The organism is Mycobacterium sp. IDUB_39, from assembly GCF_055419205.1.
In genome coordinates, this window is the sequence record NZ_JBVAXF010000007.1 from 173,015 (window position 1) to 286,458 (window position 113,444).

Below are 113,444 nucleotides of genomic sequence, written 5' to 3' on the forward strand. Positions count from 1 at the left end.
TGCAGGAGGCGTACGCCACGTGTGTCCCGCTGCTGGTGATCACCAGTCAGGTGCCACGCTCCGGGCTCGGGTTGCGCCGCGGCATGCTTCATCAACTCGATGACCAGCAGCGCAGCGCCGTCAACGTCACCAAGAGCACCGCCGTGGTTCGACGGGCCGCCGACATCCCGAGCCTGATCGCCGACGCGTGGGCAACCGCACAGTCCGCACCGGCAGGGCCGACCTGGGTGGAGATCCCGCAGGACGTGCTCCTCGAGTCGACCGACGGGGCGAGCGGAGCGACGGGGATTGGGTACGTGCCGCCGGTGACATCGGTCGCCGCCGCTCCCAGTGACCGGGCGCCGCGCGTCGAGGTGATCGAGGCCGCGGCCCGACTACTCGACGGGGCACACCAGCCCGTCATCCTGGCCGGCGGCGGGGTCCGCAGATCGGCGGGTGGTCCCGAGGCTCTGGTGCCGCTCGCGGAAAGACTTGACGCACCGGTGGTCTCGACCGTCGGCGGTAAGGGCGCCATCGCGTTCGATCACCCGCTGTCGGCCGCGTCGTGGATCGAGGACCGCCACACCACCGACCTGTTGGAGAACGCCGACGTGCTACTGGCGGTCGGCACGGCGATGGGCGAGGTGACCAGCAACTACTTCACGTTCGCCCCGAAGGGCAGGCTGATCCACATCGACGCCGAGGCCCGCGTTCTGCAGGCGAACCATCCGGCGCTCGCCGTCCATGCCGACGCGGCACTGGCACTGCGCGCCATCGCCGAACGCGTGTCACCGCGCGACCCGTCCCACGGCAGGCAGGTCGCCGCCGGATTGCGCGAGGCGGTCGAGAACAGGCTCGCCGGCCAGGACGTCGCCGCCGAGATGACGTTGATGCGCGACCTGCGCGCCGCGGTCCCGTCGACCGCACACACATTCTGGGACATGACCATTGCCGGCTACTGGGCGTGGTCGGCCTGGGATCCCGTCGACGGCGAGTTCCACTCGGCACAGGGCTCCGGCGGACTCGGCTTCGCCTTCCCCGCAGCTGTGGCAGCGGCGATCGGATCGGGACGGCGGACGTTCGCGGTGTCCGGCGACGGTGGTGCTATGTACTCCATCGCGGAACTGGCCACCGCGCGGCAACACGACGCGGACGTCACGTGGCTGATCGTCGACGACGGCGGCTACGGAATCCTTCGCGAGTACATGACCGACGCATTCGGTCAGGCCACCGCCACCGAACTCACCCGACCGGACTTCGTCTCGCTGGCAGCCAGTTTCGGCGTCCCCGCGTATCCCGCATCACTTGCCGACGTCGGCCGTGTCGTGGCGGAGACCTTCACCACGACCGGCCCGGCAGTGGTGGTCCTGCCAGCCCTGCTGAGAATGTTCGACCCCACCCATCTCTAGGAGCTCTCAGCGCTCCCATCCCCCGTCCCCAAACCCTAAGGCGATACCAGTGACTCAACCGCTCACAACATCTGCTGGCCTCCTCAGTGGACCAGACATTGCACAACGGGTCGGGCGTGACATCGGACTCATCCCAGTCGGCGCAATTGAGCAGCACGGACCCCATATGGGTTTGGACACCGACACCTTCCTCGCCATCAAATTCTCGGAGGCCTTGGCCGATCAGGTCGGAGGCGTCGTCCTGCCCGGATTCAACTACGGCTACCGCTCGCAGCCGGCCAGTGGTGGCGGCGAACTGTTTCCCGGGACGGTGAGCCTGCGGGGAGCCACTCTCAGCGCCATCGTCTCCGACATCGTCTACGGATGGGCGCGCCACGGGTTGTCACGCATCGCGCTGATCAACGGGCACTACGAGAACACGCTGTTCATCGTCGAGGGAGTCAACCTCGCCCTGGAACGCGGTGCGCAGGCCAAGGTGGTTGTCCTGAACTGGTGGGAGCAGATCAGCGCACACCAACTGGATGAGATCTTCGACGGCATGTTTCCCGGATGGGAGGCCGAGCACGCCGGCGTGGTCGAGACGTCACTCGTGTGGCATCTCGACGCCGAACGAGTCCGGCCGCAGTTGATCTCGCCGCACACCGCCACGGTGTCGGCACCTCCGTACACCGTCCTTCCAGAACCGGCAGGGATGGTGGATCCGTCGGGGGTGCTGCGGACGGCCTCGGGAAGTTCCGCCGAGCTGGGCCGGGCGATGTTCGACGTTGCCGTGGCCGAGATGTCCGCTGCCCTCCACAAGGAGTTCGGGGGCAACGACTTCGGGGGCAACGACGATGTCTGATCGCCGGGTCGCTCTCGTCACCGGGAGCGCAGGAGGGATCGGCGCCGCGACGACGAGGGAACTTCGCCGCCAGGGCTGGCTCGTGGCCGGCCTGGATCGCTCCCCATCGCCCGATGTCGATCTCGACGTGCGCGTCGACGTCATGGACCTCGACGGTATGCGCGGAGCGTTCGCCAAGGTGTGTGACGAGCTGGGACCGGTCGTCGGCTTGGTCAGCGCCGCCGGGTACGTCGAGGAGATCCCGCTGGCCGAGATCAGCAGCGTCGCATTGACTTCGATGCTGCGTACCCACCTGCGCGCATTCGGTTGGTGGTGCAGGCTGGCGGCTCCTCTGATGCGTGTGCGCGGCGGTGGCCAGATTGTGTCGATCTCGTCCGAGCTGGCTCTCGCCGGCGGCGACGACGCGTTGCACTACGTGGCCGCAAAGGGTGCACTGCTTGGCCTCACGCGTGCGCTGGCAGTGGAGTTCGCTCCGGATGGCATCGGCGTTAACAGCGTCGCGCCGGGACCAACGGATACCGCCATGATCGCGGCAGGCACGGTATGGCGCACCGAGGCCTATCTGTCGACCCTGCCATCGCGCGGGTTGGTAGGACCCGTTGAGATCGCCCGCACCGTCGCATTTCTGTTGGGCGGTCACGCCGAGGTGTCTGGGCAGGTCATTTCGCCGAACGCAGGGAGTGTGCTGTGACCACGACCACCGAAGCCGAGTTGGCCCTTCTACCAGAGGATCTGGCCGCATCCGTCAGTGCCGCTCTCACGAACATGGGGCTGCGTTGCTCGTCACAGCCATTCGGCACCCCCGCACGCATCGCTCCGCGCGTTCTCATCGTCGGCGTGATGCCACCGGCCCAGGAGGCCAAGAGGTTTCTCGATACCGACCAGTCGACGTGGTGGGAGGTCGTCGAGAGGACTCTCGAGTCGGCATTTGAACGGCTCCAGCGCGTTCACGGGATGGTCGAGAACGGTGGTGGTCGGGTCGTGTTGGTCACCAATGATGCCGGGGTCTGCGGTGAGGCCGGTCGATCCATCGAGTCTGCACTCGGGGGCGCGGCGATCGCCATGACGAAATCGCTTGCGAGGGAGTTCAGTCCGAGAGGCGTATCTGTCAACGCGGTCGCCGTTCAGACGGATCTTCTCGCCGGCCCCAGCGTCGAGGGATATGGAACCAAGGTCGCCGAACTCGTCGCCTTCCTCGCCGATCTCGAACTTGAACATCTGACCGGTCAGATCGTTGCGTGCAACAACTCGACCGTCCGTGCGCGGATCTGAACGTCCCACCCCAACCGCTCTATCCGGCTCCATCAGCAATCGACCGAACCACCAAGGAGTACGACCGTGGACAATGCCACAGCACCACCGGAGGGACTGCGCGCGGGCGCCGTCACGCTTCCGGGAGCGATCATGCAGTCGATCACCACGATGTCGCCGGCAGTCAGCGTCATCTTCTCCGTGCCGTTCCTGGCTGTCACGTCGGGCTACCTCAGCCCGTTGGCTGTCTTCCTCGCCGCTGTGGTGTCCTACCTATTGGGCTACTCGCTGGCGCAGCTGACACGCCATCTTCGCTCTGCCGGGTCCTACGGGTCCTTCACACGGCAACTCATCGGGCCGCGCTCAGCATTCATGGTCAGTTGGGTATACCTACTGTTCTATCCCGTCGCCACGGCGATGCTGACCACCCTTCTCGGATCCACGATGCATCAGATTCTGTTGGCGAACTACGGGATTGACATCCCCTGGTGGCTACCGATGGTCGTGCTGATCGCAGTCGTGGCCCTGCTGGCGATTCGCGGGGTGGAGATGGCAGTGGGGGTCGTGGTGGTCCTCGGCCTCGCCGAGATCCTGATCATGTTGACGCTGTGTGTGTGGTGCCTCTTCGTACCCGGTGACGGCGGGACCAGCATTTCGTGGATATGGGGCGACAACAGCCCGGGGATGGGCGCCTTCTTCCTGGGATTCATCTTCAGCATCTACAACCTCACCGGGTGGGACAACGCGGCGACCCTGGGCGAGGAGACCTCGAACCCGTTGAAGAACGTGCCAAGAGCCGTACTCGGATCGATCGTCATCATGGGCATCTTCGTGGTCATCACCACATGGGGTGAGATCACCGGCTGGGGTACGAATCAGCTTTCCACGATGGCGGATTCGGATATTCCACCGATCTTCGTGCTGGCCGAACGGCACTGGGGCGCCGCCTGGATCCTCGCCCCCATAGCCATGATCACCGCCATCATCGGCGCATGCCTGGCATGTATGAACGCATCGATTCGCATCTTCTACGAGATGGGACGCACCGGAACTCTGCCCGCAATCCTCGGACGCCTCAACCGCAACCGAACCCCGGGCAACGCCGTCGTGCTGCAAACCGTCCTGAACGTCGTCGTCGGGTTCCTTCTCGTCGGAACGGTGGGTCTGTCAGAGGTGTTCCCGTTCACGGGCCTGATGTTCGTGTTCGCACTCAACTTCGTGTACGTGCTGGCCAACTTCGCGGTGTGGCGGTTGTACCGCACCCGGGCGCTGTCGGAGTTCAACATCGTCAAACACGGCGCCATCCCCATCATCGGCTCCGTGGCGCTCGTCGCGGTCTCCTACATGTCGCTCAATCCGATACCCGCGGCGCCATTGAACTGGGCACTCCCGGTCGTCATCGCCTGGTTCATCCTGGGCATCGCGATACTCGTCATTCGATCACTGCGCGGTGACACCGAATGGCTCACCCGCAGCGAGGAGTTCGAGAAGGTCCAAGCCTCAGAGTCGGCGGCACCTCCAGCCATGGAGCCGTCATGACGCGACGAGTGAAGGGCAGGGCGGGCAAGGTCGGGATCGATGGAGGGCTAGAGAAGTGCGAGTAGTGGTGACCGGCGGCGCCGGCAGACTGGGCCGGTACGTGTGCTCGGCTGTGATGCGCCGCCATGAGGTGGTCGTGGCCGACCGGCCGGCCACGATCGACGACGGGCGCATCGTCGTCGACGTGCTCGACCCCGAGTCGTTGCGAAGTGCATTCGAAGGCGCAGACGCCGTCATCCATTTGGCCGGCGTGGACTACGACTTCCACACGCGCGCCGAGGACACCATCCGGGTGAATGCGCTGGGCACGTGGAATGTCCTCGAAGCCAGCGCGGAAGCCGGCGTTCGTCGTGTGGTGATGTGTTCCAGCGTCGCGGCGATGGGCTTGCACGAGATGCGCGACAACTGGAAACCGCTGTTCCTGCCCATCTCCGAGCAGCATGCCGTCTCGCCCGTCGAGCCATACAGCGTGAGCAAAGCCGTCGCGGAGACCATGGCCCGCTCGTTCGTCGACGGCAATTCACTCGACGTCGTATGCCTTCGGCCGTGCACGGTCGTGACAGCCGACAACCTGGAGACGCTGCTCGATCCCGACAGCGAGATCTTTCTCGGTGAATACATCTGCGCCACGGACTGTGCTGAGGCCTTTCTCGCGGCGTTGGACGCCGCCGCGCCGGGGTTCGGTCCCTACCTCGTCGCTGCGGACGACACCCTGTCACCGAGGGACACGCTGGAGTTCCTGTCGGAGTCTCTCGGCGAGCTACCCGCCACCGTCGACGCCGAGCGTTACCGTGCCGACCCACGCGCGAGCGCATTCGACACGACGGCGATACGGCAGGCCCTGGACTGGGCGCCGCGCGTCACACGCGCGGAACTGCGCACCACCCTGATCGGAGGCGCCTGACACCGAGGTCGGGTCGGCGCTCGCGAGGACCCTAACGCCAGCCGTCGGCGTCCTTGGCCGCCTGCAACAGCGCTTCGCACAGCTCGCGCAGTTCGTCGCCCTGCGCTCCCTCTTGTACCGCGGTCGCGACGTCCTCGGCGGCGCACCGCACCTGGAACACACGATCGGACAGCTGCGAGGCCTCGTCAGCCGTGAGCACCACGGCGTCAGGCGGTAGCGACGTGCCCTTCACCAGGGCGCGCTGTTCGTAGGCCCGCTGACGGCACGACTGCCTGCAGTACTGCCTGCGGCGGCCGATCCCGGCGTCGGCGACCTCCCGGCCGCACCACCGGCAGGGCTGCAGGCGATTGCGCCTGCCAGTGCCCGTCCCGACGCCCATCCCCGTGCCCACTGTCACGGGACATGACTCTAAACCGAGTTCGGCGAGTATCCCGGTATCATGGACAGTTGGGTCGGGAACTTCGCGCCACTACGTCGCGTTGACTCTTCCGGACGAAAAACGTATGACGAGAGGTGTTGACGATGGCTGATCGTGTATTGAGGGGCAGCCGCCTTGGAGCCGTGAGCTACGAGACGGACCGCAACCACGACTTGGCGCCCCGTCAGGTCGCCCGCTACCGCACCGACAATGGTGAGGAGTTCGAGGTCCCCTTCGCCGACGATGCCGAGATCCCCGGCACCTGGCCGTGCAAGAACGGCTTGGAAGGCACCCTCATCGATGGTGACGTGCCCGAGCAGAAGAAGGTCAAGCCGCCGCGTACGCACTGGGACATGCTGCTCGAGCGTCGTTCGTTGGAGGAACTCGACGAACTGCTCAAGGAGCGCATGGACATCATCAAGACGCGCCGGCGCGGCAGCGGCAGCTGACCCACGCCCTGCTCGGCGTCGTGCGCTAGCGCACGACGCCGCGGGCGCGATCGAAGCGCCCGCGAATACCCCACTGGGCGATCCTGAAGATCGCCTCGCGGATGTTGGACCCACTCATCTTGGACACCCCGAGTTCACGTTCGGTGAACGTGATCGGCACTTCGACGACCATGAAACCGGCGCTGATGGTGCGCCAGGTCAGATCGACCTGGAAGCAGTAGCCCTTGGAGTCGACGGCTGCCAGATCGATCTTCTCGAGAACCTCGCGACGGTACGCGCGGTAACCCGCCGTGATGTCGTGAACGTCGACGCCCAGCAGGATCCTCGAGTAGCCGTTGGCCGTGCGCGACAGCAGCATCCGGCGCCGGGGCCAGTTCCTGACGGTGCCGCCGGGAACGTAGCGCGAACCGATCGCGAGGTCCGCGCCCTCATCAACGGCATCGAGCAGCCGGTACAGCTCCTCGGGAGCGTGTGACCCGTCGGCGTCCATCTCGACCAGGACGGAGTAGCCGCGGCCAAGGCCCCAGCCGAAGCCCGCGACGTAGGCGGCACCTAGGCCGCCCTTGCCCGCCCGGTGCATGACATGGACACGATCCGGATCGGCCAGGGCCAGTTCGTTGGCCAGCTCACCTGTTCCGTCTGGGCTTCCGTCATCGACGATGAGGACGTGCACGTCGGGGCGTGCCGCGTGTACCCGACCCAGGATCAACGGCAGATTCTCGCGCTCGTTGTAGGTCGGAATGATGACCAGCGTGCGCTGACTCGGGCGTTCGCCACCCATCGTCATGACACTCCTTCGCCGTTGCCCTTGGCTGCGGTCGCCGGTTGGCGACGACGCACGAAACCTCCATTGTGCAGCATCCCAGCGAGGACAGCCCCAACACCGAGACTGACCAGCAGGGCCTGCACCAAAGGCGCCCAGCGCGTGGCGGGCGTGATGTTTGATTTCAGCCGGATCTGGGCGTCCAGATAGGACGGCTCGAAGAACGCGGTCCGCGCCAGTTCACGACCGTCCGGCGCAATTATTGCGCTGATTCCGGTGGTGCCGGCGACCACGACGTAGCGGTCGTGCTCGACGGCCCGCAGACGCGCGAAGGCCAACTGCTGTGAACTCATCGCCTCGTTGAACGTCGCGTTGTTGGCCGGAACCGCCAGGAACTGCGCCCCCGCGAGTACCGACTGGCGGGCCGCTCGGTCGAAAATGACCTCCCAGCACGTGGTGACGCCGATCGGGATGCCCGCCGCGTGCACTACGCCGTCGCCGTCACCGGGAACGAAGTAGCCCGCCCGGTCGGCGAAGGAGGACAGCTTGGAGAAGAAGCTGCGCCACGGCAGGTACTCGCCGAACGGCTGCACGATCTTCTTGTCGTGCCGCTCGCCGGGTCCGTCGACGCCGTCCCAGACGATGGCCGTGTTGAGCGCCGCAGGATCACTCCGGCTGTATCCGGGAGCCGCGATCACGGCGCCGACCAGGATTGGGGCACGGATGGCCTCGGCGGCCATCGAGATCTGCTCGGCGGCGTCCTTGTTGGCCAGGGGGTCGATGTCCGAGGAGTTCTCCGGCCAGATCACCACGGCGGGGGCGGGCGCACGGCCTGCGCGGACGTCATCAGCCAGGCGCATGGTCTCTTTGACGTGGTTGTCCAGCACCGCGCGCCGTTGGGCGTTGAACTCCAGACCCAGCCGGGGCACGTTGCCCTGGATCGCGGCCACCGTGACGGGTTGCTCGTCACCGGCGCCGACACCGGACTGACGGACATGCGGCCCGGACAGCGCGACGACCAACAGCACCGCCACGATGCACACACCCGGCACGACGACGGCGGGCGTTCCTGCCGAGGTGTCGGTCCGTTGCCACCACTGCACGCACTCCATCACGATCGCCGCGAGAGCGAAGCCGGTCAGCACCGTCACGAAGGACACCAGCGGCGCACCGCCGAAGTGCGCGACGACCAGCAGCGGGCTGTCTGTCTGACTGAACCCGACTGCACCCCAGGGGAATCCACCGAAGGGCACGACAGACTTCAGCCACTCCGCCAGCATCCAGACCCCGGCGAACCAGAGGGGCCAGCCCGGTAGTCGCCGCACGATCACCGCGAGCAGCCCGAACACTGCGGCGAAGAGCGCCTGCAATACCGCGAGCATCACCCACGGCATTGCGCCGACCAGTCCGCTGATCCACGGCAGCAGGGGTAGATAGAAGGCCAGCCCGAACACGAAGCCGTATCCGAGGCCCCCGGCCCTGGTGGTCTCCGGCCGGGTCAGCACCCAGGCCAGCAGTGCCATGGCGAGCAACGCCAGATACCACCACCCGAACGGCGGGAAGGCCAGGCACAGGAGCAGGCCCGCCGCGATCGACAGGGTCAGGCGCACCAACCGTGGCTGCAGCGCGATCCACACCCGCCTCGATACGCGGGATGCCAGCGCGGCGACTCGAGACCCCTGATCGTCGGCCTTGTCGGGTTCGGCTGTGCCGGGTTCGGCTGTGCCGGGCTCGGTCTCGACCGGCTCCGCCTTGGGATGGTCACCCATGAAGGACTCGGCCCCGATGCACTGTCCGCAGGCACCGCGGCAATGGGTCGGACGGGTCGAGCCTTGGCAACGCAGGCACCCGTGAACCCGGCTCGGTTGACCAGCGCTGCACCGTGTCGGTGGGGGCCGCGACCTCGAGACGCTCGGGTCCGCCGGAGATCTCCCACACCGCGTATGAGGCCGGCGCCCCGGGCACCAGGGTGCCGGTGACACCGTCCCGCACCCCCGCCGCCCGCCAGGCTCCCCTGGTCGCCGCCGAGAACGCGGCACGGGCCGAGATGGCACTGCCCTTGGTCCGGTGATGTATCGCCGCACGCACCGTCCCCCAGGGCTCGATGCTGGTCACGGGCGCATCCGAGCCGAAGGCGAGTGGCACGCCCTTGGCCGCAAGCAGCGCGAGTGGATTGAGCCCGGCGGCGCGACCCGCACCGAGACGCTGCGCGTACATACCGTCCCGACCGCCCCAGAGTGCGTCGAAGTTGGGCTGCATGCTGGCGATGACACCGCATGCGCCGAGCCGGGCCGCCTGATCGGCGTCGACCATCTCGAGATGCTCGAGCCGGTGCCCGCACCGGGCGACCGCGGGCGCGCCGAACTGGGCGACGACACGATCCATGGCGTCCACCACCGTCGCGACGGCGGCGTCGCCGATGACGTGGAACCCGGCGGGCACCCCGGCCGCGGTGCACGCCGCGAGGTGCGCCTCGACAGCCTCGGGAGTGAGATAGGCGTTCCCGCACGAATCGGACGCATCCTCGTACGGCGATCTCAGCCATGCGGTGTGTGAGCCCAGTGCGCCGTCGATGAAGAGGTCACCGGCCAGACCGGCCGCCCCGGTGGTCGCGATCAGCTCCCGGGCTGCGTCGGCGGTGGTGACGGCCTCACCCCAATAGCCGACAACGTCGACGCCATGATCGAGCGCGCGTACCGCGAGCCAGTCGTCGAGCCCACCGATCTCGGGCCCCGCACATTCGTGCACGGCGACAATGCCGGACCGCGCGGCCAGGTCCAGAGCGGATAGGCGGGCGGTGCGCAGTTGATCCGGAGTCAGCAGCGAGCGGGCGAGCGCGCGGACCCGATGGTGCGCCGCGGCGGTCAGCGGCTCCTGGGCCGCCCAGCCCGGCTCCGCATCGAGGCCGGCAGTCAACCGGCGCAGCGCCGTGGACGCCACAGCGGAGTGCACGTCGACGCGTGCCAGGTATGCGGGCCGGTCACCGAGTAACGCGTCGAGATCGGCCGTGGTCGGCGGAACCGGCCGAGGCCATGCCGTCTCATCCCAGCCGTGCCCCCAGATGGGCCCGTCGGGATGGCGCCCCGCGTGTTCGGCGACCATGCGCAGCAGGTGGTCGAGTGATGTGGCACCACGTAGGTCGAGACCGTCGACGGACAAGCCGGTGGCGGTCACGTGCACGTGGCTGTCGACGAACGCCGGTGCCACGAAGGCGCCATCGAGGTCGATCACCTCGGCGTCGGGAAACTGCGCGCGGCCGACGGTGTCCGATCCCAGCCATCGCACCACGGCGTCCGGTCCGTCACTGACCGCCATGGCAGTCGCGTCTGGCATGGCCGGGCTGTGGATCCGGCCATTGATCAGTAGCGTCGTCAAATCGGTCGAGGGGGCTGTGGCAAGGTGCTCTGCGCCGAATCCTGCTCCGAATCGGTGACGTCGATCACCTCACCGTCGATGTAGTCCCCGCGGGCGGGTGGGAAACCGGTCGGACCTGTCCTGAACCCGGTCTGGCCGGTGGTGGTGACGATGAGCGGCACGCGACCCAGACGACGCGCGGCCAGCGCGGCGACCGCCGGACGCGCCAGGACACGGGTCGGCGGCGCGAGCAAGAGAAGACCCAACGCCGAGGTGACCAGGCCGGGGATGACCGTCAGGACGGTGCCGATCGCGACGAGGGCGCCATCGGTGACCGCGCCCTGCGGGGACACCAGCCCCGACTGCAGCCGCTGGATCTGTCGCCTCAACTGGGAGCCGGCCAGCGCCAGACCGACGGCGAACGTCCCGACCAGCAGGAGGAACGTCCAGCCGAAGCCGATCGTGGAGGCAAGCCAGACGACCACCGCCAGTTCGACGAGGACGTACACCAGAAAGAGCCTCATAGCCATGTCCTGTTCAACGAATGCTCGGGCGGTCGGGTTCCTAACCGACTCAGCTCACCGGCTTCAGCTCGATCGTGACGTTCTTCTGCATGCCGCCGCGGAACTTCGAGAAGAAGTTGAACGTCTTACCGATAAGCCCGTAGCGCTTGCCGATGGCGTCGTAGGTGGCGCCATTGACCGATTTGTCCAGGACGGCCGCGGTGGCCTCCACCGCCTCACCCTTCGGTTTGCCGGCACGGTCGCACACGGCGATCGTCACCCGCGGGGTGTTGCGGATGCGCTTGACCTTCCACGACTGCTCCTGGGTGATCGCGACCAGCCCGTCGCCCGACGGCACGGCCCAGATGGCCGTCGGCTTGGGCCTGCCGTCCTTGGTGAACGTGGTCAGCAGGATGTACTCGGCCTTGGCGACGTCGGCAAAAGTGACGGTCATGGTGCCCAATCTATCTCCCCGGGTCGCTTCGCTCCTGCCCGCCGAACCATCTCCCCGGGTCGCTTCGCTCAGATGTCGCCGAACGGTGCGGCATAGCGAATGACGCCCGAGGGAATCTCGCTTCCGTCGAGGGCGAGCACCATGAGTGCGTCGTCGGGAACCTCGTCGCGCATCCTGACGCCATGGGTGGACGCCCGGGTGAACCCGAATCTCGGGTAGTAATCGGGGTGGCCAAGGACGGTCACGAAGCACTCATCCTGCTGCCTGGCCGCGTCGAGGACCGCGCGGATGGCAGCAGATCCTGCCCCGGCTCGTTGATATTCGGGAGGCACCGCGCACGGCCCCAGACACAGCGCCGCAGTGTCACCGATATGGCAACGCGTGAGCAGCGCATATCCAGCGGGATCACCGCCGTCGGTTGTGGCGATCATCGACAGTCCGTCGATCCAAGCGGGATCACCACGGAGTGTGTCGACGAGATCGGCTTCCTCCGCCGTCTCGAAGGCCGCGAGGTTGATCCGCCGAACGGACGCAATATCAGCGACGGTCTCCGGACGGGTGAGCCAGGCCTGACGCGTGCTCATCCCTCGAGCTCGCCCTCGGTCTCCAACAGCACCTGGCGTAGCCCGTCGAGGGTCGCCTGCTCCGGTTCGGCCCACATGCCCCGGCCCGCGGCCTCGAGCAACCGCTCGGCCATACCGTGCAGCGCCCACGGGTTGGACTCGTTCATGAACTTGCGGTTCTCATCGTCCAGCACGTACTCACCGGCCAGTCGTTCATACATCCAGTCGGCCATCACGCCGGCGGTGGCGTCGTAGCCGAACAGGTAGTCGACCGTGGCGGCCATCTCGAAAGCGCCCTTGTAGCCGTGTCTGCGCATGGCGGCCATCCACCGCGGATTGACCACCCTGGCCCGGAACACCCGGGTGGTCTCCTCCGACAGCGTGCGGGTGCGCACCGAGTCCGGTCGGGTGTTGTCCCCGATGTAGGCCGCCGGGTCGCGTCCGGTCAGTGCCCGGACCGTGGCCACCATGCCGCCGTGGTACTGGAAGTAGTCGTCGGAGTCGGCGATGTCGTGCTCGCGGGTGTCGGTGTTCTTGGCGGCGACGGCGATGCGTCGGTACGCCGTCTCCATGTCCTCCGATGCCGGGGCACCGTCGAGGCCGCGGCCGTAGGCGAAACCGCCCCACGCCGTGTACACCTGCGCCAGGTCGGCGTCGTCGCGCCAGTTCCTGCTGTCGATGAGCTGCAGCAGCCCGGCGCCGTAGGTACCGGGCTTCGATCCGAAGATCCGTGTCGTCGCGCGCCGCTGGTCGCCGTGCTCGGCCAGGTCGACCCGACTGTGGGCGCGCACGTAGTTGTCCTCGTCGGCCTCATCGAGTCCGGCGACGAGGCTGACCGCGTCGTCGAGCATCGTGACGACGTGCGGGAACGCGTCGCGGAAGAAGCCGGAGATCCGGACGGTCACGTCGATGCGCGGCCGGCCCAGCTCCCCGAGGTCGATCGGCTCGAGTGAGACAACGCGGCGGGACGCCTCGTCCCACACCGGCCGAACACCGAGCAGCGCAAGGACTTCGGCGATGTCATCACCGGAGGTGCGCATCGCGGAGGTCCCCCACACCGACAGCCCGACCGACCGGGGCCATTCACCGTGATCGCCGCGGTATCGCTCGAGCAGTGAATCTGCAAGCGCCACACCGGTTTCCCAGGCCAGCCGGGACGGCACCGCCTTGGGGTCCACCGAGTAGAAGTTCCGGCCGGTGGGCAGCACGTTCACCAGCCCGCGCAGCGGTGAGCCGGACGGCCCCGACTCGATGAATCCCCCGTTGAGCGCCAGCAGGATCTGATCGATCTCCCGCGACGTGCCCCGCAGCCGCGGCACCACCTCCGCCGCGGCGAAGCGCAGCACACCGGCGACGGCCGGATCGGTGGTGATTCCGTCGACCGCCGCTGCGTCCCAACCGCTTTCCTGCAGGGCCGACACCAGTTCGCGCGCCTTGCCCTCGGCCGCGTCGACCGATGCCCGATCGTCGTGGCCGTCCTCGGCGAGGCCCAGCGCCTCACGCAGGCCCGGCACATGCTGCTCACCACCGAACAGCTGGCGCGCGCGCAGGATGGCCAGCACCAGGTCCAGTTCGACGTCGTCGGTGGGTGCCTGCCCCAGGATGTGCAGGCCGTCCCGGATCTGGACGTCCTTGATCTCACACAGCCAGCCGTCGACGTGCAACAGCATGTCGTCGAACACGTCCTCGTCGGGCCGGTCCTCCAGCCCCAGATCGTGGTCCATCTTCGCGGCACGCATGAGCGTCCAGATCTGCTGACGGATCGCGGGCAGCTTGCCGGGATCCAGCGACGCGATGTTGGAGTGCTCGTCGAGCAGCTGCTCGAGACGTGCGATGTCGCCGTAGCTCTCGGCGCGCGCCATCGGCGGAATCAGATGGTCCACCAACACGGCGTGCGCACGGCGCTTGGCCTGGGTGCCCTCCCCCGGGTCGTTGACGAGGAACGGGTACACCAGCGGCAGGTCGCCCAGCGCCGCGTCCGTGCCGCAGCCCGCTGACATGCCCAGTGTCTTGCCCGGCAGCCACTCGAGGTTGCCGTGCTTGCCCAGGTGCACCATCACGTCGGCGCCGAACTCCGCTGAGATCCAGTGGTAGGCCGCCAGATAGTGGTGGCTCGGCGGCAGGTCGGGGTCATGGTAGATCGCCACTGGGTTCTCGCCGAAGCCGCGTGGCGGCTGGACCAGGATCACGATGTTGCCCGATTGCATTGCGGCGATGACGATCTCACCGTCGGGGTCGCGGCTGCGGTCGACGAACAGCTCACCCGGGGCCGGACCCCAGTGCTTGTTGACAGCGTCGGTGAAACCGGTCGGCAGGGTGGCGAACCACGCCCGGTAGTCGGCTGCCGACACCCTGATCGGGTTGCCCGTCAGCTGCTGGTCGGTGAGCCAGGCGGGATCCTGCCCGCCGCGTGCGATCAGTTCGTGCACCAGGGCGTCACCATCGCCGGCGTCGACACCCGGCACGTCTCCGATCTGGTATCCCGCTTCGCGCATGGCCCGCAACAGCGCAACAGCACTGGCCGGGGTGTCCAATCCGACGGCATTGCCGATCCGGGCGTGTTTGGTGGGGTAGGCCGAGAACACGATGGCGACCCGCTTGTCGGCGGGCGCGATGTGACGCAGCCGGGCGTGCCGCACGGCCAGCCCGGCCACCCGTGCGCAGCGTTCGGGGTCTGCGACGTAGGAGATCAGGCCCTCGTCGTCGATCTCCTTGAACGAGAACGGAACCGTGATGATCCGTCCGTCGAACTCGGGAACCGCCACCTGGGTGGCGACATCCAGCGGGCTCATTCCATCGTCGTTGTCATCCCACTGGGCCCGCGAGCTGGTCAGGCACAGACCCTGAAGGATCGGGATGCCGAGTGCGGCCAGATGCGCGACGTCCCAGTTGTCGTCGGATCCGCCTGCGCCGACGCTGGCAGGCGTGGCGCCTCCCGCGGCCAGCACGGTCGTCACCATCGCGTCGACGGTGCCGAGCAGTTCCAGCAGCGCGGGTTCGGCGGTACGCAGCGATGCGCAGTACACCGGTACCGGGCTACCACCGGCACCCTCGATGGCCTGGCACAGCGCCTCGACGTACTCGGTGTTACCCGCCAGGTGCTGCGCGCGGTAGTAGAGGACGGCGACGCGGGGCCCCGACACATCGACGCCGGTGGTGCGCTCCAGTACCCCCCATGTCGGCGTCGCCACCGGTGGCGCGAAGCCGAAACCGGTCATCAGCAGGGTGTCCGACAGGAAGGCATGCAGCTGGCGGAGGTTCTCCACGCCGCCCTGGGCAAAGTAGACGTGCGTCTGCAGGGCGACGCCCGCGGGCACCGTCGAGTGGCTCATCAGATCCGCGTCGGGCGTCTGCTCACCGCTGATCACGACAGTGGGCAGCCCCGCGGCGACGACCTGGTCGATACCGTCCTCCCAGGCGCGGTATCCGCCGAGGATGCGGATCACGACCGCGTCTGCGCCGTCCAGCAACTCGGCGAGTTCACCGTCGATCAGTCGCGACGGGTTGGCCCAGCGGTAGCCGGCGTCACCGGCCCGGGCCGCGATGAGGTCTGTGTCCGAGGTCGACAGCAGCAGGATGGTCGGAGCGCTAGGCGATTCAGGCACGCACCATTGTTACCCATGTCGCCCGGCGCCTGGGCAGTCACCGATCACGGTCGTCCACCTAACGCGCCGGGCGGGCAGGCCTCAGCGGTGGTCGTTACCCCAGCGGCTGTGCCACGTCTCCTGGTACGGCAGGCCGAATCCGATGACCATCAGTCCGAGCGCTGCTCCCAAAGCCATGAGTGCGAGCATTGCGATTCCTCTCTGTCACCCGTCCGCCGACTCCACTGTCGTGAATGCTGCTGGCAAACGGTGCTTCTCAGAACGTAATACCGCCGGTACCGCATTCCGCACTTTCGTGTGGCACGGAACACACACGTCGATTTGGTGACGCGGGTCACACCCCGACGATCGGTGGCCCGCGGTCACCGCGGACTATTGCTCGGCCCGGTTGAAACGGTGGTCAGGCCCGCCCCGTTTTGAGGCAATGGCTCCATGACCAACTCCCCCGTCATCGTCAAGCTGGGCGCCCACATCGGGGCCCGGGTCGACGGCGTGCGACTGGACGGTGACCTCGACCGTCACACCGTCACGGCGATCAACGATGCACTGCTGACCCACAAGGTCATCTTCTTCCGCGGCCAACACCACGTGGACGACGACACACAGCTGGCCGTCGCCAGGACCCTCGGCACGCCGACGCTCGCACACCCCACGGTGCTGTCGCGCGGCACCGACGTACTGCCCATCGACTCCCGGTATGACAAGGCCAACTCCTGGCACACCGACGTCACGTTCGTCGACCGCGTGCCCAAGGCCTCACTCCTGCGCGCCGTCACGCTTCCGGAGTACGGGGGCACCACAACGTGGGCGTCGACCGAGGCCGCCTATGACCAACTCCCCGAACCACTTCGGTTGCTGGTCGAGAACCTGCGCGCCATCCACACCAATGACTACGACTACGTGCGGGACGTCGATGAGCGCATCGACCAGAGTGCGGACACCATCCGCGCCTACCGCGACGAGTTCGTCTCCGACGTCTACGAGACGGAGCATCCGGTGGTGCGGGTACACCCGGAGACGGGCCGGCGCGTGCTGCTGCTGGGCCACTTCGTGAAACGCTTCGTCGGGCTCGGATCGGCGGAGTCCGCGACGCTGCTCGCCCTGCTGCAGGCCCGGGTGACACGGCTGGAGAACACGATCCGGTGGAACTGGCAGGCGGGCGACCTCGCCATCTGGGACAACCGCGCCACACAGCACTATGCGGTGTCGGACTACGACGACCAGTACCGCAGGCTGAGCCGGGTCACGCTGGCCGGTGACATCCCCGTCGACGTGCACGGTGCGCCAAGCCGCGTCATCGCCGGCGACGCATCACACTACTCCGAGGTCGTCACCCCTTCCGGATTCACCGCGAGGCTGGCCGCCGTACCGTAGACGTGTGGCCCGAGATCGCGACGATGACGCCTGCCCCGGCGCACTGCAGGTGCACCAGGCCGCAGATGGCGCGTTGGCACGGGTGCGGCTTCCCGGCGGGATGATCGACGCCGGGCAGTTGGCCGCGCTGGCCATCGCCGCGCAGCGCTTCGGCTCACCGGCAATGGAACTCACCTCGCGCGGCAACATCCAGATTCGCGCTGTCGGCGATCCACCGGCGCTCGCCGATGCCATCGCCGCCGCCGGGCTCCTCCCCTCGGCCAGCCATGAGCGGGTGCGCAATATCGTCGCCTCACCGCTGTCCGGTCGCCACGGCGGCGAAGCGGACGTCCGCCCCCTGGTGCTGGGTCTGGATGAGGCCATCCAGGGCGATCCCGGGCTCGCGCGACTGCCCGGACGGTTCATGTTCGCCCTCGACGACGGCCGCGGCGATGTGTCGGGTCTGGGTGCCGATGTCGGCGTGCACCTGCTGTCGCCCGATCACGCGGCACTGCTGGTCGCCGGTGTCGACACCGGCGTGCGCGTGCCGACAGCCGACGTCATCACCACGCTGACCGCCGTCGCCGCCAGATTCGTCGATGTGCGCGGAAGGTCCTGGCGCGCGAAGGAACTCGGCGATGTCGACGTTCTGCTGACGGGTCTGCCGAGAACCGCCGAGCCGGGCCGCACCTGGCCTCCCGTGATGGCTCCGCCGGTCGGGTGGATCACCCAACGCGATGGCAGGGTCGCACTCGGCGCCGCTGTGCCATTGGGCGTGCTGGAGGCCAGGGCCGCCGAGTTCCTGGCCGCTGTCGATGCGCCGCTGGTGATCACGCCGTGGCGGTCGGTGGTGGTGTGCGATGTCGACGAGGACGTCGCGGATGCCGCGCTGCGGGTCTTGGCGCCCCAGGGCCTGGTGTTCGACGCGGCCTCGCCGTGGCTGTCGGTCAGCGCCTGCACCGGCAGCCCGGGGTGCGATCACTCGGCCGCTGATGTCCGTCGCGACGCAGCGGACGCCGCGCTGCGGCCCGCCGACACCCACCGGCACTTCGTCGGCTGTGAACGCGCCTGCGGGGCGCCGCCCGTCGGTGAGGTACTGGTGGCGACCGGGGACGGCTACCTGCCACGCCACCCGTAGGGTGATCGCGTGCTGGACTACACCCGCGACGCGGCGGAGATCTACCGGCAGTCGTTCGCAACCATTCGCGCGGAGGCTGACCTGGCGCGCTTCCCCGACGATGTGTCACGCGTCGTGGTGCGCCTGATCCACACCTGCGGCCAGGTCGACGTCACCGAACACGTCGCGTTCACCGACGACGTGGTGACCCGGGCCCATGCCGCGCTGACCTCGGGCGCACCGGTGCTGTGCGACTCGTCGATGGTGGCCGCGGGTATCACCCGGTCACGGCTGCCCGCCGACAATGAGGTCGTCTCGCTGGTCGCCGATCCCCGCGCCGCCGATCTTGCCGCCCAGCTGGGCAGCACCCGTTCGGCTGCCGCGGTCGACCTGTGGGCCGATCGCCTCGGCGGCGCGATTGTGGCCATCGGCAACGCCCCGACTGCGCTGTTCCGGTTGCTCGAACTGCTCGATGAGGGTGCACCGACGCCCGCCGCGGTGCTGGGCGGACCCGTCGGTTTCGTCGGATCAGCCCAGTCCAAACAGGAGCTGATCGAGCGTCCACGCGGGATGTCCTACCTGGTGGTGACCGGCAGACGCGGCGGAAGTGCGATGGCCGCCGCCGCGGTCAACGCGATTGCGAGCGTCCACGAATGAGCCAAGTCGGAACCCTCTGGGGTGTGGGACTGGGCCCCGGCGACCCAGAACTCGTCACCGTCAAGGCCGCCCGTGTGATCGGTGAGGCCGACGTCGTGGCCTATCACAGCGCGCGCCACGGCCGCAGCATCGCGCGCCGCATCGCCGAGCCATACCTGCGCGACGGTCAGATCGAGGAGCACCTCGTCTACCCCGTGACCACCGAGACCACCGACCACCCCGGTGGCTACGCGGGGGCGATGGAGGACTTCTACCGCGTGTCGGCCGATCGCATCGCCGTCCACCTTGAGGCCGGCCGCAGTGTCGCGCTGCTGGCCGAGGGCGACCCGCTCTTCTACAGCTCCTACATGCACATGCACACCCGGCTCACGTCGCGATTCCAGGCGGTCATCGTGCCCGGGGTGACCTCGGTGAGCGCAGCATCGGCCGCGACCGGCACGCCGTTGGTGCAGGGCGATGAGGTGCTGACGATCCTGCCCGGCACCTTGCCACCCGATGAGCTGCGCAGGCGGCTGCGGGACACCGACGCCGCGGTGGTGCTCAAGCTCGGCCGGTCCTACCCTGCTGTGCGGGAGGCACTCTCGGCGACAGGCCGGATCGACGACGCGTTCTACGTGGAGCGGGCCAGCACCACCGAGCAGCGCGTGCTGCCTGCAGCCGACGCCGACGCCGACTCGGTGCCCTACTTCGCCCTGGCGATGCTGCCCGGTATGACGCCGCGACCGGCGCAGCCGCAGGGCAGTGTCGCGGTGATCGGGCTGGGCCCCGGCGACGCCGACTGGATCACACCACAGTCCCGTCGTGAACTGGCTGCCGCCACCGACCTGATCGGCTACGGGCCGTATCTGGACCGCATAGGCGCCCGTGCGGGTCAGACCCGGCACCCCAGCGATAACACCGACGAACCGGCCCGCGCCCGGCTCGCCTGCGAACTCGCCGAACAGGGCCGCGCGGTGGCCGTCATCTCCTCAGGTGATCCCGGTGTGTTCGCGATGGCCACCGCCGTGCTCGAGGAGGCCGAGGACTGGCCGGATGTCGACGTGCGGGTGATCCCCGCGATGACGGCCGCCCAAGCCGTCGCCAGCCGGGTCGGGGCACCACTCGGGCACGACTACGCCGTCATATCGCTGTCCGATCGGCTCAAGCCGTGGGACGTCATCGCCGCGCGGCTCACCGCCGCGGCCACCGCCGACCTGGTGCTGGCGATCTACAACCCTGCCTCCAAGACCAGGACATGGCAGGTCGGCGCCATGCGCGACCTGCTGCTCGAGCACCGCGACCCCGCAACTCCGGTGGTGATCGGCCGTGATGTGTCCGGTCCGAAGGAGCACGTCAAGGTCGTGGCGCTGGGCGATCTCGACCCTGCCGACGTCGACATGCGATGCCTGCTCATCATCGGCTCGTCGCAGACTCGGTGGCAGTCCAACGGATCCGGCGACCGCGTCTACACGCTCCGCCGATACCCCGGCTGAACACTGCTGACTCCTGTCGAAGATCGTTGACAGCTGTCAGTACTGCGATTAGCGTCACGCGGCATGACTTCTGGTCCCGGGATGGCCGTCTCGATTCCTCGTAGCCCGACGGACGTGACGCCGGAATGGTTGCAGACCGTGTTGCAGGCCGAGGTCAAGTCGGTCGATGTGACCCCGATCGGGACAGGGCAGACCGGCGCCACCTACCGCATCGCCGTCGGCTACGCCTCCGAGCAACCCGAATTGCCGGCCACCTTCGCGATCAAACTGTCATCCCAGGACGACGCAGTACGCGAACGGGTGGCGCTCGGCTACCGGTCAGAACACGCCTTCTACGCCGATGTGGCGGGCCTCGTCCGCATCCCGATTCCGCAGCACTTCTACTGCGACATCTCCGAGGACGGCGGCGATTTCGTTCTGTTGCTCGCCGACATGGCACCCGCCGTGCAGGGCGACCAGATCGGCGGATGCACGCCGGCCGAGGCGGCCCTGGGCGTCAAGGCGTTGGCCGGACTGCACGGACCCACCTGGTGCGACCCCAGGTGGCCAGACTTCCCCGGCCTGGCCATGTCTTTGACGACTGACGACGCCATCAAGGGTCTGGGTGACATCGCGGTGATGGCCACCCAGATCACGCTGGAACGGCTGGGCGCACGGATGAGCGCCGAGGATCGCGACACGACGACCGAGGCCATGTCGATGGTGGCGCAGTGGCTGCTTGCCGACCGCGACCGATTCTCACTGATGCACGGCGACTATCGCCTCGACAACATGTTGTTCGACCCCGACCGCACCCGCGTGACCGTCGTGGACTGGCAGACACTGGGTGTCGGGCTGCCCGCACGGGACCTGGCGTACTTCACCGGAACCAGCCTGCTCCCCGCCGCGCGCGCACAGTCCGACGAGGACCTGGTCTCCACCTACTACGCGGAGCTATTGAGTTACGGCATCACCGATTACGCCCGCGAGACGTGCTGGCGCGACTACCGGGTCGGCATGCTGCAGGTGCCGCTGCTCTCGGTACTCGGTTGTGCCTTCGCCATCTCGACCGAGCGCGGCGACGACATGATGCTGGTGATGCTCGAGCGCGGCTGTCAGGCGATCCGCGATCTGGGCAGCCTGGATCTCGTCAGAGCGCTCTGACCCAGTCGACCGCCTCGTCGACGGTCGGCACGGCGTGCACACCGTCGGGCAGCCCTGGGCGGTCCACCATGACGACGGGAACCCCGAGCTCACGCGCGGCGTCCAGCTTGGCCCGCGTCATGGCGCCACCGCTGTTCTTGGTCACCAACGCGTCGATCCGCTTGGCCCGCAGCAAATCCCGTTCGGCCTCCAGATGGTACGGCCCGCGTGACAGCAGCAGCTCGTGGTGCCGCGGTAGCTCGTGATGCTCTGGCGGCGTCACCGCCCTGATCAGAAACCAGGCGTCGACGTCGGCGAACGCCGCCGCGCCACTGCGGCCCGTGGTCAGGAAGACGCGCGAGAAGCCCCTCTCGGCAACGGTGTTGGCGGCAGCCACATCGGATTCGACGACGATGGCGTCCCCGGGTGACCATGCCGGCCGGGCCAGCACCAGGTGGTGCACGCCCGTCTCGCGACAGGCCTGCGCCGCGTTCGCGGTGATGGTGGCCGCGAACGGATGGGTCGCGTCGACGACGGCGCCGACGCCGTTGTCGGCCAGCCACCGGGCCAGGCCGGCGGCGCCTCCGAAGCCACCGACGCGCACCGGCCCGACGGGTAGCGCCGGGTCGGGCACCCGTCCGGCCAGTGAGCTGACGATGTCGGTCTGCGGATGCAGACGTGCGGCCAGCGCACGCGCCTCGGAGGTGCCGCCGAGCAGCAGGACACGACTCATCGGTCAGTGCCGGCTTCCGCGGCGGCGGTCGGCCGAGTACAGGTAGCTGTCGGTGAAGCCCTCGGCAGCAAGCACATCGCCGACGATGATGACCGCCGTGCGTGTGACGCCCTCGGCGTGCACCCGCTGCGCTAGTTCACCCAGCGTGCACTTGATCACCGTCTCGCTGGGCCAACTCGCGAATGCCACCACCGCGCAGGGTGTCTCGGGGGTGTAGCCGCCTGCGAGCAGATCCGGCACGATCGTGTCGATCTGTGCCGCCGCGAGGTGTAGCACCAGCGTCGCGCCGGGGGCGCACAACGACTGCAGATCCTCCCCCGGCGGCATCGCCGTCGACAGCGTCGCCACTCGGCTCAGCGTCACCGTCTGAGCCACCCCCGGCACAGTGAGCTCGCGGCCCAGCGCGGCCGCAGCGGCCGCGAATGCGGGCACCCCCGGGACGATCTCCCAGTCCACGCCCAATGCGTCGAGCCTGCGGCACTGTTCGGCCAGCGCGCTGTACAGCGACGGGTCACCGGAGTGCAGTCGGGCGACGTCGAGTCCGGCGGCGTGTGCGGCCGCGAGCTCGGAGATGATCTGATCGAGGTTCAGCGGCCCGGTGTCGATGACCTTCGCCTCGGGTGGGCACAGCGCCAGCAGGTCCTCGGGCATGATCGACCCGGCGTAGAGGCACACGGGGCAGCGCTGCAGCAGCCGCTGCCCACGCACGGTGATCAGGTCTGCCGCACCGGGTCCGGCACCGATGAAGTACACCGTCATGACTTGGTCACCAGCCACTGCGTCACTGGCATCGCGGGCCGCCAGCCGGTGAATGCGCCGACCGCCTCGCCGCGATAGTGCTGAAATCTTCGCAACTCACCACCATGCCTCGAATAGCCCTGCGCGATAGCGGCTTCGGACTCCACCGTCACCGCGTTGGCGACCAGCCGGCCGCCGATCGGAAGCCGCTCCCAGCAGGCGTCCAGCAGACCGGGTTGAGTCAATCCGCCCCCGATGAAGATCACTGCAGGCACCGCCGCGTCGTCGAACGCCGCTGGCGCGTCGAGGCGCACCTCGATGCCGACCCCAAAGGCCTTCGCGTTCTCGGCGATCCGTGCGCGGCGTTCCTCATCGCGTTCGAATGCCACGGCACGACAACCGGTCCCGGCGCGACACCACTCGATCGCGATGCTGCCCGAACCCGAGCCGACGTCCCACAGCAGCTCACCGGGCCGTGGTGCCAGCGCCGCCAGCGTGACGGCGCGCATCGCCTGTTTGGTGAGTTGACCGTCGTGCACGAAGGCGTCGTCGGGCAGCGTCGCGAACCGCCGGTGATCGGGCAGGTAGCGCACGGCGATGACGTTGAGGTCTCCGACGTCGCCTGGCGGCCGCGCAGCCCACTGCGCCGCGGTCGCGGTGCGGCGACGCTCATCCGGTCCGCCGAGTTGCTCAAGCACCGTGAACTCGGAGTCGCCGCGTCCCGTGCCGGCGAGCAGCGTCGCCAGCTCGCCGGGGCTGGATCCGTCCCGGGACAGCACCACGGCCCGGCCGCCGCGGCGCACCGCGGTGTGGGGCTCGGCGGTGACCAGGCTGATCACCTCGGTGTCCTGTACCGGCCACCCGAGCCGCGCGCACGCCAGGGTCACCGACGACACGTGCGGTAACACCGTCACCCGCTCCGGGCCGAACAGCCGGATCAGCGTGGCACCGACGCCGTGCATCAGCGGATCGCCGCTGGCCACGACGTGCACGTCACCGGCCACCTCGGCCAGCAGGCTCTTGAGCGCGGGCAGCATCGGCGACGGCCACGGCCTGCGCTGCGCCGACACCGACTCGTCGAGGAGGGCCAGCTGGCGATCGGAGCCGAAGACGACGGACGCGCCCCGCAGCTCCCCCGCGGACGCCTGCCCCAGGCCAGCCATACCGTCGGCGCCGATCCCGACCACGACGATGCGTCCGCTCATCTGTGTCCTCTGCTCTTCGCGCAAGCGCTCATCTGTGTCCTGTGCTCTTCGCGCAAGCGCTCATCTGTGTCCTCTGCTCTTCGCGCAAGCGCTCATCGCGGCATCCTGCGCCACACGGACCTCGGTATCAGCCTGAACACGAACGCCAGCGCCCCCAACGACCGGGGCACCCAGATCTCGGCGCGGCCTCTCGCCAGCGCCTTGGCTGCTGCGTCGGCGACGCGCTCCGGTGTGCTGGCCAGCGGCGCGGGTGACATGCCCTCGGTCATGCGTCCGATGACGAAACCCGGCCGTACCAGCAGCACGTGCACGCCGGTGCCGTGTAACGCGTCGGTCAGGCCGCGGACGAAACCCTCCAGACCGGCCTTGGCCGACCCGTAGACGTAGTTGGCGCGGCGGACCCGGGCGCCCGCCACCGACGAGAAGGCGACGATCCTGCCGGACCCCGCGTCACGCATGGTCGCCGCCAGCACCGTCAGAAGGCTGACCTGCGCGGTGAAGTCGGTGTGCACGATGGCCGCCGCATGCGTCGCGTCACGTTCCGCGCGGGCCTGATCGCCGAGGATCCCGAACGCCAGCACCGCCGTGCCGATGGGACCGTGCCCGGCGACGATGGAGGCCACCAGGCCGGCATGCGACACCAGATCGTCGGCGTCGAACTCGGTGACGTGCACCGCTGCCGCGCCTGCCGCGGTGAGCGCGGCGACCTGGTCGGCGAGTTGATCGGCGCGCCGCGCAGCGAGCACGAGCGTGCGACCGCGGGCCAGCCGTCTCGCCAACTCGACGCCGATCTCGCTGCGGCCACCGAATATCACCACCACGCCCGTGTCCGCCGTGTCTTCCATGGCTGAGATTATGTCCTGCGCTAAGTTGGGTACCGATGGCGAAGGCAACTACGCGGCTGACCAACGACGCGATCGCGTTCCTGACCGAACGCCATCTCGCGATGCTGACCACCCTGCGCACAGACAATTCACCGCACGTGGTCGCGGTCGGTTTCACATTCGACCCCAAGACGCACCTGGCTCGCGTCATCACCACGGGCGGCTCGCAGAAGGCTCTCAACGCCGCCGAGCGGGGCCTCGCGGTGCTCAGCCAGGTCGACGGCGCCCGCTGGCTGTCGCTCGAGGGTAAGTCCTCGGTCAACACAGATCCCGACGCCATCCGTGACGCCGAGCTGCGGTACGCCCAGCGCTACCGCACCCCGCGGATCAACCCGCGTCGCGTGGTTATCGAGGTGCGCATCGAGCGTGTGCTCGGCTCGTCCGAACTCCTCGACCGCAGCATCGACTGACCGCGCACTCGACTAACAGCTAGCGACCAACCGGAACCACGACCAGCTCGTGCGGCTGGTTGTTCACCGGCAGCGCACCGTCCGCGGTGACGATCACGATGTCCTCGATGCGCGCACCCCACGAACCCGGGAAGTAGATACCCGGCTCCACGCTGAACGCCATACCCTCCTCCAGCGGCAGATCGTTGCCCGCGACGATGTAGGGCTCCTCGTGCACCGACAGCCCGATGCCGTGCCCGGTGCGGTGCACGAACGCCTCCGCGAGCCCCTCCGCGGCGAGCACATCGCGCGCGGCGGCGTCGACCTGCTCGGCGGTGACGCCCGGCTTAACCACGGCCACGGCGGCCTGCTGGGCCCGTTGCAGGACTGCATAGTGCCGCGCAACGTCCTCCGACGGTTCACCGATGCTGTAGGTGCGCGTCGAGTCCGAGTTGTAGCCGGGCTCGTAGGGGCCGCCGATGTCGACCACCACGATGTCGCCCGCCGCGAGTTCGCGGTCGGAGCACTCGTGGTGCGGATCGGCGCCGTTGGGGCCCGATCCGACGATGATGAACGCAGGAGACGAATGCCCCTCCTCCACAATGGATTGCGCGATATCAGCGGCCACGTCAGCCTCGGTGCGGCCCGCCACCAGGAACTCCGGCACCCGGGCGTGCACCCGGTCGATCGCCGCACCCGCCTTGCGCAGCGCGTCGATCTCGGCACCGTCCTTGACCATGCGCAGCCGCCGGAGCACGTCGGTGGCCAGCACCGGCACCACGCCGAGCACATCGGCCAGCGGCAGCAGGTGAAGGGCCGTCATCGAATCCGTGACCGCGGTTGCCACCTGCCCGCCACCGAGCGCGTCGGCGACCATTTGGTAGGGATTCTCGCCGTCGACCCAGTCACGAACGGCCAGACCAAGTTCCGGTACCGCCGACTCGCGAAGCGACGCCAGCTCGAGCCGCGGCACCACGATGGTGGGCTGCCCATCGGCGGGCAGGATCAGCGCAGTCAGTCGCTCGAAGGTCTGTGCGCGCGAGCCAAGCAGGTAGCGCAGGTCATAGCCGGGGGTGATCACCAGTCCCGCCAGACCGGCCGCCGCTGTGGCCTGCGCCGCGGTCTTCAAGCGGCGCGCGTACACGTCGGTGCTGAAACGGTCGGTGTGCATGGCAATAGGCTAGCGGCAGGCTACCGACGACACGGAGGACCGATGCTGCGCGACATTCGCGATCTCGCCGACGACCCGCAGGCTTACGCCGCGGAACTCCGGAGTCGCTGGGGAGGCCTGTTGAGCTACCGCTATATCGGGCGGCTGTACTCCTCGATGGACCCGCGCGCCGTGGACGACACCGTCACCGTCCGCCGCGACATGCGCAATCCGACGGGCGGTCTGCTGTTCGCCGTGCTCGGCATCTCCGCACCCGAGAGCGGGCACATGTCCGACCTCGAGGCGGTGCCCAACCCCGTCATCCACTCCTGCCAGATCCTCGATCCGGGCCGCGACGTGCGACGTATCGAGGTCGTGTCCGAGGAGCTGCGGCGCGGCAGGCAGATGGGCTACAGCCGAGCCAAGATCGTCGACGCCGACCGGCCCGAACGCGTGCTGGCCCTCATCGAGGGCCAGGGCGTGAGCATCGGCGTGCCGCCCGACGGGCTGGCGAAGATGGAGGTCGACGCCATCGAGGTGGTCGACGCGCCCGATCTGCCACCGCTGTGGCAGGTCTTCGGCGGCAGCCGCAGACTCGACGGACACTGGTCGCTTCCCGAGCTGTCCGCCGAGGTGGCCTCCCCCGACGCCGCCCTGCACATCGGGCCGCAGTTCGTCATCCTCGAGACCGCCGCGATGGACGCGGCCGCCGAGTTCGGCGAAACCGATGCGCTCCAGGGCGTCTCGGCACACGTGATGTTCCTGGCCCGCGGCAAAACGGGCCCGTTCCGCGTGGACGCTGAGCCGATGGCCGGCGCGGATGGCCTGATCGCCGTCCGGGTGCTGCTGCACGATGAGGGTGCCGACGACTTGGCCGTCACCTCCGGGGTCTACGTGTTCCGGGTCGAGAACGGGGCACGCGCATGAGTGGGTCCGTCCTTCTGCTCGACGGCGCCAGCATGTGGTTCCGGTCGTTCTTCGGCGTACCGTCCTCGATCACCGCACCCGACGGCAGGCCGGTCAACGCGCTGCGCGGCTTCCTCGACACGATCGCCACGCTCGTCGCGCGTGAGCGCCCGTCGCGCCTGGTGGTGTGCCTGGACCTGGACTGGCGGCCGCAATGGCGCGTCGAGCTGATCCCGTCCTACAAGGCGCACCGCGTCGAGGAGATCGTCGCGGGTGACGATCCGGACGTCGAGGTGGTGCCCGACGACCTCTCCCCCCAGGTCGACATGATCATGGCGATGCTCGATGCGTTCGGCATCGCCACCGCGGGTGCCGCCGGCTTCGAGGCCGACGATGTGCTGGGCACTCTCGCGACCCGGGAGCGGACCGATCCCGTCGTGGTCGTCAGCGGCGATCGCGACCTGCTGCAACTGGTGTCCGATGAGCACGTGCCGGTGCGGGTCTTCTACATCGGCCGCGGACTGTCGAAGGCGACGATGTTCGGGCCCGCCGAGGTGGCGCAGACCTACAACGTCCCGATCGACCGGGCCGGCCCTGCCTACGCCGAACTCGCACTGCTGCGCGGTGACCCGTCCGACGGTCTGCCCGGGGTGCCGGGGGTTGGCGAGAAGACCGCGCAGACCCTGCTGGCTCAGCACGGCTCGCTGGCGGCGATCCTGACCGCCGCGAACGACCCGACGTCGAAGATGCCGGCCGCGCAGCGCAAGAAACTGCTGGCCGCCGACGACTACATCGCCGCGGCAGTGCCTGTGGTGCAGGTGGCACGCGATGCGCCGGTGCGTCTGTCGGGCGACTCGGACACGCTGCCGCTGGTCGCGCGCGACCCCCGCAGGGTCGCCGAGTTGGCGGCCGAGTACGGCGTCACGTCATCGATCGCACGCCTGCAGAAGTCGCTGGACGCCATCCCGGGCTGACCGGGGTTGTTGCTGACCGGGGGTTACGGCTGACCGGGAGTTACTTGGGCCGACCGACCTCGTAGGTGCCGTCGTCGTCCTGGAACGTCACGGTGACCCGGCGCTTGGTGCCGTCGATGCTGACATCGCAGGTGAAGTTGTCACCCTTCTTCACCGTGGGGTTCTCGCCCTTGTTGCACACCACATCCGAGACGTTCTTGGCGCCGTAGCCGTTGGTCTCGTCGCCGAGCACCTGTGCGACACCAGTCTGCGCCGCGTTCACGTCGAGCTGCTTGCTGACGAACCAACCCGGTGCCACGAAGCCCAGGATGAGGACGACGGCCACGATGAGCAGCGCGATTCCGCCGCCGACGCCGAGCAGCAGGCGCATCGACTTCTTGGAACTCTCATCGGATCCCGGCTGCGGGTACGGCGAGAACTGTTGGCCCGGCTGCTGGCCGTACTGCGGCGGCTGCCCGGGTTGGCCGTACTGCGGCTGGCCGTACTGCGGCTGCTGACCGTACTGGGGCTGACCGTACTGCGGCTGCTGATAGGACGTGGGGCCGTACGCGGTCGGCTGCTGGCCGTACTGATCGGGTTGCTGGTACGGCTGCTGCGGCGCCGGGTACTGCGGGTACTGCTGCGGCGAGTAGGCCGGCTGCTGCCACGCAGGATTGTCGCCTGCGGGCTGCTCGGGGGCCGGTGGTTGCTGCCAGGCCGGTGGGTCGCTCTGCGGCGGTTGCTGACCTGGCCACGGCTGGGTCGGATCAGATCCCTGCGGTCCGCTCATCGTCTCTCCTTGGTCCTGACTTCGTCCTTGGCTCGCTGCATCCAAAGCGCTGGCATAACACTACAGTGCATCAACTGCCACGACGCCGCGTCGAATGTCGCCGATCGCACGTTTCGCCACCGTCCGCAGGGCCGGGTTGGGGGCGGCGTTGCGCACCTGGTCGAGCAGGTCGAGAACCTGGCGGCACCAGCGCACGAAATCACCGGCGGACAGCGGTGATCCGCTACCCGAGGCGTCAGACGCGGCGAGTGAGGCCGACAGATCGCCGGTGCTCGCCCACTTGTGGATCGCCGCGACGAAGCCCGGGTCGGGCTCGCGACCGGGTGACAGGCGGTGACGTTGTTCGTCGGCCCGAATCTCAGTACTGATCCGACGGGTCTTGGCCAACGACTGACGCAGCCCGGCACTCACCGCGTCGACACTCGGTGCCGCCCCCGGCGTGTCGCCGCGCGACTCGTAGAGCACCGAGGACAGCACCGCCGCCAGCTCCGCGGGTTTCAGCCCGTCCCAGGCACCGCGGCGCAGGCACTCGGCGACCAGCAGGTCGCTCTCGCTGTAGATGCGCGCGAGCAGACGGCCGTCATCGGTCACCCTGGGATCGTCCTTGGAGTCACCCCCGCCGTCGGCGATGAACCCGCGTTCGGTGAGCAGCAGCACGATTCGGTCGAAGGTGCGCGCCAGCGAATTGGTCGCTGCCGCAACCTTCTTCTCGATGTCTGCGTTGTCGCGCTCGATGCGCAGGTACCGCTCTGCGACGCGGACGAGGGCCTCGCGGTCGGATAGGTGGTGGGCGGGGTGCGCACGAAGCTGGGCACGCAGCACCGCCAGTTCCGGATCGACGTCGGGTTCCTCGTCGGGATCGCGCCGACTGCGCCGCCTCGGCACGTCGATTCCTGCGGCCGCGGACCTCAGGGCCGACGCCATGTCGCGGCGCACCCTCGGCTGGCGGTGCTCGACGCGCTTCGGCAGCGACATCGTCCCCACCTTGGCCGAGCCGCCGGCGTAGTCGGCGGAGGAAATCCTTCCGGCCCAATGATGTTCGGTCAGCACGAGTGGTCGCGGATCGTCGGCGTCGGCTGCGGGTTCGAGCACCACCGCCAGCCCGCTGCGGCGGCCCTGCCCGATGTTGATGATGTCACCGCGCCGGAGTCCCGCCAATGCGTCGTTGGTTGCCCGGCGGCGCTGGACGCGCGACGCGCGCGACTGCGAACGCTCCCGCGCCGAGATGTCTGCCCGCAACCGCGCGTACTCCAGCACGGGCGCATCCCGGCCGCCGTCGAGTTCGGCGGCGATCTCGTCGAGCATGCGTTCGCCACGTGCCACGCCGCGCACCAGACCGACGACCGACCGGTCCGCCTGGTACTGGGCGAAGGACCGCTCCAGAAGGCTCCGTGACTGATCCGGCCCCATGTGCTCGAGCAGGTTGATCGTCATGTTGTAGGACGGCGCAAAGGAACTGCGGAGAGGGAAGGTTCGCGTGGAGGCCAGCCCCGCGACGTCGGCCGGTTCCACGCTGGTGTCGTTGGGCTGCCACAGCACGACGGCGTGTCCCTCGACATCGATCCCACGCCGACCCGCCCGGCCGGTCAGCTGGGTGTACTCCCCCGGCGTCAGCGGCGCGTGCTGTTCGCCGTTGTACTTGACCAACCGCTCGAGGACCACCGTGCGGGCGGGCATGTTGATACCCAGAGCCAGTGTCTCCGTGGCGAATACGGCCTTCACCAGACCTGCTGTGAAGAGCTCCTCCACGGTGTGCCGGAACACCGGGAGCATTCCGGCATGGTGCGCGGCCAAACCACGCAGCAGACCCTCGCGCCATTCGTGATAGCCCAGGACCACCAGGTCCACCTCGGCCAGGTCCGCGCAGCGTCGATCGATCACCTCGGAGATGCGCGCACGCTGTTCATCGGTGGTCAGCCGCAACGACGAACGCAGGCACTGCTTGACCGCAGCGTCACAACCCGCTCGGGAGAACACAAACGTGATCGCGGGTAGCAGCCCCGCACCGTCGAGCGTGGCGATCACATCGGGCCGCGATGGCGGACGATAGAGCGTCGGCCTGCCCCGATGCGCGGATCGTCCCCTGCCACGGGGCTCCCAGTCCGACATCCGGTCGGCTTCCCTGCGCAACCTGATGTGACGAATGAGCTCGGGGTCCACGAGCGTGGACCCCGGGCCGGCCTGGCCACCCTCGAACAGGTCGAACAACCGCTTGCCGACCATCATGTGCTGCCACAGCGGAACCGGCCGGTGCTCGTCGACGACCACCGTGGTGTCACCGCGCACCGTCTGGATCCAGCCGCCGAACTCCTCGGCGTTGGACACCGTCGCCGAGAGGCTGACCAACCGCACGTCCTCGGACAGGTGCAGGATCACCTCCTCCCACACCGCTCCGCGCATCCGGTCGGCCAGGAAGTGCACCTCGTCCATGACCACGTGAGAGAGCCCATGCAACGCAGCGGAGTTGGCGTAGAGCATGTTGCGCAGCACTTCGGTGGTCATCACGACGACGTCGGCGTCACCGTTGATCGACTGGTCGCCGGTCAGCAGCCCGACGCGCTCCGGTCCGTAGCGGCGCACCAGATCGGCGTGCTTCTGGTTGCTCAGGGCCTTGATCGGCGTGGTGTAGAAGCACTTTCGGCCTGCGGCCAGTGCGAGATGGACGGCGAACTCGCCGACCACCGTCTTGCCCGCGCCAGTGGGGGCGCACACCAGGACGCCGTGCCCGCTCTCCAGCGCCTGGCATGCGCTGCGCTGGAAGCCGTCGAGCGCGAACGGGAGTTCGGCGGCGAATCGGCCGAGCTCATCGGCCGGCGCCTCAGGTGGCCTGGTCATCGACTGTCAGCCGAGACGGGGCGGGGACCGCACCGGGCGCCTCGACGTCCTCCGCACTGCCGATCGGCGCGGCCTGATCGTCGGGCACGTCCTCGATGGCCGCCCGTCGGGCCTTGCGCCGGTCGTTGAAATGCGCCACCTGGATCGCGAACTCGAGCAGCACCACCAACGCCATCGCGAGCGCGAGCATCGAGAACGGGTCGGAGCCCGGCGTCACGAAGGCCGCGAACACGAAGAGCCCAAAGATCATGCCGCGCCGCCAGGCGCGCAACTTCTCGTAGCTCACCACGCCGACGAGGTTGAGCATGATGATGAGCAGCGGGAATTCGAAGCTGATGCCGAACACCAGCAGCAGGTTGATCAGGAAGCCGAAGTACTGGTCACCCGATAACGCGGTGATCTGGACGTCGCTGCCGACCGTCAGCAGGAAGCTCAAGGCAGTCGAGAGAACCACATATGCCAGCACGGCACCGGAGATGAACAGCAGCGCTCCGAAGCCCACGAACACCGAGGCGAACCGGCGTTCCTTGTTGTACAAGCCAGGAGTGATGAACGCCCACAGCTGATAGAGCCAGACCGGGCAGGCCAGCACGACACCTGCGGTGAGCGAGACCTTGAGTCGCAACATGAACTGATCGAACGGCGCAGTGGCGAGAAGGCGACACTGCCCGTCGGGTGCGATCGTCGCCCGCGCGGACGCCGGCAGCGAACAGTACGGCTGGCGCAACCAGTCACCCAGGCTGGGCATGCCGAACACGCCGTGGGTGTACCAGAAGAAGCCGACGATGGTGGTGAGGACGACGGCGAGCGCCGCGATCAACAACCTATTGCGTAACTCCGCGAGGTGGTCGACCAGCGACATCGTGCCGTCGGGGTTGACCCGCGACCGTCGACGACGTGGGTCGAGCTTCCGAAGGACTCCTGAGGGGCGCACGGAATCGTGGGGAGACGGCGATCAGCGACGCGACGAGGCGTCGCGCTCGACGAGCGCGGCGATCAGGCCGGACGCTTGTCGGAGGATTGTTCTGGGGTCGATTGGCCAGTCGACGGCTCAACCCGCTCGGAGGCGATCGGCTTCGCCGGCGGCACGACGCCGTCCGTCGAATCCGACTTGGACTCCGACTGCATCTCCTTGATCTCGGATTTGAAGATGCGCATCGACTTGCCCAGCGAGCGCGCTGCATCGGGCAGCTTCTTGGCACCGAACAGCAGCACAAACACTGCGATCACGATCACCCAATGCCAGGGTTGCAGACCACCCATTCGGTCACCTCCAGACGTCGCGGTCGAGTCTACCCGCCGCTATCGGTACTGCTGACTTCGTAGGCCTGTAGCGCGGCGGCCGCGGATTCCCGCACTCTCTCGACCAGCGGTTGCGGTTCCAGAACCCGCACCGAAGCACCGAAACCCATCACGAACCGGGCCATCCACGCGGTCGAGGCGTACGTCATGGTCGCCTCGCACACCCCGTCGGCCAATTCCCGGACGACATGCAACGGGTAGTAGTCGAACATCCACGACGCGGACCGGTCGATCAGCAGCGTCGCCGAAGGCAGCGACGGATCCGAGTCGAACAGCGACGTGTCGGGCGCCGCCGCGACAGCGGGCGCGGGCGGCAGCGACGGCTCGTCGAGTTCACGGGCGTCGACGATGCGGTCGAACCGGAACAACCGCACTCCCTCAGCGGTGCGGCACCACGCCTCCAGGTAGCTGTGGTCGCCGACCAGGACCACCCGAATCGGATCGACGGTCCTGCTGGTCAGGGTGTCGTGCGATGCCGAGTAGTAGTCGATGGTCACCGCGTGGTCGTTGCGCACCGCGGCACGGACCGCCGTGGCGGCCGAACTCTCGATGGGCGCGGGCTCGTCACCCGCCGTGGGAGCCCCGCCCACGCTGGCGGTCACCGCACCCGCCGCGGACTCGATCTTGGCGATCGCGCTGCGCGCCGCCGCAGGATCGAGCATGCCGGGAACGTCCAGCAGCGCACGCAACGCAACCAGGATGCCGGTCGCCTCGGGCGAGGTCAGCCGCAGCGGGTGGTCCATGCCCGCCGAGAACGTGACATCGATGGTCTTGCCCGACATCTCGAAGTCAATGAGGTCACCCGGGCCGTACCCGGGCAGCCCGCACAGGAACAACTGCTGCAGGTCCTCGCGCAGTTGCTTGACCGACACTCCGAGGTCGATCGCCGCCTCCTCGAACGTAATCCGAGGGTTGGCCTTCAGGTAGGGAACCATGTTGAGCAGCCGCACCAGCCGCGTCGACACGCTAGACAACTGCCTCACCTCCGGCCTGTGCCCGCAGCCGGGCGATGACATCGTCCCGCAGGGCTGGCGGGTCCAACACGATCGCGTCGGCGCCGTACCCGGCGATCTCGCGCGCCAGCCGATCGTGCATCCCGATATCGACGGCCAACTCGTCTCCGGCACGCCCCCCGATGGTGCGGCTCACCACCTCGCTGGCCGCCCTGCGCAGCGCGGTCGCGCGGCCGTCGGCCACCCACACCCTCGCTTGAGCACCCGGTGGCCACTCCGCCACCGCGCGGTGCACGATATCCCGCAGGTCGAGGCCCTCGGGCCTGGTCACCGCGTCACGCGGTCCGATCGCGCTCACCTCGCCGATGCGCGACACCCGGAACGTGCGGGTGTCGTCGCGGTCCCGATCGTGGCCGACGAGGTACCACCGGCCCCGGGAGGTCACAACACCCCAGGGTTCCACTGTGCGGGTGCGGTAGGGCTCGCTGCGGGTCGAGCGGTGACCGAACTCGACCGCCTGGCCGGAGTGGATGGCGGACAACAGGATTCCGAGGACCTCCTCGGACCCTCGAAGTCCGGGCATCGTCGCCGACGAGCTGATCATGACATCGGAGTCGGCGGCGTCGACGTCGACGCCCGCGGCGCGCAGCTTGAGCAGCGCGCCCTGGGTGGCGGTGACGAGTTCGGGTGACTCCCACAGCTGCGTGGCGATCGCGACGGCGGCAGCCTCGTCTGCGGTGAGTTCGACCTGAGGCAGCGCATAGGTCTCGCGGTTGATCCGGTAACCCTCGGTCGGATCCATCGACGACACGCGCCCGGTCTCGAGCGGGATACCGAGATCACGCAACTCGTTCTTGTCCCGCTCGAACATCCGCGAGAACGCCTCATCGCTGGGACTGTCGCCGTAGCCGTAGACGGTCTTGCGAATGCGTTCTGCGGTGATGAAGTTGCGGGTGGACAGGAGTGCGATGACCAGGTTCATCAATCGTTCGACTTTGGAGATCCCCACTTATTTACCCTAATCCCCCGGTCGCTTCGCTCCTGCCCGCGGGAGCAAGCTTAGGCGCTACATGCTCGCGATCAGTCGCTTGACCCGCTCATCGACGGATCGGAACGGGTCCTTGCACAACACTGTTCGCTGTGCCTGGTCGTTGAGCTTGAGGTGCACCCAGTCGACGGTGAAATCGCGACCCGCCGCCTGTGCTGCGCTGATGAACTCGCCGCGCAGCTTGGCCCGCGTGGTCTGAGGCGGTTCGTTGACGGCCGCCTCGATCTCCTCGTCGGTGGTGATGCGGGCGGCCAGACCCTTGCGCTGCAACAGGTCGAAGACACCGCGACCGCGCTTGATGTCGTGGTAGGCGAGGTCGAGCTGGGCGATCTTGGGATCGGACAGCTCCATGTCGTACCGGTCCTGGTAGCGCTGGAACAGCTTGCGCTTGATCACCCAGTCGACCTCGGTGTCGACCTTGGCGAAGTCCTGACTCTCGACAGCGTCGAGCTGGCGGCCCCACAGGTCAACAACCTGCTCGATCTGGGCGTTGGGTTCGCGGGTCTGCAGGTGCTCGACGGCACGGCTGTAGTACTCCCGCTGAATGTCGAGCGCACTGGCCTGCCGCCCACCTGCGAGCCGCACCGGACGCCGCCCGGTCAGATCGTGACTGACCTCGCGGATGGCGCGGATCGGGTTGTCGAGGGAGAAGTCGCGGAACGGCACGCCAGCCTCGATCATCTCCAGCACCAGCGCGGCCGTACCCACCTTGAGCATGGTGGTGGACTCGCACATGTTGGAGTCGCCGACGATGACATGCAGCCTGCGGTACTTCTCGGCATCGGCGTGCGGCTCGTCGCGCGTGTTGATGATGGGCCTGCTGCGCGTGGTGGCGCTCGAGACGCCCTCCCAGATGTGCTCGGCGCGCTGGCTCAGGCAGAACGTGGCGGCCTTGGGCGTCTGCAGCACCTTGCCCGCACCGCAGATGAGCTGGCGGGTGACCAGGAACGGCAGCAGCACATCGGAGATCCTGGAGAACTCGCCCGCGCGCACAATGAGGTAGTTCTCGTGGCAGCCGTAGGAGTTGCCCGCCGAGTCGGTGTTGTTCTTGAACAGGTAGATGTCGCCGCCGATACCCTCGTCGGCCAGCCGCTGCTCGGCGTCGATGAGCAGATCCTCGAGCACCCGCTCGCCCGCGCGGTCGTGGGTTATCAACTGGATCAGGCTGTCGCACTCGGCGGTGGCGTACTCGGGATGGCTGCCGACGTCGAGGTACAGCCGGGCGCCATTGCGCAGGAACACGTTGGAACTGCGCCCCCACGACACGACTCGCCGGAACAGGTAGCGCGCCACTTCATCCGGAGACAGCCGCCGGTGACCGTGGAACGTGCACGTCACACCGAATTCGGTCTCGATGCCCATGATTCGCCGCTGCACGTATTCGAGCTTACGGGTAGCGGGGTCTCCGCGTATGGCACCTGTCACGGGTGTCCGCAACGGGTTCCTCGCTCAGGTCGCGCGCAGCCCGTCCAACACGAAGCCGAGATGCCGCCGCCACGGGGCGTCATCACCGGCCGACATGGCGATCACCTTCGACATCGCCGACACCAGCGTCACGAGGTCCTCGGGACCGAAGTCGGGCCGCAGCACCCCGGCCTCTCTCGCCCGCTGCGCCACCGCGTCCAGCGCTCCGCCGGCGCGACCGCAGTCCGCCGCGGCGTCCACACCGCCCACTTGACTACGGGCTATCGCCTCGTTGAGGGCGCGATCTCGGGCCTGCATGGCGAACACGCCCTCAAGCAGCGTCACAAACCCGCGCCACGCGTCGGGGTCGCCCATCGCGGCCTCTGCCAGCACATCGAAGGCGGCGAGCCGCTCGGGCAGGACCTCGTCGAGCAGTGCCCCGCGATTCGGGAAGTGGTTGTAGAGCGTGCCAATGCTCACCCCTGCGTGCCGTGCCACCTCATCCAGTGGCACATCCAGCCCCCGTTCGGTGAACAGCGCCGCGGCCGACGACACCAGCCGTTCGCGGTTGCGCAGCGCATCGGCACGCATCGACTGGGACATCGCTGCATCGTAGTCCGACCCGACCTAAGTTGAGGCAGGCCTCATGTTGTGCTATTAAGTTGAGCATGTCCTCAACTTCATCGCGACCCGTCCTTCTCGTCGTCGGTGCCGGTCCAGGGCTGGGCATGTCGGTGGCCCACCGATTCGGCGCCGAGGGACACGCCGTGGCACTCGTCTCCCGCTCCAACCGCCGCCACACCGAGTACCTGACGGCGCTCGCCGACGCGGGAATCGAGGCGGCGGCGTTCACCGCGGACGCCTCGGACACCGATGCGCTGCGGGCGGCAATCGACGGCGCCCGCGCCCGCTTCGGCCGCATCGACGTCGGGTACTACGGCCCCGCCGCGGCGTTGGCGATCGCCGACATCACCACACTCGACGCCCCCGGGGCGACCAAGGCCCTACTCGGCGTGGTGCCCGCCGTCGACTTCGCGTCATCGCTGCTGCCCGACCTCATCGCACGCGGCAGTGGCGGACTGCTCTTCGCAGGCGGGTTGAGCAGTGTGCTGCCAATGCCCGCGCTCGGCGGCCTGGCCCTAGCGGCGGCCGCACTGCGCAACTACGCGCTGACACTGCACGCCGCCCTGGCACCGATGGGCGTCTACTCCGGGACGCTGACCATCGGGGGTTTGATCGAGCGGGGCGACATTCACCGCGCCGTCATCGATCATCCGGACATGCTCGCGGACATGGCGGCGGCATCGCTGAACCCCGACGATCTCGCGGACACGCTGTGGCGGATGTACACCGGCCGAACGGATCCCGAGGTGGTCGTCAACGCCCTGTTGCAGCGAGGCCGCCAACCCAGCCCAGGCGCCTACTGACAGCGTCGGCGGCTGAGATCGTCACCTTGGCGATCTCCTCGAATTGATCCTCGGAGAGTCGGTATGACGGTCCCGAAACACTCAGCGCTGCAACCACTTCGGAATTGGCATCGCGAACCGGCGCGGCGATGGCGTTCAGCCCCACCTCAAGTTCCTCGCTCACGCTGGCCCAGCCGCGCGCCCGCACGGTGCATAGCTCTCGCTCCAGCTCGGCGACTTCGACGACCGTTTTAGGGGTGAAGCCCTGCAGTGGATCGGTGAGCTGGGCGGCTGCGCCGGCCCACGCAAGGAGAACCTTGCCGCTCGATGTCGCGTGTGCGGGACAGCTCTGCCCCACCCACGTCCGCAGGGTGATCTCGCTCGGGCCGATCGCCTCGACGATATTGATGATGCGATCGCCATCGAGAATCGCCAGATTCGCGGTCTCGGCGACATCGGCGGCCAGACCATCGCAGACGGCTTGACTGAGCCTGCCCAGGTCGGGTTGTCCGCTGCTGGCCCGCGCGAGGCGTGCGATGGCGAACCCGAGTCGGTAGGGGCCGCGATCGGATACCTGTTCGACGAAACCACGCGCCTCGAGCACTGCGACCAGCCGTGACACCGTCGACTTGTGCACACCGAGTTCAGCCGCGATCTCGGTGACACCGGCTTGCCCGAGACGCGCCAGGATCTCCAGAACGAGCAGTGCGCGGTCGACCGATTGGACCGCAGCGCTGCGGCCTTCTGATAGGCCCTTAGAAAGGCCCTCCGAACCCGTCTCCATCGCGTCCGACCCTATACTCGCCAATTCGCGGACTGGCGGACTCGCCGCTGCACCGCGGCGATCTCACGAAGCCCGTCGCCCAGCAGGCTTCGGTTCAGCGGTGACAGCTCCGACATCGTGATGACGTCGCCGGGCGTGTGTCCGGCGATCAGCTGTTCGACCTGATGAGCCATCCGGAGCCGCTGCACCATGGCGAACACGTCACCAAGCGTGCTGGCGTCCCGCTCGCTCATCGCACCCGCCTCCGCCGCGGCCCTCAGCCGCACCGGCGTACTCGCCGACGACACGGCGGCGCTCAGGCCGCCCCACCGGGCCAGGTTGACGATGGGCGTCGCGGCGTGAGCCTTGAGGTCGAAGGTCCCGCCCCGACGGGACAGCACGTCGCGCAGCGATCTGGCCCGCGCGCGCCCCGACAGCGCGTTCAGCAGCTGCAGTCGCAGCGCGTTCGGGTGGTCCACGCGCATCCTGCGATACGCCGCAGGAACGATGTTCAATGCCGGATCACCCCAGACCACCCGGCCATCGATCATCAGCGATGACAGCATCAGACCGTGGTCGCGCAGCGGGTCCGCGAGCCACGCCTCGGCCGCGGCGAACCACTGCGACCGCGACCGCGAGAAGCCCGGTTTGGACGCGATGGCGCCGTTGCGGTCCGACGGAAGACCACAGCAGTCCAAGATCTCGTGCGTGCGCACCGCGACCGCCCGCAGCTCCGGGCCGGCCGAGTCCAAATCGTCCCGCCACGACAGCGCGCTGTCGACGTCGGACGACGGCATCGCCTCCCGCCGCGCCACACTGCCCAGCGACAGCCACGCGAATCCGTCGACTGTGGGTCGCGCGGACTCGGCGAGTGCGAGCTGCAACGCCTTTCGCACCAGGCTGTCGATGACGACAGACAGAATCGCGCTGGTTGCCGATGCCTTGGTGCCGTTGCGAAACAGGTCCGCCGAGATGTCCGCCACCCGGCGGCCGATCAACGACAGTTCGGCGGCGTCCGTGGCCTGCCCAATCGCGCGTCGCAGCATGAAGCTCTGCCGCGCCGAGGCTGCGAGCAGGTCGGCGTCTTCAAGGACGCCGATCACCTCGCCACGGGGTGTCACGACCGGCATGTGTCGCCACCCGCAGTCGAGCATCTCCATGAGCACGGTCTCAGCCGTGAGATCAGCGGTGACCGTCCGGGCGGGAGCGCTCATCACATCGGCGATCGGCACGTCCACCGAGATGCCCGCGGCCACCACCCGCGTCCGCAGATCGCGGTCGGTGAAGATGCCGAGATCGCCGCCGGGCAACCGGATGAGCGCATAGGAGACCTGGTGGGCGGCCATCTCGATGACAGCGTCGCGCACCGAGGTATCCGGGGAGACCAGCAGCACCTCGCCGTGCAGCAGTTCGGAGATCGGCTGGCTGTCGGTGGCGGGCGCGATGGTCGGGTGGTCGGCGCTCCCGACGGGCCACGCCGAGGATGCCAGGTACGCCAACCCGGCGGGCTTGGCGAACTGTGCGCGGACCAACGGGTCTGGCAGCCGGACGAGGACGCTGGGAACCGTTGTGCGCGCGGTGAACTCCATCCCGTCACCGGTCAGCAGCGGGGTGTAGCCGAAGAGTCCGCCGGGACCGACGGTGTCGATGATCGACCCCTCGGCGGACTGCAGCGTCACCTGTCCCGAGTGCACCATCCAAACGTCGTCGGGTGCCCGTGCGGCGTAGTCGGCCACCTCGGTGTGCGCCGGGAACTCGACAACGGCCGACTCGGCGGCCAACTCGGCGAGTTCCGCGTCCGACATCGCCTGGAATGGGGTGTACGTGCCCAGGAAGGCGGCGAGTTGCAGCCCGGACGCCACCGGCAGGTCAGCCCCTGCGTCCAGCGGCAGCGGAGTGCCGGACCAGATCGGCACACTTCTCGGCCATCGTCATAACGGTGATGTTGGGGTTCACCGCAGGAAGTTTCGGCATTGCCGAAGCGTCCACGACGCGCAGCCCGCTCACCCCCTTGACCCGCAACTCCGGATCGAGCACCGCCATCGGATCGTCGAGCGCGCCCATCCTGGCGGTCGCCGCCGGGTGATAGACGGTGTTGTGGCATTGGTGGATGTAGTCCAGCAGTTCGTCATCGGTGACGGCATCGGGCCCCGGCGCCAGTTCACGCGCCACCCACGGCCTCAGCGCCGCCTGCTCGGCGATGCGGCGGGCCAGCCTCACGCCGGTCAGCATGATCCGGTCGTCATAGCCGTCCGGATCGGTGAAGTAGCGCGGGTCAACCCTCGGCCGATCCCGAAAGTCGCGGCTGCGCAGTCGCACAGTTCCGCGGGACCGCCCCTGGGTGACGTTGGGCGTCAAGCAGAATCCGTTGTCCGTCGTCGGATAGCCGCGGCGCAGCGTGTTCATGTCGAACGGGACGCTGCCGTAGTGCATCATCAGGTCCGGCTGGCTTCTGGCACCTTCGGGAACGGGGTCGATGGTGGCAAACAGGCCGATCTCCCACCACTGCGTCGACGTCGTCACCATTGGCCGAGATGCCTCCCAGAACACCAGGCCCTCGACGTGATCGTCCAGGTTGGACCCCACACCCGGCGAGTCGACTCGCACCGGGATGCCCAGCTCCCGCAGATGCGCGGTCGGACCGATTCCCGAGAGCATCAACAACTTCGGGGTGTCGATGGCCCCAGCGGTGACGATGACCTCGCGCTGCGCCGTCACCGTGTCGTAGCCGGTGAGGTCCGGGCGCTGGTAGCGAACCCCGGTCGCAGCGGAGCGAGCGGAGTGACGGGAGTCGGTCTCGTTCGCGTCATCGAACAGGATCTCCGACACCCAGCACCCGGTGCGGACCTCGAGGTTGGATCGGGAGTCCAGCACCGGATGCAGGTAGGCGTGCGAACTGGACATCCGGGTACCGTCGTCGGCGGCGTTGATCTGAAACCACCCAGCCCCATTGCGCACTGTCGCACCGCGGTTGAAGGCCACAGTCGGCATGCCGACGTCAGCGGCCGCAGACAGCACCGCCACCCCGCAGGGATCCGCCGGCGGTACGTCGCGCAGCTGCACCGTGTCCTTCAATCGCGCCGTGAGCGGCAGGACCTCGGCCGCGCTCCACCCGGTGGCACCCATCTCGACCCACTCGTCAAGACACTCGGCGGGCGGCAGGAACGCAATGCACGAGTTGTGCGACGAGCACCCACCGAGCACCTTGGCCCTGGCGTGCCGCATGAACGAGTTGCCGCGTTCCTGCGGTTCGACCGGGTAGTCCCAGTCGTAGCCCGAGTCGAGCAGGTGCATCCACTCCGAGAGCACCAGAATGTTGTCGTCGCCGACGTCCGAGGGCCCCGCCTCGAGCACGCACACCGTGACGTCGGGATCCTCGGACAACCTGGCCGCCAGCGCGCAACCCGCGGTCCCCCCGCCGGCGATGACATAGTCGAACGTGCCGGTGTCAGCCATCCGCCTGCACATCCGCCCTGTCCGCCGAGGCATGTGATGCCAGCGTGCCAATGTGCTTGCGGCCCTTGACGAAGTACCACAGCAGACCCGCGCCGAGTATCACGCCGATGTAGACGAAGGCACCCCACGTGTTGTACCAGGGCTCGCCGTAAACAGCGGCGCGCGGCCACGCCAAGTTGAGCGCCATGGCGCTACCCCAGACCACTGCGACGACGTTGACCAGCAGACCCCAGCGGCCCATGGTGAAGTAGCCGCCCTCGGCGAGGTCGGCCGGCGGCCACTGCCCCTGCAACCGCTTCTTCAGCATCGGCCCGGTGACCATCAGGTACGCCAGGTAGATCATGATGATCGCGATCGAGGTCAGCACGGTGAAGATCTTCGGCTGGCCGATGTTGATCACCAGAATGATCACCGCGATGATGCCAATCGTCACCGCGGGCACGATCGGAGTTTGGGTCTTTGGGTTGACGGTGGCCAGCCTCTCCCCGAACGGCAACGCATTGTCGCGAGCCATCGCGAACGTCAGTCGGATCGCCGCGGTGTGGACGGCGAGCGTGCACACCGTGACGGCGATGACGATGCAGACCAGGAAGATCGTGCCCAGCGGGCCCCACATGACCTGCTCCACGATGTACTGCAGGCCGCCGGAACTCTCGCCGAGCTTGGGGTCCTGCAGGTTGGGCGCCGCCATGACGGCGAACACCAGGATCGCGCCGCCGATCACGAACGACGCCAGGATCGCCCGGAAGATCGCCTTGGGCGCGGTGCGCCGCGGTTCGACGGTCTCCTCGCCCAACGAGCTGGCGGTGTCGAAGCCGTACATGACGTACCCGGAGGCTAGCGAGGCCACCAGGAAGGCGCCGAGGAAACCCGCGCTCTCCCCTGCCCCGTAACCGTTGGTGGAGAAGAAGATGTCCGGACCGCGTTCGATGTTGATGGCGAGCAGGAAGGCAATCAGGACGGCCGCGATGAGTTCGATGAACACCCCGGTGCTGTTGATCCGGGACATCAGCTTCACTCCGAGGGCGTTGATCAGCGTGGTGAACGCGATCAGCACGGTGCCGAGGAGAACGGCGTTGGCAGCGTAGTCATACTCACCGCTCCCATCGCCGACAATCTGGAATCCGCTCCACAGCCTCGGAAGGTTGAGCTGATAGGCCAGCGCCACCGCCGAGATCGTCACGATCGACGCGGTGAGCATCAACCAGCCCGATATCCATCCGACCAGCCGACTGGCCAGCTTCTTGCTCCAGTTGTAGACCGAGCCCGCCACCGGATACTTGGCCGCGAGTTCCATGAAGCACAGCGCGACGGCCATCTGCCCGACGAACACGATCGGCCACGACCACAGATAGGCAGGTCCTGCGGTGCCGTACCCGAAGTAGAACAGCTGGAACGTGCCCGTCAGGATCGAGATATAGCTGACGCCCGCCGCGAAGCTGGCGAACTTTCCGATACTCCGATCCAGTGATTCCCGGTAGCCGAAGTCCTCCATACCGCTGTCTGCCTGCGAAACATCTTTGCCGAGCACCATGTCCGCCCCCTCAACCCTTGAACCAGCCGGCGGGTGCCGGTGCAGTGTTGTGCCAGATGTGCTTGATCTCTTGGTATTCCGCAAGCCCGGTCGGTCCGAGTTCACGTCCATTGCCCGACTTCCCGAAGCCGCCCCACTCCGCCGCAGCGGTGTAGTAACCGAAGTCGTTGAGCCAGACCGTTCCGTGCCGCAATGCACGTACCACTCGTTCGCCGCGCGCCGGATCGGATGTCCGAACACCCGCCGCGAGCCCGTACTCCGTGTCGTTGCCCAGCCTTATCGCCTCGGCCTCGTCGGTGAATCGTTCGACTGTGAGGATCGGCCCGAAGGTCTCCTCCTGGACGATCCGCATCGACCGGTCGCAGCCGTCGAATATCGTCGGCAGGTAGAAGCTGCCGTCGGCCAGCGCCCGTCCGATCGGCCGCGCGCCACCGGTGACCAGCCGCGCTCCTTCCGAGATGCCCTGGGCGACATGGGCTTCCACTTTCGCGCGATGCTCTTGCGAGACCAGCGGACCGGTCTCGCTGGCCGGGTCCATTCCTGGCCCGATTCGGATCCCCTCGGCGCGCCGGGTGAGCGCGGCGACGAAGTCGTCGGCGATGGACTCCTCGACGATGAGGCGGGTGCCCGCCGAGCACACCTGACCGGAGTGCAGGAAAACCCCGGTCAACACGTGGTCGACGGCTGCATCGAAGTCACCCGAGTCGGCGACATCGGCGAACACGATGTGCGGGTTCTTGCCGCCGAGTTCGACCGCGACCTTGGTGACGTTGGCAGCGGCGACCTTCGAGATGATGGTTCCGGTCGCCAGGCCGCCGGTGAACGAGATGAAGTCGACCGCCGGGTCAGCGGTCAGTGCCTCACCGAGCACGGCGCCGCTGCCCTGCACCAGGTTCACCACCGACGGCGGCACGCCCGCCTCCTCGAGCAGGTGGACGAACGCGATCGTCGACAGCGGCGTGACCTCGCTGGGCTTGGCGACCATGGTGCATCCCGCACCGAGTGCGGGCGCGATCTTCCACGACATCTGCAGAAGCGGGTAGTTCCACGGCGCGATCAGCACGCACACGCCGATGGGTTCGTGGACCACCCGGCTGATGACGGCGGGATCACCGACGTCGACGACGCGGTCGGCCTGCACCGCGACGAGCCCGGCGTAGTACCGGAACACCGACGTCACATCGTCGATATCGATTCGGCTTTCGGCCAGTGTCTTTCCGGTGTCCTCGGTCTCCAACCGGGACAACGACTCCTTGTCCCGCTGGAGCAGGTCGGCGATCCGGTTGAGCAGCGCCGCGCGTTCGCCGGCCGATGTGGCACGCCAGGCCCCGTCGTCGAAGGCGGCACGTGCCGCGGCGATGGCGTCGCGGGCGTCGTCGGGCGTCGCCTCGTCGACGGTCGCAGCGACGGTCCCGTCGGCCGGATTCACGATATCCCTGGTGCCGCGGTCGGACGCGTGACGCCACCGACCGCCGATGTACAGGTCCGGCTCACCGTCCATCCGATTTCCCGTCGCTTCGCTCGCCCAGGTCGTCAGCCTTCACTCACCCAGACGGGACACTACCCACTCCTGGAACTCCGCGATGTGGTGTTCGGTGGGGACGAGCACACCGCCATTGCGGTAGGCCCGCGATGACATCGCCGGTTGGGTGCGCTCACACGCGGCGAAATCCTGCTCGTTGACGCGGTGGAAGAGGTCCACCGAGCGGGACACGTCACGCCCAGACGCCACCAGGTCGGCGGTGTAGAGCCAGTCGCACTCGACGATGGTCCGGTCGGCGGCCACGGGAGACATGCGATGAAAGATGACGTGGTCGGGAACCAGGTTGATGAAGACGGTCGGCTTGACTGTGATCGCGTAGTAACGCCGGTCCTGCTCATCGGTGACACCGGGCAGACGCTCGAAACCCTCGGAGCCGTCGATGGTGAATCCGCATATTTCCGAACCGAATTCGGCGCCCCGTCCGACGTTCGCCTGGGCCGCCGTGCCGCGGACGAACTCCGGGAGCACACCGACGAGTTCGGGATGGATCGAACTGCAGTGGTAACACTCCATGAAGTTCTCGACGATCAGCTTCCAGTTGGCCGCCACGTCGTAGACGATCCGGCGGCCCACGTCCAGACCGCCGATACCGTACCGGTTGATCGCATCAGCGTCACCGAGCGTCCTGGTGGCCTCGGCGACGACATCCTCGAACGGCGGCGGTGTATCGGACAGGCAGACCCAGGCGTAGCCGAGCCACTCGGTGAGCGCGACCGGCACCAAACCGTACTGATATCGGTCGATCGGCGCGCCGTCGTCGCCGTTGAGTGACCCGATGTTGGGTGCGGCGACGAGTTTGCCGTCCAGGGCGTAGGTCCAGGAGTGATAGGGGCAGCGCAGGTTGCGTCCCAGCTGTCCCTGCTCCTCGACGCACAGTTGAGCGCCCCGATGTCGGCAGATGTTCAGGAAGGCCCGCAACAGTCCGTCCTTGCCGCGCACCAGCAGAACGCTCTCGCGGCCGACCTGGACCTTCTTGAACTGACCAGCCAGCGCGAGATCGGCCGTCCGCACTGCACAGAACCACGTCGCCTCGAAGATGCGTTCCTGCTCGGCGGCGAAGACTGCGGGATTGGCGTAGTAGTCACCGCCGAGTGTGGCGCGCAGGTTGCTGGTCATGTGGTCACCAGTCTCTTCGGGTCGAACAACGAGATGGGGTGGCCGGTCGCGCCGTCGATGGCGAGGTCGGCGAGGATCTCCCCGACTACGGGGACGAACTTGAAACCGTGTCCCGAGAAGCCGCACGCCACCGTGACGTTCGCGCTGTCGGGGTGCCGGGCGATGACGAAGTGCTCATCGGGGGTGTTGGAGTACATGCACGTCGCCGAGTGCACGCACGTGCCGTCTAGCGCGGGCAGAAGTTCGGCGACCCGGCCCCTCATCTCGGCGATCTCCTGGTCACTCACGGTGCGATCGATCGTCTCCGGTGTGCAGACGATGCCCTTGCGGAAGAACGCGACCTTCACGCCTCCCTGCGGGCCGTCGATGGCGGGGAATCCGTATACCTGTTGGCCCCGCGCGTTCTCGTCGATGAAGATCGGGTGGTCGACGAAGGGGGCGGTCCCACCGACGGGGTCAAGCCAGTACAGCACCTGGCGTTCGATCGTGATGGGGATGCCGAACTCGGCGAGCAGCTGCGGGGCCCAGGCACCCGGGCAGATCACCAGTTGCCCTGCGGTGTAGCTGCCCCGCTCGGTGCTGACCCGCACACCGCCGCCCGCCGTCTCGCTCCAGTCGAGTACCGGCTCACCGAAATGTAGCTCCGCGCCGGTGAGTTCGGCGAGATCGATATGCGCCTGGACAGTCATCTCGGGGCGGGCGAACCCGGCCTTGTCCTCATACAGCGCGACATCACCGATTGCGGGGGTGAAGTTCGGGAAGCGCGCCGCGACATCGCGGCCGTCGAGCAGCTCGTGCGGCAGGTCCCACTGCCTGCTGGCGCGCAGACTGCCCGCCACGGTGAGACAGTCTGGCGGCCCGATGAACAAGCCTCCGGTCAGCCGGTAAACCTCGCGTTCGGAGTCACGCGCCAACTGCTCCCACAGTTCGTAGGCGCGCAGCAGTAGCGGTACGTAAGCCGGGTCCTCGAAGTAGGACTGCCGGATGATGCGGGACCCGCCGTGGCTGGAACCCAAGGAATGCGCAGGCGTGAACTTCTCCAGCCCGAGGACGCGTTGGTTACGGGAGGCCAGATGGTAGGCGGCGGCGCTGCCCATGCCGCCGAGACCGACGACGATGACGTCGTAGTGGCCCTTGGAGGTGGTCACTGGTCTACCTCCGGATTCTGGTCATGTCGGGATCGACGACGGGTTCGGCGTGCACGACGGCGGCGTGGCGGGTGCCGCGGTAGTCGACCGTGACGGTGTCACCCACGCCCGTGTCCGCCGGTAGCCACGCGTAGGCGATGGTCCGACCGACCGTCGGTGAGTACCCGGCGCTGGTGACGTAGCCGACGCAGTCGGCGCCACGCTCGCCCAGATACACCGGCTCCTTGCCCAGCACCACGGCGTCGGGGTCGTCGAACACGATGCTGCGCAACATGGTCGACGGGGGCTGCGCGGATTGCAGTGCGGCCCTGCCGACGAAGTCGTCCTTGGCCATTCGAACGGCGAAGCCCACACCCGCGGCGTCGGGCAGGTGCTCGGCGGTCATGTCGGTTCCCCAGCTGCGGTAGCCCTTCTCGATGCGCAGGCTGTTGAACGCGATCCTGCCCGCGGCGATGACGCCGTGGTCGCGGCCAGCGTCGAACAGCAGGTCCCACAGCGCGGCACCGTATTCGGCGCCGGTGTAGATCTCCCAGCCCAGCTCCCCCACGTAGGAGACCCGCATCATGGTGACGGGTATGGCGTCGAGGTAGGTGTGCATGGCGCGGAAGTACTTGAACGCGTCATGCGAAAGGTCGTCGGGACAGTGGGGCGCCACAAGGTCGCGGGCCAGCGGCCCCCACACCCCGACGCAGCACGTTGCGCCGGTGATGTCGCGCAGCGTCACCGAGCCGTCGCCCGGCAGATGCCTGCTCAGCCAGTCGAGGTCCAGCGGTGAGTTGGCGCCGACCTGGAAGGTGGTCTCGGCGAGGCGGGCAACCGTGAGATCGCTACGCACTCCCCCGTTCTCATCCAGCAGCAGCGTGTAAGTGACCGATCCGACGCTCTTGTCGACGTTGTTGGTGGTCATCTGTTGCAGGAAGGCCGCCGCACCCGTGCCTGCCACCTCGTAGCGGGTCAGCGGTGTCATGTCGTACATCGCGACCCGATGCCTGGTCCAGTGCGCCTCAGCGATCGAGATCGGCGACCAGAACCGGGCTGACCAGTCGTCGCGCTCCGGGACGGCCAGACCCTCGGCGCTAAGCCGTTGCGCCAGTTCGGAGTTTGCCTCGTAGTACGCCGGGCGTTCCCAGCCGCCGCCCTCGTAGAAGAACGCGCCGAGTTCCTGCTGACGGGAGAAGAAGGGACTGGTACGCAGGCCGCGTAACGCGGTGCGGAACTGGTGGGGATGGATGATGTCGTAGACCTCGACGAACGCCTGCGAACTGGTCGTCGTGACGAACTTCGGGCTTCGCGCGACGTCCTCGAACCGGTACAGATCGCACTCGTGCACGTCGACCGAGGGTGCGCCGTCGATGATCCACTCGGCGGTCGCCTTCGCAACGCCGGCGGAATGCGTAACCCAGACCGCTTCGGCGACCCAGAATCCGCTCAGGTCGCGGTGCTCACCCATGATGGAGAAGCCGTCGGGGGTGAACGAGAAGATGCCGTTGAACGCCTCCTCCACCTTGGAATCACTCAGTGCGGGAAGGAGTTTGCATGATTCACGCCACCCGGGTGCGAAGTCCTCCTCCGTGAACGGAAGCATCGACGGCATCGACTCCCCCGCGGTGTCGGTCATCAGTGTCGACATGTCGACCGGCATCGGATCGTGCCCGTAATAGCCAATGCCGATGCGGTCGAGGTGCTCGCGGAAGTACAGATCCTGGTCCTGGTGACGCAGGATCGGAAGTCCCGCCTCCGACTGTTCGGTGTTGCGTCCGACAAGCGCGGGGATCTGTCCGGTCCTTGCGTACTGGTGCGCCATCGGCACCAGTGGTACGACGAGACCGACCTTCTTGGCGAACTGGGCACCCCAGAACCCAGCTGCACAGACCACGACGTCGGCGTCGATCACGCCGTCAGTGGTGGCGACGCCGACGACGCGGCCCCGCTTCTCGACGATGCCCACCACGTCGGTGTTGGGTAGGAACCGGGCACCGCGGTCCCGTGCCCGCCACGCCTGCGCCTCGGCGGCGCGCACCGCCTTCGCCAGTCCGTCGGCGGGGGTGTGGAACCCGCCGAGCACACCGTCGGCGTCCAGCAGCGGATGCAGGTCGACGCACTCCTTGGCGCTCACCAGGTGACCCTGGATACCCCACGCCTGCGCCCAGCCCGCCTTGCGGTGCAGGTCAGCCCAGCGCTGCGGGGTGGCGGCCACCTCGAGTCCACCGACCGGGTTGAAGCACCACCCGTCGGGATGCTCGAGTGTGGAGAACTTCTCGATGGTGTAGCGAGCGAAGGTGCTCATCGTCTTGGAGGGGTTGGTCGCGAAGACCAGCCCGGGCGCGTGCGATGTCGACCCGCCTGTCGAGAAGAGCGGTCCGCGGTCGACAACGGTCACGTCGGTCCACCCGCGGGCGGTCATCTCGTCGGCGAGTGAGGTGCCGACGATGCCCGCTCCGATGACGACGACTCTTGGCATCGACCACCCCCACATTTGTTGCGACTACCGCAACACGTTGTGTGTAACGCAACAAATCGTCCACCAGTGAGCGTGCGCCGTCAACAGGAACACACCTGGGAATCGACTGCGAACGCAGTGAGGTCGCGCGGCGAGGAGAGAGAGTGGGCGCGGACCTAGTCCGCGGACGCCTTCTCATCGGGCTTGGCCGGCGGTTCCGGGAGCAGCGCCTCGAGCGCCGCGCCAGTGATCCGACGGAAGGCACGACGTGGCCGGTTGGCGTCGAGCACTGCGATCTCCAACGTGCTCGGTCCGAGGACACGCGGCTCCGAGCCGTTGCCTCCGGCACCTGCCGAAAGCGCGTCGACGGCGATCTTGACGGCCTCGTCCAGACTCGCGTTCTCGGTGAAGGTGTCATTCAGCGCGGTGATGATCGGCTCGGTCGTGCCGCCCATGGCGACGAAGTGCGGCTCGTCGGCGATCGACCCGTCGTAGGTGATCCGATACAGCTCAGGAGCCTTGGTCTCACCGAAGTGCGCGACCTCGGCCACGCACAACTCGACCTCGTACGGCTTGGCCTGTTCGGTGAAGATCGTGCCCAGCGCCTGCGCGTACCGATTGGCCAGCTGCCGGCCGGTGACGTCGCGCCGGGAGTAGGCGTATCCCTGGGTGTCGGCGAGTTGGATGCCGCCGCGGCGCAGATTGTCGAACTCGTTGAAACGGCCGACGGCGGCAAAGCCCACCCGGTCGTACAGCTCGCTGACCTTCTGCAGTGACCGCGACGGGTTCTCCGCGACGAAGAGCACACCGCCGGAGTAGGCCAGCGCAACGACGCTGCGACCGCGCGAGATGCCCTTGCGCGCGAGTTCGCTGCGCTCGCGCATCGCCTGTTCGGGCGATATGAAGTAGGGGAAGCTCACAGCTTGTCCTTACCGTCATCGGGGCCGAAGGTGTCGGCGCGCGAACGGCTTTGGATGACCTCGCGGGCGAGTCCGGCGATCCGCTCCTCGGCGATCTCCTCGGCACCGTCGGCCGCGATCACCACTGCCGTCGGATAGATACCGCGGACCAGGTCGGGTCCGCCTGTCGCCGAGTCGTCGTCAGCGGCGTCGTACAGCGCCTCAACGGCGACCCGCAGTGCGGACTCGGCGTCAGTCACACGCGAGTACAGCTTCTTCATCGAGGACTTGGCGAATATCGAGCCGGACCCGACGGACTGGTAGCCCTCTTCCTCGACGTTCCAGCCACCGGCTGCGTCGAATGACACGATGCGGCCGGCGCCGTCGCGGTCGGAATCGTCCAGGTCGTAACCCACCAGCAGCGGCAGCGCCACGAAGCCCTGCATCGCCGCGCCAAGGTTGCCGCGCACCATGATCGCCAGCCGGTTCACCTTGCCCGCGAACGTCAGTGCAACACCCTCGAGCTTCTCGTAGTGCTCGAGTTCCACCGCGTAGAGGCGCGCGAACTCGACGGCGATAGCCGCCGTACCCGCGATACCGGTGGCCGTGTAATCGTCGGTGATGTAGACCTTCTGCACGTCGCGGCCGGCGATCATATTGCCCTGTGTGGACCGTCGATCACCCGCGATGAGGACACCGCCGGGGAACTTGAGCGCGACGATCGTCGTCCCGTGCGGCAGCGCGTTGGTCGGCACGGGCGCGCCGTCGGCTCCCACCGAACCGCCCGCGGGCAGCAGATGGGGTGCCTGCACGCGCAGCATCTCCGAGAAGGACGAGGAGTCCATGGCAGATACTCGGGAAAGGGGGTTGGAGGACTTGTCGCTATGCGGCCAGGTCACTGTCCGCCCTTTTGGACATACGCGCGAACGAAGTCCTCGGCGTTCTCCTCGAGGACGTCGTCGATCTCGTCCAGCAGATCGTCGGTCTCCTCGGTCAGCTTCTCGCGACGCTCCTGGCCTGCGGCCGTGTCGGTGACGTCATCGTCCTCGCCGCCGCCACCGCCGCGCTTGGTCTGCTCCTGAGCCATCGCTGCCTCCTGCATCTCATCGACGGACTCCACAGCTGTCCACCGGTCACTTCACACTACCGTTCGAGGTCGAGATTTCCTGGGCAGACTCAGTTCGTGAGCTGCTGGACAAGTTCTGCGGCACTGTTCACAGAATCGAGCAACGCCCCGACGTGGGCCTTGCTACCGCGCAGTGGCTCCAATGTGGGGATCCGCACCAGCGAGTCGCCGCCGAGATCGAAGATCACCGAGTCCCAACTGGCCGCGGCGATGTCGGCACCGAACCGGCGCAGGCACTCCCCTCGGAAGTACGCCCGCGTGTCGGTGGGCGGGTTGGCGACCGCGCTCAGCACCTGCTGCTCGGTGACCAGGCGTTTCATCGATCCACGTGCAACCAGACGGTTGTACAGACCCTTGTCCAGCCGGACGTCGGAGTACTGCAGGTCCACCAGATGCAGTCGAGGGGCTGACCAACTCAGGTTCTCGCGCCTGCGGAAGCCCTCGAGAAGACGCAGCTTGGCCGGCCAGTCGAGCAGCTCCGCGCACTCCATCGGGTCACGCTCGAGCAGGTCGAGGATCTCCGCCCACGTCTCGACGACATGAGTGGCGCGCGGATCCGGATCCTTCGCGTCGACGAGTTTGGCCACCCGGTCCAGGTAGATGCGTTGCAACGCAAGTGCTGTGAGTTCCCGGCCGTCGGCGAGAGCCACCGTGGCGCGCAGCGTTGGGTCACGACTGACGACGTGCACCGCGTGAACGGGTCGGGCCAAGGCCAGATCGGAGAGGTCCAGACCGTGCTGGTGGCCCTCCTCGATCAGGTCGAGAACCAGCGACGTGGTGCCGACCTTGAGGTACGTCGACGTCTCGGCGAGGTTGGCGTCACCGATGATGACGTGCAGCCTGCGGTACTTGTCGGCATCGGCGTGCGGCTCATCGCGCGTGTTGATGATGCCGCGCTTGAGCGTGGTCTCGAGACCGACCTCAACCTCGATGTAGTCGGCGCGCTGGGTCAGCTGGAAGCCGGGTTCATCACCCGAGGGCCCGATACCGACCCGGCCCGAGCCGGTCACGACCTGGCGTGACACCAGAAACGGCGTGAGCCCGGAGATCACCGCGGAGAACGGCGTCTGCCGGCTCATCAGGTAGTTCTCGTGCGTACCGTACGAGGCGCCCTTGCCGTCGACGTTGTTCTTGTACAGCTGCAGCTTGGCAGCGCCGGGCACGCTCGCGACGTGACGCGCAGCGGCCTCCATGACGCGCTCACCGGCCTTGTCCCAGATCACCGCGTCCATCGGGTCGGTCACCTCGGGCGCCGAGTACTCAGGATGTGCGTGATCCACGTAGAGGCGGGCGCCGTTGGTGAGGATCATGTTGGCCGCACCGACCTCGTCGGCGTCCACGATGGGCGGCGGGCCGGACGACCGGCTCAGGTCGAATCCGCGCGCATCACGCAGTGGTGACTCCACCTCGTAGTCCCACCGGGTGCGCTTGGCACGTTGGATCCCGGCGGCGGCGGCGTACGCGAGCACGGCTTGCGTCGACGTCAGGATCGGATTCGCGGTCGGATCGGACGGCGATGAAATCCCGTACTCGACCTCGGTTCCGATGATCCGTTGCATCCGACAACCCTAGGTGACGCCAGGTAGTTGCGGTCAGCGTGGTTACTTGGTGCAGTAGTCCCCAATGAGCGCGACGACGGTTTTCCACAACTGCACACTGATCGACGGCACCGGCGTGGCGGCTGTGCCCGACGCCGTCATCGTCATCGCTGACGGGCGGGTGCGATCCGCCGGGCCTGCCGACCCGGCGGCCGAACTACCGGCCGACGCCGTCGACCTCGGCGGTAACACCGTGTGCCCGGGCTTCTTCGACTGCCACGTCCACTTCGGACTCCCCGGCACCGGCGGCCCGCCACTCGACAAGGCGCTCAAGCCGCCGTCATACGGCCAATTCCAACTGATCGAGCGGTTGCGCACGACACTGCACAACGGGGTGACCACCGCCCGCGACCTGATGGGCGTCGACGCCGGCGTCCGCGAGGCGATCGCCGACGGATTGATCGAGGGCCCCCGGCTGCTGGTCGCCATCAACATGCTCAGCCAGACGTCGGGACACGCCGACTTCCACCTCCCCTCGGGTATCGACCTGACCCCGCTGGTCGGCGGATCGATCGTCGACACCGTCGACGCGGCGCGGACCAGGACCCGAGAACTCATCCGGGCCGGCGCCGACGTCATCAAGATCGCGACAAGCGGCGGTGTCTCCTCACCCAACGACGACCCGACGTGGCTCGGCCTTCGACGCGAGGCGATCTCGGCCGTGGTCGAGGAGGGACGCAACTACGGCGGCCGACCGGTGGCCGCACATGCCATCGGCTATGCCGGGATCCGCGCTGCGGTCGAGGGTGGCGTCCACAGCATTGAGCACGGCTACGCGCTCGACGACGATCTGCGCCATCAGATGGTCGAGCAGGGCACGTTCCTGGTGCCGACCCTGCTCGAGACCATGCAGCCCGTCACCGCATCACCGCAGGGCGCCGCCAAGAGCGCTAAATGGCATGCGATGGCCCATGATTCGGTGCACGCCTCGGCCGCGGCAGGCATCCGCATCGCCGTCGGCACCGATGCGGGCCTGAGCCCGGCGCACGGAACCAATCTCAAGGAGCTGGGCCTGCTGGTGCAGTTCGGCGGGCTGACGCCACTGCAGGCGATCGTGGCGGGCACCTTGACGTCGGCGCAGCTGTGCGGTGTGGACGCGACGCTGGGTTCGGTGGAGCCGGGCAAGATCGCCGATCTGGTCGTGGTGCGCGGAAACCCGTTGTCCGACATCGACTCTCTTGGTGATGCCGCGAACATTCTGCTAGTGCTCAAGGATGGCGTCGCCGCAAGCAACCGTGGCGGATTCCGGCTGACGTCATGACGATCCCCGCCGAGGTGGACGAGCGCGTCGCCGCCGAACAGTGGTTCCTGCGGCACGGCCTCCCCTCGGTGCTCACCCCGCGCGCCCGCTGGCGGCGCCTGTGGTGGCGCAGCGCGCCTGCACTCGTCGCGCTGACAACAGTTTTCGTGGCCATCCGGATCATCACCCTGGCGTCCGGCGGCAGGGATATCGACATCGACGCCCACCCGACACCGGCCGAGTGGGTGATCCTCACGGTCCTGCTGGGCGTTGCACCGGTGGCCCTCGGAGCCGCGGTGCTGGCATCGCGAGTGGTCAGCCAACGCGGGCGAAGTCTGATCGTGGCGGTGTCGTTGATCGTGTGCGCCCTCGTGGATGTCGTGTCGAGCGAGCCCCTGTCCATCCTTCCGGACCTGGTGTCCACCGCGGTCGCGGTGGCGCTGGTCCTCGCGGCCATCGGTCTGGGGATCGGATCCGTGGTGGGCTGGTCGATTCGGTTGACGCTGGCGCATCTGAAGTCGGTGGGAGTGTTGTTCACTCGGGCCCTGCCGGTGCTGCTGTTGACCGTCCTGGTGTTCTTCAACGGTCCCGTGTGGTCCATGGCCACCACGATCAGCCGCGACAGGATGTGGCTGCTCATCGGATTCATGCTTGCCATCGCCGGCGCATTCCTGTGCACCGGAGTCGTGGAGCGAGTGCGCCCGACGTTGACATCCGCCGTCGTGCGCGACGAGGACATCCAGCAACTTCAGGACACGCCATTTGGCTCGATGCCAGACCCCGACCCCGGCCCCGATGGCGATCACCTCACCACTGGGCTGTCACGCGGCGAACGCGTCAACGTGACGTTCGTCGTCGCGGTGTCCCAGTTCGTTCAGATCGCTGCCGTGGCACTGGTCACCTCGGTGATCTTCCTCATCATGGGCATGGTGGCGCTGACGCCTCAACTGCTGGCGCGCTTGACGGTGAACGGCGACCCACAGGGCACCTGGCTCGGCATGGTGCTGCCCGTCCCCCAGGCTCTCATTCACGTGGCGATGTTTCTGGGTGCGCTGACCTTCATGTACGTGAGCGCCCGCTCGGTGGGCGACGGCGAGTATCGTTCCCGGTTCCTCGACCCCCTGATCGACGACGTCCGAGTGGTTCTGCTCGCGCGGGGTCGATACCGCGCCTACGTCGCACGCTCCCACCGAACCTGACGAACTCCCTCGATGGAAGAATCATCCACGCAATGAAAGTCTTAGTAGTCGAAGACGAGCCACTGCTCGCCTCGACCCTGGCCATCGGCCTCCGCGCCGAGGGTTGTGTTGTGGTCGAGGCATCCAACGGAGTCGACGGCCTGTGGCACGCGGTCGAGGACGAGTTCGACGCCATCGTGCTCGACATCATGCTGCCCGGTCTCAACGGCTACGAGGTGCTGCGTCGGATGCGCAGCCGCGACGTCTGGACGCCTGTGCTGATGCTGACCGCCAAGGACGGCGAGTACGACCAGACCGACGCTTTCGACCTTGGCGCCGACGACTACATGACCAAACCGTTCTCGTTCATCGTCCTGGTGGCCCGGCTGCGCGCGCTCGTTCGGCGTTCGGCGCCGCACCCGCCGGCTGTGCTCACGGCCGGCACGCTGACGTTGGATCCGTCGCGGCGCATGGTGCAACGCGGAGCGACGCAGATCGCCCTGACACCCCGCGAGTACGGCCTCCTCGAGTTCTTGATCCGCAACAAGGACACCGTGGTGACGAAGACCGAGATCCTGCAGAACGTCTGGGACGCGCACTACGAGGGCGCCGATAACGTCGTCGAGGTGTACATCGGCTACGTGCGCCGCAAGATCGATGTTCCCTTCGGCACCAGCACCATTGAGACAGTGCGGGGTGTGGGCTATCGCCTGGTGTCAGGTAGCGGTGCCAAGGGCAACTGAAGCCTGACCACCGTTCCGGCCGGATTCCCGGACTCGATCGCCACGGTGCCGCCATGGGCCACGACGATCTCCCGAACGATGGCCAGCCCGAGGCCGGTCCCACCTGCGCTGCGCGATCGATCCGAATCGAGCCTGACGAAGCGATCGAACACGCGAACCCGCTCGGCGAGCGGGATTCCGGGGCCGTCATCGGCAACCCTGACCACGACCTCTCCATCACCCGGCACGACCTCGACGTCGATCCGTGACGCTGCGTGTCTTGCCGCATTGTCGAGCAGATTGCGCAGCACCCTCGACAGCGCTGCGGCATCGCCCGTCATCCTGGCGGGCCGGATGTCGGTGGTCACCTCCAGCAAGGACGTGCGGCGCAACTGCTCGACCTCTGCGGCCGTGAGGTCATCGAGGTCGACGTCGTCGAGTGCCACGGTCAGGCCGCGCTCGTCGGCACGTGCGAGCAGCAGTAGATCATCGATAAGCGCCTTCATCCGCTGCGCCTCCGGAATCAAGGTTCCCGCAGCGAGAGTGGCGTCAAAGACCTCGGGATGGGCGGCGGCGACCTCCAGTGCGGAGATGATGGACGTCAACGGGCTCCGAAGTTCGTGGGACGCGTCTCCGACGAACCGTTGCTGCGCAGCGTGACCCGACTCGATGCGTGCGAGCATCTCGTTCATCGTCACTGCAAGGGCAGCGATCTCATCCCGACTTGCGGGTACCGGCACCCGGCCGGACAGATCCGAGGTGGTGATTTCGGCGACGCGGGAACGGATCTCGTCGACCGAGCGCATTGAGCGCCGGACCAGCAGGTAGGTGGCGAGGCCCGCCACCCCGATGACGATAGGTGCCGCGACGGCCAGCGCGATGGCGATGTTGCGCACCGTCGCGGTGACCGCGGCGCTGCCCTCGCCGACGAGAATCGTGTACCGCCCATCTGGGCCGTCGAGCGTCTGCGCGCTGAAGCGGATGCTGCCGTAGGGGGCTGAGCGGCCGCGAATCCCGATCCGCAGACCGGTGCCGACGTCCTCGATCGGAATGAGCGCGGTGGTCGGTGCCGACGCCGAGCGCAGGACGACGGTCCCCTCGCCATCGATCACCTGGATGGCGACGACGGATTCGTCGGTGTCCAACAGCGCCGCGTCGACCGCAGCGGGCCCACCCGACCGCACGCCCTCGGCCACGGCCGCCACCCGGGCGGCCGCCTTGCTGTCGACGCCGAACAGCATCGCCTCGTACTGGACGAGAACCAGACCCGCGCCCGAGATGGCCAATGCGATGAACACCACGGTGGCCGCGACGAACGCCGATCGGGCCGACACACCCCAGTTCGACGTCAGTCCTCTCGCCATAGTGGCACCAGTCCATCACAATTTGAGCCGTGGCCGACATGCAGCAGGTGCACGAGTGGTTCCTCCATCGCGGCCTGCCACTGGTGCTCACCCGCCGGGTGCGCTCACGCGACCTGATCAAGCGCTCCGCACCGATGGTCAGCGGTGTCGGCGCACTGACCGCCACGACGATGCTTCTGGCCGAACTCACCAGCGAGGGCCCCGACTACGGATACGCATTGCGACTGGGCGTCATCGGCGCGGTCCTGTTGGCCGCCCCGTTCGCGCTTCATCTGCTGCACAGGACGGGGACCAGACTCGGCGAGGCGGGCAGGCGCAGTGCCGCCGCGCTCGTCATCGCCATCTTCGTGATCGTCATGCCCATCACGGTGAGCGGGTGGTCCAGCGCGGCGGCCGCCGAAGCGCCGATCTTCGTCGCCATCACGCTGCTGGCGATCTGGTTGACCTACTTGGGATTCGGATCGATCGCCGGTTGGGCCTTCCGGTTCGCATGGGTGCAACTGGGCGCTCTGGGCACACTCATGAGCCGGGCGCTGCCCCTTCTCATGCTGACCGTGGTGGTCTACTTCACGGGCGAACTCTGGCAGCTCGCCGCACGGATGACGCGCCAAAGGCTCTGGCAGGTCATCGGTTTTCTGGCCCTGGTGGCCCTGCTGTTCGTCATCGCCACGATCCGCGACGAGGTACGTGCGCTGCGCGACGATAGGGCCGGGCCGCGCGATCCCCGGGAGCTGCTGGCGGGGACTCCGCTGGCCGGTATCGACCACGATCCGGCGCGGACACCACTGTCGCGAGCCGAGCAGTTCAACGTCGTGGCCGTGATGGTGGTGTCACAGGCCATCCAGGTGGCGTTCTTCACCGCGGGGCTCTTCGCGTTCTTTCTCGCACTGGGCGTCATCGCGATCCCCGACGAGGTGGCCGTGCTGTGGTCCTCTGAGGAGACCTGCGCGGTCGGTCAACCACCTTGTGCCGGAACGTGGTTCGGCATCCACATCCCGATCCCGCAGACTATCGTGCACACGTCACTGTTCGTGGCCGTGCTCTCCGGTCTGTACTTCACCGTCAGCACCAGCGTCGACCCGCTGTACCGGCAGCGGTTCTTCGAACCGCTGATCGCCGACGTGGCGGTGAGCCTCGCGGGCCGGGACGCCTATCTGGAACTCGAGAAAAGGAGGGATTCAGTCGTTTGATGCGCGAATGACGCGATCTCGTCCACTCTTCTTGGCCTGGTACATCGCCCGGTCCGCACGCTGGATGGCAGCGGCCAGATCCTCGTCGACACCAAGCTGCGCGACGCCCATACTCACCGTGCCCGTGAGGGTGGCGTCGGCATGATCAAATCCAGACTCGGCGAAGACCAGGCGAAGACGGTCGGCGATGGCAACGGCGTCCGGTTCACTGGCGCCCGCCAGCAGCGCACAGAACTCCTCACCGCCGATTCTTCCCAGCAGGTCCTCGGTACGTAATTGGCTCTGCGCAATCTTGGCGAAGCCCGCGAGTAGCAGATCGCCGGCCGCGTGCCCGTACTGATCGTTGGTGGCCTTGAACTCATCGAGGTCCATGATGACGACTGAACTCGTGCGACCCTCCTGCGAGTACTCGTCTGCCACCTGCTGCGCCCGGACTAGAAATCCCGAGCGGTTCAGCGTCCCAGTCAGGCCATCCTCGACCGCGGCATGTGCGAGTTGGTTTCCCAGCCGCTCCCGGCCAATGAGCAGGACGCAGATGTTGACCGATATCGCCATGGCGAATAGCCCCACCAACGGCATTGCCGTGGCTGCGGAACTCGCCATCAGAGCGTATGGCCCGCTGCCCATTTGGGCGTTGATCGAGCGCCACATGACCGGAATCACCGCCGCGAGGCACAGCACTGCCAACACTCGTCGCATGACCAGGCGTTCGATACGCTCGGCCCGCAATGCGTCGACGGCGATCAACACCAGGTAGAGGACGATGGAGATCGACGTGAAGTGAATGCGCATCACCATGTCCGTGGGAAATGGCGGGATATACAGGCAGGCCATCACCAGCAGTAGCGGCACGGATACGACCGCCCACCATGGCACTCTTTGACCGGCGAACGCCAGTACGCCAGCCCATATCAGGCTCCAGCAGAGGACGAGTAGACCGTTTGCGGTTGCCTCCGATAACGCGTAAGGCAATGTTCCATGAGCACTCAACAGAGCGGAGCCCACTCCACCGGCGAGATTGGCGGTACCCCAAATGACCATTGCGGCATCTCGCCGTTTCCCGGACCCTGCCCACAGCTCGAGAAGACCGAACAGCAACGCGGTGGTGGCCACGACCATCCACATCGTCCGTACGTCAGGGATCATGTGTCCGAGTAGCGAAACAAGTCGATCGTCACCTCAGCCTCGCCATTCCCCCGACTTTGCCGTTGACCTTAGCGTTAGTCACTGCTGCGGATCTGATGGAGTCGCGAACGGACGCAAAATTGCCCGATTCACGATGGAAACGGGCAATTCTGCGATCTCTCGCCGGGCTGAAACAGCTACAGGTACTGCCCCAGGTTCGACTCGGTGTCGATAGCCCGGCTGGCGCTCGAACTCTTGCCCGTGACAAGCGTGCGGATGTAGACGATCCGCTCGCCCTTCTTGCCCGAGATCCGGGCCCAGTCATCGGGATTGGTGGTGTTGGGCAGATCCTCGTTCTCGGCGAACTCATCGACTATCGAGTCCAGCAGGTGCTGGATGCGCAGGCCGTGCTGACCCGACTCCAGGACCGACTTGATTGCGTACTTCTTGGCGCGGTCGACGACGTTCTGGATCATGGCACCGGAGTTGAAGTCCTTGAAGTACATGACTTCCTTGTCACCGTTGGCATAGGTGACCTCCAGGAACCGGTTGTCGTCGATCTCGGCGTACATCCGTTCGACGATCTTCTCGATCATCGTCTTGATGGTCAGCGCACGGTCACCGCCAAACTCGGCGAGATCGTCCTCGTTGACCGGCAGGTTCTCGGTGAGGTACTTGGAGAAGATGTCCTGCGCGGCCTCGGCGTCCGGGCGCTCGATCTTGATCTTGACGTCCAAGCGGCCGGGCCGCAGGATCGCCGGATCGATCATGTCCTCACGGTTGGAGGCGCCGATGACGATGACGTTCTCCAAGCCCTCGACGCCGTCGATCTCCGACAGCAGCTGCGGGACGACGGTGGTCTCGACATCGGAGCTGACACCGGTGCCTCGGGTCCGGAAGATCGAGTCCATCTCGTCGAAGAACACGATCACCGGGGTGCCCTCGGACGCCTTCTCCCTCGCCCGCTGGAAGATCAGGCGGATGTGCCGCTCAGTCTCGCCGACGAACTTGTTGAGCAGCTCCGGGCCCTTGATGTTGAGGAAGTACGACTTCGCCTCGCGGGAGTCCTCGCCGCGCAGCTCGGCCATCTTCTTGGCCAGCGAGTTGGCGACGGCCTTGGCGATGAGGGTCTTGCCGCATCCGGGCGGGCCGTACAGCAGCACGCCCTTGGGCGGCCGCAGCGAGTACTCGCGGTAGAGATCCTTGTGCAGGAACGGCAGCTCCACGGCGTCGCGGATCTGCTCGATCTGTCGGGTCAGGCCGCCGATGTCGCCGTAGCTGACGTCGGGGACCTCCTCGAGGACCAGATCCTCGACCTCGGCCTTGGGGATGCGCTCGAACGCGTAACCCGCCTTGGTGTCCACCAACAGCGAGTCGCCCGGCCGCAGCTTGCGAGGCCGCAGGTCGTCATCCAGTTCACCGTCCGGGACGGCGTCGGGAAGAAGCCCGGCCGCGACCAACGGCTCGGCGAGCCACACGATGCGCTCCTCGTCGGCGTGGCCGACCACGAGGGCACGGTGGCCGTCATCAAGCACCTCACGCAGCGTGCTGATCTCACCGACCGACTCGAAGTTGCCGGCCTCCACGACCGTCAACGCCTCGTTCAGGCGAACGGTCTGGCCTTGCTTGAGTGTGCCGACCTCGATGTTCGGTGAGCAGGTCAGGCGCATCTTGCGCCCCGAGGTGAACACGTCGACGGTGTCGTCGGGGTGCGTGGTGAGCAGGACGCCGTAGCCGCTCGGGGGCTGGCCGAGCCGATCGACCTCCTCGCGCAGGGCCAGCAACTGCTGCCTGGCCTCCTTGAGGGTGTCCATGAGCTTGGCGTTCCGCGCTGCGAGCGAGTCGATCCGGGCCTCCAGCTGGTGGATGTCCCGGCCGCTGCGCGCACCCCCTGAAGCGCCGGCGACATCCGCGATCTGCTCACGCAGAATCGCGGCCTCGCGCCGAAGTTCTTCCAGTTCGGCAGCGTCGTCACTTGACATGCCGTTGCTTGATGTGGGAGTTCCGAGGCCTTCAGAACGCTCTGACTCACTCATATTGCGCTCCTCCCCGCACCGAAAGTTGGTGCAGTAACACCTTCAACGCTACCGGCGATTCAGTCTTTGTGTGCGGTGTAGGAATTCGACACACCCATATCACTGTTAGCCTTTGAGTTCAGTTGGGCCGATCGAAAGGACCGCCGTGACCCTGAAAACCCTCGTTACCGGCTTCGTGACCACAGCGGCCGGAGTTGCTGTGGTAGCCGCTGCAGCGGGTGGTGTGACGTCGATTGCATCGGGCGCGCCGTCGCAGGCACCGGCCGTCCAACCCGTCGTCTGGGACATTCCGCTTCCGCAGGCCCCCGCACCCGACCTTCAGGCACCTCTGGTTCAGACCCTCAGCGGTCTCGCCGGCCCCGGTTCGTTCTCCGGCAAGCAGGTCTACATCGAGGGTGGCCTCGGCCGCATCGAGACCGTCGGCGCTGACCGCAAGTTCAGGCAGAAGCAGGCCGAGGGTTACTTCCCGCTGTCCTTCGTGGTCTCCGACGTCGACCAGAACGGGCCGCTCGCCACCGCGAACGTCACCGCCACGGCCGCCACCGGCGCCACCGCAACGCAGCCCATGACGTTCGTCGCAGGCCCAAGCCCCACCGGCTGGCAGGTCTCGAAGGCATCCGCGCTCGCACTGTTGTCGTCGGTCGGCTAATCCGACGCTGGTGCGTCGCACCCCCGCACGAGTCCTGAGCGCCGTCACCTTGGTGGCGGCGTTCGGGCTGTCCGGGTGCGGTGATGACGCCCGCAACGCCCAGCCAGGGCCACCGCCCCGCACCGCCACCACCGAGGTGGCACCGCCCGTGGCGCCTCTGCCCGCCCCCGAAGTGCTGGCCGACGTCGTGTACCGGCTTGCCGACCCGTCGATTCCCGTTGAGCAGAAGGTGGGGCTGCTGCAGTACGGCACCGTCGACGACGAGCCCGCGCTGAAGAACTTCGGCGAGGCACTCGCCGCCAACGGGTTCGCCCCGCTGACCGTCACGGCGACCGACCTGGCATGGGCGGGACAGCCGGGTGACATCACCGCCAACGTCACCATCGGGTCGAGCGCCCCGGCCGCCAGGCCGTTCAGCTACCCCATGCAGTTCAGTCCCCTGCGCGACGGCTGGCAGCTGACCCGGCGCAGCGCCGACCAACTGCTGCCACTCGTCAGCGCCGCCAGCCCCAGCCCGACACCCACGGGCTGACACCGAGGTGTGGATCGGCTGGCTCGAGTTCGACCTGCTCCTCGGTGACGTGCACTCGCTGAAGGAGAAGCGCTCAGTCGTGCGCCCGGTGCTCGCCGAACTGCGCCGCAGGTGTGCGGTCACGGCGGCCGAGACCGGCGATCTGGACCTGCACAGGCGGGCCGGGATCGGCGTCGCCGTCGTCGCCGCCGAGCGAGGCCATGTGGTCGATGTGCTCGACGCAGCCGAACGGCTCGTCGCCGCTCGTCCCGAGCTGGACCTGCTGTCGGTCCGGCGGGGTTTCCGTCGCAGCACCGACGATTAGGCAGCTGTCGCAGCAGCGACGAGGACTATGACTAAGGACTAGATGGTGCGCTTGCGCCGCAGCGGTGTCGGCGTCACAGCACCCGGTGCCAGCTTGCGCGCGCTGATCAGGAATGCGGTGTGTCCGCGCATGGAGTGCTGTGGCCGCACGGCCAACCCCACCACGTCCCAGCCCCGCTGCAGGCTCTCCCACGAACGCGGCTCGGTCCAGCACTGCTGCTCGCGCAGCGCCTCGACGGTCTTCGACAGCTGCGTCACCGTCGCGACGTAGACGATCAGCACGCCACCGGGGATCAGTGCCTTGGCGACGGCGTCGAGCACCTCCCAGGGGGCCAGCATGTCGAGGACGGCACGGTCCACCTGCGGGCCGTCGTAGTCGGCAACATTGGCGACGTGCAGGTTCCAGTTGGGCGGATGCTCACCGAAGAATGTCTCGACGTTGCGCACCGCCGTCGGGGCGTGATCGTCGCGCACCTCGTAGGACGTGACCGTGCCCGTCGGTCCGACCGCCCGCAGCAGCGAACACGTCAGTGCCCCCGAGCCCGCCCCGGCCTCGAGCACGTTGGCACCCGGGAACATGTCGCCCTCGTGCACGATCTGCGCGGCGTCCTTGGGATAGATGACCTGCGCACCGCGCGGCATCGACAGCACGTAGTCCATCAGCAGGGGGCGCAACACCAGGAAGCGGTCGCCGTTCGTCGACTTGACCACACTGCCCTCGGGCTCACCGATCACCGAGTCGTGCGTTATGGCACCCCGGTGCGTGTGGAATTCGTCGCCGGGTGCGAGCACCATCGTGTAATGCCGCCCCTTGGCGTCGGTCAGTTGTACACGATCGCCGACAACGAACGGACCGGTGCGCTTCACATCGGGTCAGCCTGCCAGCAGACGCGCCGGACCCGGAGCCCGGGGCTGTCATACGTGCGCCATAGGCTGATCTCATGAGTGTCGAACCGGCCGCGCCAGTACGGCGTCCGGCGCTGTCACCGTCGCGAGCCAGCGACTTCAAGCAGTGTCCCCTGCTGTACAGGTTCCGCGCGATCGACCGGCTGCCCGAGCCCGCCTCGACGGCCCAGGTCCGCGGTTCGGTGGTGCACGCCGCCCTCGAACAGCTCTACTCGCTGCCCGCTGCCGACCGCGGACCCGCGACCGCGATGACCCTCGTCGACCCGGCCTGGGACCGGGTAGCCGGTGAGCGGCCCGACTTCGCCGCCGAGTTCGCCCCGGAGCTGCGGGCTGAACTTCTGGAACAGGCCCGCCAGCTGTTGTCGGGGTACTACCGGCTGGAGGATCCGACGCGATTCGATCCGCAGAGCTGCGAGCAACGCGTTGAGGTCGAGCTGTCCGACGGCACCCTGCTGCGCGGCTTTGTCGACAGGATCGACGTGGCACCCACCGGTGAGCTCCGCGTCGTCGACTACAAGACCGGCCGGGCACCGTCAGCGGCGCGCGAACTCGCTGAGGCCAAGGCGATGTTCCAGATGAAGTTCTACGCCGTCGCGCTGCTGCGGTCGCGCGACGTATTGCCCGCCCGGCTGCGGCTGCTGTACCTGGCCGACGGCCAGGTGCTGGACTACACACCGGATCTCGACGAGCTGCTGCGGTTTGAGAAGACGCTGATGGCGATGTGGCGCGCGATTCAATCTGCCGGCGTGACAGGCGATTTCCGGCCGAACCCGTCCCGGCTGTGCGACTGGTGCGCGCACCACGAACACTGTCCCGTGTTCGGTGGCACCCCGCCGCCCTATCCGGGTTGGCCCGAGGTGACGGAGCCCGCTGCGTGATCGCTCACTACTACCACCGGCTCCCTGCCGATGGCGATGCGCAGACCTTCGAGTCGACACTGGGCACGGCAAGCAACTGGGACGAGACCATCCAGCACGGTTCGCCGCCGCTTGCCCTGATGACGAAGGCCGTCGAGGAACTCTCCGCGGGGTCGGGGCTGCGCGTCGGCCGCCTCACCATGGACATCCTCGGCGCCATTCCCGTTGCGCCCGTCAAGGTTCGAGCCTGGGTGGAGCGCCCCGGTTCGCGTATCTCATTGATGGCCGCGGAGATGACTGCCACCCGCACAGACGGCACCGACCGGGCGGTGGCCCGGCTGCATGCCTGGCTACTGGCCACGAGCGATACCGCCGACGCCGCCACCGACAGGCACTCGCCACTGGTGGAGGGCGAGGCGCTGTCCAACCCGCACGCCTGGGCTGGCGCGCCCGGCTACCTGGAAACGGTCAGTTGGCGCAAGCAGGCCGATACCGACGGCGACGCCCCGGTGGTGTGGATGAGTCCGCTCATCCCCCTCGTTGACGACGAACCGCTCACCGATCTGCAGCGGCTGGCAATGGTGGTCGACTCGGCCAATGGCGTCGGTGCCGCGATCGACCCGAATGAGTTCCTGTTCATGAACACCGACACCACCGTTCACCTCCACCGCGCACCGATCGGTGGTGACTTCGCACTGCGCGCCAGGGGGTCGATCGGTCCCGACGGCATCGGCGCGACCACCGCCGAGATCTTCGACCGGCGCGGCTTCATCGGCACCTCCGCGCAGGCTCTCCTGGTCCAGCGTCGATGACACCGGAAGTCCTGCTCGACCAGTTCGATCTGGTGTGGGCACTTGCCGATCTGCATCTCACGGCGCTGACCGAGGACGACTTCCTCTGGGCGCCAACGCCGTTGACCTGGACCGTGCGGCTGGACGCCGCCGATCGCACAGTCGGCCACACGGTGGCGTGGTGCACCGTCGAACTCACGAAGAACGTCGCCGAGATCGGCCAACTCCGCTTGATCCGCGCCGCCTCCACTTAATATTCACTTGCATCTATATAGACGTCATGCCATATTGAAGGTGTGGACGTCTTCGAAGCCGTGGCCGACCCGAGTCGGCGCGCACTCCTCGACGCACTGACCGAACGCCAGCACACCGCAGGCGAACTGGTCGAGATGCTGCCCGGACTCACCCAACCCACAGTGTCGCGACACCTGCGCGTGCTCCGCGAGGTCGGGCTCGTCGAGGTGCGCCCCGACGCCCAGCGGCGCATCTACGCGCTGCGCGCCGACGGGCTGTCCGAGATGGACCAGTGGATCGACCGGCACCGCCGCTACTGGGCAGACCATCTGGATGCCCTGGAACACCACCTCGATGCCACGTTCGGAGACCCCGAGTGAGCGCGCGCGAGGGACGCCTGACAGTCGATGGCGATCGCGCCGTGCTGCACTTCGAGCGCAGACTCCCCTACTCGATAGAGACGGTGTGGTCGGCGATCACCGAGCCGGCGCACCGGGACCGCTGGATGGGCAAGACGTCCATCGACCCCCGCCGGGGCGGCGCCATCGAGACGGTGGCCTCGGGTCCCCCACTGTCGCCCGACCAGAAGCGCATGACGGGCCGAATCCTAGTGTGGGATCCCCCAAGGGTTTTCGAGCACGAGTGGCATCAGCCGATCGTCGAGCCCGGAGTCGTGCGCTACGAGCTGGAGGCCGACGGCGACGCAACACTGCTGCGTTTCACCCACCGCGGACTCGGCGTGCCCAATGCCTCGGGATTCCAGCCGGGCACGCACGCCTACCTCGATCGGCTCGAGGCCCATCTCGCCGGGGCGCCACTGCCCAATTGGGTCGACCGCTACCGCAACATCGCCGGCGTCTCACCGCTGGCCCACCTCAAGGAGACACCGTGAACACCAATCCCCTCCAGCCCAGCATCGCGGTCTGCCATCACTCCGGCTTCGGGCACACCACCGTGCTCGCGGACGCGGTGGCCGTGGGCGCGGAGTCCGGTGGCGCCCGCGTGACGGTGATCGCCGTGGACGCCATCGCCGAGTCGGACTGGGACGTCCTCGACGCAGCCGACGCGATCGTCTTCGGCAGCGCCACCTACATGGGCAACGTCTCGGCGGCGTTTCAGGCCTTCGCCGAGAAGACCGGACGCCGTTGTATGAACGGGACGTGGCGCGACAAGATCGCGGCCGGCTTCACCAACTCGGGAGCCAAGAGCGGCGACAAACTCGCTGCGCTGATCTCGTTGGCGGTGTTCGCCGCTCAGCACCACATGCACTGGGTGAACCTGGGTCTCCCACCCGGGTGGAACAGCAGCTCGGGAAGCGAGCACGACCTGAACCGGCTCGGGTTCTGGCTGGGCGCCGGGACGCAGACCGACGTCGACGCGAGCCCCGATCAGCTACACCCCGCCGACGTCGCGACGTGCGAGCACCTCGGCCGCAGGGTGGCGCTGGTGACCCGCCAGATGGTGACGGGACGTACTGTGGCGCCGCCTAACTCAGCGGGGTCAGCTCCTGAAGCACGGTCGGCACCAGCTCGCTGACCGTCGGGTGGATGTGCATGGTCCGCGAGATGGCGGTGTAGGGAAGCTTCGCGGTCATCACGTCCAGGATGTCCTGCACCACCTCGTCACCGCCCACCCCGAGGATTGCCGCACCGAGGATCTCCTCGGTCTCGGCGTCGACGAGCACCTTCATGAATCCCTGCGTCTCACCCTTCTCGACGGCCCGACCGACACGCGTCATCGGGCGCTTGCCGACCAATGCCCGTCGCCCCGAGGCCCGCACCTCGGCGACCGACATACCCGCCCGGCCCAACGGCGGATCGATGTAGAGGGCGTAGGTGGTGATCCGATCGCTCACCCGGCGCGGATCGCCATCGAGCAGGTTGGCCGCCACGATCTCGAAGTCGTTGTAGGACGTGTGGGTGAAGGCGCCCTTGCCGTTGCAGTCCCCCATCGCCCAGATGCCGTCGACGTTGGTGCGCAACTGATCGTCGGTCGCGATGTAACCGCGCGCGTCCAGCGCCACGCCCGCAACAGACAGGCCGAGATCGTCGGTGTTGGGCCGCCGCCCCGTCGCGACCAGTAGGTGCGTACCGCTGATCGGATCGGCGCCGTCGCGAGGGTACAGGTCGAACCCCCCAGAATCGCTGTCGTGCTTGATGATCCGCATGGCGGTCGCGTCGAGATGGACGTCGATACCCTCGGCCTCGAGGATGTCCTTGATGGCGGCCGAAACGTCCTCGTCCTCGCGGGCGGTGAGCCGCGGGCCCCGCTCCACGACGCTGACCCTCGCACCGAATCTGCGGTACATCTGGGCGAACTCGAGTGCGATGTAACTGCCACCGACCACGACGAGATGGGATGGCAGCACGTCGAGGTCGAGGATTCCGACGTTGGTGAGGTAGTCGATATCGGCCAGCCCCGGAATGTCGGGCACCGTCGCACGCCCGCCGACGTTGAGGAAGATCTGGTTGGCCGTCAGCACCTCGTCGTCGACCCGGATGGTGTGCGGGCCCTCGAATCGGGCGTGGCCGCGGATGAGGGTGCAACCCGTCATGCCCTCCAGCCACGACTCGACGCCGTGGCGGTCTCCGAGCATGATCTGGTCCTTGCGGGCCTTGACCCTCGCCATGTCGACCGTGACATCGCCGGTGGCGATCCCGAAGTCCGCGCCGCGACGGGCGACGTGGGCGGCGTGCGCACTGGCCACCAGCGTCTTGGTGGGAATGCAGCCGTAGTTGACGCATGTGCCCCCAACGAGTTTGCGCTCGATGACGGCGACAGTCTGCCCGGCCTCGGTCAGCCGGCCGGCCAGTGGCGGACCCGCCTGGCCGGCGCCGACGATGATGGCGTCGAACTCGCGAGGCACGGCGATATCAGAGCGTCGAGACGAGTGCCACGACGGCGAGGCCACCTAGCACGGCGATGACGTCCTCGGTCAGGGCGACCGGAAGGTCACGGCCTCCGTTGGCCTCGACCAGACGGCGGCGCGCCTGATAGCCGCCGAGGGTCCCGAGGACGGCCCCGATGACACCGGCGCCAATGGAACTGAACGTGTAGTGGAATCCCGCCCCGATGACGGCTCCGGCGAAGGCGCCGGTCAGGATTCGCGCCGCGAACTGCGGGGTCACCGTGCGGGGCGGTGTGGACGGCAACTGATCGGTGACCAACTCCACCACCAGAAGGATGGTCAGCACCGTGACCGTGATGGGATGGCCCACCCACTGCGCCCAGGTGCCGTCCACGGGAAGCCAATTCAGAGCCGCGCCCCAGGCGACGACCGCGGGAGGCGTCAGTGCCCGGAGGCCCGCGACGACACCGATCAACAGAGCCAGAAGCAGCACGAGCACTTGCGTCATGGCTGGACGCTAACAGATCAAAAGCGACAAAACCGGATGTCGGAGGCCAATATCGCCTTGGCACCGATCGCCGCGATTTCGTCCATGATGGCGTTGACGTCACGCCGCGGCACCAGGGCACGCACGGCCACCCACGCCTCGTCGGCCAGCGGCGCGATCGTGGGCGACTCAAGACCGGGCGTGACGGCGGTCGCGCGATCCAGGACAGAACGCGGGCAGTCGTAGTCCAACATCAGGTACTGCTGCCCGAACACCACGCCCTGCACTCGCTTGGTGAGCTGCTCGCGCGCGGCGGCGTGGGCCGGGTCCGCGTCGACCCGCTCGATGAGGACGGCCTCCGAATCGCACAGCGGCTCACCGAAGGCCACCAGATCGTGCAGGCCCAACGTGCGGCCCGAGCCGACCACATCGGCGATCACGTCAGCCACCCCCAGCTGCACCGAGATCTCCACGGCACCGTCGAGCCGAATCACCGTGGCCTCGATACCGTTGTCCGCGAGATTGTTCCGGACCAGATTCGGGAAGGATGTAGCGATGCGCTTTCCGGCGAGATCCGCGACCGTCCAGTCCCGACCGACGGGGCCGGCATAGCGGAAGGTGGAATTGCCGAATCCCAGCGCCAGCCGCTCGCTGACCGGGGCGGCGGAGTCCGCGGCCAGATCACGGCCGGTGATGCCCAGATCCAACTCGCCGGAGCCGACGTAGATCGCGATGTCCTTGGGGCGTAGGAAGAAGAACTCCACGTTGTTCGCGGGGTCGACAACCGTGAGGTCCTTCGGGTCCCGGCGGCGGCGGTAACCCGCCTCGGAGAGGATCTCGGCGGCCGCCTCGCTCAGCGCACCCTTGTTGGGGACCGCGACGCGCAACATGGCCGATGAGCCGCTTGCGCGAAGACCATCAGACGTAGTCATAGCTTGGCGTAGACGTCGTCGAGGGTCAGCCCACGGGCGACCATAAGAACCTGCGTCCAGTAGAGGAGCTGGCTGATCTCCTCTGCCAGGGCCTCATCGCCCTCGTGTTCGGCGGCCAGCCACACCTCGCCGGCCTCCTCGATGATCTTCTTGCCCAGGCCGTGGACGCCGCCGTCGAGCGCGGCGACCGTGCCGCTGCCCGCGGGCCGGGTGCGCGCTCGCTCGGTGAGTTCGGCGAACAGGGTGTCGAAGGTCTTCACGGGTCGCGATTGTTTCACGTCGTGGGCACCGGCAGCGAATGGATATGGCCCGCGGGGGGGCTCGTGGCCCTCCAGAGTCAGATGTTGGCCGTCGGTTTGTCCTTGCCGAGGATCTCGCCGTGCATGTCCTCCAGGGACACGCCCTTTGTCTCCATGACCCACCGCCACACGAACAGGCCGGACAGGATGGCACAGAGGCCGTAGAAGCCGTAGGCCAGACCGAGGTGCTCGCGCAGGCCCGGGAACGTCACCGTGATCAGCCAGTTGGCCGCCCACTGACCTGCCGCGGCGATGCCCAGCGCCGCAGCGCGGATGCGGTTGGGGAACATCTCGCCCAACAGCACCCACACCACCGGGCCCCAGGACATGCCGAACGCGACCACGAAGAGGTTCGCCGCGATCAGTGCGATGACCCCGGACGCGCCGGGAAGACTGGGATTGCCATCGGGACCCACGGTGGCGTTGGCGAAGATGATCGACATCGTGATCAGGGTCACCGCCATGCCGGTCGAGCCGATCAGCAGGAGCGGCTTGCGACCGATCTTGTCGATCAACGCGATCGCGATCAGCGTGGTCAGCACGTTGATCACCGAAGTGATCACGGTGTAGATGGCCGACTCGTCGGCACTGAATCCCACCGCCTGCCACAGCACGTTGGAGTAGTAGAAGATCACGTTGATGCCGACGAACTGCTGGAATATCGACAGCCCGAGGCCAACCCAGACGATGCCGTAGATACCGCCCGTTGGCTTGCGCAGGTCCCGCAAGGACGGCTTGTCCTCACGCTCCAGCGTCTCCCGTATCCGGCTGATGGTGATTTCCAGGTTCTTCTGTCCGAGCAGCATGGTGAGTACCCGGCGGGCTTCCGGAATCTTGTGGCTGGCAACGAGATACCGCGGTGACTCGGGAATGGTGAACGCCAGTCCGCCGTACAGAACCGCGGGCACCGCCATCGCCAGGAACATCCAGCGCCAGGCGTCCAGCCCCAGCCACAGCGGTTCGTTGGGGCCACCTGCCGTCCATTGGAGCAGCCAGTTGATGACGAATGACAGGAAGATGCCCGACACGATGGCGAGCTGCTGCAGCGACCCGAGCCGGCCGCGGATGCTCGGTGGTGACGTCTCGGCGATGTAGGCCGGCGCGATCACCGACGCCACGCCGACGCCGATACCGCCGACAATCCGGAACAGCACGACGGTCCACACTTCATGGGCAAATCCGGTGCCGAAAGCGCTGATCAGGAAGAGCACCGCGGCGATCTTCATCACCGAGATGCGACCGATCCTGTCCGCGATGCGGCCCGCGGTCATGGCACCCGCGGCAGCTCCGAGAAGTGCCGATGCCACGGCGAAGCCCAGTTCGGCGTTGCCGATCCCGAAGTCCTCCTGGATCGAGTCGACCGCACCGTTGATGACGGCACTGTCGTAGCCGAACAGCAGGCCGCCCAGAGCCGCGACCGAGGCGATCCGGATGGCGGTGTGCCCGGACGCGAAGTTCTCATCAGTGATGGCCGACGACGAGTCGTCAACCGGAGGACCCTGACCAGCCATGTGACCGCCCCTTCTCGCACCGTCATCCCGTGATGGGAGTCACACCACGATGGCACAGTCAAGGCGGCGACAGGGGCATATCCCGTGTGGCGATGCGGAGGTTATGCCGGGCGGCGGTCCAGGTCGGCGTGCACGGCCCGCAGATCGTCGACCGACACATCAACAAGCGTGCTCATGTGCCTGCGTCGAGGGCTGGCGGGGACCTCGATGTCATTGGGTACCACCACGACCGCGCACCCGGCGGCTTCGGCCGCCGTGGTCCCGGCCACCGAGTCCTCGATCGCGACACAGTCGAGGGCATCGAACCCGATCAGCTCCGCCGCGCGCAGATAGGCGTCTGGCGCGGGCTTTCCCCGCGCCACCTCGTCCCCGCAGACCGTGGCGGAGAAGTAGTGCCGCCCAATGCTCTTGAGCGCCTGCTCGGTGAGGTCACGACGGGTATTGGTAACCAATGCCATCGGAACACCCTCAGCGGTCAGCGCGTCGAGCAGTTCCCTGGCCCCGGGCTGCCAGGGCAGCCCCGCCTCGAAGAGTTCACCGGTGTAGTCATGCAGCCAGTCGATTTCGCGCGTCACCGAATCGGCATCGGGCGCCAGCCCCAGGTCCGCGTAGACGATCGCCATCACATCGTCCGCCGATCCGCCGACTGTGCTCTCACGCACCTCCGCCGTCAGCACCGCTCCCCTGCGCCGGTACAACTCCTGTAGCGCGAGGTCCCACAGCTTCTCGGAGTCCACCAGCGTGCCATCCATGTCCCAGAGCACCGCACGCATGTGCTCCATCGTCTCATTGTCGGAGAGCCTCACTAGCTTGGTGTCATGACGATTCTGGTGACCGGGGCAACAGGAAACATCGGCAGGCGCGTGGTGGATCATCTGATCACGCTGGGTGCCAAGGACATCCGCGCGCTCACCGCCAACCCGACCAAGGCCCAGCTGCCCGATTCTGTGACTGCAATCACCGGCTACCTGGGCAGACCAGATTCCCTGCGGGCGGCGCTGGAAGGTGTCGAGCACGTCTACCTGGCTCCCTACACGGAGACCCTGTCGGCCACGCTGGTGCTGATGAGGGATGCCGGCGTGCAGTACGTCGTGGCGTTGTCGGGCGGCGCGCACTGGTCTGAGCACGCCGACGCCGTGACGGCATCGGGGCTACCCCACACGCAACTGGGACCGGGCGAGTTCTGCGAGAACTTCGCGATGTGGGCCGATCAAATCCGGACCACGCAGACCGTCGCCGAGCCGTATCCAGACGCCGTCGAGGCACCGGTCTCGATGGACGATATCGCCCGTGTGGCCGCGCACCTGCTCACCGGGCCGCCAGACGCTCACCTGTCGAGGATGTATGACCTCACCGGCCCGGAGGCGCTGAGCCGTGCCCAGATCGCCGAACAGATCGGCGTGGGCATCGGCGTGCCGGTGACGGTGCAGCACTGCAGCCGCACCGAGGCCGAGGAGCTGTTGCGACCCGTCATGGGCGACGGCGTGCAGTGGTACTTCGACCTGTTCAGTGCAGGTTCCGAGCCACAGGTCGCCAATGACGCTGTCGAATTACTGACGGGCACACCGGCGATGTCGATGGCTCAGTGGGCGGCCGCCAACTCCGACCAGTTCCGCTGATCGGGCTCAGTCCTCCGGGTTGTAGCCGAGATTGGGGCCGAGCCAGCGCTCGGCTTCCTTCAGGGTCCAGCCCTTGCGCTTCGCGTAGTCGGCGACCTGGTCCTGGGCCACCCGGCCGACCACGAAGTACTGCGACTGCGGGTGCGAGAAGTACCAGCCGCTGACGGCGGCACCGGGCCACATCGCCATGGACTCGGTCAGCTCGATGCCGGTGCGCTCCTTGACGTCCATCAGCTCCCAGAGCGTCGCCTTCTCGGTGTGCTCCGGGCAGGCCGGATATCCGGGGGCGGGGCGGATGCCCACGTACTTCTCACCGATGAGCGCCTCGTTGTCCAGCTGCTCGTCGGGCTGGAATCCCCAGAACTCCTTGCGGACCCGTTGGTGCATCCGTTCGGCGAACGCCTCTGCCAGCCGGTCGGCGAGCGACTCCAGCAGGATCGCGTTGTAGTCGTCGTTGGCGGCCTTGAACTCGACGATCTTCTCCTGGCTGCCGAGCCCCGTGGTGACGGCGAAAGCACCGACGTGGTCAGCCAGACCGGTGTCCTTGGGCGCGATGTAGTCGCCGAGGCTCCGGTTCGGGATGCCGTCCCGGTGCTCGCCCTGCTGGCGCAGGTTGTGCAATGTGGTCAGCACCTCGGTACGCGTCTCGTCGGTGTAGACCTCGATATCGTCACCGAGCGCGTTGGCCGGGAAGAAACCGATCACCCCGTTGGCGGTCAGCCACTTCTCTTTGATCAGGGTGTCGAGCATCTCCTGGGCGTCGTCGTACAGCTTGCGGGCGGTCTCGCCCGAGACCGGGTTGTTGAGGATGTCGGGGAACCTGCCCTTCATCTCCCAGGCGTTGAAGAACGGCTGCCAGTCGATGTACTCCCGCAGCTCGGCGAGGTCGTAGTCCAAGAACTCCCGCACGCCGAGACCTTGGGCGGGCACTGGCGGCGTGTAGCCGTCCCACTCGATCGGTGTCCGGTTCGCGCGCGCCTTCTCCAGCGTGAGCATCGGCCGCTCGCTCTTCTGGGCGTGCCGTTCGCGCAGGGCTGCGTAGTCGGTCTCGGTGGCCTCCAGCAGGGCCGGACGCTGCTTGTCGTCGAGCAGCGCTGCGGCAACCGGCACCGAGCGGGAGGCGTCCTTGACCCAGACCACGGGACCGCTACGACGCGGCGAAACCTTCACGGCCGTGTGAGCGCGCGAGGTGGTCGCGCCACCGATCAGCAGCGGGATCTGCAGATCCTGACGCTCCATCTCGACGGCGAAGTTGACCATCTCGTCCAGGGACGGAGTGATCAGGCCAGACAGCCCGATGATGTCGGCTTTGTGCTCCAACGCCGCGTCCAGGATCTTCTGGGCGGGCACCATCACACCGAGGTCGATCACCTCGTAGTTGTTGCACTGCAGGACGACCCCGACGATGTTCTTGCCAATGTCGTGGACGTCGCCCTTGACCGTCGCCATGATGATCGTGCCGTTGGTGTCCTTACTCGCGGCGGCACCGGACTGCTCCTTCTCCGCCTCGATGAACGGCAGCAGGTACGCAACGGCCTTCTTCATGACCCGGGCCGACTTCACCACCTGGGGCAGGAACATCTTGCCTGCGCCGAAGAGGTCACCGACAACGTTCATACCGTCCATCAGCGGGCCCTCGATCACCTCGATCGGGCGGCCACCCGCGCCAGCGATCTCGGCACGCAGTTCCTCGGTGTCGGACTCGACATCGGCGTCGATGCCCTTGACCAAGGCGTGTGTGATCCGCTCGCGGACCGGGAGGGTGCGCCACTCGGCCGCCACCGGGTCCTCGGCTTTGTCCTTGCTATTGAACCGTTCAGCGATCTCCAGGAGCCTCTCGGCCGCGTCCTCGCGACGGTTCAGGACGACGTCCTCGATGCGGTCCCGCAACTCGGGGTCGATCGAGTCGTAGGGCACCAGCGCGCCAGCGTTGACGATGCCCATGTCCAGGCCGGCCTTGATGGCGTGGAACAGGAACACCGCGTGGATCGCCTCGCGGACGGGGTTGTTGCCCCGGAACGAGAACGACACGTTCGAGATACCGCCCGAGATGTGCACCCCGGGCAGGTTCTCCTTGATCCAGGCGCAGGCCTCGATGAAGTCGATCCCGTACGTCGCGTGCTCCTCGATACCTGTCGCCAGCGCGAAGCAGTTCGGGTCGAAGATGATGTCCTCGGCCGGGAAGCCGACCTCTTCGGTCAGGATCCGGTAGGCGCGCCCGCATATCTCCTTGCGGCGCTCCAGGTTGTCGGCCTGACCCTGCTCGTCGAAGGCCATCACGACAACGGCGGCGCCGTACTTGCGGCACAGCCGTGCCTCGCGGACGAACTTCTCCTCGCCCTCCTTCATGGAGATCGAGTTGACGATCGGCTTGCCTTGCACGTTCTTCAGGCCCGCCTCGATGACCTCCCACTTGGAGGAGTCGATCATCACCGGGACGCGGCTGATATCCGGCTCGGCCGCGATCAGCTTGGTGAACCGATCCATCGCGGCGACGCCGTCGATCATGCCCTCGTCCATGTTGATGTCGATGACCTGCGCACCGACCTCGACCTGTTGCAGGGCGACCGACAGCGCGGTGTCGTAGTCCTCGGCCTTGATCAGGTTGCGGAACCGGGCGGAGCCGGTGATGTTGGTGCGCTCACCGATGTTCACGAACAGGGAGTCGTCGGTGATGTTGAGCGGCTCGAGGCCCGACAGCCGGGTGGCCACCGGGATCTCCGGCAGCTCGCGGGGCGGTTTGCCCTCGACGACCCTGGCGATCTCGGCGATGTGCGGCGGCGCCGTTCCGCAGCAGCCACCGACCAGGTTGACCAGGCCGGCCTCGGCGAACTCCTTGATGTAGCCGGCCTGAGCCTCCGGGGACTCGTCGTACTCGCCGAAGGCATTGGGCAGGCCGGCGTTCGGGTAGCAGGAGACGAAGGTGTCCGCGATCCGCGCCACCTCGGCGATGTAGGGCCTCATCTCGGGTGCACCCAGGGCGCAGTTCAGACCCACCGCGAGCGGTTTCGCGTGCCTGATCGCGTTCCAGAATGCCTCGGTGACCTGGCCGGACAGCGTGCGCCCGGAAGCATCGGTGATGGTGCCCGAGATGATGACCGGCCAGCGGCGTCCGCGCTGCTCGAAGAGTGTCTCGATGGCGAACACCGCCGCCTTCGAGTTCAGCGAGTCGAAGATCGTCTCGACGATGATGATGTCGGAACCACCGTCGACCAGGCCGTTGGCGGCTTCGAGGTAGGCGGCGACCAACTGGTCGTAGGAGACGTTGCGGGCTCCGGGGTCGTTGACGTCCGGCGAGATCGACGCGGTCCGCGTCGTTGGCCCCAGCGCGCCTGCCACGTAGCGGGGCTTGTCCGGGGTGCTGAACTCGTCAGCTGCCTTGCGGGCCAGGGCAGCCCCGGCGTAGTTCAGCTCATAGCTCAGGTCCGCCATGTCGTAGTCGGAGAGCGAGACCGCGTTCGCATTGAACGTGTTGGTCTCCAGGATGTCGGCGCCCGCCTCGAGGTATTCGCGGTGGATCGCCTCGATGATCTGCGGCTGTGTCAGGGTCAGCAGGTCGTTATTGCCCTGAAGGGCGGTCGGCCATTCCGTGAACCGGTCGCCGCGGTAGCCGGCCTCGTCCGGCCGATCGCGCTGGATCGCCGTGCCCATCGCGCCGTCGATCACCATGATCCGCTGGCGCAGAGCAGCCGTCAGTTCGTCGGTGCAGTCGGGGCGGATGTTCGGCTCAAAGGCGTCCGGCTGAACGGCGTTCACGTGCACTCCTTCCGTAGCGGAAGGCGTCCTTAACTCTGCCGAGCGTGGCGGATACCGGAAGGGACGGTGCCCCCCAATAACCGTTGCAACGCCTCTCGACCAGAAAAGTCTACGTCGTCACTCGATCGACGTCTGGACACCCGTCTCGTCGCCCGCGATCAACCCCGACCCGCTTGGCGATCGCGGTGCCCATGAGCGACAGCTCACGGATCCTGTCGGGAAGGTCGCCATCAAGGTTAACGAGATTGCAGCGTCGTTGCTTCCGCCAAACCGCCATGTACCCCAACCCGCCGGTTGATGCTCCTCGCACGGCGTCGGGCAGGGCTTACGCTTGGCTGGTGACAGACCTGCCCAACTTGCAGGCCCCCATCGTCGTCGCCGCCTTCGAGGGCTGGAATGACGCCGGTGACGCGGCCAGTGACGCGCTCGAACACCTCGACGCCATCTGGGAGGCCGAGACCATCGTCGAGATCGACGACGAGTCGTTCTACGACTATCAGGTGAATCGCCCCGTGATCCGCCAGATCGACGGCGTGACACGCGAGCTGGTGTGGCCGTCGATGCGGATCTCGCACTGCCGACCGCCAGGCAGCGACCGCGACATCGTGCTGATGCACGGGGTGGAGCCCAACATGCGGTGGCGCACGTTCTGCGCCGAACTGCTCGCCATCGCCGACAAGCTCAACGTCGAGACCGTCGTCATCCTCGGGGCGCTGCTCGCCGACACACCCCACACCCGCCCGGTGCCCGTGTCCGGCGCGGCCTACTCCCCCGAATCGGCGAAGTTCTTCGGGTTGGAGGAGACCCGCTACGAGGGACCCACCGGTATCGCCGGGGTGTTCCAGGACGCGTGCGTTGCCGCGGGCATCCCGGCCGTGACGTTCTGGGCCGCCGTCCCGCACTACGTGTCCCAACCGCCCTGTCCGAAGGCGACAGTGGCCCTGCTGCGCCGGGTCGAGGACGTGCTGGACATCGAGGTCCCGCTGGCCGATCTTCCCGCGGCCGCCGAGGAGTGGGAGCAGGCCGTCACCGAGATGACCGCCGAGGACGACGAGATCGCCGACTACGTGCATTCCCTCGAGGAACGCGGTGACGCCGAGGTCGATATGAGCGAGGCCATCGGAAAGATCGACGGTGACGCGTTGGCCGCCGAGTTCGAGCGCTATCTGCGTAGGCGCGGGCCCGGCTTCCGGGGCTGAGCCGTCAGCGCGGACGCGGACCCGCGCCTGCACGGTCGAGATTGCAGGCCTTGAATTCCTCGAACTTCACGGCCTCGGCCTCGATGTGCTCGATGTGCTCGATGAGGTTCCGTCGGCGAGTTCGACACTGAACGCCGCGACATCGTTGTCCATGACCGCACGATGGATCCGCTTGATGGGTCGATCTAGGGTGGGCGACCGCTGCGAGCCATTAGCCAGTCTTCGCCTTCTTCTCTACCAGCTGGATGAGATCCGCGGGAAATCCTGCAATCCGGTGGATCATCACCAGAGGTGAGTTCTTGCCTTCGGTCCGGTTGGGATCAGCTCCGTGGTCGAGCAAAAGCCGAACCATCGAACCATCGGCAGACGTTCGGCTTTGCTTCATGATCGCTACCCACAGTGGCGTGTTGCCCCAGACGTTGATGGGGTCGATGTTCGCGCCAGCATCTAGGAGGGCCTTGGCGAATTCGACGTTGCCGCGGTCGGCGGCGATGTGCAGTGGTGTCATGTCCTCGGGGCCAGGGGTGTTGATATCGGTTCCGTCGGCGAGTTCCACGCTGAACGCCGCGACACCGTTGTCCATGACTGCACGATGGATCGGCTTCATGGGGTCGATCCTGGGTGGGCGACCGCTACGTGCCATTGCGCCTACCGGGCCTTCGCTTTTTCTTCGAGGAGTGCGATCACATCCTCTGGAACGCCTGCGACGAGCTTTGCGGTCTTGAGCGGGGAACTATCGTTCTCGCTTCGGTTTGGATCTGCACCACGGTCCAGCAGGAGTCGAATCATCGACCCGTCCGGGCAAGTCCGGGGCCGTTCTCGGACGGCGACCCACAGTGGTGTGTTGCCCCAGACGTTGATGGGGTCGATGTTCGCGCCAGCATCTAGGAGGGCCTTGGCGAATTCGACGTTGCCGCGGTGGGCGGCGATGTGCAGTGGTGTCATGTCCTCGGGGCCAGGGGTGTTGATGTCGGTTCCGTCGGCGAGTTCGACGCTGAATGTCGCGACATCGTTGTCCATGACTGCACGATGGATCGGCTTCATGGGGTCAATCTTGGGTGGGCGACCGCTACGTGCCATGGGGGTGTACCTCCGTTACTGAGATGGGGCGGTGGATTGTTCAGCCTTCGCGGTGTCGATGAGCGTGAGGAATCCATGGAGATTGCCGCGCATACTCGGTGATCAGAAGGCCGGCAGCGCCATCTCCAACGACAATCACCCGTCCGATCCGGTCACTGGGCATGAGCGCGGCAAAGTAAGGCAAGGGAATTGGTGTACCGAGAGGGTCGATGAGCCAGCCAGAAATCCGAGGTGTAGTCGGAAGGGCTTGGTGCTTTCGTGATCGTCGCTCCCTCTTGGTGGGTGACCTGCGGCCACGCTACCGCCGTGAGAACCGCGATTGCCGGAGACGCCGCTACGTCTTAACCGGCTTAGGCGCCTGCCACTGCCCGTTGAGCGCATCCGGCTTCGGCCAGTACAGCCGCAGGATCACCTGGAACGGACCTTTCGGGGCGGGCAGCCAGTTGGCCTCCCGGTCCAAACCCGGCGACTCGTTCTGCACATACAGCGTGATGCCGCCGTCGGGATCCTTGGCCAGGCTCGACAGCATCGGCGAGTTGATCAGGTACCGGTTCATCGGGTTGGCGACCAGCTGACTCTGCGGCAGCTCGTACATGGTCAGTGACCAGAACGCATTGACCGGCGGCAGCTGGCCGGAGGCGAAGCGGTAGGTGTAGGTGTTGGCACCGTCCAGCGGTGCCCCCGTGGAGTCCACTGTCGTCCCGGGATAGAGGGCCTCGTCCTTGCTGTTGCCGTAGATCCCCAGCACGGCGCCGGCCATCCGGTAGAGGTAGTTGCCGTTCAGGTACTGCGCGGTGCCGAACATGTCCGCGGCCCCGACCTGACCGGTGTCGATCTTGTCGCGCTTCAACGTGTCGTACTCGGTCCAGGCGTCGGCCATGCCCCCCTCGATGGCCGCGCGCATCTGCGGGTCCAGATCGTCGGCGTCGAACGCGCCGTCCGGGGCGATGCCGATGCTGGCGAACCGGTCCCGCATGGCCTTCTCCTGCGGCAGCGTCGGCGCGAACCCCAGCGCGAAGTTCAGGATCTCGAAGAACTGCGGTGACGTGCGCTGCGCCTCAGGGGTGAGCGGCGGAACGAAGTCGATGGCCGGCGCGGGCGGGGGCGCCGGCTGGTTGAGGTGCGCTGACAGCGGCGCGACCCGGTAGCCGTCCTGCACCCTCTTGACGTTGTCGAGGTCGGATGGGCCGAACAGCTCAGTGCGATAGAGGACCAGGGCCAGATCGGTGTCGCTGCGGATGACCTTGTCTATTCCCTCGGGGACGTCACCGGTGAAGTTCGGACCAGTCAGCAGGTAGGTGCCGCCGCCGTTGCCGGTGGTCCGGCTGCCGACGTATTCGAAGTCGTAGGTGTAGCCGTCGACGAACTGCAGCGAGTAGTAGCGGTCCTGCTCGATGGGCGGAACCGTGAGCACCAGCGGTTCGGCGCGCAGATCGGCGCCGACCGCGGAGTAGGGAGTGTCCGAGTTCGGGGTCTGAATGGTGGTGTCCTCGGGTGTGAAAACCCTTGCCGTGTTGTGGATCTGGTTCCAGTCGCCCTTATACTCGGCGTTCTGCTTGTCGACGAAGTAGGAGTACAAGACGCGGTAGTTGTCGACCATCGGAAAGCCGTAGATGTAGGCCTCCTTGGCTATCTCCCGCGCTTGAGCGGGCGTGACGGTTTCGGCCTGCGGGGGCGGCGGCGCGGAACTGACCACCTCGGGCTCCTGCGGCTTGGTACACCCGACCAGCACGACCAGCAGCGCCACCAAGACGCCGATGCGCCGCATCAGTCCTGCTCCAGCTCTTCGTTGTGTGCACTCGTGGACCGCCCCAGAGCGGCGACCTCGGCGTCCATCCGAGGGAGGAGGTCGGGCACGATCGCCCGCACCGGCATCTCGCCCACTCGGGTGGACAGGATCGGCCGCAGCCAGCGGACCAGCCCCACCCAGCCCGGGCAGTTGACCCTGGTGCGGCGACCCTCGATGCCCTTGACGAAGGCCTCGCCGCACCGCGCCACGGATGTGGTGGTCTTCAGCGGTCCCGGCAGCCTCGACAGCATCTCGCCGAAGGTGGACATATCGGCCTTGCTGTCGCGGACCAGTGCAGTGTCTATCCACGACATGTGCGCCGAACCCACGTTGACGCCACGATGCGCGACCTCCAGGCGCAGCGCGTTCGCGAAGTGCTCCACCGCCGCCTTGGACGCGTTGTAGGGCGCAAGACCGGGAGCAGCGGCGTATGCGGCCAGCGACGACACGATCAGCACGTAGCCGCGGCGCTCGATCACCGAGGGCAGTGTGGCACGCACCGTGTGGAACACCCCGAGCACGTTGATGTCGAGTACCCGCTTGAACGCCTCCGGGTCGACCTGCAGCACCGAGCCGTAGCTGGCGATACCCGCGTTGGCCAGCACGATGTCGATACCGCCGAACCGCTCGACGGCCGCCGCGGCGGCACCCTGCATCGCAGGGAGATCACGCACATCGGCGACGACCGTGAGAACGCGATCGGTGCCGAGTTCGTCCCGCTGCCGAGCCAGTAGATCCTCGTCGATATCGGTGAGCACCAGCTTGGCGCCCTTGGCGTGTAGCCGGTGCGCCACCTCGGCACCGACTCCTGCTGCCCCGCCGGTGATGAATACGACCTTTCCGCGCACAGAAGACATGACGCGAAACGTACTCCAACCACCGATCGGACGGGCAGGGTCGGTGCCTTCGCGCTAGGTCAGCTCGATGCCGAACAACGCGTCGACGGCCGTGCGGACGGCGTTCGGTGCTGATACGTCATGCCCGCCGTACTCGAGCGCATCGGTACACCAACCATCGAGCGCGGCAATTGCTTTGGGCGTGTCGAGGTCGTCGGCGAGGTATCTGCGCACGCGAGCGATCACGTCAGTGGCGTCGGGAGCCGCCGATAGCGCGGTCGCGGCGCGCCACCTGCTCAGCCGCGCCTTGGCCTCGTCGAGCACGGCATCGCTCCACGACCGGTCGGCACGGTAGTGCCCGGCGAACAATCCCAGCCGGATGGCCGAGGGCTCAACGCCCTGGGCGCGCAACCTCGACACCAGCACCAGGTTCCCGCGACTCTTGCTCATCTTGTGGCCGTCCCAGCCGATCATCCCGGCGTGGACGTAGTGGCGGGCGAATCTGCGCTCCCCCGTTGCCGATTCGGCGTGCGCGGCGGAGTACTCGTGGTGCGGGAACACCAGGTCGCTGCCACCGCCCTGAATGTCGAGGCCTGTGCCGATGCGAGTCAGCGCGATGGCGGCGCACTCCACGTGCCAGCCCGGGCGTCCGGGACCGAACGGTGACGGCCAGCTGGGCTCGCCGGGACGCTCGGCACGCCACAGCAGGGCGTCGAGCTGATCGGTCTTACCGGGCCGGTCGGGGTCGCCGCCGCGTTCACCGAAGAGTCGCAGCATGGTGTCACGGTCATACCCCGACTCGTAGCCGAACTGGTCGGTGGCATCCGCGCGGTAGTACACGTCCGGGAACTCGGCGTCGTCGACGACATAGGCCGCGCCCGCCGCGAGGAGTTTCTCGACCAGTTCGATGACCTCGGCGATGGCATCGGTGGCGGCGACGTAGTCATGCGGTGGCAGCACGCGAAGGGCCGCCATATCGTCGCGGAACAGCTGGGTCTGGTCGGCGCCGAGGTCACGCCAGTCGACACCGTCGCGCAGCGCCCGTTCGAACAGCGGGTCGTCGACATCGGTGACGTTCTGCACGTAGTGCACGCGGTGACCCGAGTCGAGCCACACCCGATACACCAGGTCGAACGTCAGATAGGTGGCGGCGTGGCCGAGGTGCGTGGCGTCGTACGGCGTGATGCCACACACGTACATGGTCGCGGTCTCACCGGCGGCCACCGGACGAATCTGACGATCCGCGCTGTCGTACAGACGCAACTGCGGACCCTGCCCCGGCAGGGCCGGAACGGAGGACGCCGGCCAGGATTGCATGGCTCCGACTCTAGGGTGTGCGCTCAGAACGTCCTCCGATGGTGTGTGTCTGTCCGTCTTGGACGCCCGATCGGCACGATCCATTCCCGATGGGCCCCGACGGGGATCAGAGAATGGACCGGATGCCCTCGAGCAGCGTGCCGGCGAGTTCAGGCCTGCACATCAGAAAGTCGGGCAGGTAGGGATCGGGACGGTTGTAGACCAGGGGCGATCCGTCGATGCGCGTCGCATGGAGGCCCGCGGCCCAGACCACACCCGCCGGTGCGGCCGAGTCCCACTCCCACTGGCCGCCTGCGTGGATGTAGGCGTCGACATCGCCGCGCACCAGTGCCATGGCCTTAGCGCCCGCCGATCCCATCCCGACCAACTCGATGTCAAGGATGTCGCGCAGCCACCACAGCACCGTCGGCGGCCGGTTACGGCTCGTGGCGACCCGGATCGGGCCCGGTTCGCGCGGCGGTGGACCGGTCACGGTGTCGGTGCGGTACACCGTGTCGACGGCGGGAAGCCCGACCACGGCATCGGTGATGCGGCCGCCCGGACCGCCGTTGCTGCGCTGCCACAGGGCGATGTGCACCGCCCAGTCGACGCGGCCCGGCATGGAGAACTCGCGGGTGCCGTCCACCGGGTCGACGATCCACACCCGGTCGGCGCGGAGCCTGGCCAGGTTATCGGGTGATTCCTCGGACAACACCGCGTCGTCCGGGCGCGCCTCACGCAGGAGTCTCAGGATGAGGTCGTTGGCGCGCCGGTCGCCGGCGTCACCGAGGCCGTAGGGGTCATCGAAACCGACCTCGTCGCGCACCGCCAGCAGGTACTCGCCGGCCTCCTGTGCCACCCGCGCGGCCAGTGTCGCGTCATTCACGTCGTCGGCGGCGCCGACATCGCTCACGTCGGCGGTGCCGACAATGGGCCCCGTGGGGTCGCGCCGGGCGCCCGGACCACCATGGGTACCGCCGGGAAGTAGGCCGCCATCTCTGAGCGGCAGCGCCGCAGGGCTGCGGTGCCGAAACCGCGGTGGCGGTGGTCGGGATGAATCCAGATCCGCACGTTCACCTCGCCACCGACGAGTTCACCGAACACCATGCCGACCTTCTCGGTGGCCTCCTCGGCGACGAACCACACCGCCTCCTCGGCCGACACCCGGCCGACGGCGGCGCTGATCTCATCGTCAAGGCTGCCCGCGGGCCCGCCGGAACCGTCACCGGTGGCCCCGACGTCGTCTGTGCGCGCGGCGAAGATGTCGCGGTCTACGGCGTCCGAGAACGGTCGCAGCACCAGGCCCTCACCCGAACTGGCCGGGCGGTCCGCGAACGTGAACGTGAGCTGCTTGTTGAGATCCTCGAGTTCCTCGGCGATCCGCCGTCGCGAGTCCCGGGTCAGGCGGTCGAATGACATCGCCATGACAGCCTCGCCGCCCAGGCGCGAGGTGCCGAGCAGTTGCGCAATCGTCTCCACGGCGGACGCCTTGTCACTGGCCTCGACGATCGCGTCGAGCACCTCGTGCCTGCGGTCGAGCGCCTTCTGCAGCGCGTCGGTGATATCGCGGCGGGCGGCAGCCCGGTCATGATCGGTCATGATCGCCAGCGTAGAACACTGCTCCGCGCGGGGAGCGACGTTGCACCCACTGCGGCGGCTCAGAAGGCGGGCCACGGGATCGGGCGGTGCCGATCCGGCGTCGGCATCACCGGATCGTTCAGCAATGCAACGGTTCTCGCCAGCAGAGCCTCGATCTCGCGACCGGTGACATGCTCGCCGAGGGCCTCGCCAAGACCGGACCGGAGATCGTCGCGCAGGATCGCGACCTGCGCCAGGGTCTCGTCGTCGACGGGTTTGCCCGCCCACCCCCACAGCACGGTGCGCAGCTTGTCCTCGCTGTGCAGGCTCACGCCGTGGTCGACGCCGTGGACCCGACCGTCCACACCCGACAGGATGTGCCCGCCCTTGCGGTCGGCGTTGTTGATCAGCACGTCGAAGACCGCCATCCGGCGCAGGCGGATGTCATCGGCGTGCACGAGCGTGACCTCGTCACCGGCGTAGTCGTAGGCCTGCAGGATCGGCAGATACCCCGGGGGCACCTTTCCCGCGGGCACCAGATCCACCAGATCCGGCCCGGCATCGGGATCGTCGTCGAGTGCGTCACCGGGCTGATCGACCCACAGCTGCACCATGCCCGAACCCGCGGGTCCGTCGCGAATGATGGTGTAGGGCACGATGTCCCAGCCCAGCGCGGCTGAGACCAGGTAGGCGGCGTACTCGCGACCGGCCAGCGTGCCGTCGGGGAAGTCCCACAGCGGCGCCTCCCCCGCGACCGGCTTGTAGACGCAGTGCGTCTCGTGGTCGTCGAGATGGGCCTCGCACAGGAACGTTGCGTTGCTCGCGGAGCGGATCCGCCCGAGGACGGTCAGCTCGCCTCGGCGCAGTACCTCACCGTCGATCCCGCCCGCCTGCCCCTCAGAAATCATCGCCGGACTCGCCGGGCTCGCCGGACTCGCCCAGTGCGCCGCGCAGGTACCCGTTGGTTCGAACGCAGATGTGGCCCGCCGGATCGAGAGGTTCGTCACACAGTGGACACGGCGGCCGTCCCGCAGAGATCACCCGGTTGGATCGTGTCGCGAACTCACGCGCCGACTCCGGGGACAGAAACACCCGAACGGCGTCGGGTCCGTCCTCGGCGTCATCGAGCACCACCGACGCGTCGAACTCGGTGTCGGACACGGCGAGCAGCTCCACCACCACTGTCTCGGCCTCGGAGTCCCAGCCCAGGCCCATCGTGCCGACCCGGAACTCGGCGTCCACCGGCATGACCAGCGGGCTCAAGTCCTCGACCTCACCGGTGTCGGGCGGGATGGGCGTGCCGAACCGGCGGTTGATCTCCAACAGCAGTGCGGCGATGCGTTCGGCGAGGACGGCGACCTGCTGCTTCTCCAGCATCACCGACACCACCCTGGTGTCGTGCACGGCCTGGAGGTAGAACGTCCGGTTTCCCGGTTGCCCGACCGTCCCGGCCACGAAGCGGTCGGGTGAGCGGAAGACGTGAATCGAGCGGGTCATGGCCTTTCCAAAATACCGGTATGGGCAGTGCCTCTGTCATTCCGAGGACGGCCTGTCAGTCGGTGGAGCCGCCCACGACGGCGTCCGTACTCGCCACCTGGTCCGAGTCCGGACCCTGTTCGGGCTTGGGCGTCAGTGCCGTTGTGAGGTCGGCCCCGGTGTGGTTGACGTGCAACACGAACGGTCGGAGGGCGGTGTAGCGGATCACGCTCATCGATGCGGGATCGGCGGTGATGCGCTGAAAACCGTCGAGGTGGACGCCAAGCGCATCGGCCAGCACCGCCTTGATCACATCACCGTGTGTGCATGCCACCCACAACACGTCACCGTCGGCGCCCTCGGCGAGGCGGCGGTCGTGTTCGCGCACCGCGGCCACGGCGCGGGCCTGCACCTGGGCCAACCCCTCTCCCTCGGGAAACACCGCGGCGCTGGGCTGCTGCTGCACCACGGTCCACAGCGGCTCTTTGAACAGCTCGGCGATCTTGCGACCGGTCCACTGTCCGTAGTCGACCTCAACCAGGCGTTCGTCGATGACCGGTTCGACGCCGAGCGCGGCGGCCAGCGGGTCGACGGTGCGCGCGCACCGCAGCAGGGGCGAACGCACGATCGCCTTGATCGGTAGCGCACCGATCCGGTCGACGATCCCCGCGGCCTGGGCCATGCCCTTGTCATCGAGGTCGACACCCTCGGACCGGCCGGCCAGGGTATGGGCAGTGTTGGACGTCGAGCGGCCGTGCCGCAGCAGGATGACGGTCATCGGGTGGGCTTCCTGGGTGGGAATGTCACTGGCCGACCAGCACTCCGGTGCCGAGCAGAATCAGCACGACGACGCCCAGGATCACCCGGTACCCGACGAACCAGTACATGCCGTGGCGCACCAGGAACTTCAGGAACCACGCAACGGCTGCGTAGCCAACGACGAACGCGATCACGATGGATACCGCGAGCTGGGGTCCGGTGGCGCTCATGCCCTCCGTGACCGGGGCAAAGGCGTCGGGCAGCGAGAAGAGACCCGATGCCAGGACCGCCGGAATGGCCAACAGGAACCCGAATCTGGCCGCGACCTCGCGGCTCTGGCCCAGGAACAGGCCGGCGCTGATGGTCGCACCGGAGCGCGAGACACCGGGCACCAGGGCGAGGCACTGAGCCAGGCCAACGATGACCGCGTCCTTCCACGTCAGCTGCTCCACCTGGCGGGTCTGCTTGCCGAAGTACTCGGCGGCGGCGATCACCACGGAGAACACGATCAGGGCGATGGCGACGATCCACAGGTTGCGGACTCCGCCGCGGATCTGATCCTTGAACAGCAGGCCCAGCACGCAGATCGGGATTGTGCCGATGATCACCCACCAGCCCAGCCAGTAGTCAGAGTCGCGGCGTGCCGCGTTGCGCAGGCCGGCGAACCAGGACACCAGGATGCGACGGATGTCCTTGGCAAAGTAGACGAGCACCGCGAGTTCAGTGCCGAGTTGGGTGACCGCGGTGAACGAGGCACCCGCATCATCGTCGAAGAACAGTTGTGAGGCGATGGCGAGATGACCGGATGAGGACACCGGCAGGAACTCTGTGAGGCCCTGCACCACCGCCAGCACGGCCACCTGTAGCCATGACATGGCCGCGACGTCGATCACGCCGACGACCGTACCGCGAGCTGAGGTCAGCGACCCGGACGCGGCACCGGTTGAGCCTGCGCGACGGCGTCGCGCACCGCGGCACCCAGGCTGCGCTCATCGGTGGTGTCGACGTGCACCAGACTGCGGGTGGAGGTCGCGACCACATCCTCGACCTGGGGTACCGGGCCGAGGATCCGCGGTCGATAGACCTCGAGGCGCAACGTGCCGCGATCGACCTGGAAGGAGAAAGTCCTACCGTCACCGACCCTGCCAAAGCCACTCGCGTACAGACCCGTTGAGATGTCATCGAGGGCGAACTCGTCGCTCTTCGCTTCCCTATCGGTCGCAAGGGTCATGTTCGGAACCGTACCGTTGCATCGGCCTCGTGGCGACGAGGATGCGAATAAGCGGTGAACACGAGCTTGCCTAGACTTGCCCAAACCTGTCCATCAGTACGCACATATCGAGAGCTACCCTTTGCCACACCTTCGAAAACTCGCTAATCGTCTCGCTCACAGTGCACTGCTGACTGTGATCGTGGTTGCCGGGGCGGCGTGCTCCCAGAATCCGAGCGACGCGCCGCCGCCGACCATCACGCCCGCTTCGGCCGCGGCATCCCCTGCCGTCACACAAGCCCCGGCTGGCACCGTGCGCCCGCTGGGGCCGGGCCTGACCAGCGTCTTCGATGAGGGCACGCGGACTCTGGCGGTATTGACCAGCGATTCCGCCGGCCGATCCGTCCTGACGGCCTTCGGACCCGCCGGGCCACCCCGGACCGTGCCGCTGCCCGGGGCCGCGACGGCTCTGGCGGGCGACGGGCAGGGCACCGTGTACGCGTCGATACGGGGTGGCTACCTGCGCGTCGACCTCGCCGACGGTGCGGTGGCACAGTTCCCGGTCGATGACGCGGCAGACGTCGACTTCACGGCGATCACCCGGCGCGGCGATGGGACGGTGGTCCTCGGCAGTGCCGATGGAGCGGTGTACACGCTGGGCGGCGACACCGCGGTCACGGCGCGGCTTCAGATCTTCGCGCGAGTGGATGCACTTGCCGCACAGGGCGACACGGTCATCGTGCTGGATCGCGGCCAGACGTCGGTGACGTCCGTCGACGCCGCAGGCACCAAGGCCGAGCACGCACTGCGCGCCGGCGAGGGCGCCACGACCATCGCCACGGACACCGCGGGCCGGGTACTGGTCGCCGACACCCGCGGCGAGGCGTTGCTGGTGTTCGGCACCGACCCGCTCATGCTGCGGCAGCGCTACCCGGTCGGCGGGGCGCCCTACGGGCTGGCGGGATCCTCAGGGCTGGCGTGGGTGTCGCAGACCGCGACGAACAGCGTCGTTGGTTACGATCTGGCCACCGGAATACCCGTCGAAAAGGTGCGCTATCCAACCGTGCAGCAACCGAACTCCCTGGCCTTCGATGCCGATTCCGACACCCTGTACGTGGTGTCGGGGTCGGGAGCGGGCGTCCAGGTGATCACGGGGGCCTCGCGGTGACGGCACTCGGGCGGGGCCGGATGCCCGCGGCATGGGAGTCCGAACTGTCCGACGACTTCGACTGGATTCCGCTGCGCCTTCCGCCCGACGTGACCCGCGTTTCCGCCTCCACCCGGCTGTCCATCGAAGCGGAGTACCGCGGTTGGGAACTCACTCGCGTGCGGCTCTACACCGACGGAAGCCGACGGGTTCTGCTGCGGCGTAGAAAGACCGCTGCAGACCGTCTCCTCGTCGGCGATCAGCCGGGCAGCTGATGTACGCACTGCTGCGCCGAATCCTGTTCCTGGTCGATCCCGAACGGATTCACACCGCGATATTCGCCCTGTTTCGGGCGCTCACCGGTACCCGGCCGCTGCGCCGCGGTCTGAACAGATACCTGGCTGCGGGCGATCCGATCCTGGCGACCACCGTGCTGGGCGTGCGCTTCCCCGGCCCGCTGGGGCTGGCGGCCGGGTTCGACAAGGACGGCACCGGCCTCAATTCCTGGGGCGCCCTGGGTTTCGGCTACGCCGAGATCGGCACGGTGACCGCACAGGCACAGCCGGGCAACCCGAAGCCACGTTTGTTCCGGCTGCCCGACGACCGCGGGCTGCTCAACCGGATGGGGTTCAACAACCACGGCGCGGGCGAACTGGCTTTGCGACTGAGCCGCAACACCGCTGACGTGCCGATCGGGGTGAACATCGGCAAGACCAAGACCACCCCGCCCGAGGACGCCGTCGCTGACTACGCCGAGAGTGCCCGCCTGGTGGGCCCGTTGGCGGCGTACCTGGTGGTGAACGTCTCGTCCCCGAACACGCCGGGGCTGCGCGATCTGCAGGCCGTGGAGTCCCTGCGCCCGATCCTGTCGGCGGTGCGGGCCGAGACGACCACACCCGTCCTGGTCAAGATCGCGCCCGACCTGTCCGACGCCGACATCGACGAAATCGCCGATCTGGCGGTAGAACTCGGGCTCGCGGGCATTGTCGCGACCAACACCACGATATCGCGCGACGGCTTGCTGACCCCGGGGGTGGCCGAGCTGGGCGCCGGCGGGGTGTCCGGCGCGCCAGTCGCCCAGCGGTCCGCGGAGGTGCTGCGCAGGCTGTACCGCCGCGTCGGTGACCGTCTCGTCCTGATCAGCGTCGGCGGCATCGAGACGGCCGACGACGCGTGGGAACGCATCATTTCGGGGGCATCACTGGTGCAGGGCTACACCGGCTTCATCTACGGTGGCGGCCTGTGGCCCAAGCACATTCACGACGGCATCGCCCAGCGTCTCCGCCAGGGTGGCTTCGCGACGCTGGCCGACGCCGTCGGATCGGCGATCGACTAGCACCCTCCGTTGGGGCCGCCAACGTTAAGAAATGTGCGAGGTTCGTTCGAAATCTCGCACATTTCTTCACGCTCGGAGCAGAGACTGCTGAGCGGATTGGACCTCAGCGCTTACGCTTCCGGACGAGCTCACCAGCCTCGGCGCCGCGTTCACGCTTCTCGGCGCGGCGTTCCTTGATCGACTGCGCGGGCTTCTTCAGATTCTTACCGGGCTTCTTGTCAGCCATTGTCGCTCCTGTTTTCGAAGTGGCAATCACTCAGCCGCGACCATACGTCAGTTTCCAGAAAAAGCCAGTCGCCCAGTAAATTCGGCGCTCGATAACCACACCGAACGTGAAGAAGTTCGCGAGTTTCGGGCCTCGTTTCGCAATCTTCTTCACGTTGGGCGGGCTAGCGCTCCAGCGTCACGGCGAACATCGGCAGCTTCGGATTCGCATCGTCCTGGACGGCCGCGAGTGCCGGTTGCAGGCGACGCCAGGCCCGAGCGTGACGTTTCGCGTATAAGTCGAGCGTGCGCAACGCGTCGTCGTCATCGAGCGCGACGGCCAGCGCCGGCCGGTGCACCTGCCATCCGATGCTGACGCGCACCTGCGGTTGGGCGATGACGTTGCGATACCACTGCGCCTCGGTCCCGAACCCGGACACGATCACATACGTGTCGTGGCCGCGCCGTTCCACGACCTCGAGCACGACCTCTCGGGGCGTGCCCGACCTACGCCCAATGTGCTCCAACAACAGCAACCGGTGTCCGAACACGAACCCCAGATGCGCTCGGTACAACCCGATCGGCGCACGCACCACCCAGCGCGTGGCCAGGAGCCTGCCGAGCGGGTTGGACCGCATGAGAATCCGGGCTACTTCTGCTCGTACGTGCCGTGGATGACCGCGCGTGCGATGGCGTGGCCGAACAGGTTGAAGCCCAGGTATGCCGGTGTGGCGCCCTCGGGCAGATCCAGCTTCTCCACGTCGACGGCGTGCACGGCGATGAAGTAGCGGTGCGGCCCGTGCCCGGCGGGCGGCGCGGCGCCGATGAAGCGCTTCAGGCCCGCGTCGTTGGCCAGCGTGACGGCATCGCCCGGGAAGCCGCTGTGGCTGCCGTCGCCGACACCTGCGGGGAGGTGGGTGACCGTGGCGGGCAGATTGGCCACCGCCCAGTGCCAGAAGCCCGATCCGGTCGGCGCGTCGGGGTCATAGACGGTGACGGCGAAACTGCGGGTCTCCTCGGGGAAGCCCGACCAGCTCAGGTCCGGCGACACATCCGATCCCCCGGCCCCCATGATTCCGCTGACCTGATCGTTGGCCAGCGGCTGACCGTCGGTGACGTCCTTGCTCGTGAGCGTGAACGTGGGCAGCTGCGGAAGATTGTCGTACGGGGTGCTCATGTGTTTCCTCTCGGTGGTGACTGCGGGGGTGATGCGTGATGAGTGGTCAGCAGTTGCGCAGGAAGTGCTCGAGAACCCTGGTGCCGAACTCGAGCGCGTCGACGGGTACCCGTTCGTCGACGCCGTGGAACAACGACGCGAAGTCCAGGTCCGGCGGCAGGCGCAGCGGCGCGAACCCGAAGCAGCGAATCCCCAAGCGCACGAACGCCTTCGCGTCGGTTCCCCCGGACAGCATGTAGGGCACGGTGCGCGCCTCGGGGTCGATCGCGAGCAGCGCGGCGTTCATGGCGTCGACGAGATCACCGTCGAAGGTCGTCTCCACTGACGGCAGATCGCGTTCCCACGTCTTGGTGACGTGTGGGCCGATCAGCTCGTCGACCTCGCGCTCGAAGTCCTCCCTGCGGCCCGGCAGCACGCGGCAGTCGATGACGGCCTCGGCGGTGGCCGGAATGACGTTGGCCTTGTAGCCGGCCTTGAGCATCGTCGGGTTGGCCGTGTCGCGCAGGGTCGCGCTGACGATGCGGGCGATGTCGCCGAGCTTGGCGATGGCTCCGTCGAGATCGGGTGAGTTGACGTCGAACTCGTAGCCGGTCTCCTCGCCGACGGCGGTGAGGAACTGCGCGACAGGTTCGGTGAGCACCAGCGGGAACTGGTGGCGCCCGAGCCGGGCCACCGCCTCGGCGACCGCGGTGACCGCATTGTCGTCGTGGACCATCGAGCCGTGGCCGGCGCGACCGCGCGCGGACAGCCGCATCCACGCGATGCCCTTCTCCGCGGTCTCGATGAGGTAGAGCCTGCGCTCACCACCGTCACGGGTGGGCACCGTCAGCGAGAAGCCGCCGACCTCGCCGATCGCCTCGGTGACGCCCTCGAACAGGTCGGGCCGATTGTCCACCAGCCACTGGCCGCCGTACTTGCCGCCATGCTCCTCATCGGAGAGGAACGCGAACACGAGGTCACGCGGCGGGGTGATACCTGCCCGCTTGAAGCGCCGGGCCACGGCGATCGTCATGCCGACCATGTCCTTCATGTCGACCGCACCGCGGCCCCACACGTAGCCGTCCGCCACGGCCCCGGAGAACGGGTGCACGCTCCAGTCCGCGGGTTCGGCGGGGACCACGTCGAGGTGGCCGTGGATCATCAACGCGCCACGATCGGGGTCGGCACCGCGAAGCCTCGCGAACACGTTTCCGCGACCGGGAGCCCCCGCCTCGATGTACTCGGTCTCGAAGCCGGCCTCCTCGAGTTTCGCGGCCACCCAGCGCGCGCACTCGGCCTCGCCCTTGGTGGTCTCGGGGTCGCCGGTGTTGGAGGTGTCGAACCGGATCAACTCGCTGACGAGGTCGACCACCTCGTCAGTTGCCTCCGGATATGCAGTCACAGTCACCATTCGTACCACTGGTGCACCCACCGGGTTTGGGTCCGGGGTATCCGATCCGTTAGCCTTAGGCGCTCGCTTGTCCGAGTGGCGGAATGGCAGACGCGCTAGCTTGAGGTGCTAGTGCCCTATTAACGGGCGTGGGGGTTCAAGTCCCCCCTCGGACACTCATCATTGAAGTACTGCGGCCCGGCTCACGCCGGCCGCGAAGGCCGTCACATCGGCCAGCGCCCGCTCGAACACTTCGGGCAGCGCTGCGGCGGCCAGTAGCTCTCCCGCATGACTGACACCGTTGTAGGTGTGGCCGGTCGCGGTGACGTTGGCCCGCTGCAGCGCACGCAGGTACGCCAACCCCTCGTCGCGCAGCGGATCCAGTTCGTCGGTGGTGATGACGTGTGGAGGCAGGCCCTGCAAGTCGTCAGTAGTGGCGTAGTACGGCCACGCCAGCGGGTCGCGGGCGTGCTCACCCGTCGGGTCGTAGACCGCGGCCATCAGCGTCATAACGCTGGCACCGAGAAAGTAGCCGTCGTTCTCGATCAACGACGGCAGCGCCGGATCGGGTGCGTCGTACCCGCCGAAGATGAACGGCACCTGGACGTAGACGCCGTCGATCCGATCCAGTCGTCCCTCCCGCTTGGCCTTCAGCGTCGTCGCGAGCGACAGATTGCCGCCGCCGGACTCACCGGTCACCACGATCGACGACAGCCCGAGATCGTCACGGTGGGCGTGCATCCAGTCAAGGGCGCTGGCGCAGTCGTTGAGCCCGGCCGGGTAGGGGTGTGGACCGAGTGCGCCTGCGGAGTTGCGGAACTCGACCCCCACCACGACGCAGCCGCGTTCGGCCAACCTGGTCCGCCAGACGGCGGCGGTGCCGGCCGCAAGGATCGCCATACCACCGCCGTGCAGGTGCAGCAGACCGGGCAGCGGCCCCGACGCGCCGACGGGCCGGTCGATGTACAGGGTGATGTCGTTGCCGTCGACACCCGAGATGGTCTCGACCCTGGACTCGACTCCCTCAGCCTTGCGCACGTCGGCGAGCAATGCGGCGAACACACCGTCGAAGGCCTGCTCGCTGGCAGCGGCGATGGCCAGCAGCTCCTCGACCGGCGACTGTCTGTCGACCGGGAGTGGCGGCGCGGTCACGTCGAGACCGAACGGCGCGAACAGGGCGACCATCCTTGGATCCGATCGTGGATCAGTGCGGAGTTCGAGCGCCGGATCACCAAGGCGGCCAGGCAGTTTCACGTCGATGGCGGGTTCAGTCATGATCGCGACCGTACCTCGGCGAGCGGTGCTACGTCTGTGACATCACAACTTCGTCGTCGCCGTCGGCGCAGATCAACACGATTGGCCTGACATCGGCGGGGGCGCTGTAGCAGTCGAAGCGTCCAATGAACTGAACTCTCTCGCCGCCCCAGTCGTAGCCGTCGACGGCGGCCGATGCCTCGACACAGGTTGCAGCACCCCCCACCTCGACGAGATGTCCCTCCTGCGTGGGACACGCCTGATAGCCGGGCAGGGCTGACGCGGTCGGGGCGACGGCGATAGCCGCTGCCGCACACAGCACCGACAGGGCCAGCCCGAGGATCCTCATCGGCAAATGGTGACACCCGGGTGAGCATCACGGCGCGGAACCCGTGGAGTCGGCCAGGATGGACCGCATGACGTCGCTGCCAGATGATCGAGTAGATCCCGTTGTTCCGGCCCGTGCGAACGACTATGACGCTTTCGCTGAGGCGTACTCGGCCGAGAACGAGGCCAGCCTCTACAACGCCTATTACGAACGGCCCGCGATGCTGGAACTCGCCGGGGACGTGGCCGGCAGGCGGATCCTCGACGCGGGCTGCGGCTCGGGCCCCCTGTCCGCCGCGTTGCGCGATCGCGGGGCCGTGGTGACCGGCATCGACGCGAGCGCCGGGATGTTGGGGCTGGCCCGGCAGCGCCTCGGCGCCGAGGTGGACCTGCAGATCGCCGACCTGGCCGACCCGCTGCCGTTCCCCGATGGCGTGTTCGACGACGTCGTCGCATCCCTGGTGTTGCACTACCTGGAGGACTGGGGGCCGACACTCGCCGAGCTGCGACGGGTGCTCACACCGGGCGGTCGACTGCTCGTCTCGGTCGACCATCCCTTCGTGGCCTACGGCATCCAACGCCTGACCGGGCACAGTGCCGATTACTTCCAGACCTACACATGGGACTTTGACTGGACCATGGGCGGCCAGACCGTCCCGATGCGCTTCTGGGCCCGGCCGCTGCATGCGATGACCGACGCCTTCACCGCCGCGGGCTTTCGCATCTCCGTCATCAGCGAGCCGCAGCCCGTGCCGGCCGCCCGCGAGCTGTTCCCCGAGGAGTACCGAGCCCTCACTACCGGCCCGAGCTTCCTCTTCTTCGTGCTGCAGCGCGGCTGACCGCTGGGCGGCACGTCACCACAGCGGAATGTCCTGGCCGTGTTCGGTTTCCGGCCGTGGGCCGAAGTGGCGGCGCTCTGATCCGTCAATTCGGAGGTCGTTGATGCTGGCCTCCCGTCTCGACATCAGCCCGTCCGGCGTGAACTCCCACAGCTCGTTGCCGTAGCTGCGATACCACTGCCCGGCGGCGTCGCGGCATTCGTACTGGAATCGCACGCTGATCCGATTGTCGTGAAAGTCCCACAGGCTCTTTCGCAACGCATACTCGAGTTCGCGCTCCCACTTCTGCGTCAGGAACGCCACGATCTGCTCGCGGCCAACGATGTGCTTGTCACGGTTGCGCCACTGCGAATCGGGTGTGTACGCCAAACTCACCCGGTGCGGGTCACAGGTGTTCCACGCGTCCTCCGCAGCTTGCACCTTCTGAGTGGCGGTCTCAAGGGTGAATGGCGGGAACGGCTGACGGCCTTCGTCCATGGTGTCAGTCTCACACCGTGCGGAGAAGGTTGCGTATCAACGCGGCAATCTCGTCACCGTGGGTCTCCAGTGCGAAGTGTCCGGCGTCGAGCAGGTGAATCTCGGCGTTGGGCAGGTCGCGGCGGAACGCCTGCGCGCCAGCGGGGCCGAAGATCTCGTCGTTGCGGCCCCACGCCACCAGGGTCGGTGGCTGGTGGGTGCGGAAGTACTCCTGGAATCCGGGATAGGCGTCGAGGTTGAACTGATAGTCCCAGAACAGTTGCAGCTGGATCGCGGCGTTTCCGGGCCGATCCAGGCCGGCCTGATCCAGTTGCCAGGCCTCCGGCGCGATGCGCTCCAATCGGTCGGCCGGCACGCCGTGCGTGTACTGCCAGCGAGTCGCATCGGCATCCAACAACTCGCGCGTCGCCGCCTCGTTGGCGGCGCGATCCTTGGCGTGGGCGAAAAGGGTGTCCCAGAACGGGGTGAACCCCTCCACATACGCGTTGCCGCTCTGGCTTATCAGCGCACTCACCCGCTCGGGTGATCGGCTGGCGATGCGCAGCCCGATGGGCGCACCGTAGTCCTGGATGTAGAGGGCAAAGCGCTGAAGGCCCAGCTGATCGAGCAGGCCCTCCACGATGCGGGTGAGATTGTCGAAGCTGTAGTCGAACTCGTCGACTGAGGGCGCCGCGGAGTTGCCGAAGCCGATGTAGTCCGGCGCGATCAGGTGGTACTCGTCGGACAGCTCCGCCATCAGCATGCGAAACATGTGCGAGCTGGTCGGAAACCCGTGCAGGAGAACCAGTGTCGGATTCGTGGGATCGCCTGCCTCACGGTAGAACACCTCCAAACCCTGAACCGTCGTCGTCCTGAATCGAGTGGCAAAGGCAGTCATCACAGCATCCTCGGTGTCGTTGGATCGGCCGGAGAACCAACGTTCTCCCATGGACGAGCATAGGAGAACGTTCGTTCTCTGGCAAGACCGCTGTGGTTAGTCGGCGCGTTGCGCGGCTGCGAGCACCGCAGTGGCCGCACTCCGTGCGGAGGCCGCAGCCTCAGCACCACTGCCATAGATGGCGGCAGCCACCATCGCCCCGTTGGCGAGGATCGCGAGTTGGTCGGCGACATCGCGCGCGAGACCGCACGCTTCGGCAAGTTCGGCCAGGTAGTCCCGCAGGGCAAGCTTGTGGCACCGCGCGATCCGCTGGACGTCGTCGGACGTGCCGCCTAGCTCGCCGACCGAGTTGATGAACATGCAGCCGCGGAAGCTGGGTTGGGCGAACCACTCGGCCAGGTAGTCGAAGACCGCCAGGACCCGATCCCTTGGGTCATCGGCCCGGCTCTCCACGAAGGCGGCCATGGCCCGACGCACATCGCGGTCACGCTGCTCGAGGACCGCCGAGACCAGCTCGCTCTTCGCTGGGAAGTACTGGTAGAGCCGCTTCAGGGAGATGCCGGCGGCATCGCGAATGGCGTCCATCCCGACGGCTTGCATCCCACGTTCGTTGAACAACCGATCCGCGGCGGCGAGCACCTGGTCCTTGTCCGACCCGTCCGGCACGGCATCCCCTAACGCTGAGAATTGTCGTTCTCCATGCTAGCGGTGCGGCGTACGACCTCAGTAGACGTCGCGAACGTAGCGTTTCGTCGCGACGAGTTCACGCTTGTAGTCACGTGCGGCGATGTCAGACAGGCGGCCGTGAGTGCGGATGATCGCCGTCAACGTGTCATCGACATCCTTGGCCATCCGGCTCGCGTCACCGCACACGTAGAGGTGCGCACCGTCCTCGAGCCAACGCCACACGTCTGCGCCGTAGTCGGACATCTTGTGCTGCACGTAGACCCGGCGCGCCTGGTCCCGGGAGAACGCCAGGTCCAGGCGGTTCAACAGGCCGTCGCGCACCATGTCCTCGAGATCGTCGCGGTAGTAGTAATTCTCGGTGCGGTGCTGTTCACCGAAGAACAGCCAGTTTGGTCCGTGATGGCCGAGCGCGCGACGCTCCTGCAGGAAGCCTCGGAACGGCGCGACGCCCGTGCCTGGGCCGACCATGATCATCGGCGTCGTGCCGTCCTCGGGAGGACGAAAGTGCGGCGACGGCTGCAGGAACACGTCAGCGTGCGTGGCCCGGTCCGCCAGGAGGGTCGACGCCGCTCCCCCGCGCTGCACGCCACGGGGGTTGCGGTAGCGGACCACCGACACCGTCAGCTGGACCTCATGCGGACTCACCAGTGGGCTGGACGCTATCGAGTACGAGCGGGGGGTGAGCCGGACAAGGGCGTCCTGCCACTCGACGGGGTCCGCGCGCACGGCGAACTCCTCGAGCACATCGATGCCGTTGCGATTGTGCAGCCAGGCATCGCGGCTGGCCGATGATCTCCCCAGTTTCCGTGCGGCCGTGCGGTCCCGGCACCGCTCCGCGACGAAGGCCAGCAGGTTAGGTGTCACGCGGCACAGGTCGTAGGACGACGTCAACGCGTCCCGCAAGGCGATGTCCGTCCCGTCCAGGTGCACCGGTTCACTGCCCGTCAGACCGGTGGCCGCCAGCCAGGCATCGACGACGGCGGGCGCATTGGTGACGTGCACGCCGAGTGCATCGCCGACGGAGTAGGTGACGTCGTGTTCGGAGATGTCAAAGCCGAACTGCCGCACCTCCTTGGCCGATCGCGACGACGTCAGAAGGACGTTGCGGCTCAACGGCACTCGCAGTGGCGCGGCCCGAGTGAACGGTTGTGGTGCGGCTGTGCGCGTGCCGCCCGCGGCAGAGCTGGGCGCGGCGTCGGTGACAACGGTGGTCCCCAGAATCTGGACCACCCGGTCGGCCCACAGTGCCATGGGCTCGTCGTCGTAGACCTCGCACTCGGCGCGCTCGACCAGACTGCTGGCGCCGAGGCCGGTCAGCCTGCGGTCCAATGACTTCGCGTGCCCGCAGAAGTTGTCATACGACCTGTCGCCGATGCCGAACACCGCGTAGCGCACCCCTGCCAGGGTGGGTGCGTCGGGTGCCTCCAGTCGATCCCAGAAGTCGGCGCCGTTATCGGGTGGGCCACCGTCGCCGAATGTGCTCGTCACGATCACGACGTCGCGCCGGTCGGCGAGGTCGCCCAGGCTGGCGTCGTTCATCGCCAGCAGACGCGAGCCGTGCAGGCGTCCGGCGAAGGCGGTTGCGAACTCCTCGGCGTTGCCGGTCTGCGACGCCCACAACACCAGCGGACCGTCCTCTGCGAGTTGACCGTCGCCTGCGGGCGCAGGTGCCGCGAGGTCGGTCACCGAGGTCACCTCGACCGGCACCGGTACGAGCCGTACGGCGCACGCCTTGAACTCGGGTTGCAGCGAGACCGGATCGACGGCGTCATTCGTCAATGCGTTGATGGTGAGGTCGGTGCCGTGCTCGTCGTTCCAGTGGAACGGAGCGAAGCAGGTGCCGGTCAGCACCCGGTCGGTGACCACCGCGGGCAGCACGGCCCGGCCCCGTCGCGAGGTCAACTCGACTCGCGCGCCGTCGGCGATCCCGAAACGAGCGGCATCGTCGGGATGTATCTCGACGAACGGGCCATCGTCGAGCCTGTTGAGCTTGTCGACCCGGCCGGTCTTGGTCATGGTGTGCCACTGGTGTTGCAGGCGACCGGTGTTCAGCACCATCGGGTAGTCGTCGTCGGGTAGTTCGCGGGCCTCCATGTGCGGGCGCGGGTGGAACGCGGCGCGGCGCGAGGGCGTCGGGAACGCGAGCCTCGGTGTGCGCCCCGACTCGTCGGTGAACAGGTCCTGGCTCACACCGTCGTTGATGTAGCGGATGGGGTTGCGGTCGGAGGCTCCGCCCGGTGCGACGGGCCACTGCAGCGGTGTCTCCCGCAGGCGGTCATAACTCGCGCCGCGAAGGTCGTATCCGGTACGCGGATTGGAGAACCGGCGGATCTCGTCGAAGATCTCCTCGCTGGACTTGTACGCGAAGTCGGCGCCGAAGCCCATGTGCTCGGCGACACCGCAGATCAGTTCCCAGTCGGGTCTGGCCTGCCCTGGCGCGGGGAGCGACTGTGCCAGAAGGGTGAGGTTGCGCTCGGAGTTCACCATCACCGCATCGGCCTCGGCCCACAGCGCTGCGGGCAGCACGATGTCGGCGTACCGATTGGTGGCGGTGTCGACGTAGGCGTCCTGGGTGATGACGAGGTCGGCGGCCTCCAGTCCTTCGATGACCGTGCTCCGATTGGCCACCGTGGCGACGGGATTCGTGCAGATGATCCAGCAGGCCCTGATATCGCCGCTACCCATCATGTCGAACATCTCGATGGTGCCCGGTCCCACATCGGTCCGGATCGTGTCGGGCGCCAGGCCCCATTGCTCCTCGACGAACGCGCGGTCCTGCGCGGAGGTGACGGCCCGCTGTCCTGGCAGTCCCGGGCCCATATAGCCCATCTCGCGGCCGCCCATGGCGTTCGGCTGTCCGGTCAGAGACATGGGCCCGCTGCCTGTTCGGCAGATCGCCCCGGTGGCCAGGTGCAGGTTGCAGATCGCGTTGGTGTTCCACGTGCCGTGCGTGCTCTGGTTGAGCCCCATCGTCCAGCAGGTCATCCACTCCCCTGCGTCGGCGATCATCGTTGCGGCCGTGCGGATATCATCCTCGTCAAGCCCCGTGATATCGGCAACGACACTGGGCGGGTAATCGGCCAGGAACTCCGGCATCGCCTCCCAGCCCTCGGTGTGATCGGCGATGAACTCCTGGTCAATGTCTCCGCGTTCGACCAACAGGTGCAGCAGTCCGTTGAGAAGCGCCAGATCGGTACCGGGCCTGATCGGCAGGTAGAGATCGGCGCGCTCAGCGGTGGTGGTGCGCCGAGGATCCACGACGATCAGCTTGGCGCCCGCCTTGAGCCGGTCGGCCATGCGCAAGAAGAGAATCGGGTGGCAGTCGGCCATGTTCGAGCCGATCACGAAGAACAGATCGCTAGTGTCGAAGTCGGCGTAGGAGCCGGGCGGTCCGTCCGCACCCAGCGACTGCTTGTAGCCCGTTCCCGCGCTTGCCATGCACAGCCGCGAGTTGGACTCGATGTGCACGGTGCGGATGAAGCCCTTGGCCAACTTGTTGGCCAAGTACTGGGCCTCGATCGACATCTGGCCCGACACGTAGAGCGCGATCGCGTCGGGGCCGTGCTCATCGCGGATCTCCCGCAGCCGGCGACCCGCCTCGGCCACGGCCGCCTCGACATCGACGGGCGCTGTCGCCTCCGCCCGTGCCGGCCGGACCAGCGCAGTACTCAGGCGCCCGTCCGTGGCCGCCATCATCTCGGCGTGAGTCGCGCCCTTGGTGCACAGCCGACCGAAGTTGCTGGGGTGCAGGCGGTCTCCAGACACCCGCGCGATGACGGGCAAACCCGACTGGAGGTCGGTCCGGGTCTCCACCGAGATCCCGCAACCGACCCCGCAGTACGAGCATGCGGTACGCGTCGTCTGGGTCACCTGACCTCCGATTAGCCCGCCGCGACCGGTGCCGGGGCCCGACCCACGGGCTCGTCGGTGACAGCACGCACCGACTGCATCCGCAGGAAGACGAACCAGGTCACCACCGCGCAGATCACATAGAACGCCAGGAACACCCAGAAGGCATTCGTTGCCGACTTCGCCGAACCCACATACGACAGCCGCAGCGCCACATTGATGAACACTCCGCCCAGCGCGCCCACCGCGCCGGCGAACCCGATCAGTGCACCGGACATGCTTCGTGACCAGGTGGCCTTCTCGTCCGGGGTCCAGCCATCCTTGTCCGCGGCCTTTGCCTCGAAGATCGACGGGATCATCTTGTAGGTCGAGCCGTTGCCGATGCCCGACAGGATGAACAGCACGATGAAACCGACCACGTAGCCCGTCATCTGGCCGTTGGTCACCGCACCGGTCATACCGTCGTCGATCATGCCGGTGATGACCAGGATGCCCGCGGCGAAGATCATCGCGACGAATGTGTAGAGCGTGATCTTGCCGCCACCGATCCGGTCGGCGAGCTTGCCGCCGAACGGCCGGGAGATCGAGCCCAGCAGCGGCCCGATGAAGGAGATCGACGCCGCGTGCAGCGCGGCCTGCGCGGGCGTGTCGCCACCGGCGAGGAAGTTGATCTGAAGAACCTGGCCAAACGCGAACGAGAAACCGATGAACGAACCGAACGTGCCGATGTAGAGGAAGCTCATCACCCAGGAGTGCTTGTAGCGCAACGCTTCGACGAGGGCACCGAGGTTGGACCTCTGGTTCTGCAGGTTGTCCATGAACAGTGCGGCGCCCAACGCGGCCAGCCCGATCAGAACCAGGTAGATCGCGCAGACCAGTTCGGCTGCGGTGTTGCCCACCGTCGCGATCACCAGCAGCCCGACGAGCTGGATCACCGGGACACCGATATTGCCGCCGCCGGCGTTGAGGCCCAATGCCCAGCCCTTGAGCCGCTGCGGATAGAACGCGTTGATGTTCGTCATCGACGAGGCGAAGTTGCCCCCGCCGAACCCCGCGAAGGCGGCCACGACCATGAACGTGGTGTAGGTCGTCCCCGGCGTCGTCATGGCCCACAGCGCCAGCACCGTCGGGACAAGCAACAACAGCGCGCTGACAATCGTCCAGTTGCGGCCGCCGAACTTGGCAGGCGCCACCGTGTAGGGGATGCGCATGAACGCACCGACCAACGTCGGCACGGCGACGAGGTAGAACTTGCCCGCCGCGTCGATACCGTAGACGTCCTGCGGCATGAACAGCACCATGACCGACCAGATCGACCACACCGAGAATCCGACGTGCTCGGCGACTATCGACCAGATCAGATTTCGCTTGGCGACCTTGTCGCCACCCGCTTCCCAGGCCGCCACATCCTCGGCATCCCAGTGTTGTATATCGCGGCTCCGCCGCGGGTGTTCGACGTCGCGGCTACGCCGCGGGTGTTCGACGTCGCGGTTACGGGTCAGTCTCGACATTGTTGGCCTTTCAGCAGAGACGCGGTCTGCTCAAAGGTTTACGGGTTTGCGATGTTGGGTCCGTTGCGCAGCCGTGTCCGAGGTGTCAACACCAACTCACGCAGTTCTGCGCGTGGAGTGCGCAGCGGGATTCATCGCAGAAGCGTGTACGAAACGACGCCGAAACATACTGTGACTAGTCATGAAGCATCGGGCGAGGATGGTTGCGCCGCCTCGGCTCTACATCTCCGCGTAGCGACTGCGAACGAAGCCGTAGACCCCGTACGCGGCGAGGCCCACCGCGGCGAGGATGAGCAGGAACTTGCCGAACGGTGCAGCACCAATCGTCTTGACCGCCGCGTCGATGCCGGTGGCCTTCGATGGGTCCGATGTCATCGTGGCAACAATCACCAGCAGTCCTGCGCCAACGAGCACCACTCCCTTGGCGACGTATCCCGTGATACCCAGCACAGTGATCACCGAGCCGCCCGACACCTCGAGGTCCTTCAGGAATCGCCTGGTGACGCCCTTGTAGACGTGATAACCGCCGACTCCGATCACCACGAGTGCAATGAGCACGAGCACACCGCTCCCCCACTCGGTCTGCATCATCCGTGCGCTCAGTCCGGCATTCTGTTGACTGCTGGATTTTCCACTGCCCATGGCGAATTTGGCTGCGGAGAAGGCCAGTGCGACGTGCACCGCCCCGATGGCACCTGCCTTGACTCGATCCTTGACCTCGGTTTCGACGGCTGCCTCGACGATATGCCAGAGCCCCAGGGCGGCAAAGACTGCAGCAGCCATCCACAACATGACGGCGCCACCGGTCTGCGCGGAAAGTGCTGCGAGCGCGCCGGACTGGTCAGCGCTTCCCGGGTCGCCAAGCGCCAGGCGGAGCACGATCCAGGCCACCAGGAGATGCAGTACCCCGCTTGCGGCGAAGCCACCCCGCGCGGCCGACTCGAACCAGGCGTTGTCGTGAGCACCGGCAGCCGCCGCGCGAGTATCGACCATGTGCAGCGGACTACCCGGCCCGATCCACACGCCAAACCCCTAATTGACGCCCAGTCGACGGCGCGCCGTAGGAGATGGGTTGGCTTCGCGACACAACGGTGGGCCCCCTTACGAGGGCCCACCGCCGGTTCACGTGTTCCTAGGCGTCAGACCCGCCACCGTCGGATCCACCGGTCGAACCACCCGTGCCGCCTGATTGGCTGCCGGTGGAGGCGCTCGTCGCACCCGCCGACTCCGTGTTATCGGCTGCCGACGTGGCACTGCTGCCACCACCGGCGTTGTTCGAACTCGGCGCCTTGGTCTTTGGCGCGACCTTGCCGCCGTCCTTGCTGGCGGCGCTTCCCGCCGTAGACCCCTTGGTGCTCGAACCCTTGGTACCCGAAGCCTCGTCGTCGGTGTCCTTGGTCGTCGTGTCCTTAGTGGTCGTGTTCTTCGTAGTCGTGTCCTTGACGTCGGTGTCCGCGGTGTCCTTCGGAGCCGGATCAGTGGTGGCCCCCGTCTCGTCGGTCACCTTCTCCTCGGTCGCCGTCTCCTCAGTCACTGTCTTGTCGGTCACTGTCTTGTCGGTCACCGTCTCCTCGGCGGGAGCCAGCGCAACCCGGGCGACGGTCGACGACTCCTCGACAACCTCGACGGTCGACGGGTCCTCGACAACCGGCGCCGGGGACGACGGACCGGTGATGACTCCGACTGCGTCACCGACCGCGTTCTCCAACGTGTTGCCGACGTCGCCGACGGTCTGCACAATCCCGTTGCCCGCCGCGCCCAGACCCGCGATGGCCTGGTTGCCGGCGTCACCGAAGCCGTTGACGGCGATGTTGCCCGTGTTGCCGATACCAGCGACCAGGTTCGTCCCCGCGAGTCCGAGACCCTTAACTCCCAGGTTCGCCGCATTCGAGATCCCGGCCACCACAGCCGAGACAGCCGCGACGTAGCTCGCCGGGTTCAGCGGATTGTTCATGACGGCGCCAAGAGCGGCCCCGGCGCCGGCGATAAGCGAGTTGCCGATCGCGCCCAGGGTTTGAATCACCGTGTTACCAAGTGCCCCAACGGTTGCGAGCGCTGAAATGCCTATCGCGCCGATCGTGGCGACGGTGGTGATGCCTGCCGCGCCGAGACCGGTGATGGCAGACAGACCTGCGCCGCCGAATCCGACGATGCCCTGCGTGAGCGCCGTTCCGACACCGCTGAGGAGCACCGTCACCGCGGTCCCGATATCCCCCGGTGTCACGGCCGTCGGGGACACGGCACTCGCCTGCGCACCGCGAGCCAACGGCGCCAACGGTGCCGGGGGTGAGGTGATCAGACCCAGCGCCGTGCCGATGGCGGTGGTGATGGTGCCCACGATGCCGCCGAGTGTCGCGACCGCGGTGTTACCGGCGCCGCCGATAGCCGAGACGAGCAGGTTTCCAACCGCTCCCGAGGTGCCGATGATCGCAGCGCCCGCAGCGCCGAGTGTCTGCACCAGCGTGCTGCCCGCCAGTCCGAGGTTGCTCACCAGCGAGTCGCCGACCGCACCGAGACCCTGCACGGCGATTGTGCCCGCCGCGCCCGCGCCCTGTACGGCCAGATTCAGCGCGGACCCGGCGCCCGTGACCAGAGTGCTCAGCGCCGTCGCATAACTCCCCGGATTCAGCGGGTTCTCGAGAATGGTGCTGAGCGCACCCAGGACAGTGTCTGCCACGGCACCACCGGTGTTTCCGATGGCGCTCATCGCCGCGTTGCCGAAGTTTCCGACCGCCGAAATCAGCGCATTGCCAGTAACACCGACGCCGTTCAGCGCCTGATTGACCGTCGTGCCGAGACCGCCGACGAGACCAATACCGGCAGCGCCGAAGCCGGCGAGTGCCGCGTTGCCCGCGCCACCGATACCCGCGACGAGTTGCGTGCCGACACTGCCAGCTCCAAGGAAGGCGTCATTGAGTGCGTTCGCGGCACCCGCAGCCAGCACACCGATGGCAGCGAGGATGTCTCCCGGTGCCAGAGCCGAAAGGGCGGCGACCGCTGCGCCGGCACCCAGGCTGTTGGCGATGGCACCAATGGTTGCCAGAGTCGTGTTGCCGATAGTGCCGATCGTGGCGATGGCCTGTTCACCGATGGAACCGAGACCCGCGAGCCCCGTGCCCAATGCCGTGCCTGAACCCGTCAGGAGCAGCGCGAGTGCCGCTGGGTACGCCCCGGGATTCAACGGGTTGGACGCGATGGCCGCCAGCGCGCCGCCGCCAGTGGCACCGAGTATGTTGCCTACTCCGCCAACCGTGGCGAGCACTGTGTTGCCGATCCCGCCGATACCGGCGATGGCCTGCTCGCCGGCGAGACCCACGCCACCGACGAGGTCGGATATCGCCGTCGCCAAGCTGGTCGGCGTGTAGTCCGCGTACACCGACGCGATGCTGTCGGCCTTGATACTCAGATCGGGCGCTGGCGCAGATATCGGACTGAGTGCGATTGCTGTTGCTCCGACGAGCGCAATGCCTGCCGAAAGAGGTGAACGGAGAGCTAGTTGCATGGCAACCCCCTAGATAGGAACCAACTCGATCAGCAAAAGTTACACGACCGCAACCTTGATCACCATTCGTTTGCAATGAGACCTTTTGCATGGTTCTTTGATCTTGAATTTCGTTTGCCAGGCACTCAAAGCAGAGAGTTCGCCATAGCTCCGATTACGCGCATTCAGCAAATTGATGGGAACTCCTGAATACACCGGATAACCGATATTCAGCACAGAACTACGCGGAACACGCGACCGGTACAACCTGTGGATAGTTCGCTGAACCCATACTGCAGCAATGCTTCGATGCTCGGTCGACCTGTACCGCATGGACGTAACCGCACATCACCGGACACGCCCGAACAGCTTCGCTGTTCTCGATCCACCCTCCAGTCCCGGACATGCAGTCGGCCGGGCGGCCACGGGGCGCGGCGCGCGATGTACCGGGTGGTTAATGGTTTTTCGAGACCATCCGCATCACTTCGACACCAAAGTCAGTCTGACGGCATCATTTGGACGTTCGGCAGCACTCCCGACGTTCAACCTGGCGTTTGTGCCTGATCCCAACGTGTACTGAACCCCGCCGCCGGCTACTTCGTTTGCGCATCCGTCAATTCGGCGATCTATTCGCAGTGTGCTAGACAGTGCCATTGATCAATGTCGAGATCTCCATGGCAAACAATTTGTGACGGGTGTGTGACGATCTGAACGGCTCCGGCCGGTGCACGCCGCGTCGATGACTCGAATCCGCGCCACGCGTTGCTCCGCCCTCATCGATCACTCGGCCGGTTTGACCGCGAGTACGGGTTTGGCGCACTCCAGCAGCACTCGCTGCGAGACGCTGCCCAGCAGCAGCTTGCCGACCGGATTGCGGTGTTTCACGCCGATCACCAGTAACTCGGCATCGGCATGCTCCATCGCCGTCAGCAGCTCCGTCGCGGCGTCCACGCCGACGGGTTGAGACCACTGCGACGGCACACCACACGTCGCAAGACGGGCCTGGACCTCGCGCACCCGATCGGGTTGAGCGAAAGCCGGATCGGCGTAGGCGTCGCCTGCGGTCGAGTTGATCACCAACACGTCGGTATCGCGCAACCTGGCCTCGGCGATGCCGTGATCCAACGCGGCCTGGCCGAAGGCGTCCGCGGTGTAGCCGATAACGATCATGCTTGGGCCTTCTCTCGTTGGTCCCTGTCGTCCTCGACGACAAGCAGGGTCTCCTCATCGCGGTGCAGCAGCCGCAGTATCAGCGGGACGATCAGGAGCACCGCCATCAGGACATAGGTGACGATCGCGACCGGCTCGGTGAACAGGCTGCTCCAGTCGCCTCCGCCGAGCTGCAGGCTTTGGCGCAGTTGGCGTTCAATCCGCGGCCCGAGTATGACACCGATGATCAACGGCAGCACCGGAAGTCCGAAGCGGCGCATCATCAAGCCGAGCAGACCGAACAGGAGCAGCAGCGCCAGATCCAACGGTTGCACGTTGACCGCGAACGCGCCCAGCGTGGCGAAGAACAGGATGCCCGCGTACAGGTACGGCCGGGGGGTCCGCAGCAACTTGGCCCACAGCGGCGCCAAGGGCAGGTTCAGCAGCAGGAGCAGCAAGTTGCCGATGAACAGGCTGGCGATGAGCGTCCATATGAGCAGCGGCTCCTTCTCGAACAGCGTTGGGCCAGGCTGGATTCCGTACGAGACGAAGGCCGTCAGCATCACCGCGGCTGTGGCGTTGGTCGGCAGACCCAGCGACAGCATCGGCACCAGCGTGCCCGCTGCCGACGCGTTGTTCGCGGCCTCCGGACCGGCGACACCCTCGATGGCACCCTTACCGAACTCCTCGGGATGCTTGGACAGCTTCTTTTCGGTGATGTAGCTCAGGAATGTCGGCAGCTCAGCACCGCCTGCCGGCAGCGCACCGAACGGGAAACCGTATGCGGTACCGCGCAGCCACGGCTTCCACGACCGCTTCCAGTCGTCGCGGCCCATCCACGGTCGACCCACCGGGATGACGTCAGACGGCCGTCGGCGCAGGTGCGCCGCGACCCACAAGGCCTCCCCGAGAGCGAAGATCGCCACCGCGATCACCACGATGTCGATACCGTCGGACAGCTGCGGGATCCCGAACGTGGCTCGCGGCTGCCCGGTGAGGAAGTCGATGCCGACGATGCCGATGGCCAGCCCGAGAACCAGCGAGATCGCCCCGCGCAGCTTGGACGACCCGAGCACCGCTGTGACCGCCACCAGCGCGAAGAGCATGATCGCGAGATAGGACGGCGCGCCGAGCGTGACGGCGAATCGTGAGATGGCGGGCGCGAACGCAGCGAGCAGGACGGTGCCGATGGTGCCCGCCACGAACGAGCCGATCGCCGCGGTGGCCAACGCCTGCGCGGCTCGGCCCGCCTTGGCCATCTTGTTGCCCTCGATCGCCGTGATCACCGACGACGACTCCCCCGGCGTGTTCAGCAGGATCGATGTTGTCGAGCCGCCGTACATGCCGCCGTAGAAGATGCCGGCGAACATGATGAATGCCGCGCTGGGGCTGACGTTGTAGGTGATCGGCAGCAGCAGCGCCACCGTCATCGCGGGTCCGATACCCGGTAGGACGCCGACCGCCGTCCCGAGTAGTACGCCGATCACCGCGTACAGCAGGTTCATCGGAGTGGCGGCCTCGGCGAAGCCCTGCATGAGCCAGTCGAAGTTGTCCATCACAGAATCCCGTCCAAGATGCCTGCGGGCAGCGGGATTCCGAGCCCGGAGTAGAACGCATAGAAGCTGGCCAGCGCCAGGACCACCCCGATCACGAGGTTTCGGACATAGTGCTTGCTACCGAGAATCGTTGCCGCGCAGGCGAAGAAGATCGAACTCATGACGACCCAGCCCAGCGGGTTCACCAGCAGGATCATCGCGATGAAAAGCGCCACCAGCAGGCTGACGGTGCGCCAGTCGCTCGGCATGTCCGGGTCGATGTCCTCGCCGGCATCGGCTTCGCCCTTGGAACCACGTGGAATCGCGATGGCCAGGACCAGCGCCAGCATGAGGGCCGCGATTCCGATGACCATCGGGAAGAACTTGGGCCCAACGGGATCGACCTTGGCGAAGCCCTCCTGCAGCGTCAGTGCGCTGTAGACCAGGAAGCCGCCGACGACCGCAAGCACCGCGACGACGATGTACTGCGCATAGTCAGGCCTGCGCTCCGTGTCCACACCCTGCTCGGCGGTCGCCTGCTCCTCGCGCGAGCGCTCGTCGGGGGCGCTCACAGCAGGCCCAGTTCAGTCAACGTTGACGACACCCGGTTGTCCTGGTCTTTCAGGAACTGTTCGAAATCCGCACCGGTCATGAATGCGTCGGTCCAGCCGTTCTTCACCAGGGCGTCCTTCCACTGCTGTGTGCCATGCATCTCCTCGAGCACCTTGACCATCGACTGTTTGGCGTTGTCCGGGATCTCCGGCGGCGCAAGGACTCCACGCCAGTTGGCGAACGTCAGGTCGATACCCGACTCCTTCAGCGTCGGCGCGTCGATGCCCTCGACACGCTCCTCGCTGGAGACGCCGAGCACCCGAAGCTGGCCCGCCTCGATTTGGTCGATGAGCTCGCCGGGGCTCGACGTGCCCACCGTGATCTTCTTGCCGAGTAGCGCGGTCAAGAGGTCACCACCACCGTCATAGGTGACGAAGTTGACGCTCTTGGGTTCGACGCCGACCGCCTTGGCCAATTCCATCGGGAACAGGTGATCCGGGCCCCCGGGAGACGATCCGCCGCCGATGGTGACCTTGGACGGGTCGGCCTTCCACGCCGTGACGAAGTCAGTCACCGTCTGGAACGGTGAGTCGGCGGGCACGAAGATGGCCCCCGGATCCTCGATCAACTTCGCGATGGCGGTCGCGTCCGACGCCTTGATATGCGATCCGTTGGTGTACGTGGCGCCGACCACGCCGAGGCCCATGGTCATCATGAGATCGCCATTGCCGCGCTCGTTCATCAACCGGGCCATCGCCACGGTGCCGCCCGCGCCGAGCACGTTGAACACCTCGACGCGACCGGTGATGTCCTCGTCCTCCATGATCTTCACCGCGGTGCGGGCAGTGAGGTCGTAGCCACCGCCCGGGCTGTTCGGCACCATCATCCGCAGCCGATGCAGGCCGGCGGGGTCGTCGCCGCGGGTGACCCCGCAGGCCGTTGCGGTGACGACGACCAGGAGCAGAGCGGCCAATCCCGCTCCCCACCCGGTCGACCACCGTGGAAGTCTCGACACCATCGTCCCCGTTCGCCGAATTCTGAAGTTCATCGATACTGTTCCCCCAAAGTGACCCACGTCACCCTTTCGGACGCAAAGGACGTTTTGGTCGTTGAGTAAATGGGCCCGGAGTACATGGACCGGGAGTACATGGACCGGGCGACGGCTGACGGCGCGAAGCCTGGCCGGCCAGTTTCTGGTGTTTCAGTTGCTGGTGGTGGCCGTGGTGCTCGGCGCGGTGGCCGCGGTGTCGGTGACGCAGTCCTCGCGCGAGTTCCGCGACGTGCGTGGTCAGCGGATGATCGCGGTCGCCGAGAACCTCGCCTCGACGCCGATCGTGCGGGATCGCTACGCCGATCCCTTCGCTGCGCAACTGCTGGCACCGGAGGTCGATCGCGCCGTCGCCCTGTCCGGTGCACGCCTGGTCGAGATCCAGGCACCCGACGGGCTGGTGCGCGCGTCGTCGGAGCCCTCCCGCGTGGGCCAGCGCGACGGCTTCGAACACAGCCGGGTGATCGAGGGGCGGGCGTGGTCGGGCGATCTCGACGTCGACGGTTCACACTCTCTGGTTGGTCAGGTGCCAATCCTGTCCACCGACGGCGACGTGCTGGCCGTGGTCTCGGTCAGCGAGCCCTATCCGTCGGTGTGGCAACTGCTCAGCGGAGCCGGTGAGCGGCTGCTGGTGTACCTGGGGCTCGGCGCTGCCCTCGGGCTGGCCGCCTCCTGGCTGTTGTCCCGGCGCATCAAGCGCCACACGCGAGGTCTGGAAGTCGCCGAGATCGCCGGGTTGGCCGATCATCGG

109 protein-coding genes and 1 tRNA gene (2 of these 110 running past the window's edge) are annotated in these 113,444 nt (G+C 67.1%); 37 read left to right on the forward strand and 73 right to left on the reverse strand.

What is annotated here, in order from left to right; genetic code table 11:
* The 6 genes from ACZY0X_RS25225 to ACZY0X_RS25250 all read left to right on the forward strand — a co-directional run.
* Positions 1-1,388: the 3' portion of a thiamine pyrophosphate-binding protein gene (locus ACZY0X_RS25225; RefSeq protein ID WP_463774317.1), read on the forward strand. It extends 256 nt beyond the left edge of the window; the window shows 1,388 of its 1,644 coding nt (coding positions 257-1,644); its start codon lies beyond the left edge, outside the window; its stop codon occupies positions 1,386-1,388.
* A 49-nt stretch (positions 1,389-1,437) separates the two neighbouring features.
* A complete protein-coding gene (locus ACZY0X_RS25230) occupies positions 1,438-2,229 on the forward strand; it encodes a creatininase (RefSeq protein WP_463774318.1) in 792 nt (263 codons plus the stop codon).
* Entirely contained in the window at positions 2,222-2,920 is a 699-nt protein-coding gene (locus ACZY0X_RS25235) for an SDR family NAD(P)-dependent oxidoreductase (RefSeq protein ID WP_463774319.1), read from the forward strand. Before ACZY0X_RS25230 ends, ACZY0X_RS25235 begins: the two co-directional genes overlap by 8 nt.
* Positions 2,917-3,501 carry an SDR family oxidoreductase gene (locus ACZY0X_RS25240; protein ID WP_463774321.1) on the forward strand — a complete coding sequence of 195 codons (585 nt, stop codon included), beginning with the start codon at positions 2,917-2,919 and terminating at the stop codon, positions 3,499-3,501. The genes ACZY0X_RS25235 and ACZY0X_RS25240 overlap by 4 nt, the downstream gene beginning before the upstream one ends.
* 66 nt (positions 3,502-3,567) lie before the next feature.
* Positions 3,568-5,019 (forward strand): APC family permease, encoded by a 1,452-nt coding sequence (locus ACZY0X_RS25245; RefSeq protein ID WP_463774322.1) that lies wholly within the window; start codon positions 3,568-3,570, stop codon positions 5,017-5,019.
* Between the two features lie 55 nt (positions 5,020-5,074).
* Positions 5,075-5,923 carry an NAD-dependent epimerase/dehydratase family protein gene (locus ACZY0X_RS25250; RefSeq protein WP_463774323.1) on the forward strand — a complete coding sequence of 283 codons (849 nt, stop codon included), beginning with the start codon at positions 5,075-5,077 and terminating at the stop codon, positions 5,921-5,923.
* 31 nt (positions 5,924-5,954) lie between these two features.
* On the opposite strand, the gene ACZY0X_RS25255 is transcribed toward ACZY0X_RS25250, so the two are convergent.
* Positions 5,955-6,302, reverse strand: coding sequence for a hypothetical protein (locus ACZY0X_RS25255; protein WP_463774580.1), 348 nt, complete (start codon positions 6,300-6,302; stop codon positions 5,955-5,957).
* A gap of 143 nt (positions 6,303-6,445) precedes the next feature.
* Between ACZY0X_RS25255 and ACZY0X_RS25260 the strand changes: the two genes are divergently transcribed.
* Complete coding sequence (locus ACZY0X_RS25260; RefSeq protein ID WP_241404858.1) at positions 6,446-6,790, forward strand: RNA polymerase-binding protein RbpA; 345 nt, start codon at positions 6,446-6,448, stop codon at positions 6,788-6,790.
* A 25-nt stretch (positions 6,791-6,815) separates the two neighbouring features.
* Here the strand turns inward: ACZY0X_RS25260 and ACZY0X_RS25265 are convergent, their stop codons facing one another.
* From ACZY0X_RS25265 to cobN, 7 genes are all read right to left on the reverse strand, one after another.
* Complete coding sequence (locus ACZY0X_RS25265; protein WP_463774325.1) at positions 6,816-7,577, reverse strand: polyprenol monophosphomannose synthase; 762 nt, start codon at positions 7,575-7,577, stop codon at positions 6,816-6,818.
* A complete protein-coding gene (gene lnt / locus ACZY0X_RS25270) occupies positions 7,574-9,322 on the reverse strand; it encodes an apolipoprotein N-acyltransferase (protein WP_463774326.1) in 1,749 nt (582 codons plus the stop codon). The genes ACZY0X_RS25265 and lnt overlap by 4 nt, the downstream gene beginning before the upstream one ends.
* A complete protein-coding gene (locus ACZY0X_RS25275) occupies positions 9,315-10,886 on the reverse strand; it encodes an amidohydrolase (RefSeq protein ID WP_463774327.1) in 1,572 nt (523 codons plus the stop codon). The genes lnt and ACZY0X_RS25275 overlap by 8 nt, the downstream gene beginning before the upstream one ends.
* Positions 10,887-10,924: 38 nt before the next feature.
* The gene (locus ACZY0X_RS25280) at positions 10,925-11,437 is read right to left on the reverse strand and encodes an FxsA family protein (RefSeq protein ID WP_463774329.1); all 513 of its coding nucleotides are present in this window, start codon (positions 11,435-11,437) and stop codon (positions 10,925-10,927) included.
* 43 nt (positions 11,438-11,480) lie between these two features.
* Complete coding sequence (locus tag ACZY0X_RS25285) at positions 11,481-11,864, reverse strand: PPOX class F420-dependent oxidoreductase (RefSeq protein WP_463774330.1); 384 nt, start codon at positions 11,862-11,864, stop codon at positions 11,481-11,483.
* 68 nt (positions 11,865-11,932) lie between these two features.
* Positions 11,933-12,448, reverse strand: a complete 516-nt coding sequence (locus tag ACZY0X_RS25290) for a GNAT family N-acetyltransferase (RefSeq protein ID WP_463774331.1) — start codon at positions 12,446-12,448, stop codon at positions 11,933-11,935.
* Positions 12,445-16,032, reverse strand: a complete 3,588-nt coding sequence (cobN, locus tag ACZY0X_RS25295; RefSeq protein WP_463774332.1) for a cobaltochelatase subunit CobN — start codon at positions 16,030-16,032, stop codon at positions 12,445-12,447. The genes ACZY0X_RS25290 and cobN overlap by 4 nt, the downstream gene beginning before the upstream one ends.
* Before the next feature lie 432 nt (positions 16,033-16,464).
* Here cobN and ACZY0X_RS25300 point away from each other — a divergent pair, with 432 nt between their 5' ends.
* From ACZY0X_RS25300 to ACZY0X_RS25320, 5 genes are all read left to right on the forward strand, one after another.
* On the forward strand, positions 16,465-17,406 hold the full coding sequence (locus ACZY0X_RS25300; protein ID WP_463774333.1) for a TauD/TfdA dioxygenase family protein: 942 nt from the start codon (positions 16,465-16,467) through the stop codon (positions 17,404-17,406).
* A 4-nt stretch (positions 17,407-17,410) separates the two neighbouring features.
* Entirely contained in the window at positions 17,411-18,523 is a 1,113-nt protein-coding gene (gene cobG, locus ACZY0X_RS25305; protein ID WP_463774335.1) for a precorrin-3B synthase, read from the forward strand.
* Positions 18,524-18,532: 9 nt separating this feature from the next.
* A complete protein-coding gene (locus tag ACZY0X_RS25310) occupies positions 18,533-19,159 on the forward strand; it encodes a precorrin-8X methylmutase (RefSeq protein WP_463774336.1) in 627 nt (208 codons plus the stop codon).
* Positions 19,156-20,631, forward strand: a complete 1,476-nt coding sequence (locus tag ACZY0X_RS25315) for a precorrin-2 C(20)-methyltransferase (protein WP_463774338.1) — start codon at positions 19,156-19,158, stop codon at positions 20,629-20,631. The genes ACZY0X_RS25310 and ACZY0X_RS25315 overlap by 4 nt, the downstream gene beginning before the upstream one ends.
* An 81-nt stretch (positions 20,632-20,712) precedes the next feature.
* Positions 20,713-21,774, forward strand: a complete 1,062-nt coding sequence (locus ACZY0X_RS25320) for a phosphotransferase family protein (RefSeq protein ID WP_463774582.1) — start codon at positions 20,713-20,715, stop codon at positions 21,772-21,774.
* Here the strand turns inward: ACZY0X_RS25320 and ACZY0X_RS25325 are convergent.
* From ACZY0X_RS25325 to ACZY0X_RS25340, 4 genes are all read right to left on the reverse strand, one after another.
* On the reverse strand, positions 21,761-22,486 hold the full coding sequence (locus ACZY0X_RS25325) for a cobalt-precorrin-6A reductase (protein ID WP_463774339.1): 726 nt from the start codon (positions 22,484-22,486) through the stop codon (positions 21,761-21,763). The genes ACZY0X_RS25320 and ACZY0X_RS25325 overlap by 14 nt on opposite strands.
* 3 nt (positions 22,487-22,489) lie before the next feature.
* Entirely contained in the window at positions 22,490-23,245 is a 756-nt protein-coding gene (gene cobM / locus ACZY0X_RS25330) for a precorrin-4 C(11)-methyltransferase (RefSeq protein ID WP_463774341.1), read from the reverse strand.
* Complete coding sequence (cbiE, locus tag ACZY0X_RS25335; protein WP_463774342.1) at positions 23,242-24,429, reverse strand: precorrin-6y C5,15-methyltransferase (decarboxylating) subunit CbiE; 1,188 nt, start codon at positions 24,427-24,429, stop codon at positions 23,242-23,244. The genes cobM and cbiE overlap by 4 nt, the downstream gene beginning before the upstream one ends.
* Before the next feature lie 92 nt (positions 24,430-24,521).
* On the reverse strand, positions 24,522-25,274 hold the full coding sequence (locus ACZY0X_RS25340) for an SDR family NAD(P)-dependent oxidoreductase (RefSeq protein WP_463774343.1): 753 nt from the start codon (positions 25,272-25,274) through the stop codon (positions 24,522-24,524).
* A 35-nt stretch (positions 25,275-25,309) separates the two neighbouring features.
* Between ACZY0X_RS25340 and ACZY0X_RS25345 the strand changes: the two genes are divergently transcribed.
* Positions 25,310-25,723, forward strand: coding sequence for a F420-dependent biliverdin reductase (locus ACZY0X_RS25345; protein ID WP_241404841.1), 414 nt, complete (start codon positions 25,310-25,312; stop codon positions 25,721-25,723).
* Positions 25,724-25,742: 19 nt separating this feature from the next.
* Here ACZY0X_RS25345 and ACZY0X_RS25350 read toward each other — a convergent pair whose 3' ends face one another.
* A complete protein-coding gene (locus ACZY0X_RS25350) occupies positions 25,743-26,873 on the reverse strand; it encodes a M24 family metallopeptidase (RefSeq protein ID WP_463774345.1) in 1,131 nt (376 codons plus the stop codon).
* A 42-nt stretch (positions 26,874-26,915) separates the two neighbouring features.
* Here ACZY0X_RS25350 and ACZY0X_RS25355 point away from each other — a divergent pair, with 42 nt between their 5' ends.
* Together ACZY0X_RS25355 and ACZY0X_RS25360 are read left to right on the forward strand one after the other, a co-directional pair.
* Positions 26,916-27,779 (forward strand): hypothetical protein, encoded by an 864-nt coding sequence (locus tag ACZY0X_RS25355; RefSeq protein WP_463774347.1) that lies wholly within the window; start codon positions 26,916-26,918, stop codon positions 27,777-27,779.
* Positions 27,776-28,732 (forward strand): 5'-3' exonuclease, encoded by a 957-nt coding sequence (locus ACZY0X_RS25360; RefSeq protein WP_463774348.1) that lies wholly within the window; start codon positions 27,776-27,778, stop codon positions 28,730-28,732. Before ACZY0X_RS25355 ends, ACZY0X_RS25360 begins: the two co-directional genes overlap by 4 nt.
* Positions 28,733-28,772: 40 nt before the next feature.
* Here the strand turns inward: ACZY0X_RS25360 and ACZY0X_RS25365 are convergent, their stop codons facing one another.
* The 8 genes from ACZY0X_RS25365 to ACZY0X_RS25400 form a co-directional block, all read right to left on the reverse strand.
* Positions 28,773-29,501 carry a DUF4333 domain-containing protein gene (locus tag ACZY0X_RS25365; protein ID WP_241404837.1) on the reverse strand — a complete coding sequence of 243 codons (729 nt, stop codon included), beginning with the start codon at positions 29,499-29,501 and terminating at the stop codon, positions 28,773-28,775.
* A 60-nt stretch (positions 29,502-29,561) separates the two neighbouring features.
* Positions 29,562-32,336 (reverse strand): DEAD/DEAH box helicase, encoded by a 2,775-nt coding sequence (locus tag ACZY0X_RS25370; protein ID WP_463774349.1) that lies wholly within the window; start codon positions 32,334-32,336, stop codon positions 29,562-29,564.
* Complete coding sequence (tatC, locus tag ACZY0X_RS25375) at positions 32,320-33,270, reverse strand: twin-arginine translocase subunit TatC (protein WP_463774350.1); 951 nt, start codon at positions 33,268-33,270, stop codon at positions 32,320-32,322. Before tatC ends, ACZY0X_RS25370 begins: the two co-directional genes overlap by 17 nt.
* 62 nt (positions 33,271-33,332) lie before the next feature.
* Complete coding sequence (gene tatA / locus ACZY0X_RS25380) at positions 33,333-33,599, reverse strand: Sec-independent protein translocase subunit TatA (RefSeq protein ID WP_463774352.1); 267 nt, start codon at positions 33,597-33,599, stop codon at positions 33,333-33,335.
* Between the two features lie 29 nt (positions 33,600-33,628).
* Positions 33,629-34,612 (reverse strand): helix-turn-helix transcriptional regulator, encoded by a 984-nt coding sequence (locus ACZY0X_RS25385; protein WP_463774353.1) that lies wholly within the window; start codon positions 34,610-34,612, stop codon positions 33,629-33,631.
* Complete coding sequence (locus ACZY0X_RS25390; RefSeq protein WP_463774355.1) at positions 34,605-35,600, reverse strand: helix-turn-helix transcriptional regulator; 996 nt, start codon at positions 35,598-35,600, stop codon at positions 34,605-34,607. The genes ACZY0X_RS25385 and ACZY0X_RS25390 overlap by 8 nt, the downstream gene beginning before the upstream one ends.
* Before the next feature lie 57 nt (positions 35,601-35,657).
* Positions 35,658-37,016, reverse strand: a complete 1,359-nt coding sequence (gene pafA, locus ACZY0X_RS25395) for a Pup--protein ligase (protein WP_241404831.1) — start codon at positions 37,014-37,016, stop codon at positions 35,658-35,660.
* 72 nt (positions 37,017-37,088) lie between these two features.
* Entirely contained in the window at positions 37,089-37,646 is a 558-nt protein-coding gene (locus ACZY0X_RS25400) for a TetR/AcrR family transcriptional regulator (protein WP_463774357.1), read from the reverse strand.
* A 65-nt stretch (positions 37,647-37,711) separates the two neighbouring features.
* Here ACZY0X_RS25400 and ACZY0X_RS25405 point away from each other — a divergent pair, with 65 nt between their 5' ends.
* Positions 37,712-38,470: an SDR family NAD(P)-dependent oxidoreductase gene (locus tag ACZY0X_RS25405; protein WP_463774358.1), complete on the forward strand. Its 759-nt coding sequence runs from the start codon at positions 37,712-37,714 to the stop codon at positions 38,468-38,470.
* Here the strand turns inward: ACZY0X_RS25405 and ACZY0X_RS25410 are convergent.
* The 12 genes from ACZY0X_RS25410 to dop all read right to left on the reverse strand — a co-directional run bounded on the left by ACZY0X_RS25410 (position 38,421) and on the right by dop (position 54,033).
* Positions 38,421-39,233 (reverse strand): IclR family transcriptional regulator, encoded by an 813-nt coding sequence (locus ACZY0X_RS25410; protein WP_463774360.1) that lies wholly within the window; start codon positions 39,231-39,233, stop codon positions 38,421-38,423. The two genes, ACZY0X_RS25405 and ACZY0X_RS25410, sit on opposite strands and share 50 nt — an antisense overlap.
* 11 nt (positions 39,234-39,244) lie before the next feature.
* Positions 39,245-41,017, reverse strand: a complete 1,773-nt coding sequence (locus tag ACZY0X_RS25415; RefSeq protein ID WP_463774583.1) for a putative nucleotidyltransferase substrate binding domain-containing protein — start codon at positions 41,015-41,017, stop codon at positions 39,245-39,247.
* 64 nt (positions 41,018-41,081) lie between these two features.
* Positions 41,082-42,668, reverse strand: a complete 1,587-nt coding sequence (locus tag ACZY0X_RS25420; RefSeq protein WP_463774361.1) for a GMC family oxidoreductase — start codon at positions 42,666-42,668, stop codon at positions 41,082-41,084.
* Positions 42,661-44,202 (reverse strand): APC family permease, encoded by a 1,542-nt coding sequence (locus ACZY0X_RS25425; protein ID WP_463774362.1) that lies wholly within the window; start codon positions 44,200-44,202, stop codon positions 42,661-42,663. The genes ACZY0X_RS25420 and ACZY0X_RS25425 overlap by 8 nt, the downstream gene beginning before the upstream one ends.
* Before the next feature lie 10 nt (positions 44,203-44,212).
* Positions 44,213-45,703 (reverse strand): aldehyde dehydrogenase family protein, encoded by a 1,491-nt coding sequence (locus ACZY0X_RS25430; protein ID WP_463774363.1) that lies wholly within the window; start codon positions 45,701-45,703, stop codon positions 44,213-44,215.
* Positions 45,704-45,742: 39 nt separating this feature from the next.
* Positions 45,743-46,861, reverse strand: a complete 1,119-nt coding sequence (locus ACZY0X_RS25435; protein ID WP_463774364.1) for an aromatic ring-hydroxylating oxygenase subunit alpha — start codon at positions 46,859-46,861, stop codon at positions 45,743-45,745.
* A complete protein-coding gene (gene solA / locus ACZY0X_RS25440; RefSeq protein WP_463774585.1) occupies positions 46,858-47,958 on the reverse strand; it encodes an N-methyl-L-tryptophan oxidase in 1,101 nt (366 codons plus the stop codon). The genes ACZY0X_RS25435 and solA overlap by 4 nt, the downstream gene beginning before the upstream one ends.
* 55 nt (positions 47,959-48,013) lie before the next feature.
* A complete protein-coding gene (locus ACZY0X_RS25445; protein WP_463774366.1) occupies positions 48,014-50,470 on the reverse strand; it encodes a GcvT family protein in 2,457 nt (818 codons plus the stop codon).
* 155 nt (positions 50,471-50,625) lie between these two features.
* Positions 50,626-51,369 (reverse strand): proteasome subunit alpha, encoded by a 744-nt coding sequence (gene prcA, locus ACZY0X_RS25450; RefSeq protein WP_463774367.1) that lies wholly within the window; start codon positions 51,367-51,369, stop codon positions 50,626-50,628.
* A complete protein-coding gene (prcB, locus tag ACZY0X_RS25455) occupies positions 51,366-52,247 on the reverse strand; it encodes a proteasome subunit beta (RefSeq protein ID WP_463774368.1) in 882 nt (293 codons plus the stop codon). Before prcB ends, prcA begins: the two co-directional genes overlap by 4 nt.
* A complete protein-coding gene (locus ACZY0X_RS25460; protein WP_241405612.1) occupies positions 52,244-52,435 on the reverse strand; it encodes a ubiquitin-like protein Pup in 192 nt (63 codons plus the stop codon). Before ACZY0X_RS25460 ends, prcB begins: the two co-directional genes overlap by 4 nt.
* 89 nt (positions 52,436-52,524) lie before the next feature.
* Positions 52,525-54,033 (reverse strand): depupylase/deamidase Dop, encoded by a 1,509-nt coding sequence (dop, locus tag ACZY0X_RS25465; protein WP_463774370.1) that lies wholly within the window; start codon positions 54,031-54,033, stop codon positions 52,525-52,527.
* A 64-nt stretch (positions 54,034-54,097) separates the two neighbouring features.
* Between dop and ACZY0X_RS25470 the strand changes: the two genes are divergently transcribed.
* Genes ACZY0X_RS25470 through ACZY0X_RS25480 form a run of 3 tightly spaced genes read left to right on the forward strand, consistent with a single transcriptional unit; the run spans position 54,098 to position 57,233 of the window.
* On the forward strand, positions 54,098-55,333 hold the full coding sequence (locus tag ACZY0X_RS25470) for a metal-dependent hydrolase family protein (RefSeq protein ID WP_463774371.1): 1,236 nt from the start codon (positions 54,098-54,100) through the stop codon (positions 55,331-55,333).
* Positions 55,330-56,511 carry a hypothetical protein gene (locus ACZY0X_RS25475; RefSeq protein ID WP_463774372.1) on the forward strand — a complete coding sequence of 394 codons (1,182 nt, stop codon included), beginning with the start codon at positions 55,330-55,332 and terminating at the stop codon, positions 56,509-56,511. Before ACZY0X_RS25470 ends, ACZY0X_RS25475 begins: the two co-directional genes overlap by 4 nt.
* Before the next feature lie 32 nt (positions 56,512-56,543).
* Positions 56,544-57,233 carry a response regulator transcription factor gene (locus ACZY0X_RS25480; protein WP_463774374.1) on the forward strand — a complete coding sequence of 230 codons (690 nt, stop codon included), beginning with the start codon at positions 56,544-56,546 and terminating at the stop codon, positions 57,231-57,233.
* On the opposite strand, the gene ACZY0X_RS25485 is transcribed toward ACZY0X_RS25480, so the two are convergent.
* The gene (locus tag ACZY0X_RS25485) at positions 57,194-58,576 is read right to left on the reverse strand and encodes a HAMP domain-containing sensor histidine kinase (protein WP_463774376.1); all 1,383 of its coding nucleotides are present in this window, start codon (positions 58,574-58,576) and stop codon (positions 57,194-57,196) included. The two genes, ACZY0X_RS25480 and ACZY0X_RS25485, sit on opposite strands and share 40 nt — an antisense overlap.
* 38 nt (positions 58,577-58,614) lie before the next feature.
* Here ACZY0X_RS25485 and ACZY0X_RS25490 point away from each other — a divergent pair, with 38 nt between their 5' ends.
* The gene (locus ACZY0X_RS25490; protein ID WP_463774587.1) at positions 58,615-59,766 is read left to right on the forward strand and encodes a hypothetical protein; all 1,152 of its coding nucleotides are present in this window, start codon (positions 58,615-58,617) and stop codon (positions 59,764-59,766) included.
* Here the strand turns inward: ACZY0X_RS25490 and ACZY0X_RS25495 are convergent.
* Positions 59,755-60,618 (reverse strand): GGDEF domain-containing protein, encoded by an 864-nt coding sequence (locus ACZY0X_RS25495; RefSeq protein WP_463774377.1) that lies wholly within the window; start codon positions 60,616-60,618, stop codon positions 59,755-59,757. The genes ACZY0X_RS25490 and ACZY0X_RS25495 overlap by 12 nt on opposite strands.
* 470 nt (positions 60,619-61,088) lie before the next feature.
* The gene (arc, locus tag ACZY0X_RS25500) at positions 61,089-62,927 is read right to left on the reverse strand and encodes a proteasome ATPase (RefSeq protein WP_463774378.1); all 1,839 of its coding nucleotides are present in this window, start codon (positions 62,925-62,927) and stop codon (positions 61,089-61,091) included.
* A gap of 145 nt (positions 62,928-63,072) precedes the next feature.
* Here arc and ACZY0X_RS25505 point away from each other — a divergent pair, with 145 nt between their 5' ends.
* From ACZY0X_RS25505 to ACZY0X_RS25515, 3 genes are read left to right on the forward strand one after another with little or no spacing between them, the layout of a single operon-like run.
* Positions 63,073-63,576 (forward strand): MTB12 family secreted protein, encoded by a 504-nt coding sequence (locus ACZY0X_RS25505; RefSeq protein WP_463774380.1) that lies wholly within the window; start codon positions 63,073-63,075, stop codon positions 63,574-63,576.
* Between the two features lie 10 nt (positions 63,577-63,586).
* Entirely contained in the window at positions 63,587-64,108 is a 522-nt protein-coding gene (gene lppK, locus ACZY0X_RS25510; protein ID WP_463774381.1) for a lipoprotein LppK, read from the forward strand.
* Between the two features lie 7 nt (positions 64,109-64,115).
* Entirely contained in the window at positions 64,116-64,412 is a 297-nt protein-coding gene (locus ACZY0X_RS25515) for a DUF503 domain-containing protein (RefSeq protein ID WP_463774383.1), read from the forward strand.
* 38 nt (positions 64,413-64,450) lie between these two features.
* On the opposite strand, the gene ACZY0X_RS25520 is transcribed toward ACZY0X_RS25515, so the two are convergent.
* The gene (locus ACZY0X_RS25520) at positions 64,451-65,278 is read right to left on the reverse strand and encodes a tRNA (adenine-N1)-methyltransferase (protein ID WP_463774384.1); all 828 of its coding nucleotides are present in this window, start codon (positions 65,276-65,278) and stop codon (positions 64,451-64,453) included.
* Between the two features lie 74 nt (positions 65,279-65,352).
* Between ACZY0X_RS25520 and ACZY0X_RS25525 the strand changes: the two genes are divergently transcribed.
* Genes ACZY0X_RS25525 through ACZY0X_RS25550 form a run of 6 tightly spaced genes read left to right on the forward strand, consistent with a single transcriptional unit; the run spans position 65,353 to position 68,735 of the window.
* The gene (locus ACZY0X_RS25525) at positions 65,353-66,195 is read left to right on the forward strand and encodes a RecB family exonuclease (protein ID WP_463774386.1); all 843 of its coding nucleotides are present in this window, start codon (positions 65,353-65,355) and stop codon (positions 66,193-66,195) included.
* Complete coding sequence (locus ACZY0X_RS25530; RefSeq protein WP_463774388.1) at positions 66,192-66,986, forward strand: thioesterase family protein; 795 nt, start codon at positions 66,192-66,194, stop codon at positions 66,984-66,986. Before ACZY0X_RS25525 ends, ACZY0X_RS25530 begins: the two co-directional genes overlap by 4 nt.
* On the forward strand, positions 66,983-67,219 hold the full coding sequence (locus ACZY0X_RS25535) for a hypothetical protein (protein WP_463774390.1): 237 nt from the start codon (positions 66,983-66,985) through the stop codon (positions 67,217-67,219). Before ACZY0X_RS25530 ends, ACZY0X_RS25535 begins: the two co-directional genes overlap by 4 nt.
* Before the next feature lie 42 nt (positions 67,220-67,261).
* Entirely contained in the window at positions 67,262-67,579 is a 318-nt protein-coding gene (locus tag ACZY0X_RS25540) for an ArsR/SmtB family transcription factor (protein WP_463774392.1), read from the forward strand.
* Positions 67,576-68,091 (forward strand): SRPBCC family protein, encoded by a 516-nt coding sequence (locus ACZY0X_RS25545; protein ID WP_463774393.1) that lies wholly within the window; start codon positions 67,576-67,578, stop codon positions 68,089-68,091. Before ACZY0X_RS25540 ends, ACZY0X_RS25545 begins: the two co-directional genes overlap by 4 nt.
* Entirely contained in the window at positions 68,088-68,735 is a 648-nt protein-coding gene (locus ACZY0X_RS25550; protein ID WP_463774395.1) for a flavodoxin family protein, read from the forward strand. Before ACZY0X_RS25545 ends, ACZY0X_RS25550 begins: the two co-directional genes overlap by 4 nt.
* On the opposite strand, the gene ACZY0X_RS25555 is transcribed toward ACZY0X_RS25550, so the two are convergent.
* The 6 genes from ACZY0X_RS25555 to ACZY0X_RS25580 form a co-directional block, all read right to left on the reverse strand.
* Complete coding sequence (locus ACZY0X_RS25555) at positions 68,686-70,065, reverse strand: FAD-containing oxidoreductase (RefSeq protein WP_463774396.1); 1,380 nt, start codon at positions 70,063-70,065, stop codon at positions 68,686-68,688. The genes ACZY0X_RS25550 and ACZY0X_RS25555 overlap by 50 nt on opposite strands.
* A gap of 7 nt (positions 70,066-70,072) precedes the next feature.
* Positions 70,073-70,555, reverse strand: a complete 483-nt coding sequence (locus ACZY0X_RS25560; protein ID WP_241404800.1) for a DUF4126 family protein — start codon at positions 70,553-70,555, stop codon at positions 70,073-70,075.
* A 17-nt stretch (positions 70,556-70,572) separates the two neighbouring features.
* Positions 70,573-71,424: an ATP phosphoribosyltransferase gene (hisG, locus tag ACZY0X_RS25565; RefSeq protein ID WP_463774588.1), complete on the reverse strand. Its 852-nt coding sequence runs from the start codon at positions 71,422-71,424 to the stop codon at positions 70,573-70,575.
* Positions 71,425-71,462: 38 nt separating this feature from the next.
* Entirely contained in the window at positions 71,463-71,744 is a 282-nt protein-coding gene (locus tag ACZY0X_RS25570; protein ID WP_463774398.1) for a phosphoribosyl-ATP diphosphatase, read from the reverse strand.
* A gap of 59 nt (positions 71,745-71,803) precedes the next feature.
* Positions 71,804-73,276: a sugar porter family MFS transporter gene (locus ACZY0X_RS25575; RefSeq protein ID WP_463774399.1), complete on the reverse strand. Its 1,473-nt coding sequence runs from the start codon at positions 73,274-73,276 to the stop codon at positions 71,804-71,806.
* Positions 73,277-73,377: 101 nt separating this feature from the next.
* Positions 73,378-74,049 carry an HAD family hydrolase gene (locus ACZY0X_RS25580; protein WP_463774590.1) on the reverse strand — a complete coding sequence of 224 codons (672 nt, stop codon included), beginning with the start codon at positions 74,047-74,049 and terminating at the stop codon, positions 73,378-73,380.
* 45 nt (positions 74,050-74,094) lie between these two features.
* Here ACZY0X_RS25580 and ACZY0X_RS25585 point away from each other — a divergent pair, with 45 nt between their 5' ends.
* Entirely contained in the window at positions 74,095-74,895 is an 801-nt protein-coding gene (locus tag ACZY0X_RS25585) for an SDR family oxidoreductase (RefSeq protein WP_463774400.1), read from the forward strand.
* Between the two features lie 6 nt (positions 74,896-74,901).
* On the opposite strand, the gene metH is transcribed toward ACZY0X_RS25585, so the two are convergent.
* A complete protein-coding gene (metH, locus tag ACZY0X_RS25590) occupies positions 74,902-78,564 on the reverse strand; it encodes a methionine synthase (RefSeq protein WP_463774592.1) in 3,663 nt (1,220 codons plus the stop codon).
* Between the two features lie 362 nt (positions 78,565-78,926).
* On the opposite strand from metH, the gene ACZY0X_RS25595 reads away from it, so the two are divergent.
* Positions 78,927-79,850, forward strand: coding sequence for a PAC2 family protein (locus ACZY0X_RS25595; protein WP_371747103.1), 924 nt, complete (start codon positions 78,927-78,929; stop codon positions 79,848-79,850).
* Positions 79,851-80,061: 211 nt separating this feature from the next.
* On the opposite strand, the gene ACZY0X_RS25600 is transcribed toward ACZY0X_RS25595, so the two are convergent.
* The 12 genes from ACZY0X_RS25600 to ACZY0X_RS25655 all read right to left on the reverse strand — a co-directional run bounded on the left by ACZY0X_RS25600 (position 80,062) and on the right by ACZY0X_RS25655 (position 89,895).
* Positions 80,062-80,493 carry an ankyrin repeat domain-containing protein gene (locus tag ACZY0X_RS25600; protein WP_463774402.1) on the reverse strand — a complete coding sequence of 144 codons (432 nt, stop codon included), beginning with the start codon at positions 80,491-80,493 and terminating at the stop codon, positions 80,062-80,064.
* A gap of 5 nt (positions 80,494-80,498) precedes the next feature.
* Positions 80,499-80,930, reverse strand: a complete 432-nt coding sequence (locus ACZY0X_RS25605) for an ankyrin repeat domain-containing protein (protein WP_463774404.1) — start codon at positions 80,928-80,930, stop codon at positions 80,499-80,501.
* A gap of 334 nt (positions 80,931-81,264) precedes the next feature.
* On the reverse strand, positions 81,265-82,698 hold the full coding sequence (locus tag ACZY0X_RS25610) for a DUF1254 domain-containing protein (protein WP_463774406.1): 1,434 nt from the start codon (positions 82,696-82,698) through the stop codon (positions 81,265-81,267).
* Positions 82,698-83,576, reverse strand: a complete 879-nt coding sequence (locus ACZY0X_RS25615) for an SDR family oxidoreductase (RefSeq protein WP_463774408.1) — start codon at positions 83,574-83,576, stop codon at positions 82,698-82,700. Before ACZY0X_RS25615 ends, ACZY0X_RS25610 begins: the two co-directional genes overlap by 1 nt.
* A 54-nt stretch (positions 83,577-83,630) precedes the next feature.
* Positions 83,631-84,872, reverse strand: coding sequence for a cysteine--1-D-myo-inosityl 2-amino-2-deoxy-alpha-D-glucopyranoside ligase (mshC, locus tag ACZY0X_RS25620; protein WP_463774409.1), 1,242 nt, complete (start codon positions 84,870-84,872; stop codon positions 83,631-83,633).
* Between the two features lie 106 nt (positions 84,873-84,978).
* Complete coding sequence (locus tag ACZY0X_RS25625) at positions 84,979-85,764, reverse strand: 3'(2'),5'-bisphosphate nucleotidase CysQ (RefSeq protein ID WP_463774411.1); 786 nt, start codon at positions 85,762-85,764, stop codon at positions 84,979-84,981.
* On the reverse strand, positions 85,761-86,450 hold the full coding sequence (locus ACZY0X_RS25630) for a GNAT family N-acetyltransferase (protein WP_463774412.1): 690 nt from the start codon (positions 86,448-86,450) through the stop codon (positions 85,761-85,763). Before ACZY0X_RS25630 ends, ACZY0X_RS25625 begins: the two co-directional genes overlap by 4 nt.
* 59 nt (positions 86,451-86,509) lie before the next feature.
* The gene (locus ACZY0X_RS25635; protein ID WP_463774414.1) at positions 86,510-87,337 is read right to left on the reverse strand and encodes an SCO1664 family protein; all 828 of its coding nucleotides are present in this window, start codon (positions 87,335-87,337) and stop codon (positions 86,510-86,512) included.
* Entirely contained in the window at positions 87,327-87,926 is a 600-nt protein-coding gene (locus ACZY0X_RS25640; RefSeq protein WP_463774415.1) for a DUF3090 domain-containing protein, read from the reverse strand. Before ACZY0X_RS25640 ends, ACZY0X_RS25635 begins: the two co-directional genes overlap by 11 nt.
* A 55-nt stretch (positions 87,927-87,981) precedes the next feature.
* Complete coding sequence (locus ACZY0X_RS25645) at positions 87,982-88,683, reverse strand: histidine phosphatase family protein (RefSeq protein ID WP_463774416.1); 702 nt, start codon at positions 88,681-88,683, stop codon at positions 87,982-87,984.
* A gap of 25 nt (positions 88,684-88,708) precedes the next feature.
* The gene (locus ACZY0X_RS25650; protein ID WP_463774594.1) at positions 88,709-89,539 is read right to left on the reverse strand and encodes an undecaprenyl-diphosphate phosphatase; all 831 of its coding nucleotides are present in this window, start codon (positions 89,537-89,539) and stop codon (positions 88,709-88,711) included.
* A 44-nt stretch (positions 89,540-89,583) separates the two neighbouring features.
* Entirely contained in the window at positions 89,584-89,895 is a 312-nt protein-coding gene (locus ACZY0X_RS25655) for a hypothetical protein (RefSeq protein WP_463774418.1), read from the reverse strand.
* A 175-nt stretch (positions 89,896-90,070) separates the two neighbouring features.
* Between ACZY0X_RS25655 and ACZY0X_RS25660 the strand changes: the two genes are divergently transcribed.
* Genes ACZY0X_RS25660 through ACZY0X_RS25670 form a run of 3 tightly spaced genes read left to right on the forward strand, consistent with a single transcriptional unit; the run spans position 90,071 to position 92,357 of the window.
* On the forward strand, positions 90,071-91,042 hold the full coding sequence (locus ACZY0X_RS25660) for a YncE family protein (RefSeq protein ID WP_463774419.1): 972 nt from the start codon (positions 90,071-90,073) through the stop codon (positions 91,040-91,042).
* A complete protein-coding gene (locus ACZY0X_RS25665; RefSeq protein ID WP_463774420.1) occupies positions 91,039-91,296 on the forward strand; it encodes a DUF5703 family protein in 258 nt (85 codons plus the stop codon). The genes ACZY0X_RS25660 and ACZY0X_RS25665 overlap by 4 nt, the downstream gene beginning before the upstream one ends.
* Positions 91,296-92,357, forward strand: coding sequence for a quinone-dependent dihydroorotate dehydrogenase (locus ACZY0X_RS25670; RefSeq protein ID WP_463774422.1), 1,062 nt, complete (start codon positions 91,296-91,298; stop codon positions 92,355-92,357). Before ACZY0X_RS25665 ends, ACZY0X_RS25670 begins: the two co-directional genes overlap by 1 nt.
* 103 nt (positions 92,358-92,460) lie before the next feature.
* Here ACZY0X_RS25670 and ACZY0X_RS25675 read toward each other — a convergent pair whose 3' ends face one another.
* The 4 genes from ACZY0X_RS25675 to ACZY0X_RS25690 form a co-directional block, all read right to left on the reverse strand.
* Positions 92,461-92,583, reverse strand: coding sequence for a hypothetical protein (locus ACZY0X_RS25675; protein ID WP_463774423.1), 123 nt, complete (start codon positions 92,581-92,583; stop codon positions 92,461-92,463).
* A gap of 163 nt (positions 92,584-92,746) precedes the next feature.
* Positions 92,747-93,199: a nitroreductase family deazaflavin-dependent oxidoreductase gene (locus ACZY0X_RS25680; RefSeq protein ID WP_463774424.1), complete on the reverse strand. Its 453-nt coding sequence runs from the start codon at positions 93,197-93,199 to the stop codon at positions 92,747-92,749.
* An 11-nt stretch (positions 93,200-93,210) separates the two neighbouring features.
* Positions 93,211-93,738, reverse strand: a complete 528-nt coding sequence (locus ACZY0X_RS25685) for a YbhB/YbcL family Raf kinase inhibitor-like protein (protein ID WP_241404784.1) — start codon at positions 93,736-93,738, stop codon at positions 93,211-93,213.
* Positions 93,739-93,784: 46 nt separating this feature from the next.
* Positions 93,785-95,128 (reverse strand): M20/M25/M40 family metallo-hydrolase, encoded by a 1,344-nt coding sequence (locus tag ACZY0X_RS25690; protein WP_463774426.1) that lies wholly within the window; start codon positions 95,126-95,128, stop codon positions 93,785-93,787.
* Between the two features lie 69 nt (positions 95,129-95,197).
* On the opposite strand from ACZY0X_RS25690, the gene ACZY0X_RS25695 reads away from it, so the two are divergent.
* Positions 95,198-95,283: transfer RNA gene (locus ACZY0X_RS25695), tRNA-Leu, on the forward strand.
* A gap of 4 nt (positions 95,284-95,287) precedes the next feature.
* On the opposite strand, the gene ACZY0X_RS25700 is transcribed toward ACZY0X_RS25695, so the two are convergent.
* Positions 95,288-96,382, reverse strand: a complete 1,095-nt coding sequence (locus ACZY0X_RS25700) for an alpha/beta hydrolase fold domain-containing protein (protein ID WP_463774427.1) — start codon at positions 96,380-96,382, stop codon at positions 95,288-95,290.
* A 28-nt stretch (positions 96,383-96,410) separates the two neighbouring features.
* Entirely contained in the window at positions 96,411-96,710 is a 300-nt protein-coding gene (locus ACZY0X_RS25705) for a hypothetical protein (protein ID WP_463774428.1), read from the reverse strand.
* Positions 96,711-96,777: 67 nt separating this feature from the next.
* On the opposite strand from ACZY0X_RS25705, the gene ACZY0X_RS25710 reads away from it, so the two are divergent.
* Complete coding sequence (locus ACZY0X_RS25710) at positions 96,778-97,527, forward strand: class I SAM-dependent methyltransferase (RefSeq protein ID WP_463774429.1); 750 nt, start codon at positions 96,778-96,780, stop codon at positions 97,525-97,527.
* A 15-nt stretch (positions 97,528-97,542) separates the two neighbouring features.
* On the opposite strand, the gene ACZY0X_RS25715 is transcribed toward ACZY0X_RS25710, so the two are convergent.
* The 11 genes from ACZY0X_RS25715 to ACZY0X_RS25765 all read right to left on the reverse strand — a co-directional run bounded on the left by ACZY0X_RS25715 (position 97,543) and on the right by ACZY0X_RS25765 (position 112,663).
* Positions 97,543-98,004 (reverse strand): nuclear transport factor 2 family protein, encoded by a 462-nt coding sequence (locus ACZY0X_RS25715; RefSeq protein WP_463774431.1) that lies wholly within the window; start codon positions 98,002-98,004, stop codon positions 97,543-97,545.
* 10 nt (positions 98,005-98,014) lie between these two features.
* Entirely contained in the window at positions 98,015-98,881 is an 867-nt protein-coding gene (locus tag ACZY0X_RS25720) for an alpha/beta fold hydrolase (RefSeq protein ID WP_463774433.1), read from the reverse strand.
* A 96-nt stretch (positions 98,882-98,977) separates the two neighbouring features.
* Positions 98,978-99,547, reverse strand: a complete 570-nt coding sequence (locus ACZY0X_RS25725; RefSeq protein ID WP_463774435.1) for a TetR/AcrR family transcriptional regulator — start codon at positions 99,545-99,547, stop codon at positions 98,978-98,980.
* Positions 99,548-99,604: 57 nt separating this feature from the next.
* Positions 99,605-103,438 carry a molybdopterin-dependent oxidoreductase gene (locus ACZY0X_RS25730; protein ID WP_463774437.1) on the reverse strand — a complete coding sequence of 1,278 codons (3,834 nt, stop codon included), beginning with the start codon at positions 103,436-103,438 and terminating at the stop codon, positions 99,605-99,607.
* An 11-nt stretch (positions 103,439-103,449) separates the two neighbouring features.
* Positions 103,450-104,928, reverse strand: coding sequence for a nitrate/nitrite transporter (locus ACZY0X_RS25735; RefSeq protein WP_463774439.1), 1,479 nt, complete (start codon positions 104,926-104,928; stop codon positions 103,450-103,452).
* 219 nt (positions 104,929-105,147) lie between these two features.
* Positions 105,148-105,921, reverse strand: coding sequence for a DUF1206 domain-containing protein (locus ACZY0X_RS25740; RefSeq protein ID WP_463774440.1), 774 nt, complete (start codon positions 105,919-105,921; stop codon positions 105,148-105,150).
* A gap of 139 nt (positions 105,922-106,060) precedes the next feature.
* The gene (locus ACZY0X_RS25745) at positions 106,061-108,430 is read right to left on the reverse strand and encodes a beta strand repeat-containing protein (protein ID WP_463774442.1); all 2,370 of its coding nucleotides are present in this window, start codon (positions 108,428-108,430) and stop codon (positions 106,061-106,063) included.
* A 759-nt stretch (positions 108,431-109,189) separates the two neighbouring features.
* Positions 109,190-109,579, reverse strand: coding sequence for a universal stress protein (locus ACZY0X_RS25750; protein WP_354525585.1), 390 nt, complete (start codon positions 109,577-109,579; stop codon positions 109,190-109,192).
* Positions 109,576-111,114, reverse strand: a complete 1,539-nt coding sequence (locus ACZY0X_RS25755; protein WP_241404771.1) for a tripartite tricarboxylate transporter permease — start codon at positions 111,112-111,114, stop codon at positions 109,576-109,578. The genes ACZY0X_RS25750 and ACZY0X_RS25755 overlap by 4 nt, the downstream gene beginning before the upstream one ends.
* Entirely contained in the window at positions 111,114-111,611 is a 498-nt protein-coding gene (locus ACZY0X_RS25760; protein ID WP_463774596.1) for a tripartite tricarboxylate transporter TctB family protein, read from the reverse strand. Before ACZY0X_RS25760 ends, ACZY0X_RS25755 begins: the two co-directional genes overlap by 1 nt.
* A 50-nt stretch (positions 111,612-111,661) precedes the next feature.
* A complete protein-coding gene (locus ACZY0X_RS25765) occupies positions 111,662-112,663 on the reverse strand; it encodes a Bug family tripartite tricarboxylate transporter substrate binding protein (RefSeq protein WP_463774597.1) in 1,002 nt (333 codons plus the stop codon).
* A 91-nt stretch (positions 112,664-112,754) separates the two neighbouring features.
* Here ACZY0X_RS25765 and ACZY0X_RS25770 point away from each other — a divergent pair, with 91 nt between their 5' ends.
* On the forward strand, positions 112,755-113,444 hold the 5' portion of the coding sequence (locus ACZY0X_RS25770; protein WP_463774443.1) for a sensor histidine kinase. It continues 960 nt past the right edge of the window; 690 of the gene's 1,650 nt are visible here — the first part of the coding sequence; it begins with the start codon at positions 112,755-112,757; the stop codon falls past the right edge of the window.

Excerpts from the sequence above, each read along its gene's own strand:
- ACZY0X_RS25235 (WP_463774319.1), top strand. The coding sequence starts at position 2,222 with ATGTCTGATCGCCGGGTCGCTCTCGTCACCGGGAGCGCAGGAGGGATC.
- ACZY0X_RS25255 (WP_463774580.1), bottom strand. The coding sequence starts at position 6,302 with ATGGGCGTCGGGACGGGCACTGGCAGGCGCAATCGCCTGCAGCCCTGC.
- ACZY0X_RS25260 (WP_241404858.1), top strand. The coding sequence starts at position 6,446 with ATGGCTGATCGTGTATTGAGGGGCAGCCGCCTTGGAGCCGTGAGCTAC.
- ACZY0X_RS25265 (WP_463774325.1), bottom strand. The coding sequence starts at position 7,577 with ATGACGATGGGTGGCGAACGCCCGAGTCAGCGCACGCTGGTCATCATT.
- lnt (WP_463774326.1), bottom strand. The coding sequence starts at position 9,322 with ATGGGTGACCATCCCAAGGCGGAGCCGGTCGAGACCGAGCCCGGCACA.
- ACZY0X_RS25275 (WP_463774327.1), bottom strand. The coding sequence starts at position 10,886 with ATGCCAGACGCGACTGCCATGGCGGTCAGTGACGGACCGGACGCCGTG.
- ACZY0X_RS25280 (WP_463774329.1), bottom strand. The coding sequence starts at position 11,437 with ATGGCTATGAGGCTCTTTCTGGTGTACGTCCTCGTCGAACTGGCGGTG.
- ACZY0X_RS25285 (WP_463774330.1), bottom strand. The coding sequence starts at position 11,864 with ATGACCGTCACTTTTGCCGACGTCGCCAAGGCCGAGTACATCCTGCTG.
- ACZY0X_RS25290 (WP_463774331.1), bottom strand. The coding sequence starts at position 12,448 with ATGAGCACGCGTCAGGCCTGGCTCACCCGTCCGGAGACCGTCGCTGAT.
- ACZY0X_RS25300 (WP_463774333.1), top strand. The coding sequence starts at position 16,465 with ATGACCAACTCCCCCGTCATCGTCAAGCTGGGCGCCCACATCGGGGCC.
- ACZY0X_RS25315 (WP_463774338.1), top strand. The coding sequence starts at position 19,156 with ATGAGCCAAGTCGGAACCCTCTGGGGTGTGGGACTGGGCCCCGGCGAC.
- ACZY0X_RS25320 (WP_463774582.1), top strand. The coding sequence starts at position 20,713 with ATGGCCGTCTCGATTCCTCGTAGCCCGACGGACGTGACGCCGGAATGG.
- ACZY0X_RS25325 (WP_463774339.1), bottom strand. The coding sequence starts at position 22,486 with ATGAGTCGTGTCCTGCTGCTCGGCGGCACCTCCGAGGCGCGTGCGCTG.
- cobM (WP_463774341.1), bottom strand. The coding sequence starts at position 23,245 with ATGACGGTGTACTTCATCGGTGCCGGACCCGGTGCGGCAGACCTGATC.
- cbiE (WP_463774342.1), bottom strand. The coding sequence starts at position 24,429 with ATGAGCGGACGCATCGTCGTGGTCGGGATCGGCGCCGACGGTATGGCT.
- ACZY0X_RS25340 (WP_463774343.1), bottom strand. The coding sequence starts at position 25,274 with ATGGAAGACACGGCGGACACGGGCGTGGTGGTGATATTCGGTGGCCGC.
- ACZY0X_RS25345 (WP_241404841.1), top strand. The coding sequence starts at position 25,310 with ATGGCGAAGGCAACTACGCGGCTGACCAACGACGCGATCGCGTTCCTG.
- ACZY0X_RS25350 (WP_463774345.1), bottom strand. The coding sequence starts at position 26,873 with ATGCACACCGACCGTTTCAGCACCGACGTGTACGCGCGCCGCTTGAAG.
- ACZY0X_RS25355 (WP_463774347.1), top strand. The coding sequence starts at position 26,916 with ATGCTGCGCGACATTCGCGATCTCGCCGACGACCCGCAGGCTTACGCC.
- ACZY0X_RS25360 (WP_463774348.1), top strand. The coding sequence starts at position 27,776 with ATGAGTGGGTCCGTCCTTCTGCTCGACGGCGCCAGCATGTGGTTCCGG.
- ACZY0X_RS25365 (WP_241404837.1), bottom strand. The coding sequence starts at position 29,501 with ATGAGCGGACCGCAGGGATCTGATCCGACCCAGCCGTGGCCAGGTCAG.
- ACZY0X_RS25370 (WP_463774349.1), bottom strand. The coding sequence starts at position 32,336 with ATGACCAGGCCACCTGAGGCGCCGGCCGATGAGCTCGGCCGATTCGCC.
- tatA (WP_463774352.1), bottom strand. The coding sequence starts at position 33,599 with ATGGGTGGTCTGCAACCCTGGCATTGGGTGATCGTGATCGCAGTGTTT.
- ACZY0X_RS25400 (WP_463774357.1), bottom strand. The coding sequence starts at position 37,646 with ATGTCCCAGTCGATGCGTGCCGATGCGCTGCGCAACCGCGAACGGCTG.
- ACZY0X_RS25405 (WP_463774358.1), top strand. The coding sequence starts at position 37,712 with ATGTCCTCAACTTCATCGCGACCCGTCCTTCTCGTCGTCGGTGCCGGT.
- ACZY0X_RS25410 (WP_463774360.1), bottom strand. The coding sequence starts at position 39,233 with ATGGAGACGGGTTCGGAGGGCCTTTCTAAGGGCCTATCAGAAGGCCGC.
- ACZY0X_RS25415 (WP_463774583.1), bottom strand. The coding sequence starts at position 41,017 with ATGTCGGACGCGGAACTCGCCGAGTTGGCCGCCGAGTCGGCCGTTGTC.
- ACZY0X_RS25420 (WP_463774361.1), bottom strand. The coding sequence starts at position 42,668 with ATGGCTGACACCGGCACGTTCGACTATGTCATCGCCGGCGGGGGGACC.
- ACZY0X_RS25425 (WP_463774362.1), bottom strand. The coding sequence starts at position 44,202 with ATGGTGCTCGGCAAAGATGTTTCGCAGGCAGACAGCGGTATGGAGGAC.
- ACZY0X_RS25430 (WP_463774363.1), bottom strand. The coding sequence starts at position 45,703 with ATGGACGGTGAGCCGGACCTGTACATCGGCGGTCGGTGGCGTCACGCG.
- ACZY0X_RS25435 (WP_463774364.1), bottom strand. The coding sequence starts at position 46,861 with ATGACCAGCAACCTGCGCGCCACACTCGGCGGTGACTACTACGCCAAT.
- solA (WP_463774585.1), bottom strand. The coding sequence starts at position 47,958 with ATGGGCAGCGCCGCCGCCTACCATCTGGCCTCCCGTAACCAACGCGTC.
- ACZY0X_RS25445 (WP_463774366.1), bottom strand. The coding sequence starts at position 50,470 with ATGCCAAGAGTCGTCGTCATCGGAGCGGGCATCGTCGGCACCTCACTC.
- ACZY0X_RS25460 (WP_241405612.1), bottom strand. The coding sequence starts at position 52,435 with ATGGCTCAGGAGCAGACCAAGCGCGGCGGTGGCGGCGGCGAGGACGAT.
- dop (WP_463774370.1), bottom strand. The coding sequence starts at position 54,033 with ATGCAACGGATCATCGGAACCGAGGTCGAGTACGGGATTTCATCGCCG.
- ACZY0X_RS25470 (WP_463774371.1), top strand. The coding sequence starts at position 54,098 with ATGAGCGCGACGACGGTTTTCCACAACTGCACACTGATCGACGGCACC.
- ACZY0X_RS25475 (WP_463774372.1), top strand. The coding sequence starts at position 55,330 with ATGACGATCCCCGCCGAGGTGGACGAGCGCGTCGCCGCCGAACAGTGG.
- ACZY0X_RS25480 (WP_463774374.1), top strand. The coding sequence starts at position 56,544 with ATGAAAGTCTTAGTAGTCGAAGACGAGCCACTGCTCGCCTCGACCCTG.
- ACZY0X_RS25485 (WP_463774376.1), bottom strand. The coding sequence starts at position 58,576 with ATGGCGAGAGGACTGACGTCGAACTGGGGTGTGTCGGCCCGATCGGCG.
- ACZY0X_RS25490 (WP_463774587.1), top strand. The coding sequence starts at position 58,615 with ATGCAGCAGGTGCACGAGTGGTTCCTCCATCGCGGCCTGCCACTGGTG.
- arc (WP_463774378.1), bottom strand. The coding sequence starts at position 62,927 with ATGAGTGAGTCAGAGCGTTCTGAAGGCCTCGGAACTCCCACATCAAGC.
- ACZY0X_RS25525 (WP_463774386.1), top strand. The coding sequence starts at position 65,353 with ATGAGTGTCGAACCGGCCGCGCCAGTACGGCGTCCGGCGCTGTCACCG.
- ACZY0X_RS25535 (WP_463774390.1), top strand. The coding sequence starts at position 66,983 with ATGACACCGGAAGTCCTGCTCGACCAGTTCGATCTGGTGTGGGCACTT.
- ACZY0X_RS25560 (WP_241404800.1), bottom strand. The coding sequence starts at position 70,555 with ATGACGCAAGTGCTCGTGCTGCTTCTGGCTCTGTTGATCGGTGTCGTC.
- hisG (WP_463774588.1), bottom strand. The coding sequence starts at position 71,424 with ATGTTGCGCGTCGCGGTCCCCAACAAGGGTGCGCTGAGCGAGGCGGCC.
- ACZY0X_RS25575 (WP_463774399.1), bottom strand. The coding sequence starts at position 73,276 with ATGGCTGGTCAGGGTCCTCCGGTTGACGACTCGTCGTCGGCCATCACT.
- ACZY0X_RS25580 (WP_463774590.1), bottom strand. The coding sequence starts at position 74,049 with ATGCGTGCGGTGCTCTGGGACATGGATGGCACGCTGGTGGACTCCGAG.
- ACZY0X_RS25585 (WP_463774400.1), top strand. The coding sequence starts at position 74,095 with ATGACGATTCTGGTGACCGGGGCAACAGGAAACATCGGCAGGCGCGTG.
- metH (WP_463774592.1), bottom strand. The coding sequence starts at position 78,564 with ATGGTGATCGACGGCGCGATGGGCACGGCGATCCAGCGCGATCGGCCG.
- ACZY0X_RS25595 (WP_371747103.1), top strand. The coding sequence starts at position 78,927 with ATGTACCCCAACCCGCCGGTTGATGCTCCTCGCACGGCGTCGGGCAGG.
- ACZY0X_RS25600 (WP_463774402.1), bottom strand. The coding sequence starts at position 80,493 with ATGGCACGTAGCGGTCGCCCACCCAGGATCGACCCCATGAAGCCGATC.
- ACZY0X_RS25605 (WP_463774404.1), bottom strand. The coding sequence starts at position 80,930 with ATGGCACGTAGCGGTCGCCCACCCAAGATTGACCCCATGAAGCCGATC.
- ACZY0X_RS25610 (WP_463774406.1), bottom strand. The coding sequence starts at position 82,698 with ATGCGGCGCATCGGCGTCTTGGTGGCGCTGCTGGTCGTGCTGGTCGGG.
- ACZY0X_RS25615 (WP_463774408.1), bottom strand. The coding sequence starts at position 83,576 with ATGTCTTCTGTGCGCGGAAAGGTCGTATTCATCACCGGCGGGGCAGCA.
- mshC (WP_463774409.1), bottom strand. The coding sequence starts at position 84,872 with ATGCAATCCTGGCCGGCGTCCTCCGTTCCGGCCCTGCCGGGGCAGGGT.
- ACZY0X_RS25630 (WP_463774412.1), bottom strand. The coding sequence starts at position 86,450 with ATGACCGATCATGACCGGGCTGCCGCCCGCCGCGATATCACCGACGCG.
- ACZY0X_RS25635 (WP_463774414.1), bottom strand. The coding sequence starts at position 87,337 with ATGATTTCTGAGGGGCAGGCGGGCGGGATCGACGGTGAGGTACTGCGC.
- ACZY0X_RS25640 (WP_463774415.1), bottom strand. The coding sequence starts at position 87,926 with ATGACCCGCTCGATTCACGTCTTCCGCTCACCCGACCGCTTCGTGGCC.
- ACZY0X_RS25645 (WP_463774416.1), bottom strand. The coding sequence starts at position 88,683 with ATGACCGTCATCCTGCTGCGGCACGGCCGCTCGACGTCCAACACTGCC.
- ACZY0X_RS25650 (WP_463774594.1), bottom strand. The coding sequence starts at position 89,539 with ATGTCATGGCTACAGGTGGCCGTGCTGGCGGTGGTGCAGGGCCTCACA.
- ACZY0X_RS25655 (WP_463774418.1), bottom strand. The coding sequence starts at position 89,895 with ATGACCCTTGCGACCGATAGGGAAGCGAAGAGCGACGAGTTCGCCCTC.
- ACZY0X_RS25670 (WP_463774422.1), top strand. The coding sequence starts at position 91,296 with ATGTACGCACTGCTGCGCCGAATCCTGTTCCTGGTCGATCCCGAACGG.
- ACZY0X_RS25675 (WP_463774423.1), bottom strand. The coding sequence starts at position 92,583 with ATGGCTGACAAGAAGCCCGGTAAGAATCTGAAGAAGCCCGCGCAGTCG.
- ACZY0X_RS25680 (WP_463774424.1), bottom strand. The coding sequence starts at position 93,199 with ATGCGGTCCAACCCGCTCGGCAGGCTCCTGGCCACGCGCTGGGTGGTG.
- ACZY0X_RS25685 (WP_241404784.1), bottom strand. The coding sequence starts at position 93,738 with ATGAGCACCCCGTACGACAATCTTCCGCAGCTGCCCACGTTCACGCTC.
- ACZY0X_RS25690 (WP_463774426.1), bottom strand. The coding sequence starts at position 95,128 with ATGGTGACTGTGACTGCATATCCGGAGGCAACTGACGAGGTGGTCGAC.
- ACZY0X_RS25700 (WP_463774427.1), bottom strand. The coding sequence starts at position 96,382 with ATGACTGAACCCGCCATCGACGTGAAACTGCCTGGCCGCCTTGGTGAT.
- ACZY0X_RS25705 (WP_463774428.1), bottom strand. The coding sequence starts at position 96,710 with ATGAGGATCCTCGGGCTGGCCCTGTCGGTGCTGTGTGCGGCAGCGGCT.
- ACZY0X_RS25710 (WP_463774429.1), top strand. The coding sequence starts at position 96,778 with ATGACGTCGCTGCCAGATGATCGAGTAGATCCCGTTGTTCCGGCCCGT.
- ACZY0X_RS25715 (WP_463774431.1), bottom strand. The coding sequence starts at position 98,004 with ATGGACGAAGGCCGTCAGCCGTTCCCGCCATTCACCCTTGAGACCGCC.
- ACZY0X_RS25720 (WP_463774433.1), bottom strand. The coding sequence starts at position 98,881 with ATGACTGCCTTTGCCACTCGATTCAGGACGACGACGGTTCAGGGTTTG.
- ACZY0X_RS25735 (WP_463774439.1), bottom strand. The coding sequence starts at position 104,928 with ATGTCGAGACTGACCCGTAACCGCGACGTCGAACACCCGCGGCGTAGC.
- ACZY0X_RS25740 (WP_463774440.1), bottom strand. The coding sequence starts at position 105,921 with ATGGTCGATACTCGCGCGGCGGCTGCCGGTGCTCACGACAACGCCTGG.
- ACZY0X_RS25745 (WP_463774442.1), bottom strand. The coding sequence starts at position 108,430 with ATGCAACTAGCTCTCCGTTCACCTCTTTCGGCAGGCATTGCGCTCGTC.
- ACZY0X_RS25750 (WP_354525585.1), bottom strand. The coding sequence starts at position 109,579 with ATGATCGTTATCGGCTACACCGCGGACGCCTTCGGCCAGGCCGCGTTG.
- ACZY0X_RS25755 (WP_241404771.1), bottom strand. The coding sequence starts at position 111,114 with ATGGACAACTTCGACTGGCTCATGCAGGGCTTCGCCGAGGCCGCCACT.
- ACZY0X_RS25765 (WP_463774597.1), bottom strand. The coding sequence starts at position 112,663 with ATGGTGTCGAGACTTCCACGGTGGTCGACCGGGTGGGGAGCGGGATTG.